83 protein-coding genes, 2 tRNA genes, 8 pseudogenes and 1 other annotated feature are annotated in these 94,474 nt (G+C 51.7%); of the genes and pseudogenes, 34 read left to right on the top strand and 59 right to left on the bottom strand.

Going from position 1 to position 94,474, the window contains the following annotated elements; genetic code table 11:
* Nucleotides 1–1,594: carboxylesterase (locus HMPREF1024_RS23945; RefSeq protein WP_009307513.1), on the bottom strand; the 1,594-nt coding region annotated here is incomplete at its 3' end.
* A 273-nt stretch (nt 1,595–1,867) separates the two neighbouring features.
* Here HMPREF1024_RS23945 and pmrD point away from each other — a divergent pair.
* Nucleotides 1,868–2,113 carry a signal transduction protein PmrD gene (gene pmrD / locus HMPREF1024_RS23950; RefSeq protein ID WP_004141189.1) on the top strand — a complete coding sequence of 82 codons (246 nt, stop codon included), beginning with the start codon at nt 1,868–1,870 and terminating at the stop codon, nt 2,111–2,113.
* A gap of 129 nt (nt 2,114–2,242) precedes the next feature.
* The gene (locus tag HMPREF1024_RS23955) at nt 2,243–3,697 is read left to right on the top strand and encodes an AMP nucleosidase (RefSeq protein WP_009307512.1); all 1,455 of its coding nucleotides are present in this window, start codon (nt 2,243–2,245) and stop codon (nt 3,695–3,697) included.
* Nucleotides 3,698–3,858: 161 nt separating this feature from the next.
* Here the strand turns inward: HMPREF1024_RS23955 and HMPREF1024_RS23960 are convergent.
* From HMPREF1024_RS23960 to HMPREF1024_RS32150, 3 genes are all read right to left on the bottom strand, one after another.
* Nucleotides 3,859–3,934: transfer RNA gene (locus HMPREF1024_RS23960), tRNA-Asn, on the bottom strand.
* Nucleotides 3,935–4,062: 128 nt separating this feature from the next.
* Nucleotides 4,063–5,499, bottom strand: a complete 1,437-nt coding sequence (locus tag HMPREF1024_RS23965) for an EmmdR/YeeO family multidrug/toxin efflux MATE transporter (protein ID WP_009307511.1) — start codon at nt 5,497–5,499, stop codon at nt 4,063–4,065.
* Between the two features lie 34 nt (nt 5,500–5,533).
* Entirely contained in the window at nt 5,534–5,686 is a 153-nt protein-coding gene (locus tag HMPREF1024_RS32150; RefSeq protein WP_004225945.1) for a DUF5951 family protein, read from the bottom strand.
* A gap of 5 nt (nt 5,687–5,691) precedes the next feature.
* Here HMPREF1024_RS32150 and HMPREF1024_RS23970 point away from each other — a divergent pair.
* Nucleotides 5,692–5,767 (top strand) — tRNA-Asn (locus HMPREF1024_RS23970).
* 53 nt (nt 5,768–5,820) lie between these two features.
* Here the strand turns inward: HMPREF1024_RS23970 and HMPREF1024_RS31625 are convergent.
* Nucleotides 5,821–5,895 (bottom strand): annotated as a pseudogene (locus HMPREF1024_RS31625) (type II toxin-antitoxin system PemK/MazF family toxin); the annotation flags it as partial.
* Between the two features lie 153 nt (nt 5,896–6,048).
* Here HMPREF1024_RS31625 and HMPREF1024_RS23975 point away from each other — a divergent pair.
* Nucleotides 6,049–7,152 (top strand): AarF/UbiB family protein, encoded by a 1,104-nt coding sequence (locus HMPREF1024_RS23975; protein WP_009307510.1) that lies wholly within the window; start codon nt 6,049–6,051, stop codon nt 7,150–7,152.
* On the opposite strand, the gene HMPREF1024_RS23980 is transcribed toward HMPREF1024_RS23975, so the two are convergent.
* The 3 genes from HMPREF1024_RS23980 to HMPREF1024_RS23990 form a co-directional block, all read right to left on the bottom strand.
* Nucleotides 7,149–8,120, bottom strand: a complete 972-nt coding sequence (locus HMPREF1024_RS23980) for a sensor domain-containing diguanylate cyclase (protein ID WP_009307509.1) — start codon at nt 8,118–8,120, stop codon at nt 7,149–7,151. The two genes, HMPREF1024_RS23975 and HMPREF1024_RS23980, sit on opposite strands and share 4 nt — an antisense overlap.
* 206 nt (nt 8,121–8,326) lie before the next feature.
* Nucleotides 8,327–9,163, bottom strand: coding sequence for an alpha/beta fold hydrolase (locus HMPREF1024_RS23985; protein ID WP_004180471.1), 837 nt, complete (start codon nt 9,161–9,163; stop codon nt 8,327–8,329).
* Between the two features lie 192 nt (nt 9,164–9,355).
* Nucleotides 9,356–9,931 carry a hypothetical protein gene (locus HMPREF1024_RS23990; RefSeq protein WP_009307508.1) on the bottom strand — a complete coding sequence of 192 codons (576 nt, stop codon included), beginning with the start codon at nt 9,929–9,931 and terminating at the stop codon, nt 9,356–9,358.
* A 131-nt stretch (nt 9,932–10,062) separates the two neighbouring features.
* On the opposite strand from HMPREF1024_RS23990, the gene HMPREF1024_RS23995 reads away from it, so the two are divergent.
* Entirely contained in the window at nt 10,063–10,977 is a 915-nt protein-coding gene (locus HMPREF1024_RS23995; RefSeq protein ID WP_002911860.1) for a LysR substrate-binding domain-containing protein, read from the top strand.
* 5 nt (nt 10,978–10,982) lie between these two features.
* On the opposite strand, the gene HMPREF1024_RS24000 is transcribed toward HMPREF1024_RS23995, so the two are convergent.
* Nucleotides 10,983–11,318 (bottom strand): DUF1869 domain-containing protein, encoded by a 336-nt coding sequence (locus HMPREF1024_RS24000; protein ID WP_002911862.1) that lies wholly within the window; start codon nt 11,316–11,318, stop codon nt 10,983–10,985.
* A gap of 6 nt (nt 11,319–11,324) precedes the next feature.
* Nucleotides 11,325–11,657, bottom strand: a complete 333-nt coding sequence (locus HMPREF1024_RS24005; RefSeq protein ID WP_002911866.1) for a DUF1971 domain-containing protein — start codon at nt 11,655–11,657, stop codon at nt 11,325–11,327.
* Nucleotides 11,658–11,754: 97 nt separating this feature from the next.
* On the opposite strand from HMPREF1024_RS24005, the pseudogene HMPREF1024_RS31010 reads away from it, so the two are divergent.
* Nucleotides 11,755–11,882, top strand: a pseudogene (locus HMPREF1024_RS31010) (hypothetical protein).
* On the opposite strand, the gene HMPREF1024_RS24010 reads toward HMPREF1024_RS31010, so the two are convergent.
* Both HMPREF1024_RS24010 and HMPREF1024_RS0125420 read right to left on the bottom strand, forming a co-directional pair.
* On the bottom strand, nt 11,879–13,789 hold the full coding sequence (locus HMPREF1024_RS24010; RefSeq protein ID WP_004196289.1) for a bifunctional diguanylate cyclase/phosphodiesterase: 1,911 nt from the start codon (nt 13,787–13,789) through the stop codon (nt 11,879–11,881). The pseudogene HMPREF1024_RS31010 and the gene HMPREF1024_RS24010 sit on opposite strands and share 4 nt — an antisense overlap.
* A 10-nt stretch (nt 13,790–13,799) precedes the next feature.
* The gene (locus HMPREF1024_RS0125420) at nt 13,800–14,297 is read right to left on the bottom strand and encodes a molybdopterin-dependent oxidoreductase (protein ID WP_004198821.1); all 498 of its coding nucleotides are present in this window, start codon (nt 14,295–14,297) and stop codon (nt 13,800–13,802) included.
* Nucleotides 14,298–14,604: 307 nt separating this feature from the next.
* Between HMPREF1024_RS0125420 and shiA the strand changes: the two genes are divergently transcribed.
* Both shiA and HMPREF1024_RS24020 read left to right on the top strand, forming a co-directional pair.
* A complete protein-coding gene (gene shiA, locus HMPREF1024_RS24015; protein WP_009307504.1) occupies nt 14,605–15,924 on the top strand; it encodes a shikimate transporter in 1,320 nt (439 codons plus the stop codon).
* A 46-nt stretch (nt 15,925–15,970) separates the two neighbouring features.
* Nucleotides 15,971–16,711 (top strand): lipoate--protein ligase family protein, encoded by a 741-nt coding sequence (locus HMPREF1024_RS24020; protein WP_009307502.1) that lies wholly within the window; start codon nt 15,971–15,973, stop codon nt 16,709–16,711.
* Here HMPREF1024_RS24020 and HMPREF1024_RS24025 read toward each other — a convergent pair.
* Nucleotides 16,671–17,627 (bottom strand): LysR family transcriptional regulator, encoded by a 957-nt coding sequence (locus HMPREF1024_RS24025; RefSeq protein ID WP_004180478.1) that lies wholly within the window; start codon nt 17,625–17,627, stop codon nt 16,671–16,673. The two genes, HMPREF1024_RS24020 and HMPREF1024_RS24025, sit on opposite strands and share 41 nt — an antisense overlap.
* 115 nt (nt 17,628–17,742) lie before the next feature.
* On the opposite strand from HMPREF1024_RS24025, the gene HMPREF1024_RS24030 reads away from it, so the two are divergent.
* Nucleotides 17,743–18,132, top strand: a complete 390-nt coding sequence (locus tag HMPREF1024_RS24030; RefSeq protein WP_004175282.1) for a tautomerase family protein — start codon at nt 17,743–17,745, stop codon at nt 18,130–18,132.
* 21 nt (nt 18,133–18,153) lie between these two features.
* Here HMPREF1024_RS24030 and HMPREF1024_RS24035 read toward each other — a convergent pair whose 3' ends face one another.
* Nucleotides 18,154–18,885, bottom strand: a complete 732-nt coding sequence (locus HMPREF1024_RS24035) for an HPP family protein (protein WP_002911879.1) — start codon at nt 18,883–18,885, stop codon at nt 18,154–18,156.
* Between the two features lie 198 nt (nt 18,886–19,083).
* On the opposite strand from HMPREF1024_RS24035, the gene HMPREF1024_RS24040 reads away from it, so the two are divergent.
* Nucleotides 19,084–20,193 carry an adenosylhomocysteinase gene (locus tag HMPREF1024_RS24040; RefSeq protein ID WP_009307497.1) on the top strand — a complete coding sequence of 370 codons (1,110 nt, stop codon included), beginning with the start codon at nt 19,084–19,086 and terminating at the stop codon, nt 20,191–20,193.
* Between the two features lie 42 nt (nt 20,194–20,235).
* Here HMPREF1024_RS24040 and cobT read toward each other — a convergent pair whose 3' ends face one another.
* The 6 genes from cobT to dacD all read right to left on the bottom strand — a co-directional run bounded on the left by cobT (nt 20,236) and on the right by dacD (nt 25,847).
* Entirely contained in the window at nt 20,236–21,303 is a 1,068-nt protein-coding gene (gene cobT, locus HMPREF1024_RS24045) for a nicotinate-nucleotide--dimethylbenzimidazole phosphoribosyltransferase (protein WP_009307495.1), read from the bottom strand.
* A gap of 27 nt (nt 21,304–21,330) precedes the next feature.
* Complete coding sequence (gene cobS / locus HMPREF1024_RS24050) at nt 21,331–22,071, bottom strand: adenosylcobinamide-GDP ribazoletransferase (RefSeq protein ID WP_009307493.1); 741 nt, start codon at nt 22,069–22,071, stop codon at nt 21,331–21,333.
* Nucleotides 22,072–22,385: 314 nt separating this feature from the next.
* A complete protein-coding gene (locus HMPREF1024_RS24055) occupies nt 22,386–22,709 on the bottom strand; it encodes a DUF496 family protein (RefSeq protein ID WP_002911883.1) in 324 nt (107 codons plus the stop codon).
* Between the two features lie 167 nt (nt 22,710–22,876).
* Complete coding sequence (locus tag HMPREF1024_RS24060; protein WP_002911885.1) at nt 22,877–23,935, bottom strand: FUSC family protein; 1,059 nt, start codon at nt 23,933–23,935, stop codon at nt 22,877–22,879.
* A gap of 98 nt (nt 23,936–24,033) precedes the next feature.
* On the bottom strand, nt 24,034–24,507 hold the full coding sequence (gene sbmC, locus HMPREF1024_RS24065) for a DNA gyrase inhibitor SbmC (RefSeq protein WP_004144123.1): 474 nt from the start codon (nt 24,505–24,507) through the stop codon (nt 24,034–24,036).
* Nucleotides 24,508–24,683: 176 nt separating this feature from the next.
* The gene (gene dacD, locus HMPREF1024_RS24070; RefSeq protein WP_004153104.1) at nt 24,684–25,847 is read right to left on the bottom strand and encodes a serine-type D-Ala-D-Ala carboxypeptidase DacD; all 1,164 of its coding nucleotides are present in this window, start codon (nt 25,845–25,847) and stop codon (nt 24,684–24,686) included.
* 180 nt (nt 25,848–26,027) lie between these two features.
* On the opposite strand from dacD, the gene sbcB reads away from it, so the two are divergent.
* Nucleotides 26,028–27,452 (top strand): exodeoxyribonuclease I, encoded by a 1,425-nt coding sequence (gene sbcB / locus HMPREF1024_RS24075; RefSeq protein ID WP_009307488.1) that lies wholly within the window; start codon nt 26,028–26,030, stop codon nt 27,450–27,452.
* Nucleotides 27,453–27,668: 216 nt separating this feature from the next.
* On the opposite strand, the gene fusA is transcribed toward sbcB, so the two are convergent.
* Nucleotides 27,669–29,771, bottom strand: coding sequence for an elongation factor G (gene fusA / locus HMPREF1024_RS24080; RefSeq protein ID WP_009307485.1), 2,103 nt, complete (start codon nt 29,769–29,771; stop codon nt 27,669–27,671).
* 239 nt (nt 29,772–30,010) lie between these two features.
* On the opposite strand from fusA, the gene HMPREF1024_RS24085 reads away from it, so the two are divergent.
* Entirely contained in the window at nt 30,011–30,322 is a 312-nt protein-coding gene (locus HMPREF1024_RS24085; protein WP_002912109.1) for a helix-turn-helix transcriptional regulator, read from the top strand.
* Between the two features lie 181 nt (nt 30,323–30,503).
* Here the strand turns inward: HMPREF1024_RS24085 and plaP are convergent, their stop codons facing one another.
* The 4 genes and pseudogenes from plaP to HMPREF1024_RS24095 form a co-directional block, all read right to left on the bottom strand.
* Nucleotides 30,504–31,862: a putrescine/proton symporter PlaP gene (gene plaP, locus HMPREF1024_RS24090; RefSeq protein ID WP_004148994.1), complete on the bottom strand. Its 1,359-nt coding sequence runs from the start codon at nt 31,860–31,862 to the stop codon at nt 30,504–30,506.
* Entirely contained in the window at nt 31,852–31,914 is a 63-nt protein-coding gene (gene yoeI / locus HMPREF1024_RS32145; protein ID WP_096335043.1) for a membrane protein YoeI, read from the bottom strand. The genes plaP and yoeI overlap by 11 nt, the downstream gene beginning before the upstream one ends.
* Nucleotides 31,915–32,151: 237 nt before the next feature.
* Nucleotides 32,152–33,044: pseudogene (locus HMPREF1024_RS0125410) on the bottom strand (LysR family transcriptional regulator).
* A gap of 38 nt (nt 33,045–33,082) precedes the next feature.
* Entirely contained in the window at nt 33,083–33,907 is an 825-nt protein-coding gene (locus tag HMPREF1024_RS24095) for an SDR family oxidoreductase (protein WP_004152513.1), read from the bottom strand.
* A 176-nt stretch (nt 33,908–34,083) separates the two neighbouring features.
* Here HMPREF1024_RS24095 and hisL point away from each other — a divergent pair, with 176 nt between their 5' ends.
* The 12 genes and pseudogenes from hisL (at nt 34,084) to HMPREF1024_RS24150 (ending at nt 44,333) form a co-directional block, all read left to right on the top strand.
* Nucleotides 34,084–34,134 carry a his operon leader peptide gene (hisL, locus tag HMPREF1024_RS30365; RefSeq protein WP_004899375.1) on the top strand — a complete coding sequence of 17 codons (51 nt, stop codon included), beginning with the start codon at nt 34,084–34,086 and terminating at the stop codon, nt 34,132–34,134.
* Nucleotides 34,110–34,232: a sequence feature (His leader region), on the top strand. It overlaps the preceding gene by 25 nt.
* A 47-nt stretch (nt 34,233–34,279) precedes the next feature.
* The gene (hisG, locus tag HMPREF1024_RS24100; RefSeq protein WP_002912152.1) at nt 34,280–35,179 is read left to right on the top strand and encodes an ATP phosphoribosyltransferase; all 900 of its coding nucleotides are present in this window, start codon (nt 34,280–34,282) and stop codon (nt 35,177–35,179) included.
* A 39-nt stretch (nt 35,180–35,218) separates the two neighbouring features.
* Nucleotides 35,219–36,523 carry a histidinol dehydrogenase gene (gene hisD / locus HMPREF1024_RS24105; RefSeq protein WP_009307478.1) on the top strand — a complete coding sequence of 435 codons (1,305 nt, stop codon included), beginning with the start codon at nt 35,219–35,221 and terminating at the stop codon, nt 36,521–36,523.
* Nucleotides 36,520–37,581: a histidinol-phosphate transaminase gene (hisC, locus tag HMPREF1024_RS24110; protein ID WP_004149000.1), complete on the top strand. Its 1,062-nt coding sequence runs from the start codon at nt 36,520–36,522 to the stop codon at nt 37,579–37,581. Before hisD ends, hisC begins: the two co-directional genes overlap by 4 nt.
* Complete coding sequence (hisB, locus tag HMPREF1024_RS24115) at nt 37,578–38,645, top strand: bifunctional histidinol-phosphatase/imidazoleglycerol-phosphate dehydratase HisB (protein ID WP_004144133.1); 1,068 nt, start codon at nt 37,578–37,580, stop codon at nt 38,643–38,645. The genes hisC and hisB overlap by 4 nt, the downstream gene beginning before the upstream one ends.
* Nucleotides 38,645–39,235, top strand: coding sequence for an imidazole glycerol phosphate synthase subunit HisH (gene hisH, locus HMPREF1024_RS24120; protein ID WP_009307475.1), 591 nt, complete (start codon nt 38,645–38,647; stop codon nt 39,233–39,235). Before hisB ends, hisH begins: the two co-directional genes overlap by 1 nt.
* Nucleotides 39,235–39,972 (top strand): 1-(5-phosphoribosyl)-5-[(5-phosphoribosylamino)methylideneamino]imidazole-4-carboxamide isomerase, encoded by a 738-nt coding sequence (gene hisA, locus HMPREF1024_RS24125; protein WP_009307473.1) that lies wholly within the window; start codon nt 39,235–39,237, stop codon nt 39,970–39,972. The genes hisH and hisA overlap by 1 nt, the downstream gene beginning before the upstream one ends.
* Nucleotides 39,954–40,730 carry an imidazole glycerol phosphate synthase subunit HisF gene (gene hisF, locus HMPREF1024_RS24130; protein ID WP_004180497.1) on the top strand — a complete coding sequence of 259 codons (777 nt, stop codon included), beginning with the start codon at nt 39,954–39,956 and terminating at the stop codon, nt 40,728–40,730. The genes hisA and hisF overlap by 19 nt, the downstream gene beginning before the upstream one ends.
* Nucleotides 40,724–41,324: pseudogene (gene hisIE, locus HMPREF1024_RS24135) on the top strand (bifunctional phosphoribosyl-AMP cyclohydrolase/phosphoribosyl-ATP diphosphatase HisIE). Before hisF ends, hisIE begins: the two are co-directional and overlap by 7 nt.
* A 193-nt stretch (nt 41,325–41,517) precedes the next feature.
* Nucleotides 41,518–41,895 (top strand): GtrA family protein, encoded by a 378-nt coding sequence (locus HMPREF1024_RS24140; protein WP_004198893.1) that lies wholly within the window; start codon nt 41,518–41,520, stop codon nt 41,893–41,895.
* Nucleotides 41,892–42,872 (top strand): glycosyltransferase family 2 protein, encoded by a 981-nt coding sequence (locus tag HMPREF1024_RS24145; RefSeq protein ID WP_009307467.1) that lies wholly within the window; start codon nt 41,892–41,894, stop codon nt 42,870–42,872. The genes HMPREF1024_RS24140 and HMPREF1024_RS24145 overlap by 4 nt, the downstream gene beginning before the upstream one ends.
* Nucleotides 42,873–42,944: 72 nt before the next feature.
* On the top strand, nt 42,945–44,333 hold the full coding sequence (locus HMPREF1024_RS24150; RefSeq protein WP_009307465.1) for a hypothetical protein: 1,389 nt from the start codon (nt 42,945–42,947) through the stop codon (nt 44,331–44,333).
* A 69-nt stretch (nt 44,334–44,402) separates the two neighbouring features.
* Here HMPREF1024_RS24150 and HMPREF1024_RS24155 read toward each other — a convergent pair whose 3' ends face one another.
* From HMPREF1024_RS24155 to rfbA, 7 genes are all read right to left on the bottom strand, one after another.
* Nucleotides 44,403–45,611, bottom strand: a complete 1,209-nt coding sequence (locus tag HMPREF1024_RS24155; protein ID WP_009307464.1) for a glycosyltransferase family 2 protein — start codon at nt 45,609–45,611, stop codon at nt 44,403–44,405.
* Between the two features lie 95 nt (nt 45,612–45,706).
* A complete protein-coding gene (locus HMPREF1024_RS24160; protein ID WP_025987645.1) occupies nt 45,707–46,849 on the bottom strand; it encodes a glycosyltransferase family 4 protein in 1,143 nt (380 codons plus the stop codon).
* Nucleotides 46,850–47,743: a glycosyltransferase gene (locus HMPREF1024_RS24165; protein ID WP_004180501.1), complete on the bottom strand. Its 894-nt coding sequence runs from the start codon at nt 47,741–47,743 to the stop codon at nt 46,850–46,852.
* Nucleotides 47,740–48,894: a UDP-galactopyranose mutase gene (rfbD, locus tag HMPREF1024_RS24170; protein WP_004207468.1), complete on the bottom strand. Its 1,155-nt coding sequence runs from the start codon at nt 48,892–48,894 to the stop codon at nt 47,740–47,742. Before rfbD ends, HMPREF1024_RS24165 begins: the two co-directional genes overlap by 4 nt.
* Before the next feature lie 15 nt (nt 48,895–48,909).
* Nucleotides 48,910–50,805, bottom strand: a complete 1,896-nt coding sequence (locus HMPREF1024_RS24175; RefSeq protein ID WP_009307462.1) for a DUF4422 domain-containing protein — start codon at nt 50,803–50,805, stop codon at nt 48,910–48,912.
* A gap of 15 nt (nt 50,806–50,820) precedes the next feature.
* Nucleotides 50,821–51,561, bottom strand: coding sequence for an O-antigen export ABC transporter ATP-binding protein RfbB (gene rfbB, locus HMPREF1024_RS24180; protein ID WP_002912371.1), 741 nt, complete (start codon nt 51,559–51,561; stop codon nt 50,821–50,823).
* Nucleotides 51,561–52,328: an O-antigen export ABC transporter permease RfbA gene (rfbA, locus tag HMPREF1024_RS24185; RefSeq protein WP_002912373.1), complete on the bottom strand. Its 768-nt coding sequence runs from the start codon at nt 52,326–52,328 to the stop codon at nt 51,561–51,563. Before rfbA ends, rfbB begins: the two co-directional genes overlap by 1 nt.
* A 1,043-nt stretch (nt 52,329–53,371) precedes the next feature.
* Here rfbA and HMPREF1024_RS24190 point away from each other — a divergent pair.
* Both HMPREF1024_RS24190 and HMPREF1024_RS30360 read left to right on the top strand, forming a co-directional pair.
* Nucleotides 53,372–54,376, top strand: a complete 1,005-nt coding sequence (locus tag HMPREF1024_RS24190; RefSeq protein ID WP_009307461.1) for an NAD-dependent epimerase — start codon at nt 53,372–53,374, stop codon at nt 54,374–54,376.
* Nucleotides 54,377–54,775: 399 nt separating this feature from the next.
* Nucleotides 54,776–54,897: pseudogene (locus HMPREF1024_RS30360) on the top strand (small membrane protein).
* Nucleotides 54,898–55,319: 422 nt separating this feature from the next.
* Here the strand turns inward: HMPREF1024_RS30360 and ugd are convergent.
* From ugd to HMPREF1024_RS24245, 20 genes and pseudogenes are all read right to left on the bottom strand, one after another.
* Nucleotides 55,320–56,486: a UDP-glucose 6-dehydrogenase gene (gene ugd, locus HMPREF1024_RS24195; protein ID WP_000704810.1), complete on the bottom strand. Its 1,167-nt coding sequence runs from the start codon at nt 56,484–56,486 to the stop codon at nt 55,320–55,322.
* A gap of 163 nt (nt 56,487–56,649) precedes the next feature.
* Entirely contained in the window at nt 56,650–58,020 is a 1,371-nt protein-coding gene (gene rfbK / locus HMPREF1024_RS24200) for an O9 family phosphomannomutase RfbK (protein WP_009307460.1), read from the bottom strand.
* 22 nt (nt 58,021–58,042) lie between these two features.
* A complete protein-coding gene (locus HMPREF1024_RS24205; protein WP_004180506.1) occupies nt 58,043–59,458 on the bottom strand; it encodes a mannose-1-phosphate guanylyltransferase/mannose-6-phosphate isomerase in 1,416 nt (471 codons plus the stop codon).
* 242 nt (nt 59,459–59,700) lie between these two features.
* On the bottom strand, nt 59,701–61,107 hold the full coding sequence (gene gndA, locus HMPREF1024_RS24210; RefSeq protein WP_009307459.1) for an NADP-dependent phosphogluconate dehydrogenase: 1,407 nt from the start codon (nt 61,105–61,107) through the stop codon (nt 59,701–59,703).
* A gap of 163 nt (nt 61,108–61,270) precedes the next feature.
* Nucleotides 61,271–62,663, bottom strand: a pseudogene (gene wcaJ, locus HMPREF1024_RS0125400) (undecaprenyl-phosphate glucose phosphotransferase).
* A 52-nt stretch (nt 62,664–62,715) separates the two neighbouring features.
* On the bottom strand, nt 62,716–63,870 hold the full coding sequence (locus HMPREF1024_RS24215) for a glycosyltransferase family 4 protein (protein WP_009307457.1): 1,155 nt from the start codon (nt 63,868–63,870) through the stop codon (nt 62,716–62,718).
* Nucleotides 63,871–63,933: 63 nt separating this feature from the next.
* A complete protein-coding gene (locus tag HMPREF1024_RS31620) occupies nt 63,934–64,584 on the bottom strand; it encodes a polysaccharide biosynthesis C-terminal domain-containing protein (RefSeq protein ID WP_227536962.1) in 651 nt (216 codons plus the stop codon).
* A gap of 424 nt (nt 64,585–65,008) precedes the next feature.
* Nucleotides 65,009–65,209, bottom strand: coding sequence for a hypothetical protein (locus HMPREF1024_RS31615; protein ID WP_009307456.1), 201 nt, complete (start codon nt 65,207–65,209; stop codon nt 65,009–65,011).
* Between the two features lie 59 nt (nt 65,210–65,268).
* Entirely contained in the window at nt 65,269–66,258 is a 990-nt protein-coding gene (locus HMPREF1024_RS28145; RefSeq protein WP_009307455.1) for a glycosyltransferase family 1 protein, read from the bottom strand.
* Nucleotides 66,251–66,739, bottom strand: coding sequence for a glycosyltransferase family 4 protein (locus HMPREF1024_RS28140; protein ID WP_072000754.1), 489 nt, complete (start codon nt 66,737–66,739; stop codon nt 66,251–66,253). The genes HMPREF1024_RS28145 and HMPREF1024_RS28140 overlap by 8 nt, the downstream gene beginning before the upstream one ends.
* Nucleotides 66,740–66,749: 10 nt before the next feature.
* A complete protein-coding gene (locus HMPREF1024_RS30355) occupies nt 66,750–67,379 on the bottom strand; it encodes a hypothetical protein (protein WP_009307453.1) in 630 nt (209 codons plus the stop codon).
* A 17-nt stretch (nt 67,380–67,396) separates the two neighbouring features.
* Nucleotides 67,397–67,909 (bottom strand): hypothetical protein, encoded by a 513-nt coding sequence (locus HMPREF1024_RS30350; protein ID WP_009307452.1) that lies wholly within the window; start codon nt 67,907–67,909, stop codon nt 67,397–67,399.
* 8 nt (nt 67,910–67,917) lie between these two features.
* The gene (locus HMPREF1024_RS30345) at nt 67,918–68,655 is read right to left on the bottom strand and encodes a hypothetical protein (protein WP_009307451.1); all 738 of its coding nucleotides are present in this window, start codon (nt 68,653–68,655) and stop codon (nt 67,918–67,920) included.
* Nucleotides 68,656–68,765: 110 nt separating this feature from the next.
* Nucleotides 68,766–69,863 (bottom strand): glycosyltransferase family 4 protein, encoded by a 1,098-nt coding sequence (locus tag HMPREF1024_RS24220; RefSeq protein ID WP_009307450.1) that lies wholly within the window; start codon nt 69,861–69,863, stop codon nt 68,766–68,768.
* Between the two features lie 4 nt (nt 69,864–69,867).
* Entirely contained in the window at nt 69,868–70,893 is a 1,026-nt protein-coding gene (locus tag HMPREF1024_RS24225) for a hypothetical protein (protein WP_009307449.1), read from the bottom strand.
* 40 nt (nt 70,894–70,933) lie between these two features.
* A complete protein-coding gene (locus HMPREF1024_RS24230) occupies nt 70,934–71,899 on the bottom strand; it encodes a glycosyltransferase family 2 protein (protein ID WP_009307448.1) in 966 nt (321 codons plus the stop codon).
* Between the two features lie 62 nt (nt 71,900–71,961).
* Nucleotides 71,962–74,100 (bottom strand): polysaccharide biosynthesis tyrosine autokinase, encoded by a 2,139-nt coding sequence (locus tag HMPREF1024_RS24235; RefSeq protein ID WP_050543108.1) that lies wholly within the window; start codon nt 74,098–74,100, stop codon nt 71,962–71,964.
* Between the two features lie 23 nt (nt 74,101–74,123).
* Nucleotides 74,124–74,552 carry a protein-tyrosine-phosphatase gene (locus HMPREF1024_RS0125385; RefSeq protein WP_032416567.1) on the bottom strand — a complete coding sequence of 143 codons (429 nt, stop codon included), beginning with the start codon at nt 74,550–74,552 and terminating at the stop codon, nt 74,124–74,126.
* Nucleotides 74,552–75,691: a polysaccharide export protein gene (locus HMPREF1024_RS24240; RefSeq protein ID WP_009307446.1), complete on the bottom strand. Its 1,140-nt coding sequence runs from the start codon at nt 75,689–75,691 to the stop codon at nt 74,552–74,554. The genes HMPREF1024_RS0125385 and HMPREF1024_RS24240 overlap by 1 nt, the downstream gene beginning before the upstream one ends.
* 145 nt (nt 75,692–75,836) lie before the next feature.
* Nucleotides 75,837–77,270 (bottom strand): capsule assembly Wzi family protein, encoded by a 1,434-nt coding sequence (locus tag HMPREF1024_RS24245; RefSeq protein ID WP_009307445.1) that lies wholly within the window; start codon nt 77,268–77,270, stop codon nt 75,837–75,839.
* 290 nt (nt 77,271–77,560) lie between these two features.
* Here HMPREF1024_RS24245 and HMPREF1024_RS31005 point away from each other — a divergent pair, with 290 nt between their 5' ends.
* Nucleotides 77,561–77,683: a hypothetical protein gene (locus tag HMPREF1024_RS31005; protein ID WP_020324291.1), complete on the top strand. Its 123-nt coding sequence runs from the start codon at nt 77,561–77,563 to the stop codon at nt 77,681–77,683.
* A gap of 546 nt (nt 77,684–78,229) precedes the next feature.
* On the opposite strand, the gene HMPREF1024_RS24250 is transcribed toward HMPREF1024_RS31005, so the two are convergent.
* Nucleotides 78,230–78,859 carry a phosphatase PAP2 family protein gene (locus HMPREF1024_RS24250; RefSeq protein WP_004180526.1) on the bottom strand — a complete coding sequence of 210 codons (630 nt, stop codon included), beginning with the start codon at nt 78,857–78,859 and terminating at the stop codon, nt 78,230–78,232.
* A 316-nt stretch (nt 78,860–79,175) separates the two neighbouring features.
* A pseudogene (gene galF / locus HMPREF1024_RS24255) lies at nt 79,176–80,149 on the bottom strand (GalU regulator GalF).
* A gap of 759 nt (nt 80,150–80,908) precedes the next feature.
* Between galF and HMPREF1024_RS24260 the strand changes: the two are divergent.
* Nucleotides 80,909–82,492 carry a TerC family protein gene (locus HMPREF1024_RS24260; RefSeq protein ID WP_004151147.1) on the top strand — a complete coding sequence of 528 codons (1,584 nt, stop codon included), beginning with the start codon at nt 80,909–80,911 and terminating at the stop codon, nt 82,490–82,492.
* A 334-nt stretch (nt 82,493–82,826) separates the two neighbouring features.
* Here the strand turns inward: HMPREF1024_RS24260 and asmA are convergent, their stop codons facing one another.
* The 4 genes from asmA to alkA all read right to left on the bottom strand — a co-directional run bounded on the left by asmA (nt 82,827) and on the right by alkA (nt 86,981).
* The gene (asmA, locus tag HMPREF1024_RS24265; RefSeq protein ID WP_004180531.1) at nt 82,827–84,674 is read right to left on the bottom strand and encodes an outer membrane assembly protein AsmA; all 1,848 of its coding nucleotides are present in this window, start codon (nt 84,672–84,674) and stop codon (nt 82,827–82,829) included.
* A gap of 30 nt (nt 84,675–84,704) precedes the next feature.
* Nucleotides 84,705–85,286 carry a dCTP deaminase gene (gene dcd, locus HMPREF1024_RS24270; protein ID WP_004151145.1) on the bottom strand — a complete coding sequence of 194 codons (582 nt, stop codon included), beginning with the start codon at nt 85,284–85,286 and terminating at the stop codon, nt 84,705–84,707.
* 90 nt (nt 85,287–85,376) lie between these two features.
* Complete coding sequence (gene udk, locus HMPREF1024_RS24275; protein WP_002912442.1) at nt 85,377–86,018, bottom strand: uridine kinase; 642 nt, start codon at nt 86,016–86,018, stop codon at nt 85,377–85,379.
* A 114-nt stretch (nt 86,019–86,132) separates the two neighbouring features.
* Nucleotides 86,133–86,981 (bottom strand): DNA-3-methyladenine glycosylase 2, encoded by an 849-nt coding sequence (gene alkA, locus HMPREF1024_RS24280; protein ID WP_009307444.1) that lies wholly within the window; start codon nt 86,979–86,981, stop codon nt 86,133–86,135.
* A gap of 137 nt (nt 86,982–87,118) precedes the next feature.
* Here alkA and yegD point away from each other — a divergent pair, with 137 nt between their 5' ends.
* The 5 genes from yegD (at nt 87,119) to HMPREF1024_RS24305 (ending at nt 92,438) form a co-directional block, all read left to right on the top strand.
* Nucleotides 87,119–88,471 (top strand): molecular chaperone, encoded by a 1,353-nt coding sequence (gene yegD, locus HMPREF1024_RS24285; RefSeq protein ID WP_004175217.1) that lies wholly within the window; start codon nt 87,119–87,121, stop codon nt 88,469–88,471.
* A 289-nt stretch (nt 88,472–88,760) separates the two neighbouring features.
* Nucleotides 88,761–90,617, top strand: coding sequence for a sensor histidine kinase (locus HMPREF1024_RS24290; RefSeq protein ID WP_009307443.1), 1,857 nt, complete (start codon nt 88,761–88,763; stop codon nt 90,615–90,617).
* Nucleotides 90,618–90,631: 14 nt separating this feature from the next.
* Nucleotides 90,632–91,333, top strand: a complete 702-nt coding sequence (locus tag HMPREF1024_RS24295; protein ID WP_004151141.1) for a response regulator transcription factor — start codon at nt 90,632–90,634, stop codon at nt 91,331–91,333.
* 237 nt (nt 91,334–91,570) lie between these two features.
* Entirely contained in the window at nt 91,571–91,711 is a 141-nt protein-coding gene (locus HMPREF1024_RS31940; protein WP_004180546.1) for a small membrane protein, read from the top strand.
* Between the two features lie 115 nt (nt 91,712–91,826).
* Complete coding sequence (locus tag HMPREF1024_RS24305; RefSeq protein WP_004899454.1) at nt 91,827–92,438, top strand: response regulator transcription factor; 612 nt, start codon at nt 91,827–91,829, stop codon at nt 92,436–92,438.
* A 273-nt stretch (nt 92,439–92,711) separates the two neighbouring features.
* On the opposite strand, the gene HMPREF1024_RS24310 is transcribed toward HMPREF1024_RS24305, so the two are convergent.
* A complete protein-coding gene (locus HMPREF1024_RS24310) occupies nt 92,712–93,986 on the bottom strand; it encodes a dicarboxylate/amino acid:cation symporter (protein ID WP_004149053.1) in 1,275 nt (424 codons plus the stop codon).
* 300 nt (nt 93,987–94,286) lie between these two features.
* Here HMPREF1024_RS24310 and HMPREF1024_RS24315 point away from each other — a divergent pair.
* A pseudogene (locus HMPREF1024_RS24315) lies at nt 94,287–94,474 on the top strand (multidrug transporter subunit MdtA); the annotation flags it as partial.

Raw genomic sequence — 94,474 nt, 5'->3', positions numbered from 1 at the left:
GGCTCCCGCGGCGATCGTCGGCATCCTGCTGCGTACCGTTCTGCACCTGACCCTGTTTTAATGCCTCTGCTCCGGCCTGCGCTTTCAGGCAGGCCGCCACCGCCGCCTGTTCGCCGCAGGCGATGCGCTCATCGACGCGCGTCATCATCCATGGAAAGAATGGATTGGAGGTGACGCGCATTAACGTCTCCAGCCCCACGCTCAGCGTCCCGGTCTCTCCGCGCAGTGAAATGGTGCCCAGGCTAATGCCGTAGCGGTTCTTCTCGTCCGGCTCGCGACCATACAGCGAGTCGCTCAGGGGAAACGGCACCGCCACATGCGACAAAGAGTACATATCCGCCGGCCAGGCCAGGTGTAAAGGATAACGATGCTCTTCCCGTTCCTCGGCCAGCGTGGTCCGGGCGACGGTCTGCAGCGTGTGCGCCGTCGCGTTGGTCACCACCGTGGTGGTATAGGCCCGCGGCGCCGGGGGCAGCAGCGTATTCACCGCCGCATAGAGCGCAGGGCGAAACAGGACCCGGAGATCCGCCGCCTGGTTAATATCGAACACCACCAGCTCGCTGCCGTTATCCGGCAGATAGCGATACAGGGACTCCACCACCGCGCGGGTGCTGACCGTGGAATCCATCACCGACTGAAAGGTGAGGATCGGCGGCAGCGCTTTCAGCTCGCCCTGCCGGGCCGCGCGGATAATCTGCTGCTGCAGCGCCTGGCTCAATAACCACGATTGTCTCGCCGCCTTGACCGGAAAGGAGTTGTACTTGAACGGATTAAACTCAGGCGCCACGTTCAGCCAGGCCGCGCGGGCGAACGCCGGGAAGACGGACGGTAGCCCGGCGAGGCCGGCGAAACGGGCAAACGCGGTCACGCCGATCATCGGCGACAGCAGAATAATCTGCTGCGGCTGACGCAGGTGGCTATCCTCCAGGCTATCGAGGGCATACTTGAGCGCCAGCGCGCCGCCGTTAGAGTAGCCGACCAGATCCAGCGGCACGTCCGCCCCGGCAAGGCGGGTCGCTTCGCGTACCGCCAGACGCGTCGCCGCCAGCCAGGTCTCCCAGTCAACCGCCGTTAACGCCCCCGGCGCGGTGCCATGTCCCGGCAAACGCGGCACCACCGCCACATAACCCCGCTGCTGCCAGAGTTGCGCCAGATAGCGAACGCTGTAGGGCGAATCGGTCAGGCCATGGAGGAGCACCACGCCACCGCGCGGCTTGCCCAGCGGCATCAGCACAAAAGAACGGTTCCAGTCCTGCTTAAACTGCCCCGGCCAGACCCGGCTGTGACGATAAAAGCGGTTGACCGGGGTTTTATCTTCCTCCGGCAAAGCCTCTGTCACCTCACGCTGGAGATCGGCGAAAATCGTCTTCTCCCGCGCCAGATACTGGGCAAAGGTCGCCTGGTCGATCTCTTCGGCCGACATCTCGTTGCCACTCCAGGTATGCCAGCGATGCAGGGCCGGGCCGCGCTGGGACTCATAGATCCGCCCGGCGAGAAAGACCACCAGCAGCGCCAGTACCGCAATGCTCCCTTTTTTCAGCAGTGAGCCGATAACGGCGCCGGACGTTCGCCAGTGTCGAAATAGATGCTTCATGACGCTCTCTCTTATATTTATTGCGTAGCCGGACTTATCAGCCCTCTTCCTGACAGGCTATTCTCACGGTCTGCTTTTCAGCATAGTCATCGCTTCCTGCAAATTAAACCCGGCAGATCATTGCCCCCCGGCATAAAAAAACCTAAGCGCACAGATCAACAATCGGTTGCGTATTTTTAAACACTGCATAAACCAAGGGGATAATCTTATTGTCAGATTTTTAAGAAACATGAATTATCGACGCACATGTCGCTATGAGAGGATAAAAAACAGATGGAGTGGTGGGTAAAAAAAGTACAGGACAACGCTTCGGCCAGCCTCTGCCGCGTCGTGCTTCAGAGCGGTGCGCTAGAGATGATCGCAGAGATTGAAGCCTGTCGCCTCCGCCTGCGGGAAGGGGATAAACTCACTCCGCTGGCCGATGCGCGCTATTGTCTGAATAATAATCCGACGCAAACTTTGAAGATCCGCAACGCCACTCATTATAGCAGCGAGCGTTGGACAAACGCCGGCAAATAACACGAGCCCGCTCCCTTTACTGGTTATGGTCTGAGTATCGTCGCATTTGACAGATAAATTCTCCTTCGCCCTTTTCCCGCTGTGACATACTATCGGGAATGTCAGCAGACCTGAAACAAGGAGCGAATCATGAATATCAAGGCCGCCAGTCTGACCCCGGAACAAGCGCTTGCCGAGCTGGAAGCACGCTATGAAGCCTCGGTCACGGCGTTACGCAAAGCCATCGGCGACTATATCGACCATAATACGCTCCCCGATACCGAAGCCCGCGCGGAAGGTCTTTTTGTCTATCCGCAGCTGTCGGTCTCCTGGGACGGCGCCGATCATAAAGCCCTCAAAACGCGCGCCTGGGGACGTTTCACCCATGCCGGTTGCTATACCACCACCATTACGAATCCGAAACTGTTCCGCAACTATTTGCTGGAACAGCTGACCCTGCTGTATCAGGACTATGGCGCGAATATCAGCGTCGAGCTGTCGCAGCATGAGATCCCCTATCCTTACGTGATAGATGGTTCCACCCTGACACTCGACCGCTCGATGAGCGCCGGTCTGACGCGCTATTTCCCTACCACCGAGCTGTCACAAATTGGCGATGAGACCGCGGATGGCCTGTTCCATCCCACCGAGTTCTATCCGCTGTCGCACTTTGATGCCCGCCGCGTCGATTTTTCGCTGGCGCGTCTGCGTCACTACACCGGCACGCCGGCGGAACACTTCCAGCCCTACGTGCTGTTCACCAACTATACCCGCTACGTGGATGAGTTCGTCAGCTGGGGCTGCAGCCAGATCCTCGATCCCGACAGCCCCTATATCGCTCTCTCCTGCGCCGGCGGGATCTGGATCACCGCCGAGACCGAAGCGCCGGAACAGGCCATTTCCGATCTGGCGTGGAAGAAGCACCAGATGCCGGCCTGGCATCTGATCACCCACGACGGCAAAGGGATCACCCTGATTAACATTGGCGTCGGCCCGGCTAACGCCAAAACCATCTGCGATCATCTCGCGGTACTGCGGCCGGACGTCTGGTTAATGATCGGCCACTGCGGCGGCCTGCGCGAAAGCCAGGCCATCGGCGACTATGTGCTGGCCCACGCCTATCTGCGTGACGATCATGTACTGGATGCGGTGCTGCCGCCAGATATTCCGATCCCCAGCATTGCCGAAGTGCAGCGCGCCCTCTACGACGCCACCAAGCAGGTGAGCGGGATGCCCGGCGAAGAGGTTAAGCAGCGGCTGCGTACCGGGACGGTGGTCACCACCGACGACCGTAACTGGGAGCTGCGCTATTCCGCTTCGGCGCTGCGCTTTAATCTCAGCCGGGCGGTAGCTATCGATATGGAGAGCGCGACCATCGCCGCCCAGGGCTATCGCTTCCGCGTCCCCTACGGCACGCTGCTCTGCGTCTCGGACAAGCCGCTGCACGGTGAAATCAAGCTCCCCGGCCAGGCTAACCGCTTTTACGAGGGCGCTATCTCCGAGCATCTGCAGATAGGCATCCGGGCGATTGACCTGCTGCGCGCCGAGGGAGATCACATGCACTCGCGTAAGCTGCGCACCTTCAACGAGCCGCCGTTCCGTTAATCGTCGATGACGTGGGAATCGTGAGATAAACGCTGACGTTACCCGCCAGGGAGCGTCAGCGTCCGGATAAGCGAAACAAACGACCCGGCGGTGTTTGTCCACGGAAGAAAGGCGGTAGACAGAAAAGCAAAAAGCCTGCTCGAAAGCAGGCTTCTTAAATTTGGCTCCTCTGACTGGACTCGAACCAGTGACATACGGATTAACAGTCCGCCGTTCTACCGACTGAACTACAGAGGAATCGTGTGAACGGGGCGCATATTATCGATGACGCCCGGCGCTGTCAAAGCCTGTTTTCAATAAAATGAATCGTTTGCCGAATTATTCTTCACTTTGCGCAAAAAATGGCGATTAGCCTCGCAAACGGCTCAGCTTTCCTCCGATGAAGCCTTCACGCGCGGATATTTCCACAGCCAGCGGCCGCTCACCATGCGGAAATAAAACAGCACGCCGCGCACCGCCCAGTCGAGCACCATCCCTAACCAGACGCCAATCACCCCCATCCCCAGCACGATGCCCAGGGTATAGCCCGCCACCACCCGGCAGCCCCACATGCCGAGCATCGACACCCACATGGTGTAGCGTACGTCACGGGCGCCTTTAAAAGCGCAGGGTAAAGTCCACGACAGCGACCAGATCGGCATAAACAGGGCGTTGAGCCACAGCAGCTGTTTAACCACTTCTTTTACATCTTCTTCATGGGTGTAGAACGAGGCGATAAAGCCGGCGAAGGGAGCGCTGCCCCAGGCGATCAGCGTCAGAATAATCGTCGACAGCCAAAATACGTGCCAGGCCTGGAATTCAGCCTGACCAATCTGCCCTTTTCCCAGCCGCTTGCCGGTAATGATCGTCGAGGCCGAGCCGAGGGCGTTGCCCGGCAGGTTAATTAGCGAGGCCACCGAAAAGGCGATAAAGTTGCCGGCGATAACGTTGGTGCCCATCCCGGCGACAAACATCTGGGTCAGCAGCTTGCCGCCATTGAACAGGACCGATTCGATACTGGCCGGGATGCCGATCCCCATCACCTCCCAGATAATGGCGAAGTTAAAGGGTTTGAAGTAGCCCTTCAGCGACAGCCGCAGCGCCGGATTGAGGCCCACCATCAGCACCCAGATCGTGGCTATCGCGCCAATATAGCGGGCAATGGTCAGCCCAAGCCCGGCGCCGACAAACCCCAGCCCCGGCCAGGAGAAGATGCCGTAGATGAGCACGCTGCTGATTAAGATATTGAGGATATTCATCCCGCCGTTGATCAGCAGCGGGATTTTGGTGGTGCCGGCGCCGCGCAGCGCCCCGCTGCCGATCAGCGCAATCGCCGCTGCCGGGTAGCTCAGCGCCGTCAGTTCCAGATAGGTCAGCGCCAGGTCCTTGACCTGGGCGGTGGCATCGCCGGCGACAAAATCAATAATCTCCTGGCCAAAGGCATGGATCACCCCCGCCAGCAAAATGGAAAACAGCGTCATAATGGCCAGCGACTGGCGCGCGGCCGCCCTCGCCCGCCGCCGATCGCGCTTGCCGAGGCTAAAGGCCACCACCACCGTGGTGCCCAGATCGATGGCGGCAAAGAAGGACATGATGACCATGTTAAAGCTATCGGCCAGCCCCACCCCGGCCATGGCCTCTTTTCCCAGCCAGCTGACAAGGAAGGTGCTCAACACCCCCATCAGCAGCACACAGGCATTTTCCAGCAGAATGGGCACAGCGAGAGGGCTGATTTCGCGCCAGTACAGCACACGATAACGCTGACGTTTTTTAAACCAGGATGTCCGTTCGGCAGCCTGGCGTACGGCGGAGGTGACGTTCAAGAGAGACCTTAGTGAGAAATGTTGAAACAACATTTCAAATGATGATTGAGAAATGGATATCCTGCAAAGTATTTTCCGTAATAATTGTCGGAAATGACAACAAATTGTCGATGGAAGCGGCAGTTGCACCTGAACAGGCGAATTGATGTTTGACAAAAGTTTTTTCGCCGCTAAGATACGACTCCACACGATTCCTCTGTAGTTCAGTCGGTAGAACGGCGGACTGTTAATCCGTATGTCACTGGTTCGAGTCCAGTCAGAGGAGCCAAATTTAAGAAGCCTGCTTTCGAGCAGGCTTTTTGCTTTTTTGCGTCGCTGACTTTAACTCAGCATCGCATCCAGCCTGGCAAGCACCTCGTTGACAACGACGTCAGGTATGCGTTCCAGACGCTTGCCTTTCCCTACCGCCTCCCTACGCCCCGCGTGTCCTCCGTGAACGCACCCCAGCTCAGCCTGAAAAAGCGCCTGCCAGTAGGATGAATTCACTACCGTTTGCGGGTGAGATAGCGTGGATTATCCACTCTGTCTAACGTTATACCCGGAGGCAAAATGAACCTCAGACAACAGCAACAGCAGGCGTTCGATCGCAGCGGAGAACCTCTTATCGTCGGCAACGTCAGCCACTGCCCGCTGCCGCCCGAGACCCTCGCCGCACTGGGCCCCGATTCCCCCTATGTGGTGCAGGTATACGGCTCAGGCCTGACCGGCGAGGTTTATCGTCTGCGCATCGCCGGCAAGGAGTACAATTTAAAGAAACGTCGCGCCGTCGCCGGCGTTGCCAACCTCAACGGCCAGCTGTCGTTTTTAAATGAGGTACAGCGTCGGCAGGCATTGCAACAGCTGAAGGATGACCCGGTCACCGCGCCGCGCTTCACCCACATCGTCCCAACGCTGTATGCCGATTATCGCCTCGGCATCCTGCTCTCCCCCTGGATCGACGGCGAGCCGATACACCAGTTAACCCCGCCGCTGATCGCCCAGCTATTTACTACTCTGGAAGCCTGCGAAGAGCAGGGGCTGATGGAGTGGGATCTCTGTAGCGGGAATCTGCTGGTGGACCGGCAGGAGCAGCTGTGGCTGTTCGATTTTGGCTATATGTATCCCTTCGACCCGCTGAGAGAATTCAACAGCAATGGTCTGGCCGACCCGCTGTTCCACTTTGTCGAACGTTTTGAGACTCGCTTCTTTTTTAGCTGGCTGATGACCCGGCTCCCTGACGCCGAACAGCAGCTGGCGCAATATCGCGAGATGAAGCGGCTGGCGGTCGAAAGCTACCGCCGGAAGCTCGTCTGGCTTCGCGCCCGGCGCGCTGACCCGCTGGTGCTGGCTCACTTTCAGCAGTTGACGGCGCGCTGGGAGTCGGCGCTGGGGGACTCTGCCGCGCTGAGCCGGCTGTTTGCCGTAGAGGCCTTTCGCTCACATGTGCTGGATATTGAAGACGACCTGCATGGTCAGTCCTGTACCTTACTCACCCTGCAACGCATTGACTGGGTGATAAACCAGCTGGAACAGCATTATCGCTTTATCGCCGACGAAGGCGGCCTGTTTTACGATAACGAAGGGAAATCGCAGCAGGCGCTGCTCAACAGCTATGCGCAGAAGCGGCAGCAGGCGCAACAGTACCTGTTGAAGGCCACCGCCGCGAAGGATTAACGGCGCTCGCGTCCCTGCTTCTGCTTCGCCTGGTACATCAGGCGGTCAGCGGTGGCCACCAGCGCGTTGAGACTGGGATGGCTGGCGGGATCGTATTCGACGCAGCCCCAGGAGAACGCCAGCTGCCAGGGGTGAGCCGCCTGCTGGTTGAAACGCGCCACGTTGTGGCTGAGCGTCTCCATCGCCGTCGCGGCATCGTGGCGGCTGGTATTGGCGAACAGAATAATAAACTCATCGCCCCCCTGCCTCGCGAGGATATCGGACTCGCGGAAGGCCGCTTTCATCAAGTCGGCGATGGCGATCAGCGCGCGATCGCCCTCTTCATGCCCCCAGGTATCATTGATGTGCTTGAAGCGATCGAGGTCGACAAACGCCAGGCTCACCGGCTCATGGCGGCGCTGGGCCGTCAGCAGGGCATACTCTGCCAGGGTGAGGAATCCCCGGCGATTAAACAGTCCCGTCAGCTCATCCGAGGTTGCCGCATCCAGCACCTTGAACTCATCCTCCACGATCGCCGCCAGATCGCTTAAGATCTGCATTTCATGGGCGGAAAACGATCGCGGCTGGTGATCCATCAGGCAGAACGACCCGACGGTCGCGCCATCCGGCAGTTGCACCGGATACCCGGCGTAAAAGCGGATAAACGGCGCCTCAATGACCAGCGGGTTATCGTGAAAGCGCTCGTCCTGCTGCATGTCGTTGACGATAAGCGGGTCGGTTTGCAGAATGGTATGGGCGCAAAATGAAATATCTCTCGGCACCGTGTCCACATCGAGACCGGCACAGGACTTGATATGCAGGAGATCTTCCCCCACCAGACTGATGGACGCCACTGGCAGGTTATACAGCGAACGGGCAAGCCTGGTCAGGCGATCGAAGCGTTCTTCTTTTCCGCTATTCAACAGCCCGGAAGAGCGTAGCGATTGCAGGCGACGCTGCTCGTCGGGATGAAGTCCGGCTAATTTCATTGTCTCTCACTTGTCTCTTGCGCAGAATTCCGCCGGGTTTCCGCAGAGAAACCCGGCGTTTTATCCTGCGAGGGGAAAATAGTCGTCAGGTACCCCATGAGTTAAGCAGATTTCCTCTGCACGTCAACCGGCGCGCCCCAGGCGACTGGCGGCCAGGGCGCTGGCGGAATGCCATTAACGGCACTCTGCCCGGCAAAGAGGGCAGATCAGGCGCGGATAAACGCCAGCAGATCGGCGTTGATGGTATCGGCGTGGGAGGTGTGCATCCCGTGCGGGAAGCCAGGATAAATTTTCAGCTGGCTGTTCGGCAGCAGCTTGTCCTGCAGGATGGCCGCATTTTTATAGGGGACCACCTGGTCGTCATCTCCCTGCATCACCAGCACCGGCAAAGTGATCGACTTAAGGTCTTCCGTCTGGTCGGTCTCTGAAAACGCCTTAATGCCTTCATAATGGGCTTTGGCGCTGCCGATCATCCCCTGTCGCCACCAGTTCTGGATCGTCCCCTGGGATATCTCTGCTCCATCACGATTGAAGCCATAGAACGGGCCAGAGGCGACGTCGAGATAGAACTGGGCGCGGTTCGCCGCCAGCGCTTTGCGGAAACCGTCAAACACCTCGATCGGCGTCCCGCCCGGATTCTGCTCGGTTTTCACCATTAGCGGCGGGACGGCGCTAATTAACACCGCCTTCGCCACACGCCCCTGCGGCTGACCATAGCGGGCGACGTAGCGGGCGACCTGGCCGCCGCCGGTGGAGTGCCCGACGTGGACCGCATTGTGCAGATCCAGATGCTCCACCACCGCCGAGACGTCCGCCGCGTAATGGTCCATATCGTGCCCCTCGCTAACCTGATCGGAGCGGCCATGACCCCGACGATCGATAGCGATGACCCGGAACCCTTCGGCAAGGAAAAATAACATCTGGTTATCCCAGTCGTCAGCGCTTAACGGCCAGCCGTGATGAAAAACAATCGGCTGAGCTTCCTTTGGACCCCAGTCTTTAAAGTAAATATTGACGCCGTCTTGGGTGGTGACAAATGCCATATTACAGACTCCTCTTTCAGGATAACCAGCCTGCAGGCCCGTGCCTGGGCTGAACGCCGACGGCGGCCGGCAGGAGTGCCGACCGCACAGGAATGTGATGCCTGTAACAGTGTAGAAGATATTTAACGCCGGGCGGGACAACTTACCCTGTCTCGCTTGATTCGCCGATCCTGGACCAGACCGCGTCTGGTATCAGGCCGCACTCTCCTGCTGGCGGATCCGCACCATCAGCGCGCCGAGCAGCGCCCAGTCAAGCAGCACGGCGAAGGCAAAGCAGACGCCATGGCGTCCTCCTCCCGCAGTATGCCAGGTCAGCAGCGTCGCCGCGATGGCGATAGCTACGCTCAGTACCGTGGCGACGCTGACCCGCATCCCCGGCAGCGCCGTCCTACCCGCCGCAATGCGCCAGGCGACAGCCGCTCCCGCCCCACCGCACGCCACGCCCGGCAGCAGTGCCGGCCAGTCCTGCCCGCCATACCAGGCCACCAGCGCCAGCAGCCAGCCGGCCGCTGACAGCAGAAAGGCCCAGCGCGTCGCCGCCAGGGGTGAGCGATAAAGCCAGGATTGTCCGCGTGTGAATCCCCACCCGACGCCAAAGGCCGCAATCAGCGCCGTCAGCAGACTCAGCGTGCCGGTCACCCCGATAACCGGGGGCATGATTAACAGCAAGGCCCCGGCGGCGATGACCACGCTAAGGGCGATAGCGCGGCCGCGGGGGTCGATCGTTGCCGCGGCTTCCGCGGCGGTGTAGCGGCTTACAACGTGCATAGTTGACTCCTGACAGGCGAAGCTGCATGAATTTAATTCATGTCATTGTCTTTACATGCCCGTAGCCTATCGCCACTATATTGCCTTACACAAACGCATAGTTTTCAGCCATAGATGAGAAAAACTCAGCCATGAGACCGCCCCGTCTGCCGCCGCTGGGGGCGCTACGCGCTTTTCATGCCGTCGCCCGCCACCGCAGTTTTAAACAGGCCGCCGAGGCGCTCGGCGTCAGCGCGACGGCGGTCAGCCATCAGATTAAACTGCTGGAGTCGGTGCTGGAGTGCCGGGTCTGCGAACGCAGCGCGCAGGGCGTCAGTCTGACCGCTGATGGCGAGATCCTTTACGCGGCCACCCAACGCGCCTTTAGCGCCCTGGAACAGGCCGTCGTCCAGATCGCTCATGCCCGTCAGCCGCCATCCTTAACCGTCACCACCACCTCCAATTTTCTCACCCACTGGCTGGTGCCGCGGCTGGCGGATTTCACCGCCCGCTTTCCGGCTATCGACCTGCGGCTACACACCAGCGTCGAACGAGTGGATCTGCATCTGGGCACGGTAGACGCCGCGATTCGCTATCGTGAAACGCCGGAGCCGGACCTGTACTGCACGCTGCTGTATGAAGATCGCTTTATCGTGGTCGCCAGCCCGACTCTGGGCCTCAGCCGGCCTGAAGATCTGCAGCGGGTGACGCTGTTTCACGTTGCCAACCGGCGCGTGCCAGCTGATTCGCCGAGCTGGGAGAACTGGCGTCGGCGCTATGGACCGCCGACGCTGAATATTGATGCGGGGTTAACCTTTAGCGATGAGACCCATGCCCTGCAGGCGGCGGTGGCCGGTCAGGGAGTGGTGATCGCCAGCGAACTGCTGGCGCGGGATCTGCTGCAGCGCGGCGTATTGTCCGCGCCGTTCAGCAACGCATTGCCTGGCGCCCGCTACTACCTGGTCACTACCGAAGCGGTAGCGCAGCGGGCGGATATTATCGCTCTGCGGGAGTGGCTGCTCAGTCAGATGGCGTCGGGCGACGGCGGCCATCCGACTGCGGGATAGCGGGCTTACCAGCCGCAGACGTTGGTCTCTTCATCGGACTCGTAGCCGCGAACGATATTGATCAGATCCTTCACCGCATCAGCCGCGGTGAGTGGGTCGCGCAGCGCCGCCAGCGAGGAAAAGGTTTTATCAACCGAGACGCCGTTATTGTTATTGGTGACCGTCAACAGAAACTCCCCCTCTTCCCTGTCGTCCGGTAACTTGCTCAGCAGGTCATTAACGGCCTCCACCGCCTGCTGTGGAATATACAACACCATTGGTTTGAGAAATATTTTTTCCTGCTTCTGGTGAAGTCGGCCATTCTCTAGCGCTAAGGTATAACCTTTATTTTCACTGGTCATCTCTTGTTATCCCTCGATAAGAATTTTTGGATCAACATAAAAGTCGACATTAAAAACCGTGTCCTCTGAGAGGGCCTCAATACAGTGCCACTTCTCCGGCGGAAAGACGCCAAACTGGCCGGCTTCAATAGTCAGGGTTTCAACGGGCTCGGGGCTGGTTTCATCGGCATAGCCGAGATAGCGGATCGCCCCCTGCATCACTGAGAGACGAGGGTAGACGCCCTGCCGGGTGCCGGCATCCAGATGGCGGCGCCAGATAGAGGCCGGGGCGGTCTCTTTGGTCCACAGCGGCGTGCTGCGGGTGTGAACGTAATGGGTGGGAATAATGATTCGCTGCATGATTGTGCCTCACTTTACCGTCTCAAACGCGACGTTCAGAAATAGCCTATATGATGCATATCATATACCCCTTTTAAACGTTAAGGATATTATTTTGTTGTGGAATTTTACGCCTACTCCTTTTTATACCTCGCAGGGATTAGCGCTAAGAGAAAATAAAAAAGGCGATTTCAGGATCCTGAAATCGCCCGGAGAATAAAAATAAACGCGTTAAAAATTTGTTAGCGCAGCGGACTCGGTTTGCCGATTAAATATCCCTGAACCAGGTCACAGCCCAGCGCCTGCAGCGAAGCCAACTGCTCTTCGGTCTCTACACCTTCCGCCACAATGCGCATATGCAGGCTCTTTCCCATGCTGATAATCAGGCGGACGATATCCAGATCGTCTTTTTGTTCCGGAATATTGATGACAAACGAGCGGTCGATTTTAATTTTATCGAACGGGAAGTAGCTTAAACGGGACAGGGAAGAATAGCCGGTACCAAAGTCATCGATGGAGATCTGAATGCCCTGCTCGCGCAGCTGGCTGAGAATTTCCAGCGAACGGGTGTTCTCATTGAATACGTCCGACTCGGTGATCTCCAGATCAAGACGTCGCGGATCGAGGCCGGTCTGATGCAGCACCTCGATAATGGTGTCGGTCAGCGATGTATTCATCAACTGAATTGGTGAAACGTTGACCGAGACCTTCAGCGGCGTCGCCCAGCTGGCCGCTTCGGCACAGGCGGTTTTCAGCACCCATTCGCCAAGGGCATTAATAAGACCGATTTTCTCTGCCACCGGAATAAACACCGTCGGCGGCACGGCGCCGCGCACCGGATGGAACCAGCGAACCAGCGCTTCATAGCCGTAGATTTCGCGCGTGACGGTATCGGCGATCGGCTGATAGTAGACTTTGAATTCGTCATGGGCCAGGGCCTGCAGCAGATCGTCTTCAAACGATTTGTTCTCCTGCAGGCGCTGCAGCATCCCCGGCCGGAAGATTTGCACATGGCCGCTACCCTCTTTTTTCGCCTCATACAGCGCGAGGTCGGCGCACTTGTACAGATAATCGGTACGACTTTCACCGTCAGAGATCACGATCCCAATGCAGGCGTCGATATTAATCTGCGCATCGTAGATCTGATAGGGCTGGCTGATCTTCTCCCGGATAACATTGGCCCGCTCAAGGGCCATCTCCTCAGTGAGATCGTAGGAGAGCATCGCAAACTCATCACCGCCAAGGCGATACAGCGTCTCAGAGGTTTTGCGGAAAAAAGAGAGGCGACTGGCCAGATCCTGCAGCAGCTTATCGCCAGCATCATGGCCAAGGGTATCGTTCACATCCTTAAAGCTGTCGAGGTCGAAAAGCATCACCACGGCGCATCCCTTATACGGACGCACCTGGTTGACGATCTCCTGCAGCCGCTGCCAGAAAGAGAGACGGTTGGGCATACCGGTCAGCGAATCATGGTAGGCATCGTACTGCAGCCGGCGGTTCTGCACCTGCAGCTTCTCTTTCGAGGCCTGCAGATCGTTGGCCAGCGTTTTCATACGAACATGGGCGCGACGCAGATTATTATTCTGTCGGAGCATCAGCAGACCGAGAGTTATACACATGGCGATCAGCAGAATGGAGATCACCGAGTAGATATAATAGAGATGCTGGATTTTATCATGGGTGATATTAACGATATTGATATCTTGCGTCAGGGTGGCGGCGGCCATTGAGGTCAGCGGACCATCCAGCTCGCTTAACACCGGCAGGATCTGTCTGACCTGCTCCGGCGTCATGGTATCAACTTGTTTATCGAGCAGATGAAGATTACGAATCAGCGTCGCAACCACCGTCTTCCGCTGCTCGCTTTTATTGATAAATTTACCCAGATCGCCCTCCTGCAGAAGCTCGATCTGGCTCATCATGATCTCAAGACGCAGGCGCACCTCATCGTGGTCCGCCCCTTCGGCCCCAATCGCCATTCCCGCCAGACGAGACTCCAGCCGCATATATTCCGACACCATCTGCGACATTGACCACGAGTCCGTATAGCGGGTAAATTTTTGCAACTCACTTTGTCGCTCATGCACCAGATAAGTAATATATCCGGTGACAACAAATAACGACAAAATAATAGCCGTGAGTATTCGATTCAAGATCCAACCCTTATTCTATAATCATCTTTGAAACTTGCCAGGCCGATCGGGAATAATAGATCTGGTTCTGTAATTCAGCACTGCTGTCGTAAGGGTAGACAATAAATAACGGGCCTTTATCACGAATGCGCATATATTGACCGTTCATTTTTAACGCCATAATGACCGGGAATTTATAAAAATCATCAATCGGGATAATGGTGGTGTAGTCGTTCAGCGCCAGCACGCGGGCCGATGTGCCTTTCGCGCCGACTAAATCCATGAGTTTACTAAGGGGAATACCGTCAAAACGAACCTTGCCGGTGTACCAGGGGGTGGTGGTTTCTATCGTCTTCATCCCCAGTTTTTCCAGCATTGCGAGATCAAAAACGGCCTTGTCGCCGACATTCATATTTCCGATTTTTCCGGAAATGGTCAGTACAGGTTTTCCTGTCGGCGCAGGCAGTTTTTCAGCATAAGCAGAAGGCAACATGACAGAACAAAATAAAACTGCAAGAAGTAGACGCATTTTACTCACCATTCCAGAGAGGGAGACACGTTAAGTGTAAACCATTTACGTCGATTCTTAAAAGGTGTCCATCTTTGTTATCCGTTGATTTAATTAAAAGTATAAGCTGGATGGCAAATTGCCAGAATGTTAAGTCCAGGGTGTGATTTCGCCCGCCTTTCCCATCGATTCTTTTTTGCGCCATCTTCCCCGCTTAGCAGGCAAACTACTTTCCTCCACGGCCGCTGCGCGGTAGTCTCAGAGCAGACGCAACGGTAAAAGCGTCTCATTCCAATAACAATGAAGTACGTGACTGACAGGACAGGGTATGGATTCAACAATAAGCATGCAGCCCGGCGAGGCGCCAGATTCACTACATCGGGCCCGGCGGGCGGCCTGGGGTAGTTTTGCCGGCGCGGTGGTCGACTGGTACGATTTTCTTCTCTATGGCATTACCGCCGCGCTGGTGTTCAACCGCGAATTTTTCCCGCAAATCGGCCCGGCGATGGGAACGCTTGCCGCCTTTGCCACCTTCGGCGTTGGGTTTCTTTTTCGCCCGCTCGGCGGAATTATTTTTGGCCACTTCGGCGATCGCCTCGGGCGGAAACGGATGCTGATGATGACCGTCTGGATGATGGGTATCGCCACTGCCTGCATCGGCCTGCTCCCCTCGTTCAACCAGATCGGCTGGTGGGCGCCGGTGCTGCTGGTGTTCCTGCGAGCGGTTCAGGGATTCGCCGTCGGCGGCGAATGGGGCGGCGCGGCGCTGCTCTCGGTGGAGAATGCCCCACAGGGGAAAAAAGCCTTTTACAGCAGCGGGGTGCAGGTGGGCTACGGCGTCGGCCTCCTGCTCTCTACCGGGCTGGTATCGCTGATTAGCAGCCTGACCAGCGACCAGCAGTTCCTCAGCTGGGGCTGGCGCGTACCGTTCCTGTTCAGCGTGGTGCTGGTCCTTATTGCGCTGTGGATACGTAACGGCATGGCGGAATCGCAGGAGTTTGAAGCGCAGCAGAGCCAGGACAACGCGCCGCAGATGAAAAAGCGGCTACCGGTAGTGGAAGCGCTGCTTCGCCATCCGGGAGCATTTTTACTGATTATCGCCCTGCGGCTGTGTGAACTGCTGACGATGTATATCGTCACCGCCTTCGCCCTCAACTACTCCACGCAAAACCTCGGCCTGCCGCGCGAGCTGTTTCTCAACATTGGCCTGCTGGTGGGCGGTCTTAGCTGCCTGACTATCCCCTGCTTCGCCTGGCTGGCAGACCGCTTTGGCCGTCGACGGATCTATATCACCGGGGCGCTGATCGGCACTTTGAGCGGTTTCCCGTTCTTTATGGCGATGGAGAGTCAGTCCGTTTTCTGGATCCTGTTCTTCGCCCTGATGCTGGCCAATATCGCCCATGATATGGTGGTCTGCGTCCAGCAGCCGATGTTTACCGAGCTGTTCGGCGCCAGCTATCGCTATAGCGGCGCCGGCGTCGGCTACCAGGTGGCGAGCGTGGTCGGCGGCGGCTTTACCCCGTTTATTGCCGCGGCGCTGGTCACTTTCTCCGGCGGATCGTGGCACAGCGTGGCCCTCTATCTGACCGCAGGATGCCTGCTGTCAGCGCTCACCGCGCTGCTGATGAAAAAGCACCCCGTCGACTGACCCACCAGCGGAGGGCGTAACCCGCGCCCTCCGGTAAGGAGAATACATGTCTCAGTTAACCCTGGCCGACTGCTGGCCTCGCCGTTTTTCCCCCTCCTCGCTGGCGCTGCAGTTTTGCGAGGATCCCTCCCAGGCCGAACAGCCGCTGTTTGCCAAAGCCAGCGCCGGCGAGGCCGTCGCCCAGCTCTGGCAGGCGCCGCAGGGATTGGTGGTGCCGGGGAGCTATCGTCAGTTTACGGATCTGCCGGCGGTCAGCGCGCATTTTGCCGCGCGCGGCTGGCCGGTATGGCTTCGCCGCTCCGGCGGCGGTCTGGTGCCCCAGGGGCCGGGCATTATCAACCTTAGCCTCGCCTGGCCGGTGCAGCAGCCGCTCGGCGAAGCCGTCGAACCGATCTATCATTCGCTGTGCGCTGTGCTGCAGCGCACCCTCGCGCGCTTCGGCGTTGCCAGCCACCCCCGGGCGGTGAGCGGTTCCTTTTGCGATGGCCGGTATAATCTTGCCTGCGGAGAAGGCGCGGAGGCGCGCAAGATTGTCGGTACCGCCCAGTACTGGCGGCCGCTGGCGGCGGGCGGCGGCCACGTGGTGCTGGCCCATGCGGTGATCCTTATTGACACCGATCTGAGCGCGGCGCATCAGGCGGCGAACGCCTTCGAAGCGCAGCTCGGCAGCGAGCGGGTCTATTGCGCTGACAAGACCGTTACTCTCGCGCAACTGCTTCCCGGCGAGCGCCATCTGCTGCCCCGCTTTAGCGAGACGCTGGCGCAGGAGCTGGACGCGGCTCGCTGAAGGTCGCTTTCAGGTAGCGGCTGAAGGTTTCCACCGCGCGCGACACGCGCGGGGTATAGGGCCGGATGACGTACAGCCGATCGGCAAACACCTCCACCGGCTGCCACGCCGGCAGCAGCTCCTGCACCAGCCCGCGGCCAATGGCCTCCCGGGCGCTGAAATCCGGCAACAGCGCCACCCCAAGCCCCGCCAGCACTGCATCACGTAGCGACTCGCTGTTATTGGTGGCGAATGGCCCCTGCACGTTGATGGTCACCCGAGCATCGGGCGACTGACGGGAGGCGAACGTCCACTGCGGGCGCTGTGGCCCACGGGGATAGGTCAGGCATTGGTGGTGGCGCAGATCTTCGGGGGTCTCCGGGCGGCCATGGCGGCGAATATAGTCGGCGGACGCGACGGTAAGCGTCGCGGTGTGACACAGCGGCCAGGCGACGTGGGTATCGGGGAGCGCCTCGCGTCGACAGTGGCGGATGGCGAGATCGAACCCTTCGCTGGCCAGAGAGACCAGCCGGTCGGTGACCTCAAGCTGCAGATGCAGCTGGGGATGCTGATGCAAAAACGGCGCGATTGCCGGGACCAGCTGCTGGCGGGAAAAGGCCACCGGCGCGGTCAGGCGCAGCGTTCCCCGCAGCGGCCCGCCTTCATCGCAGGCGCCGGTGAAAATATCCCGCAGCTGACCAAACGGCTCGTTGAGCTCCGCCACCAGCCGCAGTCCGTCGTCGCTGAGGCTCACGCTGCGGGTGGTGCGATGGACGAGGGTTTTACCGGTCACCCGCTCCAGCTCGCTGATTTTCTGGCTGATAGCCGACTTGCTGATCCCCAGCTTTTCCGCGGCCCGGGTATAGCTTTTTTGTTCTTCCAGCACCGTCAGCCAGTACAGATGGGGCCAGTAACTCTCCGGACGACTCTCGCTCATGTGATTGTTCACCAGTAAAAACAATGTATTCAACTATAGCGGTTTTTGCCGGCGGCGGCATCGGCTAGCATCTTGTTGAGCCCATCATTATTCCCTAACGATAAGGAGCACCTGCATGCCATTACTGACATTTGACCTGATTGAAGGCCGTACGGAACAGGAGGTCAAAACCCTGCTGGATGCCGCCCATCGCGCCGTGCTGCGCGCCTTCGAGGTACCAGAACGCGACCGTTACCAGATTGTTCATGAAAACAAAGCCCATCATATGGTGATTGAAGATACCGGCCTCGGATTGACCCGCACGCGGGATCTGGTGGTGGTGCGGGTCTATACCAGCCCGCGCAGCGAGGCGCAGAAGCAGCGCTTCTTCGCCATTTTGCAGGAGGAGCTGGCGGAACACTGCGGCCTGAGCGGCGATGATCTGATGGTGTCGATTATCAGTAACCAGAAAGGCGACTGGAGCTTTGGCCGCGGGGTCGCGCAGTATCTTACCGGCGATCTGTAACCCGCAGCCCGCAGTACGCCCTTAGCGGCGGGCTGCCGTCGCGATACGCTGCCGCGCCTGCTGCTCGATATTCTCCAGCAACTCCTGGACATCGTCTTCATCAATGTCGAGGAACTGGCCTTCCAGCAGCGCGGCGTGAATATCTTCCCGGGTGACCGAAATACCCAGCGGCACCGCCCTGGATTTGACCTCCTCCGCCGCCAGCGGATGCGGATAACGGCGGCCAACCAGGTTATTAAACACAATAGCTAGCAGCGCCAGCATCAGCGAGTTGAGGAGCACCGGGGTCAGCACAAAGTGATAGCCTTCGCTGTGCACCCCGGCGCCGCCGAGGATCGCCGTCAGGGCCACCGCGCCGCCGGGGGGATGCAGACAGCGCAGAAAATACATCCCGGCGATGGCCAGAGCCGCCGCCAGACCGCAGGCCAGCGCCGCATCGGGGACCAGCATACCCACCGTGACACCGATCAGCGCCGACAGCACGTTGCCGCCGACAATCGACCACGGCTGCGCCAGCGGGCTGCTCGGTACGCCAAACAGGAGTACCGCCGAGGCCCCCATCGGGGCAATAAACCACAGATTGACTTCGCCGAGCAGCCAGTGGCTGAACATGCTGGTCACCGCCAGTCCGGTGCCGGCGCCAATGGATCCCAGCACGATATGCCGGCGGGCCACCGGCAGCGCGTGCGGCTTCAGGCGGCCAAGGAAAATCCGCAGCCGTGAAAATATCCCCGCAGGAATAACACTCAACATCGCTTCATCGCTCAAATCATAGGAATTACTTATATTTTATTTTCTTTTTTTAACCTTAAATTAACAACCCTGTCTTTCGCAGGGGATAGCGCGGGCGGCGATGTCCGACGGCATTGTGCTGTGAATTCTCGCGGGGGCTGATAGAATCCCTTTTCGGTCAGGGGGATACCCCTTTTGCGAATTGAAGGTCATAACCCAGTGAATAATAAAATCTCTTTAGCGAAAGAAGTGGCATGGGCCAGCCAGAATATGCCGCGTACCCTGCGTCAGGTCGCCGCGCTGCCCGACCTCAGCGGCGTGCGTCTGGCCTGCTGTATGCACCTCGACATGAAAATGATCCCGCTGGTACAGGGGATCCTCGACAAGGGCGCTCAGGTCTTTTTAACCACCTGTAACCCCACCACCGTGCAGGACGACGTGGTGGCCTGGCTGGTGGAGCGCGGCGCCGAGGCCTGCGCGTGGCGCAATATGAGCGATGCCGACTGGCAACAGTCATGGGAAAAAGCGATTGCCTGGCAGCCCACTCACCTGTGCGAGATGGGCGCCGATATCACCACCCTGCTCCACCAGCGCGGCGATTTTGGGAACATCGTGGCGGGTCTGGAAGCCACCGGCTCGGGCGTCAATCGGCTGGGGGATATTCAGCCAGGCTATCCGATCTTTAACTGGGACGATCTGCCGGTCAAAGAGGGGCTGCACAACCGCCATATGGTCGGTCTCACCGCCTGGCACACCTTCTTCCAGACCACTCACCTCACCCTGCATGAGAAAAAAGTGCTGGTGATCGGCTACGGCCTGGTCGGCCAGGGCGTCGCGGCGGCGGCAAAAGCTTTTGGCGGTCAGGTGATGGTGGCGGAGATCGATCCTGCCCGCCGTCTGCAGGCGGCCTACGACGGCTGGCACGTGGTGGACCTCCAGGAGGCTATCGCCTCGGCGGACGTGGTGGCCACGGCGACAGGCGGTAAAAACGTGGTTAATCGCCAGGCGCTGGACCGGGCGAAAGCGGGAGTATTTATCCTTAACGTCGGCCACGTGGCGGAAGAGATCGACGGCGATTACCTGCGCCAGTACCCCCAGGAAGAGGTGATGCCGTATATCAACGCCTACCGCATGGCCGACAAAACCGTCTATCTGCTGGCCAATGGTTCGATGCTCAATCTGACCGCTGGCTTCGGCGATAGCCTGAACGCCTTTGACGTCACCCTGGCGGTGATGGCCAGCGGCATCCGCCATATTGTCACTGAGGGCATGCGCGCCCCGGCGAAGGTTTATCTCCTGCCCCAGGCGGTCTGGCAGCAGGCCCTGTAAACCCGGTGCATCGCCCCTATCGCGGGACGATGCGTTTTACCATCAGGACGACGGCGCGCTATCGGGCAACACAATATTGCTCTGCGCCAGCGTTCCCATCTGGTTGTACATCACGCTGGCGGCATCCAGCAGGTGCATCGCCAGCGCGGCGCCGCTGCCCTCTCCCAGGCGCATGTCCATATCGAGATACGGCCGCAGACCCAGCGCGTCGAGGGCGATCTGCGCTCCTTTCTCCGCCGACAGGTGTGAAGGAATAAGATAAAGGTGCGCCGACGGGGCCATGCGGCAGGCGGCCAGGGCAGAGGCATAGGAGAGGAAGCCATCCAGCACCACCGGCAGGCCACAGGAGGCCGCCCCGAGGATCACCCCGGTCATGCCCACCAGATCGTAACCCCCCACCTTCGCCAGGACATCCAGCCCGTCGGCCGGGTTCGGCTGATTATGGGCTATCGCCTGGCGCACCACCGCCACCTTATGGCCCCGCTGCGCCAGCGGCAGATTGGCCCCACAGCCCACCACCGCGTCAGGGTCGCTGCCCGTCAGGACACTGATCGTCGCTGCGGCCGGGGTGGTATTGGCCATTCCCAATTCGCCGACGCCGAAGGCTTTCACCCCGTCGGCAGCGAGCTGGCGGGTGAGCTGCATGCTGGCCAGCAGCACCGTCTCCGCCTGCTGGCGGCTCATCGCCGCCGTCCGGGCGATATTCCCGCTACCGCGGGCCACTTTGAGGTTAATCAGGCCCGGCAGCGGGTCGGCATCGATGCCGACATCCACTACCTGCACCCTGGCCCCGGCCTGCGCCGCCAGCACGCAGACGCCGGTGTTGCCCCGCACCATATTGCCGGCATGAATGGCTGTCACCCCCTGCGGCGAAGGGGTCACGCCTTCATGCCAGACGCCATGGTCGGCGCACATGACAACGATCGCTTTCTCCGCCAGCGCCAGCTGCCCCTGCAAGCCAGGCAGACCGGCCAGCTGCACCGCCAGCGACTCCAGACGGCCAAGGCTGCCGGGCGGCTTTAACAGGCCATCAATATGCTGCTGAGCGCGCGCCATGGCCGCCACATCGGGCTGCGGAATGGCAGCCAGTAACGCCGAAAGTGTTTCCATTCTGTTCCTCACCGTTGGCGTCAGGCCTTACAGCAGCGCCAGTAAAAAGAGTAATTCGCCCAGCTCAATCGCCGCCCCGAGGGTATCTCCGGTCTGCCCGCCGAGGGTTCGCTTCAGCGCCCATCCCAGACCCCAGATCAGCACCAGGGTGATCAGCGCGGCGCGCAGCCCCTGCAGCCCCACCAGGGCGGTGGCCAGCGCGATCGCCATCGCCATCGTCACCAGCGTCTGCTGCAGGCTAATTTTGCCGATAAACAGATTGCCCAGCCCCTTTTCCCGCGCATAGCGATGACGATACATCAGCAGCACCGCCATCCCGCGACCGACGGCGCAGGCCGCCGCCAGGGCTGCGATGGGGTGGATATCACGCAGCAGCAGCTCGCCAACCACCAGCACTTTCGCCACCAGCACGAAGATCAGCGCCAGCCCGCCGTGGGTGCCCAGCCGGCTGTCGCGCATGATCTCCAGCATCCGATCGCGGGTGCGGGCGGAGAAAATGCCGTCGCAGGTATCAGCCAGCCCGTCAAGGTGGAATCCGCCGGTGAGCAGCGCCAGCGCCAGCACGCCGAACAGCGCCGCCAGCGGGACGCCGCACCACGGCTGCAGGAGGAGCGCCACCGCGCCGGCGATGGCGCCAAGCAGTAAACCGACCAGCGGAAAGGTGACGATACTGCGCTGGTACTGTTCGATCTCCAGGCCCTGAGATAACCGCGCCGGGACCGGCAGGCGGCTGATAAACGAGAGTGCAGCAAAGAATGACTTAATCACGTGAGGTTGACTCCTGTCGGCGAAAGCAGCGGAAGAGTTCTGTCGCGCCCGGTCAGCACCTGAGTTTGTCTTCTGGCGAATCGATCGTCGGAGAGGTGAGAGGTGTTGAGATATCGCCCTGACGCCGCTGCGTCAGATGCCCGGCCAGGATGAGAGAAACCTTTCCGATATCAATACGTTTTTCGCGGGCCAGTATAGCAAAGTGTCGGTGAGGAGAGGCAGTTGCCGGAACAAAGTTTTCGCAGAAAAAAGCAGGAAAGAGAGGGAAACGCGGAACAGCCCGGCGACGCTTAACCCCGCCGGACCGGCAGGGTTTAGCCTTCGACTTTGGCTTCGCCCATCACTTTCAGTTTTTTCGAGATGTCGCGGCGCTCTTTGGACAGCTCGGCATTTTTGATGATGTAATCATCAACGCGATCTTCGTAATCGCTCTTCATGCTGGCGATGATGCCCTGGATGGCTTCCACGCTCATGCCCGGTTTGATGTAGTCGCTGAGGTTGTCCAGCAGCAGAACGCGCTTCTGGTTATCACGGATCTTTTTCTCAACGTCCTGAATTTCACGCTGCAGTTTGTTCTTACGACGGTACAGACGAACAAACTCCAGTACGTCCTGGAAAGAAGGCTTAGTTGTTTCCATTTTTACACCCCTAATAATTGAGATTCGGATTCGTAAAGCGACTGCGTTATAGGGCTAACATAACTGCTAGCAGCCGCTGATGACAATGTTTTTTCCTTTGCGTTTATCATAACCCTAAACGCTGCTGAATCGAAACAACCCATGTGGTTACCCGGTGCATCTGATGTTTATTTGCGCAACGCGCGGCAGATCAGATGCGAGAGCAGCTCCAGCTGGCGCGCCAGTTCGATTGAGAGCCAAACATAGCCATGGACCGGGGTTTCCGCCAGGCCGTCATCACCCTGCTCTTTCAGCAGCTGGCGCAGTTCGAGGACGATCTCAGTCAGCTTTTCATTGTTGGCGCGCACAGGCTGAGGGTTCCCTTCGTACAGCGCGTGGGCGATGGACAACAGCGTCTGCTGGGTCATCTGCTGCGTCTCCCGCAGGGTGTGCGCATTGAGCATCACGAAGTGACCCGGACGCGTTGCCCACCAGGCGTTGATCTGCAGCTCCAGCATGCAGACGAGGTTGCGGCTGACGGTCTGGATAGCCTCGAAGATCGCCTTCTGGATGTGCGTCTCTTTGCTGGCGGGGGTGATCAGCCCGCGCATTTTAACCACGTCGTTCAGCGCCTGCTGGAGATGCTTTTCCAGCCGCGGTCGATCCACCAGATTTGGCGAGAAGCCGGCCTGGTAGAGGCGGTTAAAGTTGGTGACATAGCTGGCCATCTGGATGCGCCAGTGGATGAACGCCCGCTGCGGCCAGATGCCGGTAAACAGCATCGCCAGCAGCGAGCCGAAGATCACGTCGCCGCTTCGCCACAGCGCGGTATGCATATCGCCGGGCGGCGCCCCGACCACCACCGACAGAGTGATGCCGATCAGCAGCGCCTGATAGGGTTTCTTGCCCAGCGCCAGCCAGCCGCAGAGGAACATCGCCGCCGCGCACCAGAGGACCATCAGCGGCAGAGAGATGAGCTCAAGCTTCAGCGCCACCAGCCCCAGCGCCGAACCGAGGATCGTGCCGCCGATACGCTGAAACGCCCGCGGCACGACGTTACCCCAGAAGGAGATCGGCCCCATCACCACCACCAGAGTGATGAGAGGCCAGGTTCCCTCAGGCACGTTCAGCAGCCGCACCAGCAAAAAAGTGAGCACAAAGGCCAGCGCAATCCGCACACCATGCACCACCCGATAATGGCGATACAAGCGGATCTCAAATGGCTTGAGTGATTTATCAGCGCGCACAACCCTCTCCGGCAAAACGAAAAGGCCAATTGTAACTGCTTTTTCGCCCGGAGCATGCCGGGAATGTAAAAAACCTTGTCCGGAACAGGGGTAAACCGCTACGACGCGACGCGCTCAACGGGAACATACATGTCGATATCCCAGTAGCCGTCGTGGTTGCCGTCGTTAAGATAGACCTCAAAGCAGGGCTGGGGGGCGATGCGATACGCCGTGCTCTGCTGCAGGCTGTCGAAAAACTGCATCCACGGAGTGGCGAAGTCGTAATCCACCACCCGCGCGCGGGCGCAGGCGTAATCCCCGCCGGCAATCGCCGCCAGGATCACCCCTTCGCTGTTGGCGGGAATGACATAATCCTCATCCACGGCGACCGCTGTCGCGCAGCGCAGTTTTTCCGCCGGCACTTCCTCCGGGTTATCGTAGTAGACGGCCACCCATTCGCGGGCGGGCACCTGGTGGTTCTCAACCCACATCATCAGTTGCTCAAACCCCTGCTTGACCGTGTGATCCCAGGGCCCGACCAGATGGAAACCGGCGATGGTTTTCTTGCCGAGGGTGGTGATGCTGTAGTTCATCTTGCCTCCTTTGGAGATAAATGACTGTATAAATATACAGTTAATTTAACAGGAGATCCCCCCTCAGTATGTGCGCGAATTCACAGAGTCGCCACCACACTGCTGTAAAAACAGGCGCCCCGCCAGCACGAACGACAGACGAAAAAAAACCGCCTGCAAAGAGGCGGTTGGCGTGGTTACAGCTCGTGATGCAGGTAATCGCTCATTCGCGAGAACACTCCGCCTTTATTGATGCTTTCGAGGGTGACCAGCGGATAGTGCCCCACCACCTTGTCGCCGTCATACAGTGAAATCTCGCCAACCCGCTGATTGGCGGCGATCGGCGCCTCAAGGTCCTTCTTATCCAGCACATATTTCGCTTTAATGCGCGACACTTCCGCCTTCGGCAGGGCTAACCAGAAATCCTGATCGGTGCCGAGCTTAATCTGCTCTTTATCGCCGTACCAGATACGCTCGGTGCCGACCTTCTGCCCCTTCTGCAGCACCTGCACGGTGTCGAAGTTCTGCTGCCCCCAGTGCAGCAGTTTAGCGGCCTGCTGCTCGCGGCCTTTCGGACTGTCCGCCCCCATCACCACGGCGATCAGCCGGCGCTGGCCATCCACCGCCGAGGCGATCAGGTTGAACCCGGCGCCCGAGGTGTGGCCGGTTTTCAGGCCATCGACGTTCATGGTTTTATCCCACAGCAGACCGTTACGGTTTTGCTGGGTGATCCCGTTCCACGTCAGGCTTTTCTGGCTGTACATGTGGTAGACGTCAGGTTCGCCATGAATAATCGCCCGCGACAGCACCGCCAGGTCATAGGCCGAACTGTGCTGGCCCGGAGCGTCGAGGCCGTGGACGGTTTCGAAATGGGTGTCCCGCAGGTGCAGTTTTTCGACATACTGATTCATCAGGGCGACAAACTGCGGCTGGCCGCCGGCGACATAGTCGGCCAGCGCGACGCAGGCGTCGTTACCGGAGTCGACAATCAGCCCACGGCTGAGGTCGCGAACGCTAACGCGATCCCCTGGCTTTAAGAACATCAGCGATGATCCGTCGAACACCGGGTTGCCCTTCGCCCAGGCGTCTTTACCCACGGTGACGATATCGTCAAAGGTGATACGATGGCTGTCGATGGCGCGATCGACCACGTAGCCGGTCATCAGTTTGGTCAGACTGGCAGGATTACGCTGCTGATGTTCGTTACCCGCGGTCAGGACCTGACCGGTGGTGTAATCCATCAGCACCCAGGAGCCAGCCTGAATGGAAGGCGGCGCGACCGTAGCAGGTAAGTCGACGGCAAATGCGCAGGAAACGCTCGAAGCGAGCAAAGATACAGCAATAAACAAACGGCCTTTCAACGGCATATCCTCTAGATTTACAGATCCGCCGTCCTTTTTACGGAACTTCGCGTTTCATATCAGGGTTTAATTGCAAGAAAATATGACACAGCAGAGGAAGTTGCTTGCCGCGACCCTTCTGATGACCGGGCAAATCGTTTACCATACCGGTCGCACGCCACCACGGATAATGAACAGACTATGCAAGATAGCGTCAACCAGCCCGGATTTTTATTCCACGATTATGAAACCTTCGGCACCAGCCCTTCCCTCGACCGGCCGGCGCAGTTCGCCGCCATCCGCACCGACGCGGAGCTGAACGTGATCGGCGAGCCCGAGGTGTTTTACTGCAAACCCGCTGACGATTACCTGCCGCAGCCGCAGGCGGTGATGATCACCGGGATCACGCCGCAGGAAGCGCTGGCCAAAGGGGATAATGAGGCCACATTTGCCCGCCGCATCCACGATCTGTTCACGGTGCCGCAAACCTGTATCGTCGGCTATAACAACGTGCGCTTTGATGACGAAGTGACGCGGAATATCTTCTATCGCAACTTCTATGACCCTTATGCCTGGAGCTGGCAGCACGATAACTCGCGCTGGGATCTGCTCGACGTGATGCGCGCCTGCTATGCCCTGCGCCCGGAAGGGATCGCCTGGCCGGAGAATGACGAAGGGTTGCCGAGCTTCCGGCTTGAACATCTGACCGTCGCCAACGGTATTGAACACCAGAACGCCCATGACGCGATGGCCGACGTATACGCCACCATCGCCATGGCGAAACTGGTGAAAACCCGGCAGCCGCGGCTGTTTGATTATCTCTACAGCCACCGCAATAAGCGCAAGCTGGCGACGCTTATCGACGTGCCGCAGATGAAGCCCCTGGTGCATGTCTCCGGCATGTTTGGCGCCGCGCGCGGCAACACCAGCCTGGTGGCGCCCCTGGCCTGGCATCCGGAAAACCGCAATGCGGTGATTATGGTCGATCTGGCGGGCGATATGGCGCCGCTGCTGGAACTGGATGCCGATGCCCTGCGCGAGCGGCTTTACACCCCGCGCGCCGAGCTTGGCGATCTGCCGGCGGCGCCGATCAAGCTGGTGCATTTAAATAAATGTCCGGTACTGGCCCAGGCCAATACCCTGCGCCCGCAGGATGCCGACCGGCTGGGGATCTCTATTCAGCGCTGTCTGGAGAACGCCCAGCTGCTGCGGGCGAATCCGCAGGTGCGCGAGAAGGTAGTGGCGGTCTATGCCGAAGCCGAACCCTTCGTGCCGTCCGAAAACGTCGACGCCCAGCTGTACAATGGGTTCTTTAGCGATGCCGACCGCGCGGCGATGAAAATCGTGCTGGAAACCGAACCGCGCAATCTGCCGGCACTGGATATCACCTTCGCCGACCAGCGTATCGAACGCCTGCTGTTTAACTACCGGGCGCGCAACTTCCCCGGCACGCTCGATGAACATGAGCAGCAGCGCTGGTTAGAGCACCGTCGTCAGGTGTTTACGCCGGCGTTTTTGCAGGCCTATGCCGATGAGCTGCAGATGCTGTATCAGCAGTATGCGGATGATAAAGAGAAGCTGGCGCAACTGAAAGCGCTGTGGCAGTACGCGCAGGATATTGTCTGATTGGCTGAAATTCCCGGGTTGCGGCTAACGCCTTACCGGGCTACAAACTCAGTTGGGTGTCCAACTTTTGGGGGGCAGTCCAGCAGCGCCGCCGGGCATTGCGTCCCCAGTTCACGCTTACCTTTTTGCCCGGTGGCGGCTTCGCCTTACCGGGCCTGGGCGCTGGTACCAGAGTAGCCCGGGTAAGACGCCTCGCGTCGCACCCGGGAACGTTGCTTAGCTTTTCGCGCGGCTGGCGATGATTTCATCCGCCACATTACGCGGCGCTTCCGCGTAATGGTGGAACTCCATGCTGTAGGTTGCCCGTCCCTGCGACATCGAGCGCAGCGTGGTGGAATAACCAAACATCTCCGCCAGCGGCACGTCGGCGCGGATGATCTGGCTGCCGAAGCGCTCTTCCATCCCCTGCACCATCCCGCGACGGGAAGAGAGATCGCCCATAATATTCCCGGCGTACTCTTCCGGCGTCTCCACCTCGACGTGCATCACTGGCTCAAGGATCACCGGATCCGCTTTGCGCGCGCCCTCCCGGAAGCCAAAGATCGCCGCCATGCGGAACGCCATCTCCGAGGAGTCCACGTCGTGGTACGACCCAAAGGTCAGGGTCGCTTTCACGTCAACCACCGGATAACCCGCCAGCACGCCGGTGCCCATCGCTTCGCGCAGCCCTTTCTCCACGGAAGGGATGTACTCCCGCGGCACCACGCCGCCTTTGGTGGCGTCCTCGAAGACGAAACCGCTGCCCGGCGCCAGCGGCTCCAGGGTCAGCACAACGTGCCCGTACTGCCCTTTGCCGCCGGACTGGCGCACAAATTTGCCTTCCACGTCCGTCACTTTCTTGCGCAGGGTTTCGCGGTAGGTGACCTGCGGACGGCCAATGTTGGCCTCGACGCCAAACTCGCGCTTCATCCGGTCGACAATGATCTCCAGATGCAGCTCACCCATGCCGGAGATAATCGTCTGGCCGGACTCTTCATCGGTATGCAGACGGAACGACGGATCTTCCGCCGCCAGCCGCTGCAGCGCGATGCCCATTTTCTCCTGGTCCGCTTTGGTCTTCGGCTCAATCGCCAGCGAAATCACCGGCTCCGGAAACTCCATCCGTTCGAGGGTAATCACCGCATCCGGATCGCATAACGTATCGCCGGTGGTCACATCCTTCAGACCGACGCAGGCCGCGATATCCCCGGCGTGCAGTTCGTCAACTTCGTGACGGTCGTTGGCCTGCATCAGCACGATACGCCCGATGCGCTCTTTCTTACCCTTCACCGGGTTCCACACCGCATCGCCTTTCTTCAGCGTCCCGGAGTAGACGCGGATAAAGGTCAGCTGGCCGACGTAGGGGTCGGTCATCAGTTTGAACGCCAGCGCCGACAGCGGCTCATCGTCGCTCGGATGGCGTTCCGCCGGCTGGCCTTGCTCATCAACGCCCTGTATCGCCGGAATATCCAGCGGCGACGGCATCAGCTCCACCACCGCATCGAGCATGCGCTGCACGCCTTTGTTTTTAAAGGCGCTCCCGCAGAGCACCGCCTGGATCTCCCCCTTCACCGTGCGCTGGCGCAGACCGGCGACGATCTCCGCCTCGTCCAGCTCACCGGTTTCCAGGTATTTATCCATCAGCTCATCGCTGGCTTCCGCCGCCGCCGAGACCATTTTCTCCCGCCACTGCTGCGCCGTCGCCAGCAGATCGTCAGGGACTGGCCCATAGCTAAAGGTCATGCCCTGGGTGGCGTCATCCCACAGGATGGCGCGCATTTTCACCAGGTCGACGACGCCGGTGAAATGCTCTTCAGCGCCAATGGGGATCACAATCGGCACCGGGTTAGCCTTCAGGCGGTCGATCATCATCTGCACCACGCGGAAGAAGTCCGCGCCGGGGCGGTCCATCTTGTTGACGAAGGCCAGCCGCGGAACGTGGTATTTATTCGCCTGGCGCCAGACGGTTTCCGACTGGGGCTGCACCCCGCCGACGGAGTCGTACACCATCACCGCGCCGTCGAGCACGCGCATGGAACGTTCCACCTCAATGGTGAAATCCACGTGCCCCGGGGTGTCGATGATATTGATCCGGTGCGGCTCGAAGCTGCGGTCCATCCCCGGCCAGAAGCAGCTTACCGCCGCCGAGGTAATGGTGATCCCGCGCTCTTGCTCCTGCGCCATCCAGTCGGTGGTTGCCGCGCCATCGTGTACTTCACCCAGCTTATGGCTCATCCCGGTATAAAACAGGATGCGCTCGGTGGTGGTGGTTTTACCGGCATCGATATGCGCGGAGATACCGATGTTGCGATAACGTTCGAGAGGGATGGGTCGGGGCATGATGCGTCCTTAGTCGTTTTGACGGTCAGTCTGCGGTCGGAATGATCCGCAGTTCATTTAACTGCGTCTATCTTAGTACAACTGTACGTGTATATTCGAACTATTTTTGCTATCATTACGATTGGGCAGGTTGCGGCGGCGCGCGTGGTATCAGAACCGGAGTTTGGGTATAGTAGCCGCCAGCCGCCGATATGGGCTGCGGCTGCCATGCGCCGCGCCACCGCCGACACAGGATTATTATGATCGCCAATCACCCCGAACGAGAACAAATTCGCCTGGAAAATGTCCTTTCCGCGCTCGGAAACCCGCTGCGACTGGAGATCATTCGTACGCTGGCCGACGGCAGCGAGCTGAGCTGCAACGCCCTGCGCCAGGAGGAGGTGGCCAAGTCCACCATGACCCACCACTGGCGCGTCCTGCGCGACAGCGGTGTGATCTGGCAACGGCCTCAGGGACGGGAGAATATGATTTCGCTGCGCCGGGAAGATCTGGACGCCCGTTTTCCCGGCCTGCTGGATACGCTGCTGAAAGTTATGGTGCAGGCAGGATAAGCTCTTCTGCCGGGTGGCGGCTGCGCCTGACCCGGCCTACGGCGGCCTCCCGTCAGCTTATGTCCCCCAGGCCCGGCAAGCGCCGCCCTGCAAAAAAATCAGACCTCGATGTCGAACCGGCGCAGACAAAAAAAAGCCGGAGGTTTCCCTCCGGCTTTTATTATTTACATCACGCTATGCCTTAGGCCACATCTTCGTACTGCGGCACCGGGTTGCGGAAGCTTTTGGTCACGCAGGCCAGATAGACCAGACCGATACCGGCCCAGATCAGGCCCAGAATCATCGAGCTCTCTTCCAGGTTGACCCACAGCGCGCCAACGGTCAGGGCGCCGCACATCGGCAGGAACAGATACTGGAAGTGGTCTTTCAGCGTCTTGTTGCGCTTCTCACGGATCCAGAACTGGGAAATCACCGACAGGTTAACGAAGGTAAACGCCACCAGCGCACCAAAGTTAATCAGCGCCGTCGCCATCACCAGGTCGAAGTTAATCGCCAGCAGCGCAATCGCGCCGACCAGGATGATGTTCATCGCCGGAGTGCGCCAGGTCGGGTGCACGTAGCCGAAGAAGCTTTTCGGGAACACGCCGTCGCGGCCCATAACGTACATCAGACGCGCCACGCCAGCGTGCGCCGCCATACCGGACGCCAGTACGGTGATGGTGGAGAAGATCAGCGCGCCAACCTGGAAGGCTTTACCTGCCACGTAGAGCATAATTTCCGGCTGTGACGCATCCGGATCTTTAAAGCGCGAGATATCCGGGAAGTACAGCTGCAGGAAGTAGGTGGCAAAGATGAAGATCAGGCCGCCGATCAGCGCGGTCAGGAAGATCGCGCGCGGAATGACGCGCTCTGCATCTTTGGTCTCTTCAGACAGGTTGCTGATGCCATCGAAACCGGTAAACGAGAAGCACAGGATCGTCGCCCCGGTAATCATCGGGATCACGTGAGCGTCACCGGACCAGAACGGACGGCTGCTGGCCAGCGTACCGGCGCCCTCGCCTTCAAACACGCCATAAATCACCATGCCGAGGATAACGGCGATCAGCACCACCTGCAGCACCACGATCACGGTGTTGAAGTTGGCCACGGATTTAATGCTGCGCAGGTTAAAGGCGGTCATAAAGGCGACCAGCGCGATAACAAACACCCACGACGGAATCGAAGGCACCAGCGCTTCAAAATAGATTTTCGCCAGCAGAATGTTGATCATCGGCGCGAACAGGTAGTCGAGCAGCGAGGACCAACCCACCATAAAGCCAACGGTCGGGCTGATGGATTTCTGCGCATAGGTATACGCCGAGCCGGCAGAAGGGTAACGACGTACCAGCTTGCCATAGCTCAGAGCAGTAAACAGGATAGCGATTAACGCAAAGGCGTAGGCCGTCGGCACGTGACCGTCGGTCATACCAGAGACGATACCAAACGTATCGAACAGCGTCATCGGCTGCATATAGGCCAGGCCCATCATTACAACCGGAACTAACGTAAGCGTTTTACGTAATTCCACGCGAGAGGTATTTGGAGTAGCGTTATGCGACATAGTTATCCCCTTTTACGGTGAACGCCAGCGCGTAAGCAAAAAATTGCCCCATTTCTTTCTATTCCTCAGCGACAACGACTGTCGGTTTTTAGTAAATATCTATCCGGTACGAAGCCCGGCCTCTTGGTATTGAATGATGTGTCTTTCGACCAAAAAAATAACCGACACTTTAAAAAAAAGCGTCGGCTAGTCTCTGGTTTTCAGGCCGCATATTTTGCAACAAATTCAATGGCGTTGACAAGATGTTATGAAGTTCATTGCGTAAGCATAATTTTTAACGTGCTAATATCTATACGGTTTCCGTATGATAAATTGTAAAAATAGCACTATTTGCTAATAGCGTTTCCCGCCACCATTTGCCAGCCAAACCGCAGGTGGCGTCATTCCAGGCAATCCATGCGCGTTGACGAGGAGATAGCCCGCGCACGGTCATGCAGACCAGCTCGCCGCTGTCCAGCAGACCCTGCACCTGATAGCGCGGCAGGCACCCCCAGCCCAGCCCCAGGCGCAGCAGCGCCAGCTGCCCCGCGGCGTCACACACCGTCAGGGTCTCCTGATCGCTGAGTAGCGCCCCGCCCTCGCCGGTGGCCACCGCCCGGTAACGGCGCAGGGTTCGCCAGCTCAACGGTGCGCGGTGTCGCGCCAGCGGATGCTGTGGGGCAACGACCAGCAGCAGCTCCAGCTCGCCGAGGGGGAGATAGTCATAACCGCTCAGCGGCGGCGGCTCGCCGAGCGCCCCCACGCAGCAGATCGGCCTGCCCGTCAGTCAGCGGCCGCCAGTCCAGTAGTGAGGGGGTCAGCGTGAAGTGCAGCCGGGTCAGCGGCTGTTGTTGATAAAAATGCAGCGATTGGCGGCGAGAGCAGCGCCACGGGAAAGGTGCTGTCCACAGCCAGACGAAGGCTATTTTCCCACCCCTGCTGCAGCTTAACCGCCCGGATCTCCAGTTCGCGGGCGATATGCAGCACCTCCCGCCCTTTCTCCAGCAGCATCTGTCCGCTGGGGGTAAAGCGCGCGCGATGGCCGCTGCGGTCGAGCAGCTGAATATTGAGATCGCTTTCCAGGCGGTGAATGGTGTAGCTCAGCGCCGAGGGCGTTTTAAAGAGCTTTGCCGACGCGGCGGCAAAGCTCCCCTCTTTTTCCAGAGCATCCAGGATCACGAGGACATCCAGCAGTGGTTTCATCGCTACCCCCTTACGGTATGCGAATCACCGCTGGCGGATCACTCCATCGGCATCACCAGCGGATCGGGGTACTGGTACTCAAACCCCAGCTCATTGCAGATACGATTGCCATCCACAATCTTGCCCTGGCCGCCGTCCGGGCTGTCGCTGAACACCGGCGGCGGCAGACCGAGCTCGCGGGCCATCTGCGGATAAAAGAGGCCGCGCGCCGGATGGCGGGGCGCACATAGATTATAGATGTGCCCGCCCTTCGGGGCCTGCAGCAGCAGTTCGATAGCGGCCACCACATCCTGCAAATGCACCAGATTGACCACGTGCTGGCCATCCGGCGCCGACTTGCCGGCAAAAAAACGCCCCGGATGGCGGGAAGGCCCCACCAGCCCGGCCAGGCGCAAAATATCCACCGATGTCCCCGGCAGGTTGTGCAGCCAGTCCTCCAGCTCCTTGAGCACCTGTCCGCTGGCGGTTTGCGGCAGACGCGGGGAATTCTCCTTCACCGTACCGTTGACGTTGCCATACACCGAGGTGGAGCTGGTGAAGACGATCCGCGGAATATGGTAAGCCAGCGCGGTATCGACGATCTCCTGCACCGCCTGTAGATAAAACCCTTCCCCTGCCCCGGTACGCCGGGCCGGCAGGGTGATCACCAGCGCATCGACGTTCATCAGCGCGTCGAGGTCCTCGGTATCACAGACCAGCTGCGGCTCCAGGCGCAGCGGATAGCTGTCGATCCCGCACATCCGCGCCGCCTCCACGCCATCCTGCGTAGTTTTACTGCCGGTGACCTGCCAGCCTCGCGCCGTCAACGACAGCGCCAGCGGCATCCCCAGCCATCCCAAACCGACTATCGCGACCTTTTTCATCCCAGGCTCCTGACTCTTTCGCTGTGCTGATTACAGGCTACGCCAGCCAGCGGCAACTGACAATTTCTTCGCTCAATATGAAATGAATTAATGATAGAAAAAAGCCCTTGCTTTCTGCGGCGGAAGTGGTTTAGGTTAAAGGACATCAAATGCATAGTCATTCACAGAGAATTTTTATGAACCGCGTTCAATTTAAACACCACCATCATCACCATCATCCTGACTAGTCTTTCAGGCGATGTGTGCTGGAAGACGTTTGGATCTTCCAGTGGTGCATGAACGCGCAGAGAGCCCCCGGAAGATTCACTTCCGGGGGCTTTTTTTTGGACCAAATTCGGACAGATTCAGACAGGTATTCAGAGGAAAAGAACAATGTTAGACAACACCCGTTTACGCATAGCTATTCAGAAATCAGGCCGTTTAAGCGAAGATTCACGCGAATTACTCAGCCGCTGCGGCATTAAAGTCAATTTGCACACCCAGCGTCTGATTGCGCTGGCGGAAAATATGCCAATCGATATTCTGCGCGTGCGTGATGACGATATCCCGGGCCTGGTGATGGACGGTGTTGTCGACCTCGGCATTATCGGCGAAAACGTGCTGGAAGAAGAGCTGCTCAGCCGCCGCGCCCAGGGCGAAGACCCGCGCTACTTCACCCTACGCCGTCTCGACTTCGGCGGCTGCCGCCTGTCGCTGGCGACTCCGGTGGATGAAGCCTGGAACGGCCCGGCGGCGCTGGACGGCAAACGTATCGCCACCTCTTACCCGCACCTGCTGAAGCGCTACCTCGATCAAAAAGGTATCTCCTTTAAATCCTGTCTGCTGAACGGCTCCGTGGAAGTGGCGCCGCGCGCCGGCCTCGCCGACGCTATCTGCGACCTCGTCTCCACCGGCGCCACCCTGGAAGCTAACGGCCTGCGCGAAGTGGAAGTGATCTACCGCTCCAAAGCCTGTCTGATCCAGCGCGACGGCGAAATGGCCGACGCCAAACAGCAGCTGATTGACCGCCTGCTGACCCGTATTCAGGGCGTGATTCAGGCCCGCGAGTCGAAATACATCATGATGCACGCCCCGACCGAACGCCTGGAAGAAGTGGTTGCCCTGCTGCCGGGCGCCGAGCGGCCGACTATTCTGCCGCTGGCAGGCGACAAGCAGCGCGTGGCGATGCACATGGTCAGCAGCGAAACCCTGTTCTGGGAGACCATGGAAAAACTGAAGGCGCTGGGCGCCAGCTCCATTCTGGTGCTGCCGATTGAGAAAATGATGGAGTAATCGGCCAGCCGGTCACGGGACACACAGGGGAATACAATCATGAGCTTCAACACAATCATCGACTGGAACGGCTGTAGCGCAGACCAACAACAGCAACTCTTAACGCGCCCGGCGATTTCCGCCTCCGACAGCATCAGTAAAACGGTGACGGAGATCCTGAATAACGTCAAAGCCAACGGCGACGCGGCGCTGCGCGAATACAGCGCGAAGTTTGATAAAACCACCGTCGCCGCGCTGCAGGTGAGCGAGGCGGAGATCGCCGCCGCCGGCGAGCGCCTCAGCGATGAGCTGAAGCAGGCGATGGCGGTGGCAGTGAAAAACATCGAGACCTTCCACAACGCGCAACAGCTGCAGGCGGTGGATGTCGAAACGCTGCCGGGGGTGCGCTGCCAGCAGGTCACCCGTCCTATCGCCTCCGTCGGACTGTACATTCCCGGCGGCTCAGCGCCGCTGTTCTCCACGGTGCTGATGCTGGCGACGCCGGCGCGCATCGCCGGCTGTCAGCAGGTGGTGCTCTGCTCGCCGCCGCCGATTGCCGATGAGATCCTCTATGCCGCGCAGCTGTGCGGCGTAAAAACCATCTTTAACGTCGGCGGCGCCCAGGCCATCGCCGCCCTCGCCCTCGGTACCGAGTCGGTGCCGAAGGTGGATAAAATCTTTGGCCCGGGCAACGCTTACGTCACGGAAGCCAAACGCCAGGTCAGCCAGCGTCTGGACGGCGCAGCCATCGACATGCCGGCCGGCCCGTCGGAAGTGCTGGTCATCGCCGACAGCGGCGCCAACCCGGACTTTGTCGCTTCCGACCTGCTGTCGCAGGCGGAACACGGCCCGGACTCGCAGGTGATCCTCCTGACCCCGGACGCCGACATGGGCAGCCGCGTCGCCGAAGCCGTGGAGCGCCAGCTGGCCGCCCTGCCGCGCGCGGAAACCGCCCGCGTGGCGCTCTCCGCCAGCCGGATCATCGTGGCCCGCGATCTGGCGCAGTGCGTGGCTATCTCCAACCTGTACGGCCCGGAGCACCTGATCATTCAGACCCGTCAGGCCCGCGAGCTGGTGGACAGCATCACCAGCGCCGGTTCCGTTTTTCTTGGCGACTGGTCACCGGAATCCGCGGGCGACTACGCCTCGGGCACCAACCACGTCCTGCCGACCTATGGTTACACCGCCACCTGCTCAAGCCTCGGTCTGGCCGACTTCCAGAAGCGGATGACCGTGCAGGAGCTGTCGCGCGACGGCTTTGCCGCCCTTGCCTCAACGATTGAGATCCTGGCCGCTGCCGAGCGCCTTGACGCCCACAAAAACGCCGTAACGCTGCGCGTTGCCGCCCTGAAGGAGCAAGCATGAGCATTGAAGATTTAGCCCGCGCCAACGTCCGCGCGCTGACCCCGTATCAATCCGCTCGCCGGCTGGGCGGCAAAGGCGACGTCTGGCTCAACGCCAACGAATTCCCTACCGCCGTAGCCTTCCAGCTTACCGAACAGACGCTGAACCGCTATCCGGAGCCGCAGCCGAAGGCCGTGATTGAGAGCTACGCCCGCTACGCCGAGGTCAAACCGGAGCAGGTGCTGGTCAGCCGCGGCGCCGACGAAGGCATCGAGCTGCTGATCCGCGCCTTCTGTGAGCCCGGCGAAGACGCGGTGCTCTACTGCCCGCCGACCTACGGCATGTACAGCGTCAGCGCCGAAACCATCGGCGTCGAGTGCCGCACCGTGCCGACGCTGGCCGACTGGCAGCTCGACCTGCCGGGCATCGAAGCGCGGCTGGACGGCGTGAAGGTGGTCTTCGTCTGCAGCCCGAACAACCCGACCGGGCAGATTATCGACCCGCAGTCGATGCGCGACCTGCTGGAGATGACCCGCGGCAAAGCCATCGTGGTGGCCGACGAAGCCTATATTGAATTCTGCCCGCAGGCGACGCTCGCCGGCTGGCTCAGCGACTATCCGCACCTGGTTGTGCTGCGCACGCTGTCCAAAGCCTTCGCCCTCGCCGGCCTGCGCTGCGGCTTCACCCTCGCCAACGCCGAGGTGATTAACGTGCTGCTGAAAGTGATCGCCCCGTATCCGCTCTCCACGCCGGTGGCCGATATCGCCGCCCAGGCCCTGAGCCCGGAGGGGATCGCCGCGATGCGCCAGCGCGTGGCGCAGATCCTTGACGAGCGCCGCTACCTGGTGGAACAGCTGCGCGGCATCGCCTGCGTGGAGCAGGTCTTCGATTCCGAGACCAACTATGTGCTGGCGCGGATAACTGCCTCCAGCGCAGTGTTTAAATCTTTGTGGGATCAGGGCATTATCTTACGTGACCAGAATAAACAACCTTCATTAAGCGGCTGTTTGCGTATCACTATCGGTACCCGTGCCGAGAGCCAGCGCGTGATTGACGCCTTGACTGCGGAGAATGTATGACCCAGAAGTATCTCTTTATTGACCGTGACGGCACACTGATTTCCGAACCGCCGGAGGATTTCCAGGTGGACCGGTTCGACAAGCTGGCGTTTGAACCGCAGGTGATCCCGGCGCTGCTGAAGCTGCAGCAGGAAGGCTATAAGCTGGTGATGATCACCAATCAGGATGGCCTGGGAACCGACAGTCTGCCGCAGGAAGCGTTTGATGGCCCGCACAACCTGATGATGCAGATCTTCGCCTCGCAGGGCGTTAACTTTGAAGAGGTGCTGATTTGTCCGCACTTCCCGGGCGACAACTGCGCCTGCCGCAAGCCAAAAACGCAGCTGGTGCTGCCGTGGCTGGAAGAGGGCGTGCTGGATAAAGCCCACAGCTATGTGATTGGCGACCGGGCCACCGACCTTGAGCTGGCGGATAACATGGGAATTACCGGTCTGCGCTATGACCGCGAGACGCTCGACTGGCCGACCATCTGCGAGCAGCTGACCCGCCGCGACCGCTATGCCCACGTCGAGCGCATCACCAAAGAGACCCAGGTGGATGTGAAAGTGTGGCTGGACCGCGAAGGCGGCAGCAAGATCCACACCGGCGTCGGCTTTTTTGACCATATGCTCGACCAAATCGCCACCCACGGCGGCTTCCGCATGGAGGTTAACGTCGGCGGCGATCTGTACATCGACGATCACCACACGGTGGAAGATACCGGCCTGGCCCTCGGCGAAGCCCTGAAGCTGGCCCTTGGCGACAAGCGCGGCATCAATCGCTTCGGCTTCGTGCTGCCGATGGACGAGTGTCTTGCCCGCTGCGCGCTGGATATCTCCGGCCGTCCGCACCTGGAGTATAAGGCGGACTTCACCTATCAGCGCGTCGGCGATCTGAGCACCGAGATGGTGGAACACTTCTTCCGCTCGCTCTCCTACACCATGGCGGTGACCCTGCACCTGAAAACCAAGGGCAAGAACGATCACCACCGCGTGGAGAGCCTGTTCAAAGCCTTTGGCCGTACGCTGCGCCAGGCGATCCGCGTCCAGGGCGATGCCCTGCCGTCTTCCAAAGGGGTGCTGTAATGAATGTGGTGATCCTTGATACCGGCTGCGCCAACCTCAATTCGGTGAAATCGGCGATTGGCCGCCACGGCTATGAGCCGGTGGTCAGCCGCGATCCGGAAGTGGTATTGCGTGCCGATAAACTGTTTCTTCCCGGCGTCGGCACCGCCCAGGCGGCGATGGATCAGCTGCGCGACCGCGAGCTGATCGACCTGATCAAAGCCTGTACCCAGCCGGTGCTGGGGATTTGCCTGGGCATGCAGCTGCTCGGCAAGCGCAGCGAGGAGAACAACGGCGTCGATCTGCTGGGCATTATCGAAGAAGATGTGCCGAAGATGACCGACCACGGTCTGCCGCTGCCGCACATGGGCTGGAACCGGGTGTATGCCAAAGCTGGCGATCGGCTGTTCCGCGGCATTGAAGAAGGCGCGTATTTCTACTTCGTGCACAGCTACGCCATGCCGGTCAACCCGTACACCATCGCCCAGTGCAATTACGGCGAGGCGTTCACCGCCGCGGTGCAGAAAGATAACTTCTTTGGCGTGCAGTTCCACCCGGAGCGCTCCGGGAGCGCCGGGGCGCAGCTGCTGAAAAACTTCCTGGAGATGTGATGATTATTCCTGCTTTAGATTTAATCGACGGCACCGTCGTTCGTCTCCATCAGGGCGATTACGGCCAGCAGCGCGACTATGGCAGCGATCCGCTGCCGCGCCTGCAGTCCTATGCCGCTCAGGGAGCGGAAGTCCTGCACCTGGTCGACCTGACCGGGGCGAAGGATCCGGCGAAGCGCCAGATCCCGCTGCTGAAATCGCTGGTCGCCGGGGTTGACGTCCCGGTGCAGGTCGGCGGCGGCGTGCGGACCGAAGCGGATGTCGCGGCCCTGCTTGAGGCCGGCGTCGCCCGCGTGGTGGTCGGCTCCACCGCGGTGAAATCCCCGGACGAAGTGAAAGGCTGGTTCAAACGCTTTGGCCCAGAACGGCTGGTGCTCGCCCTCGACGTGCGTATCGACGCCGACGGCAATAAGCAGGTGGCGGTCAGCGGCTGGCAGGAAAACTCCGGCGTGACGCTGGAGGAGCTGGTGGAAAGTTATCTGCCGGTCGGCCTGCAGCACGTGCTGTGCACCGATATCTCCCGCGACGGCACGCTGGCAGGCTCTAACGTCTCGCTGTACGAGGAAGTCTGCGCCCGCTACCCGCAGGTGGCGTTTCAGTCATCCGGCGGCATCGGCGATCTTAATGATATTGCCGCCCTGCGCGGCACCGGGGTGCGCGGCGTGATTGTCGGTCGCGCGCTGCTGGAAGGTAAATTCAACGTAACGGAGGCCATTCAATGCTGGCAAAACGGATAATCCCCTGCCTCGACGTCCGCGACGGCCAGGTAGTGAAAGGCGTGCAGTTCCGTAATCACGAGATCATTGGCGACATCGTCCCGCTGGCCAAGCGCTATGCCGACGAAGGGGCCGACGAACTGGTGTTCTATGATATCACCGCCTCCAGCGACGGTCGGGTGGTCGACAAGAGCTGGGTGTCGCGCGTGGCGGAAGTAATCGATATTCCTTTCTGCGTGGCGGGCGGGATCAAGTCGCTGGAAGACGCGGCGCAGATCCTCTCCTTCGGCGCCGATAAGATCTCGATTAACTCCCCTGCTCTCGCCGACCCGACGCTGATCACCCGCCTTGCCGACCGCTTTGGCGTGCAGTGTATCGTGGTGGGGATTGATACCTGGTTTGATGCAGAGACCGGCAAGTATCACGTCAACCAGTATACCGGCGACGAGAGCCGCACCCGGGTGACGCAGTGGGAAACCCTCGACTGGGTGGAGGAAGTGCAGAAGCGCGGCGCAGGCGAGATCGTTCTCAATATGATGAACCAGGACGGGGTGCGCAACGGTTACGACCTGCAGCAGCTGGCGAAGGTTCGCGCGGTCTGCCACGTCCCGCTGATCGCCTCCGGCGGCGCGGGCACTATGGAACACTTCCTCGAAGCCTTCCGCGACGCCGACGTTGACGGCGCGCTGGCGGCTTCGGTATTCCACAAACAGATTATTAATATTGGCGAACTGAAAGCGTACCTGGCGGCACAGGGCGTGGAGATAAGGGTATGTTGACTGAACAGCTGGACTGGGAAAAAACGGAACGGCATGATGCCGGCCATCGTGCAGCACGCCGTATCCGGCGAAGTGCTGATGCACGGCTACATGAACAAGGAGGCGCTGGAGAAAACCGAAGCCACCGGCAAGGTCACCTTTTACTCGCGCACCAAGCAGCGGCTGTGGACCAAGGGTGAAACCTCGGGCCATGTCCTCAACGTGGTGAGCATCACGCCGGACTGTGACAACGATACACTGCTGGTGCTGGTAAACCCGATCGGGCCGACCTGCCACAAAGGCACCACCAGCTGCTTCGGCGAAACCGGCCACCAGTGGCTGTTCCTCTATCAGCTGGAGCAGCTGCTGGCCGAGCGTAAACACGCCGACCCGGAGAGCTCCTACACGGCGAAGCTGTATGCCAGCGGCACCAAGCGTATTGCGCAGAAAGTGGGGGAAGAAGGCGTGGAGACCGCGCTGGCCGCCACCGTGAACGACCGCTTCGAGCTGAAGAATGAGGCGTCGGACCTGATGTATCACCTGCTGGTGCTGCTGCAGGACCAGGGGCTGGATCTCGGGGAAGTGATTGATAATTTAAGAGCACGGCATAGGTAATATAAGACATGGCGGTTATAAAACCGCCATTAATTACTCTTTCTAAATGAACCCTTCACGCAGCCCTCGAAATACTCCCCCAATATCCTTTACAACCTAATATTTGAGATGTGAATTGGATTCACATGACAGATGTAGTTTGTTAGAATGCTGCCGCCTTTAACATCCAATTGGAACGCTAGCGGAGTATATAATGCCAAGTTCAGGCCCATTATGGCAACTAATGAAATATGGGTTAGTTGGGATAGTCAATACACTAATTACGGCAGTTGTAATTTTCCTGCTAATGCATTTGGGTCTTGGCATTTATCTGTCCAATGCGATGGGTTATGTTGTAGGTATTGTTTTCAGCTTCATAGCAAACACAATATTTACATTTACGCAACCAATTAGCATCAATAGACTAATAAAATTTTTATGTGTTTGCTTCATTTGTTATGTGGCAAATATCATTGTCATAAAAATATTTTTCGTTTTTATGCCAGAAAAAATATATTCAGCACAAATCCTTGGGATGTTCACATACACTATCACAGGTTTTATTTTAAACAAGTTCTGGGCGATGAAATGACAACCTCAACTGATATAAAAAGCACTCCTTCTTTAGCTATTGTGGTACCTTGCTATAATGAACAAGAGGCTTTTCCTTTCTGTCTCGAAAAGCTTTCGAATGTACTAAATTCATTGATAGCCAGAAATAAAATTAACAACAATAGTTATCTTTTGTTTGTCGATGATGGTAGTCGTGACAATACTTGGGCACAAATTAAAGATGCCTCGACCGCTTATCACTATGTGCGAGGAATAAAATTATCAAGAAATAAAGGACATCAAATTGCCTTAATGGCAGGGTTACGCTCGGTCGATACAGACGTAACCATTAGCATCGATGCGGATCTACAAGATGATGTAAATTGCATCGAAAAAATGATTGACGCTTACAGCCAGGGATATGACATAGTATACGGCGTAAGATGTAATCGAGACAGTGACACTTTTTTTAAACGTACAACAGCTAATGCATTTTACGCAATAATGTCCCACATGGGTGTAAATCAAACTCCAAATCATGCAGATTATCGATTATTAAGTAATCGTGCGTTGGAGGCTCTTAAACAATATAAAGAGCAAAATATATATTTACGTGGATTAGTGCCTCTTGTGGGATACCCCTCGATTGAGGTGCAATATAGCCGTGAAGAAAGAATTGCAGGTGAATCAAAATATCCAATAAAAAAAATGCTTGCGCTGGCTCTCGAGGGAATTACCTCATTATCAGTTACACCGTTACGAATTATAGCTATGACAGGTTTTATAACTTGCATCATATCTACCATCGCTGCTATTTATGCTTTAATTCAAAAAACAACAGGTACTACAGTTGAGGGATGGACATCAGTCATGATCGCTATATTCTTTCTTGGCGGTGTGCAAATGCTTTCTTTAGGTATTATAGGAGAATATGTCGGGAAAATTTATATAGAGACGAAAAATAGACCTAAATATTTCATTGATGAAAGCGTAGGTAATCATAGCAATGGAAAATAATATGCAAAATCTGATCAATTCTTTAGCAGAGGGAAATAAAAAAACGTTTACATTTTTTATTTCTTTCTGATTATGTTAACATTTTCACCGGTAATTTTCTTTTCATATGCATTTTCAGACGACTGGTCAACATTCTTTGATGCTATAACAAGAAACGGTTCTTCGTTTCAGTGGGATGTTCAATCTGGTCGTCCCGTTTATGCTGTGTTCCGTTACTATGGACAAATGTTAATTAATGATATTTCTTCATTTTCGTATTTGCGGCTTTTTAATATATTAAGTCTGGTTGTCTTAAGTGGTTTTGTTTACAACTTCATAGACAGCAGAAAAATATTTGATAACCCCGTATTCAAAGTAATATTTCCGCTGTTAATTTGCTTACTCCCTGCGTTTCAAGTTTATGCTTCATGGGCAACATGTTTCCCGTTCACTATTTCAGTATTGCTGGCAGGTATTAGTTATAATAAATGTTTCCCACATTCGAAGCAGCGATCGTCATTGCCAGAAAAATTAGCATCCATTGTTGTTTTATGGGTGGCATTTGCAATATATCAACCGACGGCAATTACATTCTTATTCTTTTTTATGCTTGATAGTTGTATAAAAAAAGAAAGTAGTTTAACTGTGAAAAAAGTTGCGACATGTTTTATCATTTTAGTTATCGGTGTTGCAGGCAGTTTTATAATGTCAAAAGTACTTCCTGTCTGGCTATATGGGGAATCATTATCGAGATCCGAGTTAACCGCAGATATCGGTGGAAAGATGAAATGGTTCATAAATGAATCACTAATAAACGCTGTAAATAACTATAACATACAACCAGTAAAAATATATTCTTGGTTCTCCTCGCTTGCAATTTTAATCGGCTTATACACTATTTTAGTGGGAAAATCAGGCAGATGGAAAACGTTCATAGTCATAGCGATCGGGATAGGTTCCTACGCTCCAAATTTAGCGACAAAAGAGAATTGGGCAGCATTCCGCTCATTAGTGGCCTTAGAACTTATTATATCAACTCTATTTCTTATTGGCATAAATAGCCTTGTCAGTAGAATTTTTAAGCAAGCATTTGTCTGGCCCCTTATCACTTTAACAATTATGATAATAGCTCAGTATAATATTATAAATGGATTTATTATTCCTCAACGCTCTGAAATTCAGGCACTTGCTGCGGAAATAACTAATAAAATACCTAAGAATTACACAGGAAAATTAATGTTCGATCTCACAGATCCTGCTTACAATGCCTTTACAAAAACACAGAGATATGATGAGTTTGGGAATATTTCATTAGCAGCGCCCTGGGCGCTCAAAGGTATGGCTGAAGAGATCAGAATTATGAAAGGATTTAATTTCAAACTATCTAACAACGTTATAATTTCTGAGACCAATCGATGTATTGATGATTGTATGGTTATCAAAACGTCAGATGCAATGCGAAGGTCAACGATAAATTATTAGTAATTTCTGTGCCGCCCTCATTTTTTATGGGGGCGCTATTACAGTAATCATAAAACACGCATTTAAATACTAGTCTTTGCTTGAGAGTAGTTTAAGAAACTTTGTTTGAATAGTCTTTAGTTCTTCATTGTAATTTTCGAGAATTTTATTATCTGCTTTAATAGCTAAATTCTCCCTATTCATAGAAGCAATCATTTCGTCCTTTTGTTGAAGTTGCTGTTTTATCTCCTCAACTTCGTTTTGTAAGGTCAAAATATTTCGTTGGGCATCCTCTAATTCATTAAGAACCCGATCTTTTAATGAAAAAAGATACTCTTCAGCAGACATATCAGCGATTCGTCGATAAGCAGAAAGAATAAACTCATCATAAAAGTCTTCATTATTGATATCAAAACTGCTGATGAATAATTTGACATCTTGAAACAGTTTATTAAAGGCTTCACCCGATAGCGTATTTAAGTGCCACTCAAGGAATACGACAATGTAATTATAAAAATCCCTTTGTCGCTTTTGCATCATGCCATTTTTAAAAAGAAAATCCCTTAGAGCAACAAGAGCATCAAGTGCGCAATGATAGGAAACGGAGCGAGTTGAAGACAATGATGTTTTTCGATTAATCGTATGAGCAATCAATATTTCATCAAGAATAGTTACCTTTTCGGCACTAAGCATAGATGCACACACAAAAAACAGATCATTTGATGTTCTTAAATCTTGGTAGCTCAACGAGTGCTGAATAATAAATTCACGTCGGAATAGTTTGTCCCATGGCCACCATATAAATGCCCTGAAAAAGTCTCGCTCAATATCTCCAGGCGAGAAAACTGCTTTTTCAGGTAATAAATCTTTTCGAATTGAATCTGGCATTGGAGCATACTGGAGAGATTGTAGATTAAATGAGCGGCTTCTGCATACAACGATATCTGCCCCTGATAGCTCCGCACATTCAGACATGTGCTTCAACATGTTCGTATCGACATAATCATCATCATCAAGAAATATTATATATTCTCCCTTTGCTTCTGAAAGACCTATATTACGTGATATGCCAGCTCCAATATTTACAGCGTTATCAATAATTCGTATTCTTTCATCGCTGGATGCAATCTCCTTAAGGATATCTAATGTATTATCACTCGAATGATCATTGATTATTATAATTTCAATTTCATACAATGACTGTGAAACAATGTTTTTTAGAGTATCTGCAATATACTCTTCGGCGTTGTAAACAGGAATAACGACCGAAACAATTATATCACTTTTTTCATGAGCCATAAAAATACCATTAGTAGTAAATTGAATTAAATTATATAAACATTACTATTATCAATATGAAGGTTTTTCGCAATAATAAATGTGAAACCTACACATCATCGAACTACATCATGATATATTTGCAATGTTTTATCGATAATCATAACACTAGAAAATTTATCTTGTATACGTTTCCTCCCCTTAATACCCATTTCAACGCGTGCTTTAGGATTGCTAAGCAAAAAGGCAAGTTTATCAGCCAGCTCTTCAGGTGAATTGCTTTTAACAATAATTCCATTATCGTTATCAATAATAAGGCTATCACAACCACCAACATCATAAGCAATACAAGCGCGACCCACAGAAGATGCTTCCAGAAGAATTCGCGGAACACCTTCAGAATAAACTGACGGCAAAGCAACGATATTTGATTGCTCAATAAGATCGCAAACGTTATTCGAACGACCTAACCAGTTAATTAATCCTTGCTGATGCCAATTTTCAATGACCTGAAGGGAAATTGCATCTTTATCATTTTCGACCAGAATTCCAGCAACATTCAAAGTAAAGTGAATATTCTTACTGCGTAATATTTTCTTCGCTTCGATTAAGTCGCCCAGTCCTTTACTCCACAACATACGACTGGCAAACAATACAACAGGGACATCGTGATTCTGTTCAAGAGAATATTTGTATATCTCTGGATTAATGCCTGCACCATCAATAACAATAGTCTGTTGTTCTTCGAGTCCAACCAACTTAGCCAGTTTTTTTCTGTCACGGTCATGTTCAAACATAAATATACAGCGCTTATTACTGGCAATATATTTATATGCAGCAATAGTAAACTGCCGCAACAATTTTAAAGGCATGCTGTCTGAAGAAAATACTCTTCCAAGCCCAACAAAACTTACGATGACCGGCAGATTAAATTTCTTCGCGAGCACACCACCAATCAAACATGGCTTGATAGTGATGCAATGCAAGAGATCCGGTTTTATATTTTTAATAATTTTTTGCACATCATGGTAAGTACGAAAGAAAACTAATGCATTAAAAGATTGAGCATCAAGAGTAACATTATGGCAAATAAAGCCGAATGTTTTGAATTTATTTATTATGTTGTCATCAATAAAATGGCTGATGATGTGAATCTCATAACCTGCATCACGGGAGGCGATGGCACGATCGATCCAGTGTAAATCGAAGTACCAATCCGAATTTATGAAATAACACAATTTTCTCATTGCTATGCCCACTTAATGATACTTACCACTAATACCTTTTATGCCATGTGAAATTCCACGAAGAATAAATTTCATATAGGAATATTTTTGACGTTGCCATGGCAGGATTAATATATATTTTAGGATGCGTATCGCTATCGCTGAATTGCTATACACGCCATTTTTCTGGAATATTTTCTTGGACAGGATCAAATTACGGCATAGATAGTAAACCTTCCATTCAGGTGCAATAAGTTTGCCCTGAATACTCACATCATGATAAAAAAGCAACTCCGGGCTATACATAATTTGCTCACCAGCTAATGATAGCTGATAGCCAAAGTAAAGATCATCAAAGTAGATAAAGAGCTGTTCGCGAATGTAGTCAAGACTGGTCGCAAGCAGATCACGATGTATGACCATCCCAACAAATGAAACCGTTTGTACGAACATAGAACGATTAGCTGCCGGGATAAACTCTCCAGGGTAGCGTAAATAGCGTACAGTGTCGCCAAGGGAAGTTGGCACACGCGAGAACGGCATATTCATCGGACACGGTTTTCCTTGCGGATCTTTCACCAGTCCACTAAATACCCGACATCCCCGCTTATCCAGCTGTGAAAAGGACTTCAACGTGTCTGGATAGGGGTAAGCATCATCATCGTAGAAAAATACCCAATCACTTGCCAGCTGTTCACAGATATACTGACTACCGGTTTTAAAGCCCCCCGCCCCACCGGTATTCTCGGTGAGGGTTAATACAATGACTCGCGTATCAACAATTGACGAAAGCCAGGCTTGGGTCCCATCCGTGGACCCGTTATTGACAATAACAATATTAGTGAATTCAAGTTTGAGGGTCTCTTCAACGGTTTTTTTCAGTTTACCGAGCCGATTGAATGTCACTATCAATGCCGTATATTTCATCGTACAGAAACCGTAAACACAGGCATTGGCTGATTTTCAGTGAGTGAATTTAAATAGACTTCTGCCGTTTTCAATGCTTCGGCGATGGTCACATCCATATCAAGGTAACGGTAGGTTCCAAGACGACCGACAAAAGTGATGTTGGTTTCATTCTCGGCCAGTGACAAATATTTTTCAAGAAGGGCCATCTCTCCCATCTGGCGAATAGGATAGTAAGGTATATCATTTTCTTCACAAGCACGGCTATACTCTTTATAACAAACAGACCCGTCGTGTTGTTCCCAGGGAGAAAAATATTTATGTTCAGTGATGCGAGTATAGGGCACATCCACAGAACAATAGTTCATCACTGCGCATCCCTGGTAATCACCCTGATAGATAAACTTTTTAAAATCTAATGTTCGATAGCCCAGACGGCCATATTGGTAGCCATAAAACGCATCTAATGGACCGCTATAGAATACGTGATCGTAATGAGTTCGCTCTTCAACGATAAATTCCCGCTGTAAGTCAACCTTGATATTCTCATGATTGAGAATGGACTTAATCATCTGCGTATAACCACATTTCGGCATGCCCTGAAATTTGTGGTTAAAATAATTATCATCATAGTTAAAACGAACAGGAAGACGTTTAAGAATAGATGCGGGCAGTTCCGAGGGTTGCATCCCCCACTGTTTAATCGTATATCCTTTAAAAAAGGCCTCATATAACTCTTTACCAATAAAGCGTAACGCTTGCTCTTCAAAAGTTTGTGGATCAGCAATAGTGCTGTCCCCTTTCTCAGCAATGAGCGCTCTGGCCTCATCAGGCGAACAAGTTTTTGAGAAAAACTGATTGATAGTATGCAAATTAATAGGTAGGGAAAATACCTGCCCATTAACTGTCGCTTTAACCCGGTTCACATAGGGCATCATCTCTGCATGCTTATTGACATAGTTCCACACTGTTTCATTGTCAGTATGGAAAATATGGGGTCCATAAACATGTACCATCACATTCGTTTCAGAGTCGCGTGCATCATAGGAATTTCCCCCAATATGATCACGCTGATCGATAATGTGGACTTGATGTCCCTTCTCAGCAAGTTGGCGACCGATAACTGCACCAGAGAAGCCAGCACCTACGATCAATATTTTTTTACTTTTCATCTGTTGTCTCTTTTATTATCCAAGAATAGCACGGCGTACTTTGTAATAATATTTAGTCATCATGTTTCTTCTTGACGTGCCTATTGGTGCATATTTATTAACATAAGGCATCAGTACGTTCTTGATTTTGGTCTGGAACAAGATTTGTTGTTGCTGCTCGCTATGGGTTAAACCAATCGAAGCCGCTAACGACATCTGACGTTTATAGATTTCCATCTCCCATGGAGTGTTAACGATGTTCTCAATAAAGTCGTCATAAAAATCGACTTTTTCGGTATTCCATGGTTTGTTCTCACCCGCATAATGAATCATTTTAGGCTTCTTGCGAGCTGCTAAAAATTTCATATACGTTGCAAACTTAAGATTAGGGAAGAAATCATCCGTGTTGCCATTACCATGATAAACGTTCCACTCTAATGGCAGAAATGTGACTCGAGAGTAGAATACTTTATTCATGATATCCTGGTCGAGGAACCAGTATTTCTTTGCCTTTAATACCCGCATCAATTCAGCAAAAGTATTTTCTTCGACCATTTGTTTGACATTAAAAACAATAATCCCTGCCTGAAAATATTCATCAGGGTTATTCATGTTTAAGGTTTTCTGTAAATATTCGCCTGCCGGCATAACGCCATCATCTGATGCCGACATTGCAGAAAATTTTACAAAACCTTCCATGACGATATCCTTAACCGCTGCAACTAAATTATTGCCCAGAGGGATATCAAGCAGTTCACCCAGGTCAGCCTTTACAACGGTATCCGAATCAATAAATACGACTTTATCGTATCGTCTGAACAGCTGAGGAATAAAAAGACGGGCATACGTTGATGCGCTAAAATGCGCTCGGGTATGCACACCGTTAATTTCAGTGAAGGCATTAACGTCAAAAAAACGAAGAGAAATATTCGGATGAGCAGAGGTTAGATTTACCAACCGCGTTTTATTCAAATAGCTAACTTTGTTTTCGAGTACGACGATATCATAATTTTTATTTTTGTCCGCATGTCGGATAATGGAATTAATTAATGCGCCACCGCTGATTGCGTAATTATCATCGAAACTGATAACCACTGGAACCGCAGAATCAAAAACTGGATTCAGTGCACCATTGAATGTTTCATTGCTGACAAAGGTACGCTGTAATTCTTTTACCTTAAGCTCACCATCTTGTTGCAGCTTAATTATGTAAATATTAAACAGCCGTTCAGCTATATGCCCAATAACGCGTTTTTCCTGGGCATTATAATTGTTCATCGAGATGGCATCTTCGAGATTATCCAGAATGGAAAAGAGCCACTCAGAATAGTCAACAAAAATATCTTTGCGCATGACAAACATATTTGTGTAATAGCCATCACTGGCATCATTAAACGTTTTTATTGCCGTGCTATACTCTGGATATAGTTTTTCAACGATGGCAATGGCTGCCTGATAATCACGAATGTGTAAGTATTCACCTCGTTCATAGTGATCGTAATTATTTTTACTTCCCGCCGCAGTGACAGACCATTTTTTTGGCAGCAAGATGTCAATACCTTCGACACACCGTTGAATTGTTTCTTCGTTTAATCCAAAGATCTTCTCATATTCTTCATCAATGTATGGATGGTTCACGACCCCCCAGGTATCCTCAGAAAATGTTTGTTTTTCGGAAAAATTAAGATGACGGCGATAGTGCATGAAACCGACATAGTCTGCCAGCTCTTCGTTTTTCCAAACCCAATAATGCGCAGTTAGTTCGCAATAAAACGGATTCTTAAAGGAAATATTATCGCCAGTGTCATCTCCAGGGCAACCAATTTCATTATAAGAATTTGCTTTGCCGACATGCAGAGGTTTGATAATTGCAGCATTAAGAAAAGCACTAGGCTTATGGTGGCTGGTATAGATTTTAACGCTATTGTTCATTATATTACCCAATGATTAAGCCATTGCTTGCTTGTACAGTTCAATAATTCGATCTGCAGATCCCACTTCTCTGAGTCTATGATTTTCGATCCAGATGACTCTATCGCAGATTTTTTCAACGTCACTCATATTGTGGCTAACAAAGAGTATCGTCACGCCTCTTTTCTTAAAATCTCTGATGGTCTGAATACATTTAGCCTGAAAAGCGATATCACCTACTGCCAGAACTTCATCAATAATTAAAATATCCGGTTCAACCTGACTGATGACCGAAAAACCTAACTTAGCGAGCATTCCGCTTGAATATACTCTGATGGGCTCGTCGATGAATTCTCCAAGTTCCGAAAATTCAATAATACGTTCCATACGTTGCTGGACCTCTTTACGCCTAAGGCCCAGCAGAGTAGCATTCAGGTAAATATTCTCACGCCCGGTAAGTTCCGGATGAAAGCCTCCGCCGAGTTCAAGCATCGATGCCACCCGTCCTTCAGTGGTGACGGTTCCCTTAGTTGGCTTAATCACGCCGGCAACCAGACCAAGAGAGGTACTCTTTCCTGCCCCATTACGTCCAATCAAGGCAACAGCCTCACCTTTGCCAACTGTAAAGGATACGTCTTCGATAGCTAAATATTTCCGCCCCTTCAGCAACTGAAAAGCGCGTTTCGGATGGAAAATTAAATCTTTGATTCCTGAGCCAATATGATGGTACAGAGGATACTCTTTTGTAACATGACTGAAGTTAATAACTGGGTGCATTACAAGATCTCTGCAAATCGATATTTTAATTTATTGAAAATAGACAAACCGACAACCGTCAAAATGATTCCCGTAAAATAGAGTATAGAAATATACTCATAATTAAGAGTCCCATTCATGAATAAATCACGCCAACTAAGAATCATACTCGCTAGCGGATTGTAGGTAATTATCCAGCTAAATTTTTCCGGAATCATATCAGACGCATATAAAATCGGCGTACAATAAAACATCAGCATAATCCCCAGACTGACAAAGCGCTCCAGGTCACGGAAAAACAGGTTCAGCGTTGAAAAGATGATTGAAACACCAAAGGTGAAAATCACCTGGCCAATAGCAATGAGAGGTATACCCCAAACCCAGGACAAGGACGGCGTCATGCCATAAACAAAAAGAAAGACAACAATAACCGGGATGGTGCAAAGAAAATGCAACCCTTCCATCATCACATTACTTAGCGGAATCACGGACCGGGGAAAAACTGTCTTCTTGATAATTTGAGCGTTAGCGATGAATGAAAATAATGAGTTAGTGGCCGAACTGGCAAACCATTGCCACGGAAACAAGCCGGTAATGAGGAAAACTGTATAATTTGGAATTTGTACTCTCATTACCAGCTTAAATATAAAATAATAAATCATGGCAAAAAGCAATGGATTTGCTACTGACCATAAATAGCCTAGCATGCTGCTCTTATAGCGCACTTTTAGATCTTTATTTGTTATCACAACAAGTAAATCAAATAAATACCCTAAATTGTACTTCATCTTTATACTCATAAATTATTCTGCAAATATCCACTGAATGAGTTAGTCATACCAGGTCTACCTCGCCGATCCTGTCAGGCTCAACAATCGAGAAACTGACTGCTTTGTGCTGCGGGCAAAGTTTATCAGGTCAGCTGCCATTCATCGACTGCAACCAATGATTTGAACGGAAGCGCAAGCGACACCCCAGCCATAAACGATAAAAACCCTTTTAATTCAATAAATTAAAAAATCACCTTATGTTTTCTTCCACGCTACCGCCATTGGCTATCGCAACCAAAATGCGTGATCCACCGAGTTTTTAGCACTCACATCCGTTCAAACCGCACTGCAGATGGCATTACTGTTTAGTACAGCCAAGCATCTCGTTACCTTAGCTACAAAAAGGCTTTACTCTGGCGTTTCCCTTCTCCGTTAGCTATCAGGACTTTCTCATTTCCGCAAGCAGCATGCCTGGCGTAGCACTCCCCTCGCCTGCTCATCACGCCCTTACATGCAAAAGAACCATCTAAGGACAGCATGAAATTCTGAAATAATTTCTTGCATATTAATAACAACTTTTGGTGATGATTTATCAAGCAATACCTAAGTCTGCTAAATAGAACGGCAGCGTATTATAACTCTGCAAGTAAGGAATTAAAGTAAAAATCCGGTGCATGGCTTTTTCAATGTAAAAATGGACACACTTTAGACGATATCATGGCATTATCGCTAAATGAGCTCTCGGCAAACAAACACACCGGGCAAACTAAAGTAACCATCTTTACTCTACGAGGCCAGACCGCGTCTAAACCTCGTAATACTCGATAAAACCGAAGCAAACACCCAACCCATTGTTTATACTCGCTTTTATAGTGATTTTCATCTTCTGAATGGCTTAATACCTTTCGCGAATGATAATTAATTACATGACATTTACTCTCAGACGCCGCTGTTTACAGTTACTTGCATATCTTGTCATGGCAAAGCAAGTGATCCCAACCGCAAGCCAGTGTAAAATCGGCACTTATGTAGAACGGGATATCCACACCCCGGAGGAAAATATGAAGTTTTTGGTCACTGGTGCCGCAGGTTTTATCGGCTTCCATATCGCGCAGCGCCTGTTGAATGAAGGGCATGATGTTGTCGGAATCGACAACATGAACGACTATTATGACGTCAGCCTGAAGCAGGCCCGTCTGGATCGCCTGGCTTCTCCGGCATTCCATTTCCAGCAGCTGGATCTGGCCGACCGTGAAGGTATGGCAAAGCTGTTCGCCACAGAGCAATTTGATCGCGTGATCCACCTGGCCGCCCAGGCCGGCGTGCGCTACTCGCTGGAAAACCCGTATGCCTACGCAGACGCTAACCTGATGGGGTACCTGAACATTCTGGAAGGCTGCCGTCATACCAAGGTGAAACACCTGGTGTACGCCTCCTCCAGCTCGGTTTACGGCCTCAACCGTAAAATGCCGTTCTCCACCGAAGATTCCGTCGATCATCCGGTCTCCCTGTATGCTGCCACCAAGAAAGCTAATGAGCTGATGGCGCACACCTATTCCCACCTGTACGGCATCCCGACCACCGGGCTGCGCTTCTTTACAGTGTATGGTCCGTGGGGTCGCCCGGATATGGCGCTGTTCAAGTTCACGAAAGCGATGCTGGAAGGAAAAAGTATCGACGTTTACAACTACGGCAAAATGAAGCGCGACTTCACCTATATCGACGACATCGTCGAGGCGGTGGTTCGGGTGCAGGATGTGATCCCGCAGGCCAATGCCGACTGGACCGTTGAGAGCGGTTCGCCGGCCACCAGTTCCGCGCCGTATCGGGTCTATAACATTGGCAACAGCTCGCCAGTGGAACTGATGGACTACATCACCGCTCTGGAAGAGGCGCTGGGGATGGAAGCGAAGAAGAATATGATGCCGATCCAGCCGGGCGATGTGCTGGACACCAGCGCAGACACCCAACCGCTATATGACCTGGTGGGTTTCAAGCCGCAGACGTCAGTGAAGGAAGGCGTGAAGAACTTCGTGGAATGGTACAAGGATTACTATCAGATCTAATCCCACTGCCCTGCCGCAATCGTCAGGTTGCGGCAACTTCTTGCAGCTACTCTGCATACCCTTACGTTATGTGAATCAACTGCAGCTGCATTACGTTATATATAATATTTTATGCTATAGCGTATTTTTTTACCCTTTAGTTGGCCTAACTGAAACCAGTTTCATCCAGCCTTTGTTAAAAAAGCAAATCTCCACATGCCACAGTACTGCACTTCGGCTGTATCCATGCCGTTTCCAATCGAAAAAGTAGCATGAAATACTGAGTAATAAAAAACATTACACTCTGTAGGAATTTTCCTAAATCCAGGATATGTTAGAGCAAGCCATGCTACAGAACAAAACTGGCGCATTGCTTATCAACCTAATAATTTAATCAACATACGCTATGTGGTAGATATTATGGAAAACCTATTTTTCTTAGTGGTGGCTGCCATACTACTTGCTATTTCCGTTTATTTTTTAATTTCTTATTTAAAAGACAGAAAAAAACGAAACTGACGTTTAATAAACGCAAGTGGTAAGGCTGGCTTCATATTACAATGACATTAAGATAATATTAAGAGATAAAATAACTTTATGACAGAATGACTATTCATTCTGTGATTTGCCATGGCATAAAGGCATGAGAAAAGCACTCTTGGCTGGCCATGCTCATCATTTTCCCTGCACACAGAAATAACAAAAGCCTGCGTTGCAGGCTTTGTTTTACCTCCCGGCGCTTATCTCCGGCATCTACATCACAGTGACGGTAGCTCTTCACAAGGTAAGTTTAACTTATCGGACCTGTTCTGCGCCCGCAACGGGTTTCGTACAAGATCGTAATGTCCATCACAATTTATTGAGGTTAATCTGAATGTGTGAGAAATACGCGTAGTGAGGGATATAGCGGGGAGATAAAGAAGAACACTGGCGGCAGGGAACCGCCAGTGTCAGACAGGCAGAATTAATCGTTACCAAACAGATCGCGGGTGTAGACCTTATCCGCCACATCCGCTAGCTCTTCCGCCATACGGTTGGAAATGATCACATCCGCCTCTTGTTTGAAGGCATCCAGGTCGCGCACGACGCGGGAGTTGAAGAACTCATCTTCCTGCATCACCGGCTCATAGATAATGACCGGAATACCTTTCGCCTTGATGCGCTTCATGATGCCCTGAATAGAAGAGGCGCGGAAGTTGTCCGAACCACTCTTCATGATCAGGCGATACACACCCACCACTTTCGGCTTACGAGCGAGAATAGAATCCGCGATAAAGTCTTTACGGGTACGGTTAGCATCGACGATAGCCGCGATGATATTGTTCGGGACCGATTCGTAGTTCGCCAGCAGCTGCTTGGTATCTTTCGGCAGGCAGTAGCCGCCGTAGCCAAAGGACGGGTTGTTATAATGGTTGCCGATACGCGGATCCAGGCATACCCCTTCGATAATCTGCTTGCTGTTCAGCCCCTGGCTTTCAGCATAGCTGTCGAGCTCGTTGAAATAGGCAACGCGCAGCGCCAGATAGGTGTTAGCGAACAGTTTGATCGCTTCCGCTTCGGTGGAGTCGGTAAACAGGGTTGGGATATCCTGCTTGATCGCGCCTTCTTTCAGCAGATCAGCAAAACGTTCGGCACGCGCAGAGCGCTCACCGATGACAATACGCGACGGGTGCAGGTTGTCGTACAGCGCACGTCCTTCACGCAGGAACTCAGGAGAGAAAATAACATTATCAATCCCTAAACGTTCTTTGATGTCGCGGGTGAACCCCACCGGGATGGTCGATTTAATGATCATCACCGCGTTCGGGTTGATCTCTGTGACATCGCGAATAACCGCTTCCACTGTAGAGGTGTTGAAGTAGTTGGTTTTGGGATCGTAATCGGTCGGCGTCGCAATGATCACGTAGTCGGCATTACGATAGGCGTCGTGCTTGTCCGTGGTGGCACGGAAATTTAACGGTTTTTCTGCCAGATATTCCTGAATCTCTTTATCGACAATCGGAGAGATCTTCTGGTTAAGCATATCCACTTTGGCCTGTACGATATCCAGGGCCACCACTTCGTGGTTTTGCGCAATCAGGATACCGTTCGATAAACCAACATAACCTGTACCGGAAATAGTAATTTTCATTCGATTACACTTTAATCAGTTAACTGGGTAATGGCAGATAGCCACGAATTTTAATAATGCTGTGGGCGGTTTTACGCTTTGACCTGTGAGATGTCAAGAATAAGCCATAAGGTCAAAAATACGATTCAAATCTGACCCTATGGCTTCCGTTATGGCCCATGAATTACTTGAGGAGGGCTAAAATCTCTTCGGTTTTTGCATTCATTAACGCAGTATCCGCTCTGGACTCAACGTTCAGACGCACCACCGGCTCCGTGTTGGACGTGCGCAGGTTAAAGCGCCACTCAGGGTATTCAATACTGATACCGTCCGTTGTGTCGATGTGTGCGGCCGCCGGCTCATACTGCGCCCGGATGCGCGCTATCGCCTCCGCCGCATTTCCCAGCTTGCGGTTGATCTCCCCCGACGCCGGGAACGCCGCCTGGCGGTCCGCCACCAGCGATTTCAGCGAACTGTTCTTCAGGCACAGCAGCTCCGCCACCAGCAGCCACGGGATCATCCCGCTGTCGCAGTAGGCGAAGTCGCGGAAGTAATGGTGTGCGCTCATCTCCCCGCCGTAGATGGCGTCTTCCTGGCGCATCCGCTCCTTGATGAACGCATGCCCCGTCTTCGACATCACCGGCTGGCCGCCGCTGCGGGTCACGATGTCCACCGTGTTCCACGTCAGACGCGGGTCGTGGATGATTTTCGCCCCCGGCTGCTTCTGCAGGAACGCTTCCGCCAGCAGGCCGACAATGTAGTACCCCTCGATAAACAACGCCTCGTCATCGAACAGGAAGCAGCGGTCGAAATCGCCGTCAAAGGCGATCCCCATGTCCGCCTGATGCGCACGCACCGCGTCGGCGGTGTCCTGGCGGCACTCCGGCAGCAGCGGGTTCGGGATACCGTTCGGGAAATGACCGTCCGGCTGGTGATGCACCTTGATAAAGGTCACCGGCGCCCCGGCCGCCGCGAAGCGTTTCTCCACTTCATCAATCACGTGCCCCGCCGCCCCGTTGCCGGAGTTCACCACCAGCTTCAGCGGACGGGTAAAGTTCGCCAGGTCCACGTAGCCCATCAGGTGGTCGACGTACTCCTTCAGCACCGAAATCTGGCGCAGGGTCCCGCGACGCGCCGGGTCCACCGGCGGGAACTGGTTCTCCTCCGCCAGGCGCTGGATATCCCGCAGGCCGGTGTCGCCGCTGATGGGCTTCGCGTTCTCGCGCACCAGCTTCATGCCGTTGTAGTTCATCGGGTTATGGCTCGCCGTCACCTCGATACCGCCGTCCACCCCGAGGTGGAAAGTGGCGAAGTAAATCTCTTCCGTGCCGCTCAGGCCGATATCCAGCACGTCGGTGCCGGCGTCCATCAGCCCGCGGGCCAGCGCCAGCTTCAGCGACTCGCTGGTGAGGCGCACATCGCCCCCCACCACTATCTTCCCGGGTTTCAGAAATTCGCCGTAGGCGCGGCCGATACGGTAGGCGATGTCCTCGTTCAGCTCCTCGCCCAGTTCACCACGGATGTCATAAGCCTTAAAGCATGTTAACTGTGTCATTCTGCGTTTTGTCCCGAAAAAATTAGCAACGACCATACTGGTCTTTAATACGAATAATGTCGTCCTCGCCGAGGTACGACCCCGACTGGATCTCCAGCACTTCCAGCGGAATGCGGCCCGGGTTTTCCAGGCTGTGCTCGGCGCCAATCGGAATAAAGGTGGACTGGTTCTCGGTCAGCAGGAACTGCTTGCCGTTGACCGTCACCTGGCCGGTGCCGGCGAGAATGACCCAGTGCTCGGCGCGGTGGTGGTGCATCTGCATCGAGAAGGCGCCGCCCGGTTTCACGGTGATGCGGTTGACGTTGAAGCGCGGGGTCTGGACCACCACGTCGCAGCGGCCCCAGGGACGGTAAATCTCGCGGTGGCGCTTGTACTCGCTGCGCTGGTTCTGCTTGAGGAACTCGACCGCCTTCTTCACGTCCTGGGAACGCTCGCGGTTCATCACCAGCACGGCGTCCTTGGTGCTGACAATCACCAGGTTCTCCACGCCGATGGCCGCCACCAGCTTCTCGTCGCTGTTGATGTAGCAGTTTTCGCTGTTGTGCACCCACGCGTCGCCGCTGAGGACGTTGCCCTGCTCATCTTTCGGGCTGACCTCCCACAGGGCGGACCAGGAGCCGACGTCGCTCCAGTCGGCATCGAGACCGACCACCACCGCGTCGGCGGTTTTCTCCATCACCGCGTAGTCCACGGACTCGTCCGGGCACTCGCAGAAAATGTCATGCGGAATGCTGATGAAGTCGCTGCCGTTGTCGGCGGCATTGACCGCGGCCTGGCAGGCTTCGAGGATATCCGGGCGGAATTTGGCCAGCTCGGAGAGGTATTTTTTGGCGCGGAACATAAACATGCCGCTGTTCCAGTAGTACTCCCCGGAGGCGAGGTAGGCCTCGGCGCGCTCGCGGTCCGGCTTCTCCACGAAGCGGGCCACCTGGTACGGGGTGTGGGCGCTGTCGGTGAGGGCCACGCCGCGCTGGATGTAGCCGTAGCCGGTTTCCGGGGCGTTCGGCACGATACCGAAGGTGACCAGATGGCCTTCATCGGCATACTGCTCGGCGACGCGGATGGCGTCGTGGAAGACCGGCTGGTTATTGATGATATGGTCGGCGGCGAGGACCAGCATCAGCGGGTCATCGCCGTGACGGGTGGCCTGAAGGGCCGCCAGGGCGATGGCCGGGGCGGTGTTGCGCCCGACCGGCTCAAGAATAATGTTGTTGGACAGCTTGTTGAGCTGGCGCAGCTGTTCGGCCACCAGGAAGCGGTGCTCTTCGTTACAGATGACCATCGGTTCATGGATTTCAAGGCCCGAGAGTCGGGTGATGGTTTCCTGCAGCATGGAGTTCTGCCCGAACAGGCGGAGGAACTGTTTCGGGTAAAGCTCGCGAGACATCGGCCAGAGACGACTGCCGGTACCGCCAGCCATTATCACAGGAAGTAACATATTAATTTCCTTTAATTAAAACCCTGTTATTTAACACCCAGATATATTCTGAGGCCAGAAGTAGCTTATTATAGGTATACAAAAGTATAAATATGGCAAATTCTTAAAAGATACGAATTTGCTTTATTAGAGCTGGATAAATGACGAAGACGTGCAAATAAGATAACTTTGATCAGATTATTGTAGAATAACTAACAATAGCTAACAGTCAGGCCAATTGGCCTGACTGTGGTATATAAAGATTATTCCAACCACTCGGTATGGAATACACCTTCTTTATCAGTGCGCTTATAGGTGTGCGCACCAAAGTAATCACGCTGAGCCTGAATCAGGTTAGCGGGCAGAACTGCGGAACGGTAGCTGTCGTAGTAGGCAATTGCGGCAGAGAACGTCGGTACCGGAATACCATTCTGCACGGCATAAGCCACGACATCACGCAGCGCCTGCTGATAGTCATCAGCGATCTGTTTGAAGTACGGTGCCAGCAGGAGGTTAGCAATGCCAGCGTTTTGCGCATAAGCATCGGTGATCTTCTGCAGGAACTGCGCACGAATGATGCAGCCAGCGCGGAAAATCTTAGCGATCTCTCCGTAGTTCAGATCCCAGTTGTATTCATCAGAAGCAGCACGCAGCTGGGAAAAGCCCTGAGCATAGGAAACGATTTTACCGAGGTACAACGCGCGACGCACTTTTTCGATAAATTCAGCTTTATCACCGGCCGGCTGAGCCTGCGGACCACTCAGCACTTTCGAAGCGGCTACACGCTGGTCTTTAAGCGAAGAGATGTAACGAGCAAATACGGACTCGGTGATCAGAGACAGAGGTTCGCCGAGATCCAGTGAGCTCTGGCTGGTCCACTTACCGGTACCTTTGTTTGCTGCTTCATCAAGAATGACATCAACGAGGTATTTACCCTCTTCATCCTTCTTGGTGAAGATATCTTTGGTAATGTCGATCAGGTAGCTGCTTAGCTCACCTTCATTCCATTCGGTAAAGGTTTTCGCCAGCTCTTCGTTGGATAGTGCAAGACCGCCTTTCAACAGCGCATAAGCTTCGGCAATCAGCTGCATGTCACCATACTCGATGCCGTTATGAACCATCTTCACATAATGGCCAGCACCATCAGCACCGATATAGGTCACACATGGCTCACCATCTTCTGCAACCGCCGCGATCTGTTTCAGAATTGGAGCAACCAGTTCATAGGCTTCTTTCTGGCCACCTGGCATGATGGAAGGCCCTTTCAGAGCCCCCTCTTCACCACCGGATACACCGGTACCGATAAAGTTAAAACCTTCGGCAGAGAGTTCACGGTTACGACGGATAGTGTCCTGGAAGAAGGTGTTGCCGCCATCAATGATGATGTCGCCTTTATCAAGGTAAGGCTTCAGGGAATCGATGGCGCTATCTGTACCAGCCCCGGCCTTCACCATCAACAGGATGCGACGTGGTGTTTCAAGGGATTCAACGAACTCTTGTACTGTGTAGTAAGGGACCAGTTTCTTGCCTGGATTTTCGGCAATCACTTCTTCGGTTTTTTCACGGGAGCGGTTGAAAACGGAGACGGTATAACCACGGCTTTCGATGTTCAGCGCAAGGTTACGCCCCATCACCGCCATACCGACAACCCCGATCTGTTGCTTGGACATTACATACTCCTGTCTGGTGTGGTCACTGCGACATGTTCGCAGCTTAAATGTGATGATAATGTTAGCCCAAAGTACTAAGAGCTCATAGTGAAAATTTGTTAACTAGTGCAAGATATAAATTTTGGACTATAAATGCACAATGCTTATCTTGAGCAGCATCTAATCAATAAGCAGATTTGTTAATAAATCCTTTAAAGACAGTAAGGAATATTATTTTTAGATCTAACCAAATGCTCCAACCTCTGATATATAACAAATCATATTCGATTCTTTTTTCCATTTTTTCTAAAGTATCAGTTTCACCACGCCAGCCATTAATTTGCGCCAACCCAGTAATGCCTGGTTTGACTTTATGGCGAAGCATATAGCCTTGAATTAATGCACGGTATTGTTCATTATGGGCAACAGCATGTGGTCGGGGCCCAACAACTGACATTTGCCCACACCAAACGTTAAAGAACTGAGGTAATTCATCGAGAGAAGTGCTGCGTAAAAATTTACCGACCTTAGTAACACGAATATCATTTTTTGTAGCTTGGACGACATTTTTCGTCGTTTTCCATAACGCGCATGGAACGAAACTTCCAAACGCGGATAGGCTTACCATCCATTCCATATCGTAATTGTCTGAAAAGAACTGGTCCTGGTGAGGAAAACTTAACAGCTACTGAAATTATTAACAACACAGGAGAAATAAGTAACAAAATTACAGTAGAAACTATTATATCCTCAAGTCTCTTGAAAATCATATTAATACCACTAAGAGGGGTGTCAAATAGTGGCACAACAGGCACGCCATTAATTTCTTCTGTTCTAGCTTGCAAAATATTAAAGGTAAAAATATCAGGAATTAACAGAACAGAACATGTTGTATCTGTCAATTGTTGTACGATTTTCTTAATCTTAGCCTCTTCCTGCATATTCATGGCTATATATATTCTATCAATTTTACCATCACGAGCATCAATAATTAATTTGTCGAAGTTACCACAAAAGTTGATATCACTAACGCTCGTCAACGGTTCGCTATTGTAGTAACCTAAAACGATAAAACCCATCCAAGGTTCTTCGGCGAAACTTTTCAGCAGATTAATACCTGCCGGTAAAGAACCTACAACTGCTACGCGACGTGTATTATATCCTAGACGTCTCAGTATACCAGCACCAACACGAATCAATGATCTGCACAATACAAAGCCTATAGTAACTACAATAAACCAAATAGCAGCAACTCTAATATTCAGGTCAAAATCATGGAACAATGAAATAATCCCAAGAGCTAATACATAACTTAGGAACCAGTTCTTCAAAATTAACTTTAGCTCTGCTGATATTTTAACACCACGCCAAGAACGATAGAAATCTGTAATACCGCCGACCATTTGGAAAATGACCAGAACTATAAGTGAAAATAATAAATATCTTATTTCAAAATCCACATTATTCAACAAACATATTGCATATAAACTGGCGAAAATTAGAACTATATCAGAAAATCTTTGAACCATAGATATAAGCGAAGCATTTGCGTTTGCTCGCTGATAATGTATTGTCATTCTAGTTCACTCTTCATTTAATTTCTAATCTAAAAATTAGACTCAAGAATATTTAGTATTGAATTTTTTTTGCAACATTAAACTCCGACCATTTCTCGTCAATATACTTTGAAAAGGTATCTTTAAATATGTCAACGGAAAAGCGCAATGCGTTTTCTCTACAATTTTCGGGGGTTATTTTATCAAATATGTTCTCGAATAAATTAATAGCATCTATTAAAGAGGGAACAGTTTGTTCAGCGAAAAAAACTCCAGTAGGTTTGTTAACACCATAAGGACGAATCGTTTCAAGACTACCACCTTTTCCGAAAGCAATGACGGGAGTTCCACAAGCTTGAGCTTCAACCGGGGTTATACCAAAATCTTCCTCAGCAGCAAACACGAAAGCTTTGGCGTTTTTCATATAATCCCGCATAATTTCATTCGGCTGAAAACCTAAGATCTCAACATTAGTAGTTGCTTTGCTCTTGATTTTCGACATTTCTGAGCCATCACCTATAACAATCAATTTTTTATTAGGCATGGCAGCAAACGCATCTACAATGAGATCAATTCTTTTGTATGGCACAAGACGAGAAGCAGTAACATAATAGTCTTCTTTATTTTCGTTTAATATGAAACGACGCACATCAACAGGAGGATAAATGACGTCAGCATTTCTTCCATATACTTTTTTTATTCGTCTGGCAATAAAATGTGAGTTTGCAATAAAATGATTTACTCCATTTGCAGTGCGATAATCCCATAGCCTTATTTTATGTAATAAATATTTAGCAATTATACCCTTCAGACCTTTATCGAGCTTTGCTTCACGTAAATACTGGTGCTGAAGATCCCAAGCATATCGGATAGGGGAGTGTACATAACTAATATGCATCTGATCAGGGCCTGTTAATACCCCCTTTGCTACAGCATGACTACTTGATAAAACAATATCATATGCTGAAACATCAAGTTGTTCAATGGCTACTGGCATAAGCGGTAAATATTTTTGGTAAGAAGTTTCAGCTTTTGGGAGCCGCTGTATAAACGTAGTGGTTGCTCTTTTGCCTTGAAAGTGCGTTCGCGATTCATCGGATAAAAAGTCAACTACAGAAAACAAGTCCAAATTAGGATACAGATCTATTAATTCTTTTATAACGCGCTCGGCACCAGCATAAGATACTAACCAGTCAGCAGTCAATGCTATTTTAGTTTTGATTTCCATGGATATCACCTTTAATTCTTGAAGAAGTTTATATTGATAATATATTATCAGACTATCTAAAATTTATGTTCTAACTTTAAGAAAGAATAATACTGAAGATTTATGCAAATCAAATATAACTCTATTCTTAAAGAAATAGTTGTATAAAGTCAAAGATATGAATTCAGTTAAAAAAGTGGCTATTGCAGCTCCTACTATCCCATAAAAATAAACTAATGGTACTGATAGCAATACGCTAGTAATTAAAGTGAAGAACATTTTTTTGGACAAAAATGAGTACCCCGAATGTCTGACAATATATCTTGTCGCTACTCCACCTAAACCAGCAACAGTTGTTGACATACAAAGTATGACCAGAGGTATATAAGCATCGGAATATAATGGACCATAAAACCAAAGTAAAAAATAGGGAGCAAATATTAAAGTCCCTATAGTGATAATTAAACCAATAACAAAAATTAATAAATTTAATTTAGCAGAGATAATAAGAGAATCGGCTTCGTTTTTCAAAGAATATATTTTTGTGAAGAAAGAAGAAATAATTGAAGAGTTAACAAACCCCCAAGAATTACCTAAAGCAAGCGCAACAGAATATATCCCAACTTCAGTTTTGCTAGCAAAAAATGAGATAATAAAGAAGGATAGTCTTGTATATAAAGCAACTGAAATATCAGAAATAACAAAATTATACCCTGACTTGAATAAATACTTCACGTATTGAATTTTTTTCCGTTTAGAAAAACCACTCTTTTCTTTATGGAACTAAAAATGCATATTCTAATTACAAAAGGTATGAACCCAGTCAGGATTATGGGAATAGATAGATATACAGGCTCCCAGTCGAGTAAAACGATAAACCATCTAAGCAGTAAACTTATAAATAGCCCTATAACGTTAATACATGTGTTAATTTTGGAATTCAAAGTTGCATCATAATATATAGCCAGCACGTCTAAAGTAGAAAAAAAACATGATATGAATGTAGCAAAAATAAAAATTGAACTGAGATAATCGCTTTTATAGGAGTAGTAAACTAAAACAGGAATTGAAATAACAAAATATAGCAGAACGCGCATATAGAGAGTTGCATTTAAAAGTAAAACCCCTGAGTTTAAATTCTTTGATAATCTTTTAAATATTATTGTCCCCCCCCCATTTGTGCGATAATTTGCACGATTTGGAAAATCGATAAAGATAGAGCAATTTGTCCAAAAAGATTCGGGCCAACATACTTAGCTACGGAAGATGTGACAAAAATCAGTCCAAAAATAGAAATAATTTTCTCAGACATCATCCAAACAGCGTTGAGTGCGATTTTATTAAATCGGAAAATTTTCATAAAATGACCTAGTGAGAAACATTACCATTTTCATTATAATTTAAAAAATATAATTTTAATTATTTTATAGAATTAATATAAAAATCTACTCGTTCAGCAGTTTTTGACCATGTATAATTAGCACAGTTAATATATCCCGCCTCTATTAATAACTCACAAATATTATTATCATTATTATATATTTTCTCTATAGCGTCAGAAATTTCATTCTTATTATATGGATTAACTAAAATAGCTCCATTCCCTGCAATTTCGCACAATGCGGTTGTATTAGATGTTATAACGGGGATACCGCTAGCTTGTGCCTCAATCACTGGAAGCCCAAAACCTTCGTAAAAAGAAACAAATACTAAACCGATTGCAGAACGGTAAATTTTAGGTAATTCATCTTCATGAACAAAACCTGTGAAAACGATTCGATCCTCTAAATTTAATTCAATAATTTTATTAGCAATAAAATCATTCTTTTTACCAGTAAAAACTAATTTTACATTCTTATCAATTCTAGCTTTTTTAAACGCTTCTAATAGGCCTATTTCATTTTTATGCCCCTTACGATTGCTAACACATAAAAAATACTTGAAATCATAACAAGACCTTTCTCCTTCAGGGCGAAATTTATGAGAAACGCCATTGCTAACATTAATCACTTTTTCAGGAGAAATGTTAGCCCACTCTATAATTTTTTTTCTAGAAAACTCGGAGACTGTAAAAACATACTTTGCTTTTTTACATCCTCTTCTAACAATTGTTCTATAAAACAACCGCTTGATTAAACTAGAGTTCTCAGGTCTATCCAAATGATTTAGATCATGTATAGTGAATATATAATTATTTTTTAAAAAAACAGGAGGTATATATCCGGGAAAAAAGAAAACTCCATTCTTTCTAAAAAAAAGTTGAATCGTAGTGCTTAAGCAGTCAAAGGGTGACATAGGCTTACCACGTAGTTTAGCATCTTCATAATTATTAATTTTGTTAATTTCAGAATAAAACGTCCCGATGCCGCCATAATTTTCCCAACGAGAATCAATGTAAATCTTATTCATTATTATTTCCCCCTTTAGCGATTTTCAATTTTAGAAGTTTTTGATTGATTTTTTTCTCAAGCAAAATAGATAATTCTTTTGAGTCGTTAAACAGAACGTTTTCAGGGAGATAGTCACGCATACCATCGGCGTTAGATGCAAGAATATCCATGCCAATACTTATCCCCTCTAACATAACCAATGGTACACCTTCAAAACGAGAAGGAATAATTAATGCATCATCCAGATAAACTTTTTCCCAAGGTTCTGTTTGCCAGCCATGGAATATAAAATGTTTTTCTAAATCACTTGATGACACTAAACTTTGTAATCTCTTTAAATCAGGACCAGTGCCGACAATATCTACAATAATGTATTTACGAGATTCGTTTGATAAACGATTTATTGCTTCAAGTAATATATCGTGGCCTTTTTGTTTAAAATTCACTCGTCCAATAACAGCAATGTGGTATAATTTCTTATTATCTTTAGAATTGTGCAATTTCCTTCGTTCATGAAAAAGCAGAAACATCTCTTACTTTATTTTTTAAAACATAGATATTGCTCGATGGGGAAAAAGCTTTAATTTCATCTTTAAAAATGTCACTTATTGTTAAGTATTCTTTTATACGCCTATAAATAAATGGATAATATAAGTCTCTTAAGAAAGAAAGTTTCTTGCCCATTTTCTTAGCTGTGTGGGCATATGGAATATAAGAAATAAAAGGCAAATTTAACGTATGGGCGGCATTTACATATATTGAACCTAATTCAATATCTCCTTGAACAATTATTATTGAACTATAGCCATCTTGACTTATTTTTTTTAAAAAACGATTTGCTTTATATATCTTATATATATTAAACAGTGCGTGTAAAAACTCAAATCGCCCTTGTTTTATAGGTAAAATAAAATTATTTAACTTGTCATATTGTGATATTTTTTTCTTTAGCGAGACATTATTAGGTTCAATAGCAACAGTTACATTACATCCACTTATAAGTAAAGACTCAATAATACCAATGGTCATTACTTCATGCCCGCCAAATGTATTTGTAGGGAATATAAATAGTGGGTTATTACCAAAAAAGGACTTTAAATCAGAATAAGCAATGTGATATTTAATAGTATTCATAGACATGGAAAAATAACCTTGAGCTATTGATTCGACTCTTGTTCTTTGAGTATATAAACACTACTATATACAATAATAAAAGAAAATAACCAATATGTTGTCATTAAATAAAGTGGTGCAATTGAAACAGATGATATGCAGTACATCGATACGAGACAAAACAACAACATATCTTTTAACACCAATGCTCGCATTATATAATAAAATAATGTAACACCGTATATAATTACACCAGCAGTACCAGCAAAACCCAAAATAGAATATAATCCGCTTTCTACGGCCATTCCACCGATACCACCATAACCAAATAAGAAAAATATAGGATCAGAGAAAATAGATTTAAGCATCAATTCCTTTTGCTGCATTCTTAAATAAAAGGAAGGATCATTCTCGGACGAACTGAAATATAATATAGAATCTATCTTATTATGCAACAGCATTCCGAAATCAGAAAATTGCTCACTATTATTATAAACAACACCAGCACCAACAAATATACAAACAAGAATAACAATGACAATAAATTTTAAACGCACCCCCCCCTTTAAAAAATAAAAAATAATACAAAGGCAAAAAGTAAAAATCCAGTTAATGTATTTTGAAAAAATAAGGCTAACGTATTGGATAAAACTATAATAATTTTATAAATGGAAGGCATGTTTATATAATATATAAATACAAGCGATAATGCCAAGAAACATACATCTTCCGTAGGATAACCTAAGGAAAGACGCCCTCCCCAATGCGATAGCTTAATAGCAATTTGTGGGAATACTGTATATATAATTATGGTAATAATAGAATATAAAAAAGCAGCAATTACAAACCATTTCATGGTTTTATATAAAAATGATACTTTAATAACTTTTGCAATACAATAAGTTGAATATGTTAACATTATAAATGTCAGCATTTTCATCCATACACCAACACCAGCGCCATACTCTTGATACAATACGACATTATTACTTCGCACATAAACGCTATGATTTGAAACTAGAACACTAGTAAACAATGTATAGAAGAGTATAAAAATTTGACTAATAAAGATTATTGAAAACTCTTTATCAAATTTAATATTTTTATAAAAACCTAGTGATAAAATAAATAATGTAAATAACGAAGTGTCACGCATGAGCGAGAATGGAAAATACGAAGGAAATTGTACACCTCTAACGCCATCAAAAACGGAAAAAAACACACAAACAATATATGAAATATAAATAGGAATATATTTTTTATGCAGTATCGGTTCGTTAAAGAACAATTTTTCTGTTTTCATTATTTCTATACACTTAATTTAATTGCTTGCGTACATAAAATTATTCGGTTCATGTTCTGACTCTTCTTTTAATGATGCCTTTATAAGAAATGAATATCTAATGAAGTTCATCATTTAATAGAATCAAATAAATCACCCCATTTACGCGATATGCTATCTATAGAATATTCATTAGCCTTTAATCTTGCCTGTCTTTTAACTTCCTGGATACAAGAAGAATTAAAGTCCATATTTTTAAGTAAATCATAAATATTATCTACAAGTTTCTCATCATCATTAACAATGAAACCATTAACATGATTAGTTATAATCTCTGTTGGGCCGATATGATTGGTAGATATTACTACTAGTCCGGCAGACATTGCTTCTATTAAAGAAATACCAAAGAGTTCCTCCCACCCTTCAATTTTTCTGGAAGGAAGTATAAAGACGTCTGATAATGAGAGTAAATTAGCAATTTTATTTTTATCACTAATTCTTCCTGTTATTTTAACATTTTTATATTCACCCAACTCTCTTTTAACGAGATCTAATAATTCACCGTCACCAATAAATGTAAACTCAAAATATGAATCACACCTTTTAACCAAAGTGATAAGGTCATGGATCCCTTTTTCCTTAACCATTCTTCCGACAAAAGCTATCTTAATAGATTTCCTTTCGAGACTTAAAGCTGTACTACCTTTGAAAATAGACAAATCTACAGCATGAGGGATCGTATAAATTCGATTTTTATTAGCTATATGTAAGCCTAATGATTCACATGATTTTTTAGAAATGCCACAATAATAAAAGTTGAATCGCTTAAAATAATTTATAAATATATTCTTCAAAAAATTAGTGAAAAATGGGATTTTACAAGGCACATTATTAGTCCACCAATAAGGCCATGAAGTATGATATATTACATTATTTTTTCTAGCCAATAAACCGTACCATACGAACCTAACATTATATGGTGCCATTCCTAACAATATGGTTTTATTCTTAATGAAAGGAATTTTTAAGCGGAACAATAAATTATTTTTAAAAGTTCTAATATCACTAGCTGAGATGTTACGGCTCACTACTTTTTTTAAGAGTCGTTTAATTACAATACTTTCATAATATTTTATCTCATCGATTTCTCCATTTTCGAGTAGCTGTTTAATACCATCAAAGTAGATCCGTCCGTCTACATCATGTAATATTATTACTTCTTTAATCATTAACTTATCTCCATGATTTATTATTCTTTCTCATTAACGCACTAACTTCTTTCATAGAACCATCATATTTAAACAACCCAAAATTATGTTCGTAATTGAATGGGTTCTGTCCATCATCTAGTAAATCATAAAACCAAATTCCTTTTATATATTGTTTTTTACTTGCTAGTTGTATATATTCTCTAATAAAATTTGCGGAATCTTGCTCCGAAAATGAGTTTATTAAATACCCATTAGGCACTCCAATTTCTGTTATATATATTTGAAAGTCAATCCCTTTATTTTTATAAAAATTATAAAACTTATCAATCTCACTAATATTTAAATAGGCAGACTTAAATTTAGAGCCTCTGTAGTAAGAATATGGGTGTATAGCTACACCATCAACATATTTTAAAAATCCTTTATCTATTAATCCCGAAAACCATTTATTTTGTTTGACATCAAATGGATTAAAACCCCCGGCAAGCACGATTGCCGCAGGATCCAGATCTTTTATTCTATCCCTAACTTTTTTTATTAAATTAAGATATTGCTTATCAGTAGGTTTATTCTTAGAAAAAGGCTCCATGCTAGTACCTTGATACCATTCATTCCAAATTTCGTAATACTTTACTTTCCCTTTAAACCGGATTACAACCCAAGAAATATAATCAAGAAAATCGTCTATATCTTTTTCTGTCCTTGGATAGTCACCGTTGTTGTACAATTTGTTTCCATAGCCTAATACCAGCAGACCTGATAAATTATTGTCATAAAGATTATTAAATAATTGTGTCGATTTTTTCAGCTTTGAAGAGACAATAAATTTTTTTTTCTCACCTTCCAATTGCGACCACCAATAATCATTTCGGATCGAAGTAACACCAATTTCTTTTACCAAATTAATGTAATAATCTGGTTCTTTAGAATAACTATCTATATGAGTACTCACTCCTATTTCTAATGAGAACACATTTTTTTGATAGAAAAAAAATAATGTAATAAATAATATTAAGTAGGAGCAGTTCTTTATAATCTTCCCTTTCATTTCGGTAAGCCCTATTCTATATGTTTTATTAAATTTCTTATCATGGCGCTTTATATTTATGATAAACTCTTCTTAATTGATTATAAAAAAAACTAGCATATGGGATAAAAAATATCAATTCTTTTGATGATATAAAAGGCATTATATTGATGTTTATTCTTTTGTGCTCATATATATATTCCTTAAGCATGTTAAATTTGCCCAAAGATAACATTTCTGAGCAAATTATAATAACGTTTTTTTTCTTTTCGAAATCAACATTTTTGAATTTACTCAATGCTTTAATATTAAATTCATTTGCATATCTAAGATCATCAATTTTTTTTATATTTCTTGTGGTACTTAATGTACCGTCTTTATAGCGATTATGTTGATAAATAATTATCGTTGAAAGATAGCAATTAACATTTAACATTAGAACTTCAATGTTAAATACACGATCTTCCGCATTAGATAATAACTCATTAAATTTTACTTGCTCTAATATGTTCCTATTATATATTTTATTCCAAATAGTACTTATCCCATTTTTGTTTTGAAAATAATCGTAATTAATTAAATAATCAGTGCTTTTAACTTCTTTTTCACTTGAAAATGAGAATGTCTCTGTTATTCTTCTTTTTTGTACATCAAATATGTTGTATCCGAACACATATACATCGCAATTATGTTTAGTTAATTCAGCTAGTAAATAATTACTATCTTTAGCAATTAAATCATCTGGGTCACAAAACCAGACATACTTTGAACTTGAGTATTTAAAGCCATAATTCCTAGCTGTTGAAACTCCACCATTATCTTTGCGTAAGAGATATATATTTTCATAAGGACTTATAATATTAATAATTTTTTCTTTTAAATTATCAGTAGACCCATCATCAACAATTATCAAGTTAAAATTTTCAACATCAAGAAATTTTATAAATGAATTTATAAAATCTACAACAAGTTCAGCCTTATTATAAACAGGACAGATAACGTCTACTAACTTCGGCATAATTTCCATAACACTTTCCTGCTTTATAATGCCATGCATTAGATATTTATCTAACGCATGGCTATAATAAATTAGTCTTTCCCTTTATATGAATATGAGTAATAATTGTACCCCTCTCCATAACGGCTACTAGCTTTTTTAACAATGCCGTTCAAAATACATCCTTTTATATTTATACCACTTTGAATAAACTTTTTAATGCTCACAGCAATTTCTTTTGCCGTATTTTCTTCGAACCTTGCAACTAATAGCGATGTTCCTGCATATCTTCCTATTATAGCTGCGTCCGTAACAGCCAAAATAGGTGGTGTATCAATAATTATTAAATCATATTTTCCCGAAACCGTTTTTAAGACATACTCTAATTTATCGCTCATTAATAATTCAGCAGGATTTGGTGGGGCGATACCTCTAGGTATAAAGTCAAAGCCGCTGTTTTCAATATGAAAAATAGCTTGTTCTATAGAACAGCCACCACTTAATATATTTGAAAGCCCTACCTCAGAAGTGACGTTAAATAATTTATGGACATAACCTCTTCTCATATCAGCATCTATGAATAATATTTTTTTCCCGGTAGATGCTATTACCGAAGCAAGGTTACTACTAATAAAGGTCTTCCCGGCACTCGGACTTGCACCAGAAATCATAAGAATATTATTCTTTGATTCCATCATTGCAAAGTGTAAACTAGTTCTCAGGCCTCGGATAGCTTCAATAGCTAAATCCGCCGGATTGTCTGTTGCTAATAATACATTGGATTCATTATTTTTCTTATTTGTTTTCTTCATTAGCCATTGGGATACAGGGATACTTGCATAAACAGTAACACCAATTTCTTCTAACTCTTCTGGAGATTCTATTCCACGGTGCATGAAAACACGTAGTAATACGAAGAAAACAGAAAAGCCAAGCCCTAATACAAAGCCAAACAGTACAATCAAAATTTTCTTTGGCTTAACCGGTTTAGGATCTGTTACAGCATTATCAATAATTCTGGCATTTCCTATTGCACTAGACTTTGCAATATTCAGTTCTTGCTGTCGATTAAGTAGTTGTAAATAAACTGCCCTTCCTGATTCAACATCTCTACTTAACCTTAATACTTCTTGTTGAGTCGATGGCATAGAACTAACTTTTTTGTTTAACTTATTTTTTTCCTCTTGAAGAGTATTCCTTTTTTCTAATAATGCTTTATATGTTGGGTGCTCTTTTGTATACAACTGAGATATTTCAGCCTCCCTGAATGTTAATTCATTTAGCTGATTATCAACATTTACAATTTGGTCTAAAACTGATTTGGCTTCCATTGAAAGATCCACTGAATCTTTCATTTTCCTATACGAATTCAGTTTATCTTCAGCAATATCAAGATCATTCCTAACTATTGGCAATTGTTTATTAAGAAATTCCAAACTTTTTTCATCTTGCGCTGCTTGCCGTGCTATATTTTGTGATATGTAATTTTCGACAATTGTCTGTAAAATGATTGAAGTTTGCTTAGGATCGTCACCAAGCAATGTCAAATTAAGTATACCCGTATCCTTACCTTGGTCTGCTACAGTTAATGCATTTTGCAACATCCCAATAGCTTTTAAATGGGGCATGTAAGTAACATTATATACAGATCCTGGAGTCCCTTTTAGTGAAGATATAACAATATCAAAATCTCCGGTATTTAGTAAGGCATTCACTTTACCTTTAAAGACTCGATCAGCCACTTCTAATTTATACTGTTCTTTATTTATAATCGTTATTTTAATTTTTGGTATTTTGTCATCATCATTATTGTATTTAATATGACTTATAGCTATAGTTCCAAACTCTTCACCATTTATTCGAGCTAATCCCTCCCCAATTAATGGAAAAAATTCACGTCTCACTTTGGCCTGTAGATTCAAATCATCTACAGTTTTTCCCAAGATCATTCTTGATTGCAGTAATGCTATCTCAGGTGCTGATTGCGGTTGGCTGTCTGGAAGCATCTGGGACAGACTATTTAATAATACGTTCCCTTGCTTTTGTTCAATCTGCAGTAAAGCGTTAGCTTGGTATATTGGCCTCGCAAGTACCGCATATAAAATCGCAATCAGCGTAAATCCTGTTGTGAACGCTATTATCAATTTTTTATGATCTATAATCTCTCCAATAAAACGATTTATATCAAAATCATCATTTTCTGAAGCTATTTTTTTTCGTTTTTTAAAGATGTCATTCTTTTATCCTGAGTTTGTCAGTTCAACTTCTTAGCCCAACTTTGGCATGCCTCATCTATCAGCTTAAATACCAGATTAAAAACTTCGTCACTTTTTCTATAGGGATCTGGTATACTTTTATTTAACCATTGGCCTAGCAACATTGTTTTACCTCTGGCTTCAGGAGCTATGCGACTGACATCTTCTATATGTTTTTTCTCCATTACCAGTATTAACTCATACTGCCGGGCTAAATTTGATGTAAATTGCTGTGCTTTATGCCCCTGTAATGAAATATTATATATATTAGCGACATGAGATGCTGAGTCATCCGCAGGATATCCAACCATTGCTCCTACTCCTGCAGAGTCAATCTTCTTATTGGGGAATATCTTTCTCAATATACGCTCTGCGATGGGGGAACGGCATATATTTCCAGTACAAATTACTAATATTGAATCAAACATTAATTAGGCCATCTCTTTATGTAACGTACAGTTTCAGTCATATCATGAACACCAGTAATCGTTGGCACAAGTTGCGAAATAACACGATTCCAACGCACTAAAGGAGCAGAAGTAACATAAACAATATCATAAGGCTGAAGATAAAACTCAGTTCCCATGACCATTGCAGAGGCATCTTGCGCATTAAGTTGATATATATTTGCAATTTTTCCCTTTTTGTCACCTTTCATTTGCCGTATCACAAATACACCTGTAGCATCACTGAACGCTTGTGACATACCTTCCGCATTACCTAATGCTTCTGCTAATGTCATCCCACTACGGTCCATCTTAAGAGTTGTTTGTTTGCCAACTTCCCCCATAACAAAAACTTTTAGATCATCATTACGTGGTATAAATAAAATATCTCCCGGATATAAGAGATGATTCTGCGTTAAATCCCCTTTCTGCATTAGAGCATAAAGCGATATTTTTGTATCTTTACCATTATGTGTTAATACTACATTTCGCCAGTCAGCTTCCGCTGATAATCCTCCTGCAGCATTAATCGCATCCATTACTGTGAGAGGAATATTAGTGATAGGCTGTTGTCCGGATTTAGCAACTTCTCCTGTTACATAAGCTTTCTGCGATCGAAATGCAGCAATACTTACATCAACCTGAGGGCTTTCAATATACGTAGTTAAACGACTGGCTATATCCTGGCGTACCTGAGCGAGAGTTTTCCCCGCTACCTGCACCTTACCGATATAAGGATAGAAAATGGTGCCATCGGAGTTGACCCAGTTACCGGTGTCGCTGGCGCTGCGGTATTGACCAGCAGGAGTAGTTAGTTCAGGGTGGTCCCATACGGTAACCATCAGTACGTCACCTACCCCAATGCGATATTCATAACTACGGAGTAAGTTATCAAGTTGCGGATTGGGACGAGCCAGAACGGTTTCAGGGCGAAGTTGATCAATCAACCCTGGTGTCATCGGGTATACATTCACCAACTTATCCAGATCGTAATCACTATCCGGAAGCTCAACCACATTCTTGCGTAGACTGTTTAATCCCTGACCTGGGATGATTGTACAACCCGATAAAAACCCAATCGCCAATGCTAATGCCGAAAATCTAACAATTTTTTTCTTCATAATGTCACATCATCAGTAAATCAAAATTTGCCAATTCCTGAGCAGCTGTCATGGCCGTTGCTTCCTTACCAGCCTGCGGAGAGAGAAAAGCTGACTGCATCCTGCAGCGCTACCACCACTCTCCCCTTATTTTCAGCATTCAGCCTTATAAACTAAACGGTATTTCTATCCCTGCGCTGGCCCCAACGTCATCGCTGTCGCTGTTGTTAGCGTTTGTGTACCACAAAGAGGTATTCAGACGAACAGACTGATAAACATCCCCGCTCCAGCCTAGCTGTACACCTTTCAAGGTATCGGCATGTGGGAATGCTTTGTTGATCGACTGGTTCTCCGGGTTAACCTTGGCGTAAACGATGCGCGTACTCCAGCGCTGGTTATCTTCAGTAATCAGCTCAACCTTCCCGGCAATGAGTTGACCATCCCCACCCATCGCATCCCCCAGTGGATACCCTTGTTGGTAATAACCATCTTTATAGATGTGGTGGGTATAGCTGTAATTCGTCCGGCTCATATTGGTACGAGTATCATGCGCTTCCACGTACCAGTTTACGGCATCTTTTCCCCAGCCGTGGTGTCCTTCGACCCCACCGAGGAACATATTTGCCGATGGCAGGTAACCAGATTCATCCTCACCGATCATCTGTCCGTAGAAACTGACCGGCCAGCCGAGAGTTGGCTCGAGTTTAAACTTAAAGTCAAAACCAGCTAGCTGGTTACCCGGTTCGTTATCCGTCCCGGTATTATCATGGCCAGTGAAGCCATCCCAGAAGCTGCTAAATGACTCAGGACGCCCTTCCCCACCCCACTGCATAATACGTGATGCGCCTAATTCCAGTGACTGGAAAGGTGAGAAAGTAAAACGACCGCCGATAATTTTTGTATGTGGCACAGCGGTATATTGATTCATCTGGCTGGCGGAGATCTGGTACTGCCATGGCCCCACCCAGCGCAACCACCAGGTCTCTGGCGCTGCCTGCTCTGCGCGCTGCATCAGGAAACCGGTCATCGGCCGCATGGCATCCCCGCGGATCAGGCTCCCTTCATAGCCCGGTCCCCACCACTGTGGTACCTGACCAAAGGAGAGCCACTGGTTCCAGAACTTCACCGCGCCGTAGGCGCCGTTGGCGTTGAAGCGCGATCCGTTGCTGATCCGCTCTCCCCCTTCAATGTTGCCCTGCAGGTGAACATCCCACCACTCGCCGCTGTTGTTGAACGCCAGGCCTAACGAGTTATCCGCCGGCTGCGTCTGGCCAAACCCCTGCGGAGTGCCCGGCTGATCGGTTGAAGTGTAGCCGGTGACCCGGAAATCCGCTTTTAAGGCAGACAGTCGCTGGTTAATACGCGCCAGCACCACTTGTTCAGAAGAATAGGACGGTTTAGCCTTTTTCAGTGCCCGGGCGATCTCTTCCTGGCTCAGCGGCCAGGTCGACAGGCTCAGATGGATGACCCCGCGATCGGAAAGCCAGGCCAGGTCGTTACGCAAGTCGTTGTCATTTACCACTAACCCGGCCGCGTAAGCCTGGGCTCCCAGGGAGGAAAGCAAACCCAACGTCGCGGCAATGCGCGCAATTTTTATCATTGTACAAGATCCATTTTCAGCCCCGCTGTCGTATCTCAATGAGAATGAGGGGAATACCAAGATAGAAAGCGCTCGCGGCACCAGCTGACTTCGCTGTGCAACACCGGCGAGGCAAGTACATTTACCCTAAGCTGCTTGTTAGCCTTATAACATCCACTCAGCTCACAATGTAGGCGAATTTTACCCTACAGGCTATGGATGAGACAGGAAAGTTAATGTCCAGGCGATATCAGCAGCCGCTCCTGGCCAACTACTGAGGATATCCGTAGAAAATTGATAGATATCTATTGATGATGATCATCCTCACCGGGTCGATATTTACAGCCGTTGAAGAGAACCTCTGTGCAGCAGCAAGCGGCTTCAGCGACGCTACCGCCCCTGGCTTAACAGCTACCAGCGCACTGACTACCTGAACGACTTAATTTTTATCGACCCGTGGATGAATAATTGGTCAGGCCATTATTTTTGGCGGCGTTAAGTTTACGGGATTTCGGTCACAATTGGGAGTGTTGTTACCGAATATCTGCCAATTAATGCCGCCTGTCGTTCTACTGACAAAAAATAAGCGGGTCACCAATTAAGATTATTCACTGATTTCCAGGGTTAGAAATCTTCCCGGTACTACTACAACATCACACATGCAGCTAACTGACTGTAAAAAAACGTCTTTTTCCATAGCTCATCATCATGCAAAAATCAGATGATGGCGTTATAGTCAACTACAATTTCTAATAGTTTCCTGTGTCTGGATATTCATTGAATGTGCATCAGGTAACGTCTCAGCGCATTTAAGAAACGTCTGATCAAGGCTATATCCAGGCAAATATGCAATAACAATGTAGTAGCACTTCATTATTTCATAAATATGAATTATCAATTACCGGGTATATAGTAGATTATTTTCTTATTTGTCTAATTAACCGGCGAAAACTTAATTTCCCCTGTAAAACAAATGGCGATTACCAGGCCTGCTTGTGCAGATCGGTACGCGTAAAGGGTTTATCCAGCGGCCCCACCGCGGTGGCAATTTGTCCCAGCAGGGACTGAGTCGGCGCTTTGCTGCCGCTATGTAAAAGGATAAGCGGAACCATCACCAGGCATGCAACACCGCCCCATGAGATATGCACGCTTTCCGGATCAGGGGTACGTTTTTGCAACACCAGGAACAAAGCGCTGCCAGCAGCGCCCAGCAGCAGGCCGGCAATCACTTCCGAGAAGGAATGCGCATGGATGACCAGCCGCGAATAGCCCACCACGGCGGCCAGAACATAGCCGGTAATAACGGCCGCTTTACGCAGACCGACGGAGAAACGGGCGCTGAGCAGCCACAGGAAGATAGGCCAGAAGGCCGCGGAGAGCGCGGAGTGGCCACTGAAGCCGGTGTAATCCAGCTCACGAATACCCAGACCCCAGCCCATAAAGGCCAGTTTGGAGGCGCAGACGATAGCGCCGGTGATGCCGAACAGCAAACTCCACTGCCACGCCAGCAACCGCGACGTTTTACGCAGCATCAGGACAATAAACAGCGCCGCTGCGCTGGGCAGCAAAACGGTGCTATCGCCAAAAAATGAGATGAGTTGCCAGTTCATATACCTGTGATCCTTCGATGATGTCCACTGCCGTGCTCAGGGATTATCCGTAATGTCTGTACCAGCTCGCATGCCAATTCATTTCACTATTTTTATGCATGCAAGTGAGATGTTTAAAGCGGAAACATGATCGCAGTCAAGTTTTATTTTTGGCTGTCGTTGACCGCTTTTCCTGCGCTTTAGGAATTGTCGCACTAAGTGACTATTCATAAAGCATTATTGCCGCTACTCCGACCATTGCACCACAGAGGCCAGAGACAAACTACCAGAAGTCTCCGAAGCCATACGTTTCATTACAATCGTTATAACATTCGCGTTATGAATAATTTCTGCATAACGTTATGAGCGGCAGGACGAATGCTTCAGCCTTGCCGCTCGGTTTCAGGCTGGCGCTCAGGCCAGCAGTTTTTTAATGCTTTCGCGGAATTTGGCGCCTTCTTTCAGGTTACGCATTCCGTAGGTAACGAAGGCCTGCATGTAGCCCATTTTCTTCCCGCAGTCGTAGCTTTCGCCGGTCATCAGCATCGCGTCGACGGACTGCTTCTTCGCCAGTTCGGCAATGGCGTCGGTCAGCTGGATACGGCCCCATGCGCCCGGCTCGGTACGTTCCAGTTCGGCCCAGATATCCGCCGACAGCACGTAGCGCCCCACCGCCATCAGATCGGAGTCCAGGGTCTGCGGTTCGTCCGGTTTTTCAATAAACTCGACGATACGCGCCACCTGGCCTTCAGCCACCATCGGCTCTTTGGTCTGGATGACGGAGTATTCGGAGAGATCGCCCGGCATACGTTTCGCCAGCACCTGGCTGCGGCCGGTCTCGTTAAAGCGGGCGATCATAGCGGCGAGGTTATAGCGCAGCGGGTCAGCGGTGCCGCCGTCAAGGATGATATCCGGCAGGACCACCACAAACGGGTTGTCGCCGACTACCGGGCGGGCGCAGAGGATGGAGTGGCCCAGGCCCAGCGGCTGCGCCTGACGCACGTTCATGATGGTCACGCCCGGCGGGCAAATGGCCTGCACTTCCGCCAGCAGCTGGCGCTTCACGCGCTGTTCCAGCAGGGCTTCCAGCTCGTAGGAGGTGTCGAAGTGGTTTTCCACCGCGTTCTTCGAGGAGTGCGTCACCAGAACAATCTCTTTGATCCCGGCGGCGACGATTTCGTCAACGATGTACTGAATCATTGGCTTATCAACGATCGGCAGCATCTCCTTTGGAATTGCCTTTGTGGCCGGCAGCATATGCATGCCTAGTCCTGCGACCGGAATAACCGCTTTCAAATTCGCCATATTCATCTTCACCTGTTTGGTTGCAAAACACGCGGTTTTGCAAAATTGTACATGTCACAAATCCATTGGAACTGATAATACACGGATACTGCCCGGGCATCTGCCCGCCAAATTCTTAAATTCACTGTCACGTAAAAGAATACACACAACTCCCTTTTACCAACAGTCAGAAGTGAGAATAATCTTATTTTCGTTCAGGTTATTCAGCGGCTCGTTCCTTTGCGCCGCGCGATGTGGCTGAGAGGCCCGTCCATCGGGGTCTGTTGGCCGCCGGCCCCGCCGCGCCGCGCGTAAGCCTGGAAAGAATAGATAGAGATAATAAATTTCGCCAGGCAATATATTTCAGCATAAACAGCCGGATATGACGACATATTAGCCTGAATCCGCGGCGGTGAACTGCGATCCGCCCTATTCTGCACTCACTTCATAATATGAATTATGCCGGTTTTGTGAGCGGGCTTCGCGCTTCGCTTCTGCTCTGCGCATCCGCGCTCACCGTGACGAACCGCGGGAGGAAGCCCTTTTGCCGCCCTCGCTGAAACGCAGCGGAAAAAGTTCTGATATCGGCAAGCTTATTCCATGGTGGCCGCCATGGTGTTATTTTTTCACTGTTCTTTTCCGGAACATAATTCTTATCGGTTCGCTTAATCCGCTGGAAATATATCCATCCACGGCAGGACGATATCCGCGTCGTTATTGCATTTTAGACTCATCTTATCCATGATCGTGGTAACACATACCGCAGTCGTACAGGTTTTAATACATATGGAATGGATTGCCGATCCGTCAATCTGGGCAGGTCTCGTCACGCTGGTGGTTATCGAACTGGTGTTGGGTATCGATAACCTGGTCTTTATCGCTATCCTCGCCGAGAAACTCCCTCCCGCCCAGCGCGACCGCGCGCGGATCACTGGCCTGATGCTGGCGATGGTCATGCGTCTCCTGCTGCTGGCCTCTATCTCCTGGCTGGTCACCCTGACCAAACCGCTGATTGTTTTTCACGACTTCAGCTTTAGCGCCCGCGATTTGATTATGCTGTTTGGCGGCCTGTTTCTGCTGTTTAAAGCGACCGTCGAGCTTAATGAGCGGCTGGAGGGGAAAGACAGCGATAACCCCACCCAGCGCAAAGGGGCGAAATTCTGGGCCGTCGTGGCGCAGATCGTGGTGCTCGACGCCATCTTCTCGCTTGACTCGGTGATCACCGCCGTCGGCATGGTCGATCACCTGGCGGTGATGATGGCCGCCGTGGTTATCGCCATCAGCCTGATGCTGATGGCCAGCAAGGCGCTGACGCGCTTCGTTAACAGCCACCCGACCATCGTGATCCTCTGTCTGAGCTTCCTGCTGATGATCGGCTTCAGCCTGATTGCTGAAGGCTTCAGCTTTATCATTCCGAAAGGCTATTTATATGCGGCCATTGGCTTCTCGGTCATGATTGAAGCGCTTAATCAGCTGGCGCAGTTTAACCGCCGTCGCTTCCTCTCCGCCAATATGACGCTGCGTCAGCGCACTACCGAAGCGGTGATGAATCTGCTGAGCGGGCAGAAAGAAAAAGCTGAACTGGATGCTGACACGGCGTCGCTGGTCGCCGATCAGGATCAACATCCTCTGTTTAATCCGCAGGAACGACTGATGATTGAGCGGGTGCTGAACCTTAATCAGCGCAGCGTCAGCAGTATTATGACGTCGCGCCATGATATCGAGCGCATCAACCTTAGCGCGCCGGAGGAAGAGATCCGCAGCCTGGTGGAGAAAAATCAGCATACCCGGCTGGTGGTCACCGGCGGGAAGGATAATGAAGATCTGCTGGGCGTGGTGCATGTTATTGACCTGCTCCAGCAGTCCCTGCGTCAGGAGCCGCTGGATCTGCAGGCGCTGGTGCGTCAACCGCTGGTCTTCCCGGAGGGGCTGCCGCTCCTCTCGGCGCTCGAGCAGTTCCGCCAGGCCCGCACCCATTTTGCCTTTGTGGTCGATGAGTTTGGTTCCGTCGAGGGGATTGTGACCCTCAGCGACGTGATGGAGACCATCGCCGGCAATCTGCCCAATGAGGTGGAGGAGATCGATGCCCGGCACGATATTCAGCATCATCAGGACGGTTCGTGGACGGTCAATGGCCATATGCCGCTGGAGGACCTGGTGCAGTACGTTCCGCTGCCGCTGGATGATAAACGTGAGTATCACACCGTTGCCGGTCTGTTGATGGAGTATTTGCAGCATGTGCCGCAGGTGGGAGAAACCATTGAGATTGACGGCTATACCCTGCGCACGCTGCAGGTCGACAGCCATCGGGTACAGAAGGTGCAGATCGTCCCGCCGGTAAAGCAGGATGAGCTGGATTATGAGGTGTAATCGTCAGGCATAAAACGGCCCGGGGTACCCCGGGCCGTAAAATTGATAGCCAGGTATCCTGTTTAATGCCTGATGGCGCTTCGCTTATCAGGCGTACGGGATGGCGAACTAATCGGGGTATGACACCCACAGTATAATCCAGGCCGGGTCAGGCGTAGCTGCCACACTGCCTGATGGCGCTGCGCTTATCAGGCCTACATTAAGTGGCGACGCAAACGGATGATATTGCGCACATCCCAGGCCGGGTCAGACGCAGCCGCCACCCGGCATCATTGTGACATTACGCTTTGACGATAAACACAGCCCGGAAACTTCCGGGCCGCGGGGGTGGGAATTACAGCTTATCGAGCAGCTTTTTGGCATCGTTGCCGTCTTTGCTGCCTTTATTACGCTCAACCCAGTCGTTGAGGCGCTGCTTCGCTTCATCCTGCAGCTGTTTGCGCAGGATCTGGTCGACCTGCAGACTGTAGCTCAGCGACTGCCATTCGCCGTAGATGCGCAGCGGGATAGCGGTCTGTTTCAGGCGGTCGATAAGCTTGCCCTCCCCTTTCCAGCCGCCGAGCACGCGCACGTTGAAGCGCATATCGCAGTTCTCTTTCTGCAGATCGAGCTGTCCTTCGCCGGTCATCGCCATCACGTCGGACTGCCCCTGCAGGCGGTTCAGCGTCACCAGCCCGTTATCCAGCGTCAGCCGGCTGCTCACGGAATCCAGGCGGGTGGCATTGTCGTAATTTTCCTGCGCCCGCACGTTGGTGCTGCGCTCCACGGCCTGCTGCACCAGCTGCTGGAAGTTCAGCCCTTCGGTGCGGGTATCGGCCATCTGGAGCTGAGCCTGTCCCTGCCAGTGGCGACGGAAATCATCGGCGTCAATGCGCGTTCCGGAAAATTCGCCGCTCAGCGACAGCTTGCCGGTCAGGTTTAAGGAATAGTTAAAGGCCTTGATCAGCGAACCGATCTCCACATTCTGCAGCGCCGGCTGGAACGTCGCTAGCGGCGTGTCGCCGCGGGCATCCAGGGTGCCAGGGAGAGAGAGCTGCCCGCCATCAAGATTGCCCTGCATTTTGCTGACCGTCAGCAGCCCCTGCTGGTTGCTGATTTCGCTCTGCACCTGGGTAAAGTTCAGACCGCGCCACTGCAGCTGGTCGGCGCTCAGGGCCATTCGGCCGTTGAAGCCGCGCAGGCTCTGGTAATCTTCGCGCTCATCGCTGTCGGCGATCACCGGGCGCAGCGGTCGCGTCTGACTCTGGCCCTGCTGACTGGCGCTACTGTCCGTCGCCGGCGACCTTTGCGCCAGCAGACTATCGAGATCGAGAGTGGTGGCGTGCAAATCCAGCGACCAGTCCGGGCGATCCCCCAGCACCACGCTGCCGCTGCCGGTAACGGTGCTGCGGTTAGCCATCAGATTCAGGTTGTCAAAACGCAGGGTCTTGTCATCTTCCTGCCAGCTGGCCTGCAGACTCCCCTGACCATTAATGCCGTCCGGTGGGAGCTCGGCGCCGCGCAGCTGCCAGCTAAGCTGGGTAAAGTCGGCTTTTAAGGAGTGCGGATAATCGCCGCCCTGCACGGTGGCGGAGAAGTTCAGCGCCAGGTCGCGCTGGTCGCGGTTCACCCGGCCGGAGAAATCCACGGTGGCCCGGTGATTCTCATCCTGCTCCATCTGCAGACGGATATCGCGCACGGTCACCTGCTCGCCGTTCTCGTGCTGGAAGAAGAGCACGCTGTCGGCCACCTGCAGCTGACGCACATCGTAGGACCATCCGCGATCCTCCGGGGCCAGCGGCAGGGTGTTGTCATGCGGCACCACCGGCGCTGAGCTGTCGCGAACCGCCTCGGTTTTCGGGGTCAGCTGGATCACCGCGCCCTTGAGCATCACCTGCTTCACCTGCAGCTGATGCGAGAGCAGCGGCAGCAGCGCCACGTCGAGGCGCATATTGTCGGCGCGGATCACCGGCTCTTCGGCGCCTCTGGCGGTCAGCGTCATCCGTCCGCTGAGAATGCTGAGCTGCGGCCAGACGTGCCAGCGCAGCGGGCCATCAAGGTCAAGCTGATAACCGCTGCGCTCTGCCACCTCATGCACCATATAGGCGCGAAAATCGTTGGGATTGACCAGCAATACCAACGAGGTAAGCCCGGCGACAATGACCGCCAGCAGGATCATCAGCGTTGTCAGTATTCGTCTCATGGCACCCTCAGCAACACCCCGTTGACGTTATCAATCCTTGTCGATTCGGCTCGCCACCGCGCCCTGCTGGTCGCGATATTTGGCGTCTTCACGGCGGTTATACGGCCGGGCCGCCGGGCCCGATAACGGTTCAAAGCTCAGCGCGCCGATGGGCATCCCCGGGCGCAGCGCCAGCGGCAGCTTACCGGAGTTGTAAAACTCAAGCACGATGCAGCCGGACCAGCCTGGATCGATACGGTGCGCGGTAACGTGCACCATCAGCCCCAGGCGCGCCAGCGAGGAGCGTCCGTCCAGCCAGCCTACCAGGTCGGCAGGCAGGGTGACAGACTCGTAGGTCACTGCCAGCGCCAGTTCGCCCGGATGCAGGAAAAAGGCTTCCCCTTCCGGCAGGACGATCTCTTCGCTCATCACCCGGTCCAGCGCGGCGCTGACCTCGGCCTTCGGGCCGCTTAAATCGATAAACGGCGCCGTGTGACCACGGAAGGTGCGGAATTTATTACCCAGCCGTACATCAACCGTCGCGCCATTAATACGCTCAACGGGCGGACGCGGATTGATGGCGAGTCGCCCTTCATCCAACCAGGCTTCGATATCTCGGTCACACAGACGCATGGGCTTTCTCCTTATAAGGCTGCTTCCCGCACGCTTCGCGGCGGAGAGGGCAACAGGGCTACTCTTTGCACGTTACACAATTCGGCCAGGTTATTCAAAGAACTGACTGATTTTGGCCTTCAGAATATCAATAGCGATGCGGTTTTTGCCGCCGCGCGGCACGATGATGTCGGCATACTGCTTCGACGGTTCAATAAACTGCAGGAACATCGGGCGCACGGTTTTCTGATACTGGGCCATCACCGAGTCCATGGAGCGGCCGCGCTCGTTAACGTCGCGCTTAATACGGCGCATCAGGCAAATATCGAGAGGGGTGTCGACGAAAATAGAGAAGTTGAGCTCGTTACGCAGGCGCGCATCGGTCAGCAGCAGGATCCCTTCAAGGATAATCACCTTCTTCGGCTCGACGTGAATGGTGTTCGGCGTGCGGGTATGCTCGACGTAGCTATATACCGGCAGTTCAATCGGCTGGCCGCTTTTCAGCATCTGCAAATGCTGGAACAACAGACTGTGGTCCATTGAGCTCGGGTGGTCATAGTTGGTTTTGACGCGCTCTTCCATCGACAGATGGCTTTGATCTTTGTAATAGCTGTCTTCCGGAATGACGCCAATATGTTCGTCGCCAACTTGTTCACGCAATTCGCGATAGAGAGTACTGGCGATAAGACTTTTGCCAGAAGCCGATGCGCCGGCGATGCCTACAATGACGCACTGATGGGACATATCAGTCATAAATTTTTGCGACCTGATTAACCTGGATAGAGATGGAGGGTGGCGGCGGACCGCCAAACGCGGCAATTATAGGGATTTCAGCGTCCCGATACCAGTGGTATGCGCCCCGGGCGGCTATTCCGCCGCCGGCGCCCAGTCATCGGTATACCAGATATGCAACAGCGCGTAGGATCGCATCGGCTGCCAGCGGCGGGCATAGCGGGCGATGGCGGCCGGGGTCATTCCCGGAAAGCGCTGTTTAATCAGGTAATCATCCGGCAAAAAGATATCTTTCGCCTGCCAGCCGCGCAGGGCAAAGTAGTTTGCCGTCCAGCGGCCAATCCCGGGCAGGGTCTGCAGTTGACGCAGCCCGGCGTCAATATCCGCCGGCGCCGTCAGGGGCAGCTCGCCGCTGAGCGCCGCCCGGGCGAGGTGGATCAGCGCCTCCGCACGTCGCAGCGGCATCCCCAGCGCCTTCAGCGCCTGCGGATCGGCACGGGACAGGGCCTCTGGCGTCGGGAACAAGACATATCCAGGCGCCTCCGCCAGCGGTTCGCCCCAGCCAGCCGCCACTTTGGCGGTGAGCCGGGCGGCCATCGCCACGCTCACCAGCTGGCCCAGCACCGCGCGCACCGCCTGCTCGAAGGCATCCAGCGCCCCCGGCAGGCGCAGCCCCGGCCGCGCCTGCGGCAGGTCGCCCAGCGTGCGAGCGACCTGCCGCGGGTCGCAGGCTAAATCAAACAGCTGGCCAATTCGCGCATAGCAGATCTCCGCCACCGGCTGCAGCCCGGGGGAAAGGGTCACCCGCAGGCCCTGCGCCTCTTCGTCCGGCGCCAGATGAATCAGCCCGCGGTGGCCTTCCACGCCAAAGCTGCGGCTGTAGCCCCCATCGTGAAAACGCTCGACGCCGGCAACCGCGCGCGCCTGCAGAAAACCAACCATCCACGCCCAGTCATAGGGCGGGGTCCAGGGTAACAGCACCATAAGCTCTCCTTTATATAGCGTTTCAATGATAGTCGCCCTTGACCATCAGCGCCTTGCTTTTAAATTCCGGTTGTCGGCATGGCGACGATCCGCTAAAGTCGCCCCCCTTCTTCACCGGCATGGGGATTTTGCAGACGATGTTTATTGGTTTTGACTACGGCACCGCCAACTGTTCGGTGGCCGTGATGCGGGAAAATACCCCCCAGCTGTTAACGCTGGAAAACGGCAGCGCCCTGCTGCCCTCCATGCTCTGCGCGCCGACGCGCGAAGCGGTCAGCGAGTGGCTCTATCGCCATCATGATGTCCCCACCCACAGCGACGAAAACCAGGCGCTGCTGCGTCGGGCCATCGCCGCCAACCGCGACGAAGACATCGAGGTGCTGCGCAACAGCGTGCAGTTCGGTCTCGCCTCGCTGCATCAGTATGTTGAAGATCCGGAAGAGGTCTACTTCGTTAAATCGCCAAAATCCTTCCTCGGCGCCAGCGGGCTGAAGCCGCAGCAGGTGGCCCTGTTTGAAGACCTGGTCTGCGCCATGATGCTGCACATCAAACTGCAGGCCGAAAGCCAGCTGCCCGAGCAGATCGACCAGGCGGTGATTGGCCGGCCGATTAACTTCCAGGGCCTCGGCGGCGATGAGGCGAACGCCCAGGCGCAGGGGATCCTTGAGCGGGCCGCCCACCGCGCCGGTTTCCGCGATGTGGTCTTTCAGTTTGAACCGGTGGCCGCCGGGCTCGATTTCGAAGCGACCCTCAGTGAAGAAAAGCGGGTGCTGGTCGTCGATATCGGCGGCGGAACCACCGACTGCTCCCTGCTGCTGATGGGCCCGCAGTGGCGGGAGCGCGCCGACCGCCAGCAGAGCCTGCTCGGCCACAGCGGCTGCCGCATCGGCGGTAACGATCTCGACATTGCCCTGGCCTTCAAATGCCTGATGCCCCTCCTCGGCATGGGCGGCGAAACGGAAAAAGGCACCGCGCTGCCGATCCTCCCATGGTGGAACGCGGTGGCGATCAACGACGTGCCGGCGCAGAGCGATTTCTACAGCACCGCCAACGGCCGCCTGCTGAACGATCTGCTGCGCAGCGCCCGGGATGCCGACAAGGTGGCTCTGCTGCTGAAGGTCTGGCGCCAGCGTCTCAGCTATCGTCTGGTGCGCAGCGCCGAAGAGAGCAAAATCGCCCTCTCCAGCGCCGCCAGCGTCGAAACCGCGCTGCCGTTTATTCAGGACGATCTGGCCACCGCCATCGCCCAGCAGGGTCTGGAAGCCGCGCTGGATCAGCCCCTGACCCGCATTATGGAACAGGTGCGGCTCGCGCTCGACAGCAGCCAGACCACCCCGGATGTGATCTATCTTACCGGCGGCAGCGCCCGTTCGCCGCTGATCAAAAAGGCGCTGGCCGCTCAGCTGCCGGGTATTCCGCTGGCCGGCGGCGATGATTTTGGCTCGGTGACCGCCGGGCTGGCCCGCTGGGCGCAGGTAGTTTTCCGCTAGCCCTCGCCCGGCGCTGCCGCGCAGCAGGTCTGTCCTGATCCTGGCGCTGCAGATTACGCTGGAATATTCCTGGTCTCCCACGCAAAATGGCCTGTTCGTCCGGACAGGCCTGTCCACTCTCCCCCGCTTCCGGGGGCGTATTATCCATACCGTAGCCAGACGTCTGCGGTCAGTAATCTTTGCATGCCGCAAGGGGGCGTGATTGAAAAGGGTGTCTGCGATCTTCGCAGCGGTCCGGCGTTGCCGGCCGCAGTTCCTGGCAGGCTGGCTGCTCAGTTGTGGATTACTCTTGCTGCTGGTCGCCCCGCAGGCTCAGGCGGCGACGCGCCAGGTGGGCATAGATATTCCGGTCCAGTGGTACGCGGACGCCAGCGGCCAGATGACCCTCGATCGCTTCGCCGCCCTGCCCATCGACCAGCTCGCCACCACCCGGCAGATCCCCTCCTTTGGTTATTCGCGAAAAACCTGGTGGCTGCGCAGCGAACTGCCGGGAACGTGGTTTGCCGGGGAGCCGCGCTGGATGCAGCTGGGCCCCTCTTTTGTCGACCATCTGACTATTTACTATCGGCCTCTGGGCAGCGATGCCCCCTGGGCACAGCGCACCTTTGGCGACCGCGACGTCGCCCGCGAGAGCGATCTGCACTACCGGGAAAGCGTGCTGATCCTCCCCCCGCCGCCGACCGCCGCCGGCTATGAGGTAGTCTTTCGCCTGCAGAGCACCAGCACTCTGATCCTGCTGGCCTCGCTCTCTTCGCCGCAGGAATTTGTGCAGCGAGCGACCGCCGACACCGCTTTCTGGAGCTTCTACTTCGGTCTGGCCGCCGTCGCCAGCGGCGTGGCGCTGTGGCTGGCGCTGGCCCTGCGCCGGCGTCTGCTATGGGGGATCTGTCTTTTCTCGCTCAATTATCCGCTGGTGGCCGCTCTGCACGGCTTCCCGGAGTGGTTCTTCGGCCACGCCGCGCTGCCCTTCCAGGATTTTATGATCAGTAGCCTCTCGCTGTTCAGCTATGCCACCGCCCTCTGGCTGCACAGCGAGATTTTTGATCTGAAGAAGAATATGCCGCGACTTCATCAGCTGCTGATCGCCGCCGTGATACTCAACCTGGTGCTGCAGGTCAGTATTCCGCTCGGGTTTTACGGCTTCGCGATGCAGATTGAAGGGGTAGTATTCATCATTATCACCCCGGTGCTGCTGTTCACCTCCTGGTGGCTGTGGCGCAAAAAAGCTATCGACCGTACCACCCTGCTGCTGGGTCTGCTGCCGCCGTTCTATGTCGTCGCCGCGGTGCTGGTGCAGTTGTCGATCCATGGGATTATCCCGTTCCATATGGCGATCTATTCCCTCTGGCAGTACGCGCTGATCGTCCACATCATTACGGTGCTGATCATTGCCATCCTGCGGGTGCGTGCTGAAAACCGCCAGCTGGAGCAGAAGCAACGCCTGGCGCGCGAACTGCAGATTGAGCGTGAAGCCAGCTTCCACCAGCGGCAGTTTATGGGCATGGTGGCGCACGAATTTCGCACCCCGCTGGCGGTGATCCAGGCGGCGCTGGAGAATCTTCGCCTCTCGGCGGCCTCGACCAGCCAGGAGGCGCGCTTCGATCGCATCGGCCGCGCCGCCACCCGCCTGGTGCAGCTCACCGATAACTGCCTTGCCGACGCCCGGCTCGCCTCCCACGATCTACACGTCGAGCGCCAGCAGACCGCCCTGCTGACGGTAATCAACATGGCCACCTCGGTGGTGGCCATCTCCCATGATCACTACCTGAACATCCGCCAGCACGGCGCGGTGGAAAGCCCGCAGCTGCAGGCCGATGCCGGCCTGCTGTGCATCGCCATCGCTAATCTGCTGGATAACGCCGTCAAGTATTCGCCCCCCGGTGAAATCGCCATCGATATTCATTCCGATGCCGGGCAAACGGAGCTACGCATTCGCGACCACGGCCCGGGACTCCCCGCCGGACAGGCGGAACTGATCTTTGAGCGCTACCGCCGCGGCGAGCACACATCGCCGGTACCAGGCGGCACCGGTCTCGGACTGTATGTTGCGCGTCAGATAGTGCAGGCTCATGATGGCAAACTGTGGCTGGCCGAGCATGGCCCGGACGGCTGCACCTTTATTCTCACCCTCCCCACGGTTACTTAAGAGGAGAACGACGTATGGCTTTACGGCTGGCGATAATTGAAGATAACGCCGATCTGCTGGATGAACTGCTGGCCTGGCTGGGCTATCGCGGCTTCGAGGTGTGGGGGACGCGCAGCGCCGAAGCCTTCTGGCGGCAACTGCACAGCCATCCGGTGGATATCGTGCTGGTTGATATCGGCCTGCCCGGCGAGGATGGCTTCAGCGTACTGAACTATCTGCATGAGCTGGGGCACTACGGTCTGGTGGTGGTCAGCGCCCGCGGTCAGCAACAGGATAAACTGCAGGCGCTGAGCCTTGGAGCCGATGCCTATCTGATCAAACCGGTAAACTTCGCCCATCTTGCCGAGACCCTCACCGCCCTCGGCGCGCGCCTGCGCCAGGACCGTCCGGCGGCTCCGCCTGCGGAGGCGATCGGCACGCCGCCGGCCGTCTCCCCCGGCAGCTGGCGTCTGCAAGAGGATAAACTGATTTCACCCGACGCCCGGACGCTGGAGTTAACCCAGCAGGAATATCGCCTGGTGGAGCTCCTGATGCGCAATCGCAACGAAGTGTGCAGCAAACTGGATCTCCATGCCTGCCTGTTTTCCCATGAAAGCGAGCCTGACCTGCACCGGATCGACGTGGTGGTTAGCCGCCTGCGTCACAAGGCACGCCAGCAGGGGATCCACCTGCCCGTTCGCGCAATCTTTGGTAAGGGACTGGCCTTTATTTCCTGAACGACGGGGCGCGTCGGCGGCCGCGCGGAATATAAAAAACTCGTAAGTGTTAATTTTTCTCATTTTCTGAGAGAAATGAGAGGAATGAGACTGACGATGACCTTAAGAACTTTCTTATAGTGCTAGCACATCAGGATGATGGCGTAAGATTTTCACGGGACAGAAAAGCATATAACAAAACGTATTAGCCGTTCGCGGCAAATTCTGACACCATGCAACACAATCAGGGTAAAAACGATGGCCATGCAAACGTGGTTAGTTTTATTGCTATGCATTTTTTTCTTCAGCATCTCTGTATACAGTTTTATTTCCTATCTGAAAGACAGGAGGCGGCAGAAATTGACTTTTAACGATAAGCGTTCGATGCGTCGTAAATAATTCACTTTAAAATAATAAAAAATTATTGTAGGTACTTTTATATCTTCAACACACCGCATACGCCCGGAGGATTTGTCACAGCATGGCGTTATGTTTTGCGTAAGGAAATAACGCCATGAGAAACATTAATGTCACCATCAACACCCGCAACGCCTTTGTCCGTGAATCGCTGGTAGCCATGGTCAATGACCTCACCCGGGGCGATCTGCGGGCGCGTTTTTCCTGGCATAACACCGATCTGTCAGCTGAAGATATCATTATCTGCGAAGTGATCCCCGGGGAAATATACCTGTGTAATACCCTGATTAAGAACAGAAAAAGAGGAAGCTCGCTGATTATCCTCCATAGCTATGACCAGCTGCCGGAAGATGAGTTCATGATTAACTGCCTGAAAGGGGTCATTTTTGTTTCGCTAAAAACGGCCAGTATTCCGCAATTGCTGACGATCATTAAAAGCGAGCTCCAGCATTGTATGACCCCCACGGCTACCGACGCCGCAGGCCGGGAACTCAGCTGCGCCAGCTGTCCGCATCGCGTGTTATCGCGATCGCAGACCGCCGTAGTGCACGGTATTCTCGAAGGGCTGGATATGAGTAAAATCGCCGCCCTGCAGCGTGTGAGTCCCCGCACCGCCGCCTATCATAAGAATAAGATCATGGAAAAATACAGCCTGAATAATAATCATGAATTTTTCCAGTTTATGAATCTTTTACGTGAGCGCTGGTAGGCAAACAGCAGCACAAAAAAAATAAGATATTGACCTGGCTATATTGTCGGAAATCCGAAAATAGCCGCAGGATGCTAAAAAATATCCAGCGCTGGCGGACATAACGTTAAACTCTGACGCTTCCTCGGTATAAAGACGTTACCGCCCGTCTTTATATAATAAAAAACACGCTACACGAGGAAAACTGATACTTCGTCACATTGCCCCTGACGTGCCTGTCAGGGGTCTTTTTTCCGTGTGGAATAGCGCCCTCAGTGAAAGGGCGCGGCAGGATCAGGCTTCCGCTTTCTCCACTTCCCAGTCCGGCTGCGCTTCCTCGTCGGTCAGCAACCCTTCATTTTTCGACAGCATCGCGGTGGCGATGCCATTACCCAGCACGTTGATGGCAGAGCGCCCCATGTCGAGGAAATGGTCGATACCCATCAGCAGCAGGATCCCGGCGACCGGTATATTGAAGCTGGGGATCGTCGCCGCCAGCACCACCAGCGCCGAACGCGGCACCCCGGCGATACCTTTCGAGGCCAGCATCAGGGTCAGCATCATGACCGTAATCTCGCTAAAGCTCAGCGGCACGTTATAGGCCTGGGCGATAAACATCGCGGCGAAGGAGCAGTAGACCATCGAGCCAACGAGGTTGAACGAGTAGCCAATCGGCAGGACGAACGAGACGATATTGCGCGAGCAGCCAAACTTCACCAGTCGCTCGAGGGTCTTCGGATAGGCCGCTTCCGAGCTGCTGGTGGTAAAGGCCACCAGCACCGGATCTTTCAGCATGTTCAGCAGGCGGAAAACCTCTTTTTTCAGCACCATATAGCCGACGGCAATTAGCACCGCGCTGGTCAACAGCACCGCCAGGTAGTAGCCGCCGATGAACGAAGCATAGTTGAGCAGGATCCCCAGCCCCTGGGAGGCAATCACCGACGAGATGGCGGCGAAGATGGCCAGCGGCGCAACGTACATCACATAGCCCGTAACCTTCAGCATAATGTGCGACACCACGTTAAGGGCCGCCACCAGCGGAGCATTAAACTTCTCCCCCAGCGACGCGCCGGCGATGCCGAAGAACATCGAGAACACCACGATCTGCAGGATCTCGTTGTTGGCCATCGCCTCGGTGATGCTGGTGGGGATAGTGTGCGACAGGAATCCTTTCAGGCTCATGCCGCTGACCGCCAGGCCGGTATCCACTGCCTCTTTCGGCACCGCCAGGTTTAACCCGGCGCCCGGGTGCTGGAAGGTGACGATCACCAGCCCGACGAGAATGGATAATACCGAGGAGGTGATGAACCAGACCATCGCCTTGCCGCCTACCCGGCCGATGGTCGCCGTCTCGCCGAGGCGCATAATGCCGACCGTCAGGGTGCTGAACACCAACGGCGCGATGACCATTTTGATCAACCGCAGAAACAGATCGGTGAGCAGCGTAATATTATCCGCCCAGGCGGAGACGGTGGTTGGCGTCGCGTAGGCATGGATAGCCGCGCCGGAGAGGATCCCCATCAGCATAAAAATGACGATGAAGAGCGTGAGTTTGTTTGCGTTTGCCACAGCAATGACCCCTGATTATTTAACACGTTGATTTTTAAGTGCATATTTTATTATTATGAGAATGCACTGATTTATTCACCGCATAAATCTAATTAAAGCCCCCGCGGATACAACTATTTTTTGCTTTTTTAAACTAAAAGTTGATATCACCCCGGATATCGGCCGCGGGAGCGCCCGGCGTCGCGGCGGTTATCCAGACATTTCTCAACCTTCTTTTCATAATTCCTCCATTTTTACGGCCCCTTCCCTCACTAAACTAGTATCATTCAGCGAAACGCTTCAGGATGAGACCGTAAACTAATGAAAGGCAGTAACATACGTCGTTGGGGCGCCGCGCTGGCGGTAGTGATTATCGCCGGGGCCGCCTACTGGTTCTGGCACGATCGCGGGACGAGCGGCAGCGGGGCTCCCGCCGCCGGACAGGGCCCGCAGGGGCCGGGCGGCGCACGCCATGGCCGCTTTGGCGCCGCGCTGGCGCCGGTGCAGGC

It is taken from the genome of Klebsiella sp. 4_1_44FAA (genome assembly GCF_000238715.1).
In the GTDB taxonomy this organism is placed as follows: domain Bacteria; phylum Pseudomonadota; class Gammaproteobacteria; order Enterobacterales; family Enterobacteriaceae; genus Klebsiella; species Klebsiella pneumoniae.
The sequence above is the reverse complement of the archived record's forward strand: the minus strand, read 5'-3'. Positions and strand labels throughout refer to the sequence as shown.

Bases quoted from the DNA above. Each gene is read 5' to 3' on its own strand.
- HMPREF1024_RS28145 (WP_009307455.1), bottom strand. From the start codon at position 66,258: ATGAATAAGATTTACATTGATTCTCGTTGGGAAAATTATGGCGGCATC.
- HMPREF1024_RS31615 (WP_009307456.1), bottom strand. From the start codon at position 65,209: ATGAAAATTTTCCGATTTAATAAAATCGCACTCAACGCTGTTTGGATG.
- gndA (WP_009307459.1), bottom strand. From the start codon at position 61,107: ATGTCCAAGCAACAGATCGGGGTTGTCGGTATGGCGGTGATGGGGCGT.
- HMPREF1024_RS24020 (WP_009307502.1), top strand. From the start codon at position 15,971: ATGTCTCAGTTAACCCTGGCCGACTGCTGGCCTCGCCGTTTTTCCCCC.
- rfbB (WP_002912371.1), bottom strand. From the start codon at position 51,561: ATGCACCCAGTTATTAACTTCAGTCATGTTACAAAAGAGTATCCTCTG.
- hisC (WP_004149000.1), top strand. From the start codon at position 36,520: ATGAGCATTGAAGATTTAGCCCGCGCCAACGTCCGCGCGCTGACCCCG.
- pmrD (WP_004141189.1), top strand. From the start codon at position 1,868: ATGGAGTGGTGGGTAAAAAAAGTACAGGACAACGCTTCGGCCAGCCTC.
- hisF (WP_004180497.1), top strand. From the start codon at position 39,954: ATGCTGGCAAAACGGATAATCCCCTGCCTCGACGTCCGCGACGGCCAG.
- HMPREF1024_RS23985 (WP_004180471.1), bottom strand. From the start codon at position 9,163: ATGGCATTTGTCACCACCCAAGACGGCGTCAATATTTACTTTAAAGAC.
- HMPREF1024_RS24190 (WP_009307461.1), top strand. From the start codon at position 53,372: ATGAAGTTTTTGGTCACTGGTGCCGCAGGTTTTATCGGCTTCCATATC.
- HMPREF1024_RS24230 (WP_009307448.1), bottom strand. From the start codon at position 71,899: ATGGAAATTATGCCGAAGTTAGTAGACGTTATCTGTCCTGTTTATAAT.
- rfbA (WP_002912373.1), bottom strand. From the start codon at position 52,328: ATGAAGTACAATTTAGGGTATTTATTTGATTTACTTGTTGTGATAACA.
- HMPREF1024_RS24085 (WP_002912109.1), top strand. From the start codon at position 30,011: ATGATCGCCAATCACCCCGAACGAGAACAAATTCGCCTGGAAAATGTC.
- HMPREF1024_RS31005 (WP_020324291.1), top strand. From the start codon at position 77,561: ATGATGATCATCCTCACCGGGTCGATATTTACAGCCGTTGAAGAGAAC.
- HMPREF1024_RS24155 (WP_009307464.1), bottom strand. From the start codon at position 45,611: ATGGCTCATGAAAAAAGTGATATAATTGTTTCGGTCGTTATTCCTGTT.
- HMPREF1024_RS24025 (WP_004180478.1), bottom strand. From the start codon at position 17,627: ATGAGCGAGAGTCGTCCGGAGAGTTACTGGCCCCATCTGTACTGGCTG.
- hisB (WP_004144133.1), top strand. From the start codon at position 37,578: ATGACCCAGAAGTATCTCTTTATTGACCGTGACGGCACACTGATTTCC.
- HMPREF1024_RS24225 (WP_009307449.1), bottom strand. From the start codon at position 70,893: ATGAAAGGGAAGATTATAAAGAACTGCTCCTACTTAATATTATTTATT.
- HMPREF1024_RS24295 (WP_004151141.1), top strand. From the start codon at position 90,632: ATGGCTTTACGGCTGGCGATAATTGAAGATAACGCCGATCTGCTGGAT.
- HMPREF1024_RS24305 (WP_004899454.1), top strand. From the start codon at position 91,827: ATGAGAAACATTAATGTCACCATCAACACCCGCAACGCCTTTGTCCGT.
- HMPREF1024_RS24165 (WP_004180501.1), bottom strand. From the start codon at position 47,743: ATGAAATATACGGCATTGATAGTGACATTCAATCGGCTCGGTAAACTG.
- HMPREF1024_RS24220 (WP_009307450.1), bottom strand. From the start codon at position 69,863: ATGATTAAAGAAGTAATAATATTACATGATGTAGACGGACGGATCTAC.
- HMPREF1024_RS23995 (WP_002911860.1), top strand. From the start codon at position 10,063: ATGAGACCGCCCCGTCTGCCGCCGCTGGGGGCGCTACGCGCTTTTCAT.
- HMPREF1024_RS24205 (WP_004180506.1), bottom strand. From the start codon at position 59,458: ATGTTACTTCCTGTGATAATGGCTGGCGGTACCGGCAGTCGTCTCTGG.
- asmA (WP_004180531.1), bottom strand. From the start codon at position 84,674: ATGAGACGAATACTGACAACGCTGATGATCCTGCTGGCGGTCATTGTC.
- HMPREF1024_RS23980 (WP_009307509.1), bottom strand. From the start codon at position 8,120: ATGAAATTAGCCGGACTTCATCCCGACGAGCAGCGTCGCCTGCAATCG.
- HMPREF1024_RS24055 (WP_002911883.1), bottom strand. From the start codon at position 22,709: ATGGAAACAACTAAGCCTTCTTTCCAGGACGTACTGGAGTTTGTTCGT.
- rfbD (WP_004207468.1), bottom strand. From the start codon at position 48,894: ATGAAAAGTAAAAAAATATTGATCGTAGGTGCTGGCTTCTCTGGTGCA.
- rfbK (WP_009307460.1), bottom strand. From the start codon at position 58,020: ATGACACAGTTAACATGCTTTAAGGCTTATGACATCCGTGGTGAACTG.
- hisH (WP_009307475.1), top strand. From the start codon at position 38,645: ATGAATGTGGTGATCCTTGATACCGGCTGCGCCAACCTCAATTCGGTG.
- HMPREF1024_RS24150 (WP_009307465.1), top strand. From the start codon at position 42,945: ATGTTAACATTTTCACCGGTAATTTTCTTTTCATATGCATTTTCAGAC.
- ugd (WP_000704810.1), bottom strand. From the start codon at position 56,486: ATGAAAATTACTATTTCCGGTACAGGTTATGTTGGTTTATCGAACGGT.
- HMPREF1024_RS30345 (WP_009307451.1), bottom strand. From the start codon at position 68,655: ATGAAAACAGAAAAATTGTTCTTTAACGAACCGATACTGCATAAAAAA.
- HMPREF1024_RS24260 (WP_004151147.1), top strand. From the start codon at position 80,909: ATGGAATGGATTGCCGATCCGTCAATCTGGGCAGGTCTCGTCACGCTG.
- HMPREF1024_RS24240 (WP_009307446.1), bottom strand. From the start codon at position 75,691: ATGAAGAAAAAAATTGTTAGATTTTCGGCATTAGCATTGGCGATTGGG.
- HMPREF1024_RS24035 (WP_002911879.1), bottom strand. From the start codon at position 18,885: ATGTTGAGTGTTATTCCTGCGGGGATATTTTCACGGCTGCGGATTTTC.
- HMPREF1024_RS24140 (WP_004198893.1), top strand. From the start codon at position 41,518: ATGCCAAGTTCAGGCCCATTATGGCAACTAATGAAATATGGGTTAGTT.
- cobT (WP_009307495.1), bottom strand. From the start codon at position 21,303: ATGGAAACACTTTCGGCGTTACTGGCTGCCATTCCGCAGCCCGATGTG.
- HMPREF1024_RS24000 (WP_002911862.1), bottom strand. From the start codon at position 11,318: ATGACCAGTGAAAATAAAGGTTATACCTTAGCGCTAGAGAATGGCCGA.
- udk (WP_002912442.1), bottom strand. From the start codon at position 86,018: ATGACTGATATGTCCCATCAGTGCGTCATTGTAGGCATCGCCGGCGCA.
- hisA (WP_009307473.1), top strand. From the start codon at position 39,235: ATGATTATTCCTGCTTTAGATTTAATCGACGGCACCGTCGTTCGTCTC.
- plaP (WP_004148994.1), bottom strand. From the start codon at position 31,862: ATGTCGCATAACGCTACTCCAAATACCTCTCGCGTGGAATTACGTAAA.
- HMPREF1024_RS24095 (WP_004152513.1), bottom strand. From the start codon at position 33,907: ATGAAAAAGGTCGCGATAGTCGGTTTGGGATGGCTGGGGATGCCGCTG.
- HMPREF1024_RS30355 (WP_009307453.1), bottom strand. From the start codon at position 67,379: ATGTCTATGAATACTATTAAATATCACATTGCTTATTCTGATTTAAAG.
- HMPREF1024_RS24245 (WP_009307445.1), bottom strand. From the start codon at position 77,270: ATGATAAAAATTGCGCGCATTGCCGCGACGTTGGGTTTGCTTTCCTCC.
- HMPREF1024_RS23975 (WP_009307510.1), top strand. From the start codon at position 6,049: ATGAACCTCAGACAACAGCAACAGCAGGCGTTCGATCGCAGCGGAGAA.
- HMPREF1024_RS23955 (WP_009307512.1), top strand. From the start codon at position 2,243: ATGAATATCAAGGCCGCCAGTCTGACCCCGGAACAAGCGCTTGCCGAG.
- HMPREF1024_RS24215 (WP_009307457.1), bottom strand. From the start codon at position 63,870: ATGGAAATCAAAACTAAAATAGCATTGACTGCTGACTGGTTAGTATCT.
- shiA (WP_009307504.1), top strand. From the start codon at position 14,605: ATGGATTCAACAATAAGCATGCAGCCCGGCGAGGCGCCAGATTCACTA.
- HMPREF1024_RS0125385 (WP_032416567.1), bottom strand. From the start codon at position 74,552: ATGTTTGATTCAATATTAGTAATTTGTACTGGAAATATATGCCGTTCC.
- sbcB (WP_009307488.1), top strand. From the start codon at position 26,028: ATGCAAGATAGCGTCAACCAGCCCGGATTTTTATTCCACGATTATGAA.
- hisD (WP_009307478.1), top strand. From the start codon at position 35,219: ATGAGCTTCAACACAATCATCGACTGGAACGGCTGTAGCGCAGACCAA.
- HMPREF1024_RS24030 (WP_004175282.1), top strand. From the start codon at position 17,743: ATGCCATTACTGACATTTGACCTGATTGAAGGCCGTACGGAACAGGAG.
- alkA (WP_009307444.1), bottom strand. From the start codon at position 86,981: ATGGTGCTGTTACCCTGGACCCCGCCCTATGACTGGGCGTGGATGGTT.
- fusA (WP_009307485.1), bottom strand. From the start codon at position 29,771: ATGCCCCGACCCATCCCTCTCGAACGTTATCGCAACATCGGTATCTCC.
- HMPREF1024_RS23990 (WP_009307508.1), bottom strand. From the start codon at position 9,931: ATGCACGTTGTAAGCCGCTACACCGCCGCGGAAGCCGCGGCAACGATC.
- HMPREF1024_RS31940 (WP_004180546.1), top strand. From the start codon at position 91,571: ATGGCCATGCAAACGTGGTTAGTTTTATTGCTATGCATTTTTTTCTTC.
- hisG (WP_002912152.1), top strand. From the start codon at position 34,280: ATGTTAGACAACACCCGTTTACGCATAGCTATTCAGAAATCAGGCCGT.
- HMPREF1024_RS24145 (WP_009307467.1), top strand. From the start codon at position 41,892: ATGACAACCTCAACTGATATAAAAAGCACTCCTTCTTTAGCTATTGTG.
- dcd (WP_004151145.1), bottom strand. From the start codon at position 85,286: ATGCGTCTGTGTGACCGAGATATCGAAGCCTGGTTGGATGAAGGGCGA.
- HMPREF1024_RS24250 (WP_004180526.1), bottom strand. From the start codon at position 78,859: ATGAACTGGCAACTCATCTCATTTTTTGGCGATAGCACCGTTTTGCTG.
- HMPREF1024_RS0125420 (WP_004198821.1), bottom strand. From the start codon at position 14,297: ATGCGTCTACTTCTTGCAGTTTTATTTTGTTCTGTCATGTTGCCTTCT.
- yegD (WP_004175217.1), top strand. From the start codon at position 87,119: ATGTTTATTGGTTTTGACTACGGCACCGCCAACTGTTCGGTGGCCGTG.
- sbmC (WP_004144123.1), bottom strand. From the start codon at position 24,507: ATGAACTACAGCATCACCACCCTCGGCAAGAAAACCATCGCCGGTTTC.
- HMPREF1024_RS24175 (WP_009307462.1), bottom strand. From the start codon at position 50,805: ATGAACAATAGCGTTAAAATCTATACCAGCCACCATAAGCCTAGTGCT.
- HMPREF1024_RS24005 (WP_002911866.1), bottom strand. From the start codon at position 11,657: ATGCAGCGAATCATTATTCCCACCCATTACGTTCACACCCGCAGCACG.